The sequence below is a fragment of the Treponema rectale genome (genome assembly GCF_014202035.1).
GTDB lineage: Bacteria > Spirochaetota > Spirochaetia > Treponematales > Treponemataceae > Treponema_D > Treponema_D rectale.
Window position 1 is genome coordinate 1 of the sequence record NZ_JACHFR010000003.1, and the last position, 115,343, is coordinate 115,343.

Consider the following 115,343-nt stretch of genomic DNA (forward strand, 5'->3'; position numbering starts at 1 on the left):
AATACCCGTTCCCATACCGAACACGGAAGTCAAGCTCTCCTGCGCCGATGATACTGCTCTTTAGCGGGAAAGTAGGTAGCTGCCGGCTTTTTTTTGTCCGTCCTAAAGGGCGGTTTTTTATTTTTAAATTAAAACAAAAATAAACACACTAATTCGAAACTCTAAGCCTTTAGTTTTTTTTGACCTGTGTTAGAATATTAATACAGTTCAGATTCGTTTGAACGTAATGAAAACCTTTTTTATATGTGGAGATAATCTCCCGGAACCTCCTTTTTAGAGCCTGGAACTTGTTAAGATTTCAGGCTCTTTTTATTGTTTTAATTGGTTATAACCTGTAAAATGTTTTAATGTTTAACCCTTTTAGAGAAGATGAAGCATATAGTGAATGTCTGAAATTTATTAATCAAATAAAAACATCTGAAATAAAACTTGTTCAAATTTCTAAAGAAAGCTTAGAAAGAGATAATATTGGTGTTATGATAGGATGTCTTGTCTGTCTAGATTGTGATGGAAAAAAAATTGTATTAAGAACAGTCAGTGGCAATAGATATGATGTTGTTTCAAATGTAGATGATTCAAGTATATTTGTAAAACCTATTGTTTCTAGTATTCAGATTCAAGAGGCTCTGGAAAAAAACGATTTGAAAATACATCAACTTACAGAAAAAATCGAAAGTCTTGATAATTCTTTAGAAAAATCCTTATTTTCAAAACAGAGAAGACTTTTAACAGACGAATCATTAAACAGTGTTTTTAATCTTTATAGTTTTTGCTGTGCAGATGGTAAAGTCAGATCGTTAAAGGAAATCTGTGCCATTACAAATGGTAATAATCTTCCTCCTGCAGGTACGGGGGATTGCTGTGCACCTAAATTATTAAATTATGCATTTTCACATGAAATGAATCCTATAAGTATGTGTGAAGTTTTTTATGGAAATTCTAAAACGAGGGTTTCTTTTGAAAAAAGTTCACCCTGTGATGAAAGATGTGGTTTACTTCTGCCTGTTATACTTGGACTTGATATTTTATATAGGGATAACGATATATTGGTTATAAACAAGCAGAGTGGTCTTTTGAGCGTTCCTGGCAGAGGTCCTGAAAAACAGGATTGTGTGGTTAATAGAATGAAGCGTTTATATCCCTTTACAATGGAACAGCCGGCTGTACACAGACTTGATATGGAAACTTCAGGTTTATTGGTTCTGGCATTCAATTCCGATGCACATAGAAAACTTTCTAAGCAGTTTGAAGAGGGAGTTGTATATAAAGAATATATTGCGCTGTTGGATGGAGTTCTTTCCAAATTTGGGATTCCTGAACATGGTCAAAAAGAACTTTATTTTAGATTAGATATTGAAAACAGACCTCATCAGATTTGGGATGAAATTTACGGTAAGAAAGCTGTAACTGAATGGAAAATCCTTGATGTTGAATATTATACCTCTCCAAATGGTGTACGACGTCCCTGTACAAGAATTCTCTTTTTGCCTCATACAGGCCGTACTCATCAATTAAGATTGATAAGCAGTGATTCGCATGGCTTTGGTGTCCCGATTATTGGAGATACTCTTTATGGTACTTGTAATCCTGGAGAAAGATTAATGCTTCATGCAAGTAAACTTAGTTTTATTCACCCTGCTACTGGAGAGAGAATGTGTTTTGAATGTGCTCCTGAGTTTTAAATTTAACAGGACTCAAAAAGTTTTTCTGAAAAATCTGTAGAACTGCCTTCCCATGCTGCTTTGCCGTGTTTTATGAGTATTATATTGTCGCTTATGTTTTTTGCTTCTTCTATATCATGTGTGACCATAATTATGGTGAGGTTTTCTTTTTTTTGAAGAGTATGTATTTCTGATGCCAGTTTTTTTCTTAATGGAGCATCAAGGGCACTCATTGGTTCATCCAGGAGGATTAAGTCCGGTTTTACGATAAGAGTTCTAATGAGTGCGATTCGCTGCATTTCTCCGCCACTTAAGGTCGTACATTTTCTTTTTTCAAATCCTGACATTCCGAATTTTTCCAGCCAGGTTTTTGTCATAATATTTCGTTCTGCTTTTTTTATTCTTCTGTTAATGAGCCCGTATTCAATATTCTGCTGTACATTGAGATTCATAAAAAGCGCGCTGTTTTGGAAAACCATTCCGCAGTTTCTTTGAGAACAGGGTAAATCTGAAATTTTTTTTCCATTTAAGTATATTCTTGTATTGCTTTCGTTTTTTTCAAGCCCTGCGATTATTCGTAATGCCGTTGATTTTCCAGAACCGCTTGGCCCCAAAATTGTTGTAAAGGTTCCTTTTTCTGCTGCCATACTGAGATCTACTGTCATGTCTGGAAATTTTTTGTAAATATGTTCTGCTTCAAAATATTTCATTTTTGGTCTCCGATTTTTTCTGCAAGAATACATAGGGTGATACACACAATTCCTAAAATCATTGATGTACAGCAGGCTGCCGGAAATCTGTATCCAAATAGTCTGTATGTAAAAAGGGCCAGTGATGTATATTCAGGAATAGCAAGAACGACAGGTAATGATGCATCTCCTATGCTTATGGCGAAACTGAACAGAAATGCACTGATGCAGGATCGTTTTGTAGCCGGAAAGAATACTTCAGTGAGAAATTGAGTTTTGCTGTTTGAAAGCAGTTTTGCACTGAAAATTACTTCATCGGAAATGCGTGATGCAGATGCATAAATTTGTCTGAAGGCGAAAGGCCAGTATAAAAAAGTCTGTACGGCACATAAAGTTATCAGGTTTGTATTGTATTCAGAGAGGGCTGTAATTTTTAAAATAATTACTGATGCCGCAACGGATGAAATTGCCATGGGAAGGAGAGGTATTGTTTTTATAATCTGTTTGATTCCTGAATGCGGGCATAGGCGTGTTGCGGTAGAAAATATAATTGCAGTTGCAGTACATAATAATCCTGTAATTGATGCCTGGATGATTGATGTTGTTACAGACGGAATAAAACTTTTTGAAGACAGTATGAATTTCCAGTATTTGAGTGTTGGATAAGTGTCATTGGTTCCAAAAAATGAGTTCAATGGAATCGAAAAAAACGGAATTACAAAGAAAATAAATATTATGATGAAGTATAATGCAGCAAAAGGAAACTCTTTTTTTGAAAAAGAAACAGGAGTTTGTTTTTTTATAGAAAAGGAGTTCTCTGTAATTTGTTCAGATTTTTTTTCGTATAAAGTTCCGGTAAAAATTACGATGATGGCAAGAATTGTTTCTGTTGTACATAACAGGAGTATTTTTGAAAAGGGTTTGTGCATTCGTGCAGCAAAGTAAATTTCTGTTTCTATTGTTGATGAGCCTGGAATACCAAACATAAGTATGATCATGAAAGAAAAATAGCAGAATATAAATACAGGTACTGCGCCTGCTATGATTGCTGGAATTATTCTGGGAAGTGTTATTGTAAAGAATATTTTGATTTGTCCTGCGCCTAAAAGTTCAGCACTTTCTTCTGGCGAGTGATCAAGCTGTGAAAGTACGTCGGCTGTTGATTTCATTATCAGCGGAAAATTATAGAATCCCTGTGTTATTGCTATTCCGGAAAAGGAATATAAGAATCTTAAGGGAGGTTCTTTTAGAGAGAAAAGGCTAATCAGTATTCTGTTGTACCATCCGGCAAGTCCCAGTGCGCTTATGTAACCAAGAGCCGCCATTAGGGCTGGTACGCACAGTGGAATGACGGAAAGTGATTTCAATATTTTTTTTGCGGGAAAAGTTTTTCGGGCGATAAAGTATGCCCCCGGGATTCCTGCAAGCAATGCAATACCCACGGAGGCAAGAGCCTGTTCAAAAGTGAAAATAATTATTTTGAACATCAGCTGTGTTTTATTTATTTATTGCAGCAACTGCTTTTTCTACAGCTTCCTGTGTCTTATTATTGTCGGTAGGAAGTGTTGTTTCCGGAACAGGAGATACTTTTGAGAATGCCTTATTTATGCGTGCCATTTTATTTGCAGGATACATCCACTGTTTGAGGGGAAGTTTTTTCTGCATTTCAGTAGAAATAAGGTAGTCTATGAAGGTTTTTGCACCTTTAGTATTATAGGCACCTTTTACAAGGCCTGCACCTTCTACCTGCATTACGTGTCCTTCGTCAAAGGTAAGGGCTACATAGCGTTCATTGTTTTCTTCTATAGCACAGTAAGCCGGACTTGTGGTGTAGCTGATGCATAAAGGAGCTTCTCCCTTTGTAAAGAGTCCCCAGCCTTCAGACCATCCTTTTGTCATTGCATGAACAGATGGAGCAAGTCTTTTCCAATATGCTTCATTCTGGTCGCCATATACGCTTACTGTCCAGCTTAAAAATCCAAGTCCTGTAGAAGAAGTTCGCGGATCCATTAATATAAGCTTATCTGCATAAGTTTTAGATGTGAGTGATTCAAGATCCTGTGGAGCCGGTATGTCACTTTGAGTATCATAAATTACTGCAAAATGACTGTAGTCATATGGTGTCAGATAATTGCCGCTTCCTAAAGCATCCTGAAGGTGTTCCGGAATGAACTTTATTCCGTGGGCTTCGTACGGTTCAAGAATTCCAGCATCAATTGCTCTCTGAGCAAGATTGTTATCAATACCGAGAATGACGTCTGCCTGAGGCTTGTCCTTTTCTGCAAGTAATTTTTCAAATGCTTCAACTGCAGAACCAGCTATTACGTATTTTACCTCGTAACCTGTTTCTTCTTTGAATGCTGCAGCCAGCTCAGGACCGAATGCCCAGTCTGCACCAAAACTGTCATATGTGTATACAACAACTTCTTTTTCTGTGCGGGATTTTTTCTGGCATCCTGTGGAAATTAATAAAGCAGCAGATATTGCTGTGGCAGATAAAATTTTAAAAGTATTATTCAACATACTTCCTCCGTCGGTATTATCCGAATCAGGTTAAGGATTTCATGCGAAATCCATACGGGTATAATCTCAGATTCTGTAAAAAAGAACCACCCCGGTTGCAGATTAAGTATATGGAACTCGTTTATAAATGTAAATATTGTTATAATAAAAAAATGATTTGCAGAAAGTGTAATGGATGCGGACTTTGTTCTGGAGACGGAAGTTTTTCTTCTCCGTATAAACCATTTGTGGAAAAAATACATGACATTAATTTTTCAGGAGATCCGGCATGTTCTTCCGCTGATGCAGGAATTGCTGTAGATATAGGGACAACTACAATTGCTGCTGCAGCATTTTCTTTGAAAACTGGAAAGCTTATTTATGAATGCGGAGAAAAAAATGCACAGCATGTTTATGGCTCGGATATTGTTGCAAGAATTAATGCAGCGGAAAAGAATTATGATGAAGTTCGTTCTCTGCTTATAAATCAGTTGAAGGCTATATTCCGGAAAATTGTAGAAAATGTATCATTGTATTTTCTGTCAAAAAGATCCGGCCGTATGATTTTAAAAAGGGTTGTTTTTACAGGAAATACAACCATGCTCAGTTTTGTAGCGGGGATGAAAGTTTCTGCTTTAGGAAGATTTCCATTCAGGGGTCCTTCAGAATTTGACATGGAAATGTCCCTTAGGGAAATTTTCGGTTCAGAGGAATTCGGAAGTGCCTGTACTGTGTATTTTCCTCCTGTGATAAGTGCATTTATTGGAGCTGATGCTGTATGTGCCATGACTTCTTCGTTTTCTGAGGATGGAGGAATTCAGTATATGGCTGATACCGGTACGAATTGCGAAATGGCTGTTTATGATGGAACTGAAAAAAAACTGTACTGCACGTCATCAAGTGCCGGCCCTGCATTTGAAGGTACCGGAATATCCTGTGGAATTGTATGTTCTGAAGGGGCTGTGGTAAAACTTAGTCCAAATGGAAATTCATTTGACTGTACTGTTGCTGGAGGCGGTAACGGGAAAGGAATATGCGGAACCGGACTTATAAGTGCACTTTGTGTTCTGTATGAATGCGGGAAAATTGATTTTCATGGAACTATATGTGATGGAGGGGAAATAAAAATTTCTGAAGGAATAAGTCTTCTTCAGGAAGATATACGCAGGCTTCAGCTGGCAAAAGCTGCAGTATATTCAGGGCTGACTTTTTTAAATTCGAAGGTCAGAAATCGTGTTTCAGGCACACTTTATCTATGCGGAGGCTTTGGTAATCATATTGATGTTTCTGAGGCCGTTCGGATAGGCATGATTCCTCAATTTCTGTCCGGTTCAGTAATTCATAAAGGAAACGCCGCTCTTTCGGGAGCTGCCGCCATGCTTTTTGATGAAAAAATGCGGGAAAAAGGTCGTTGGTTTGCAGAAAAAGCTGAAGTTATAAACCTTGCCCTTGAGGAGGATTTTCAGAACAGGTTTATAGCTTCGATTGATTTTCCTCATTAAGGAATTATTTATCCATAAGGGTAATTTCAACCCGGCGGTTTTTTGCTTTTCCTTCAGCAGTGCTGTTTGAACCGATTGGTTTTGACGCTCCATAGCCTTTTGTAAATATGTGCTTTGAGTCTCGTGCTCCCATTGAAATCAACTGTCCTGCAACAGCCTGTGCCCTTAATTCACTTAGTTTCTGGCAGCTTTCTAAGGAACCTGCAAGTGCCGTATGTCCTGAAACAAGAATGTCTTTTTCAGGATAGGCTTCAAGAATCTGGACTATTTTCTTCAGTTTTTCTTTTTCAGAATCAAGAAGGTATGCGCTGTCCGGCTTGAACTGAATATTTTCTATTGAGAGGGTCAGACCTATTTCATCTTTTTTTACAGTAACATTTTCAATTCCGAGACTTTCGATCTTTTCCTGAACTTCAGCGACGTTTTCTTCTGAAGCAGGTTTTGTAAAAGTTACTTCTGCATGTGCGGTTCCCCTGAAATCATAGCTCATGCCGTAGTATGTGTTCATTACGATTCTGAAACTTTCAGTATAATGATCAATCTGTCCTGATTCAGAATTGAAATAAATGAGTTCATCGCTCCATCCGGACATCTGTACGGGGTAATCATCGTTTCCGTTTATAGTGGCAATTGACGGAGTTTCCATGTACATTTCGTATTTTACGTTTATTACGTCAAATCCGTTTTTTTTTCCCAGATACTGATATTCTGCGTCAAAAGGAACTTTGTATGGTGCCGGAATATTCATCATCCGCAGATCATGAAGTTCAAATCCTTTTGAAGTCCAGCGTTCATTTGGAGAAACTTCTGTGGTTTTAAAGACAGGAACATCTATGACAGTCGGCATGAAATATTCATCACTGATTGTGTATTTTCCCTGAGGACTTCTTTTGAAAACTGACTTATATTCTTTTCCGTATTCGAATACGGCTCCGCTTCCTGTAGAAACAGAATTTTCGCTTGTCATGAAACTGCATTCATTTACTGCCGTTCCGTCTTCCAGTACGTCTGTTACTTCTGCACTTACGCGGTTAAGTATGGTTGCCTGATGATGCAGCTGCAATGGAGCAGAAGGAGACTGTTTTATGTAGACGGATTCTTCCACTGTAGACAGGATTCTGTATGTATCACCTTTTGTATTCTTAAATTGAAAGAGGACTTTGCCTCCTGTTGTATCATATTCATTGTTTTGATTTGCCTGAGCGGATGTATAAATGCATGCTGCGGTTGAAAAAACTAAAATTGAAATGATTTTTTTTATGTTCATAGCAGACCTCTTCTTGAATTCTCGGTGTTTTTTTATTTCTGCATTAGGGGAATTGTGGTAATATTCTGGCATGAAATATGTATTTTTAAATAGACCGGATTTATTTTTTTTGTGCTTTTTTATAATTACTGCAGTTGTATTTTTTTTATTGGGGAAACTTGTTCAGAAAGTAAAGGATGTAAACCTTATAAAAAGAGAAAGAAATGATGCGGTAAAAAGAAGCAGGGCTGTAATAGGCGGACAGTTTGGAGAACAGGTGGCTCCATATCTTCCGGACTTTCCGTGTAATCCCGGAGATGCCAGATTTATTGGAAAGCCGGTTGATTTTATAGCTTTTAAGGGTTGTGCTGATAAGGATGAAGTGGAAGAAATACTTTTTGTTGAGGTAAAGTCAGGAAGCAGTACCCTTTCCAGACGGGAGAGACAGATAAAGTCTGCCGTGGAAGAGGGAAGGGTACGTTTTGTTGAATACCGTATCAGTTGATTATTTTTTCCCACTGGTCAGAATAATCTTTTTTATTATCTCCGATATAGTATTTTAATTCACAGTTTTCGAGGACGCTGGCAGGATACATAGGTGTTGTTTCCATGTACTGCTCCGCTTCCGGATTTACAAAACACGGGAATCTGAAGAAATCAAGAAACTTTGCATAGTTTTCCGGTTCGTGAATATAGTTTATGAATTGAGTTGCAAGATCCCTCTGTGAGGAATCCTTTAAAATACACATGCTGTCCAGGTATGACGGACCTCCGCTTTCCGGAATAAAGAAATCGATTTTTTCATCCCATTCTTCTTCCGGGACTTCTCCATAGATTACCTCTGCATAGCCCTGACACAGCCAGAGATTTCCGTTTGCAAAGTCTTTTCCAAATCCTTCTGCATCAAATTTTACAATGTTCGGTTTCCAGTATTTCTGAATATGAGTACAGGCATCTTTCAGTTCACTTTTATTTTTAGTGCATACACTGAATCCTTTGTACTTAAGGGCATCTCCGATTACTTCCCTGTAGTCATTCATCATGGAGGCTCTTCCTTTGAATTGTGGATCTGCAAAAATATTCCAGGTCCGTTCATAAGTTCCCTTTACTTTTGTTTTGTTTACGCTGATTCCGGATGCTCCGAAATAGTAAGGAACTGCATATTTCATTTCAGGATCATAAGTTGCTTTTTCAAGAATTTTTGGATTTATTTTATCTTTGTTTGTAAACAGCTCCTGGTTTACAGGTTGAAGCATGTTTTTATTCATAAGAATTTCAACATAGTCCTGGGATGGAAAAACTATGTCAAAACTGCCTGCACCTCCGTAAAGGAGTTTAAGAAACATTGTTTCGTTTGAGTCGTATTCTGTAATTACTACATCACAGTCATATTCTTTTTCAAAGGCTTCTACAACGTCTGTAGGGGCATAATATGTCCAGGTGTATATGTTGAGGGTTTTCTTTTTTGAACAGGATGTCAGGAAAACTCCTGCTGCCGACAGAAAAAGAAATGCTGCGGTATATTTTATGTGTGTTTTCACCATGAACCTCCGTAACTCAATGGGCTGCAGCAAAAGATTTGAGGCTCTTACGCAGAATGATTGTAAGCGTACAGATAAAAATGATCAGTACGAATGAAAGTGCATTGATTACCGGGCTTACACCGTGACGGATCATGTTGTAGACATAAATAGGTAGTGTTATTACGCTTCCGTTTACAAGAGAAGTTATTACAAAATCTTCTATTGATAATGTAATGCTCATCATAAATCCAGAAAGAATGCCCGGCATGATTGCAGGTATGATTACCTTAAACAGAGTCTGTTTTTCGCTGGCACCAAGATCGTGGGCTGCTTCGATTATAGAATAGTCAAATTCGTCAACGCGGGCTGTTACCATAAGGTATACGAAAGGAAGACAGAATGTTGTATGGGCTATGATGATTGTCGTAAGGCCGAAATACATATGGATTCCGCTGAAAAAAATCAGGATTGAAACTCCCATTATTACTTCCGGGAGAATCATTGGTAAAAAACTAATGGACTGAATGTAGCTTCGTCCAAAAAATTTATACCAGCTGTTTCCGATTGCAGCCAGGCTTCCTATTATCGTAGAAAGAGTTGCGCTGGCAACAGCTACTATTGCCGTATAAAAAAGGGACTGCCATAAAGTTCCGGAATGAAGGAAAAGTTCTTCATACCAGACAAGGGAAAATTTAGTGAAACTCGTTCCTTTTGATTCGTTGAATGAATAAAAGACGATTACGAAAAGAGGTATGAAAAGAAATGCCAGTGTTAAGGCAAGGATTATTTTTGACGTACTTAATTTTGGAGAATGCCTCTTCCAGTTACGTTTGGCGTGTTTATTATCCTCGTTTTTTGCATGAGGATTTTTTCTGAATATTGCCATTATTATTGAAACTAAAAAATCCATCTTTGTTCCTCACGATTCTTTTTTGACGGTCTTAAGGTTCTGTTCTTTTTTTTCTGATGAAATCATAAACAGAATTGCAGCCATGCTTATAAAGGTCAGGACAACGCTGATTGCAGATGCCAGAGGAAGATTTCCTATTTTTGTAATCTGATCCATTATTGTATTTCCGAGCATGTAGCTTTCTGTTGAACCTATTATCTGCGGAACTGTGTAGTTACCGAAAATCGGTATGAATGTAAAGATTATGGCACTGATGATTCCGCTCTTTATTCCCGGCAGCATTACTCTGAATATTGCACCTGGTTTTGATGCTCCAAGGTCTCTTGCTGCTTCAAGAAGGGTAAAATCAAACCTGTCGATTGATGTGAATATAGGAAGAATTGCATAAGGCAGATACATGTAGATGCTTACAAGGATAACGGCTCCTTTAGTGTACATGAATTGAACCGGTTCAAAGGAACCGTCCTTGTTTTGAGTTACAAAGAAAAATGCTTTTGCAAAAAATCCGCATACAGAATTTAAAAGCCCTTCTTCTCCTAAAATTGTCATCCATGCAAAAATTCTTATAAGGGAATTAGTGAGGAATGGAATTATTACGAGTATAAGGAGAAGTGTCTGATGACGGCTCCTTGCCATTGCGTACCCGCAGGGAATTGCTATTGCACAGGAAACAAAGGTTGCAATAATCGTCATCCAAAGCGTTCTTAAAAAGATTTCACCATATTCAGGAGAAAACATCTGTCTGTAGGCATCAATGGTAAATTCTTTAAGGACGCCGCCGTACAGATCATTTTTCATGAAGGAATAGCATATGATTATCAGAATAGGTACTATAAAGAAAATGGAAAACCAGATTCCCATCGGCCATGAATAGAAAGGTCCCGGATTCTGTTTTCTGAATTTTTTTTCTGTCATTGACTTCTCCGGTTTTATTTGTTGATGTCTTCTACTATATAACCGTCTTCTGCAGACCATGAAATGTAGACAGTGTCTTTCCATTGAATTTCAGGGCCGTCATCAAGGTAATTTGTGTGCTGCTTGAAGACTTTTACAATAGTTCCTGTTTTTTCCAGCTTAACATAAAATTTTGATTGGAAACCCGTGTATACAGGTTCTTCAACAATTCCTTTAAATACATTAATGTCTTTTCTTCCATTAACGTTCGGCTCTTCGCGGGTAATCCTTATTTTTTCAGGACGGATTGTGAATGCGACTTTCTGGCCTTCGTCAGTGTGTTCATAATCCGTTACAAGTATGTTTTTGTCTTCTTCTTTAGTTGCCTGTGTGTCGTCTTTGAGCTGAGCCTGAATTCCCAGGGCCGGAACATTAAGGGTAACCATATGTTCTATATCTGCCTTTCCAGGAACTTTGTATTCCTCGCATTTAACGACTGTTGATTCGAAAAGATTTGTTTCTCCGATGAACTGTGCTACAAACTGTGTTGCAGGGCTTTCGTAAATTTCAAAAGGGGTTCCGATCTGAAGGACTTTTCCTTTATTCATTACGGCAATTCTGTCAGAAACAGCAAGGGCTTCACTCTGGTCATGGGTTACGAAAATAAATGTGATTCCGATTTCATCATGAAGTTTGTCCAGCTCGAGAAGCAGGCTGGAACGAAGCTTTGCATCAAGGGCAGAAAGCGGTTCGTCAAGAAGCAGAACTTTTGGTTCGTTAATGAGTGCGCGGGCAATGGCAACCCTCTGTCTCTGTCCTCCTGAAAGCTGATTTGGTTTTTTGTACATCTGGCTTTCAAGGTCTACAAGAGTCAGATACTTGCGTACTTTTTCTTCGATTGTTTTTTTATCAGTTCCTTTCAGACGTAATGAAAATGCTACGTTTTCAAATACGTTCAGATGGGGGAAGAGTGCATAATTCTGAAAGACTGTATTTGAATGTCTTTTGTTTGGCGGAAGGGATGTGACGTTTTCATCATCAAAAAGAACTGCTCCGTCATCAGGAAATTCAAAGCCTGCTATAATACGGAGAAGTGTAGTCTTGCCGCAGCCAGAAGGACCGAGGAGGGTAAAAAATTCTCCCTGTCTGATGGTAAAGTCGATGTCATCCAATGCGTGAAAGTCTCCGAAGTGTTTGGAAACATTTTTAATAGAAACTGTACTTCCGTTCAATGCTGTACTGCTCCTTCGTTTTGATATATGTAATGGAAAAATAACGGGATGTCTGAATACTGTCAAACATCCCTTAATGCACACTTTCTTCTTTAAGCGGAGTTTTGTCAATCGTTTTTTATTGTTTTTGTGAATAATGTTTTAACTGTTGACATGATTCTTTTTTACTGTAAAATTCACGGAATACAGAAAGCGGTTGCCGTTTGTTATGGAATCTGAGGTTCTGTAAGGACGGAATGTGCTTTATTTCGTTTACAGGTGGTATTGTTATGGTAACTTTATTAATCGGACTTATTTTGATTGGATTTTGTGTATATGCCTGCCTTCCTTTTGGTGCACTTGCATGGGGACCTCATGTAATACAGTTCCTTATGGGATTTGCACCGGTATTTGCAGCATTTGCAGGCCTTATTGCTGTCTGCATTGGTCTTGCTGATCTTAAGGATAAGAGTGAGGCAAAAAAAGAAGAGAAATCTTCTGATAAATAACTTGAATTTTAACTCTAAATTCGCAGTAGCCGTTGACTAAAACGCAGTTTAAATGATAACTTAATGCACCCCGTATATATTACATGCAGATGCTCACTGTGTGTAAACGTTCAAGACTGGATGCGAAGTTGCGGACGTAACGTTTTTTATATAAAGGTATATACATGAAAACTATTTTTGCAAAAGAAAGTGAATTAAAGCATGACTGGTATGTTATTGATGCAGCCGGTAAGACTTTGGGTCGTGTTGCTGTAAAAGCAGCATCTCTTCTTCGTGGAAAGAACAAGCCTTCTTACACACCTAATGCAGCATGCGGTGGTTACGTAATCATCATTAACGCTGACAAGGTTGTTGTTACAGGAAACAAGGGAGAAGGCCTTAAATATCGCCATCACACTGGTTATGTTCGTGGCCTCACAACATATTCTTTTGATGAGCTTCTTGAAAGAAAACCAACAGATCCTCTTGAAAGAACTATTGCAGGTATGCTTCCTCACAATCGTCTTGGTCGTCAGCTTTTCCGCAACCTTAAGGTATATGCAGGAAGTGAGCATCCACATGCTGCTCAGAACCCAAAAACTATCGAGTTTTAATTAGGAGACTATCGTGATTAAGAATATTGCAATCGGAACAGGAAGAAGAAAGACAGCAGTAGCTCGTGTATTTTTACGCGAAGGCTCTGGAAAAATCGTTGTAAACGGAAAAGACGTAAAAGAATATTTTGCAAGTGAATCTCAGGTTCGTATCGTAAACCAGCCTCTCCTGGTTACTTCAAATGCTGGTAAGTATGATATTCTTATCAACGTATGCGGTGGCGGTCTTTCAGGACAGGCTGCAGCTTGTCTTCATGGTCTTTCACGTGCACTTACACAGGTAGATCCAAATGCACGTCCTTCATTGAAGGCAAACGGATATCTTACACGTGATTCACGCATGGTTGAACGTAAGAAGTACGGTCAGCGCGGTGCACGCAGAAGATTCCAGTTCAGCAAGCGCTAAATCTTCCAATTTACGGATGGTTATTCGTGGAATAAAGCAGATTTTGCTCGGTGTATACGAAATTACACCGGATGCAGGATCTGCATTTTTTTTGCGTGCAGATTATCTTTCTCAGGTTAATGAAGAAAGGCTGTTGCCTTACGGCTATGGCCGGCTTGATGTAGATCTTGATGACTTGTCAAATCTGAAAGAGGGAGATACTGGTTTTTTTACGGAAGAAGAAACGGCAGATCTTTTTAATGCGTCCAGACTGTATTCTGTGGAAAAATCCGCTATGTCTTATTTGAACAGATCCGAACACACCAGAAATTCCCTTTGTACAAAACTGCTCAGAAAAGGATATGACAAAAGGGACGTTGAAGAAGTCCTTGATTATCTTGAGGAAAAAAATATTTTAAGTGATTTGAGGTTTGCTGCCGCATGGGTAAGGAGCCGTTCTTTAGATCATGCAGAAGGAAGAACTCGACTTACGGCAGAATTAACAGCCCGTGGGGTAAACCGCAGTATTATAAAACAGGTTCTTGATGAATATTTTCTGGAAAACGATGAAGAAGAACTGTGTGTAAAAGCTTTTAAGAAACTGGTAAAAATAAAAAAAGATGAAGATAAAATAAAGGCTTCTCTTGTCAGGCAGGGCTTTTCTTTTAAGATTATTAAGAAAATTTTACATGATGCAAATGTCTAATATGTCTAAAATCTCTAGCAAATCTGAATTAAATATGATAAACTTCAGAATAAGTTAGGAAAAAAAATGGCTAGAAAATCAGATTCAGGTCCGGTTGTTTTTTCAGCACTGGAAGTTGCAAATATATGTGGTGTAGTAAATCAGACAGCAATAAACTGGATAAAAAATAATTATCTCAAGGCTTTTAAGACTCCTGGAGGTCAGTTCAGGGTTTATCCGGAAGATCTTCTGCAGTTTATGAAAAGCAGGAAGATGCGGATTCCTGAAAGCCTGTTGAAGCTCTGCTGTGTTGACGTAAAAACACTTCTGATTGTTGATGATGATAAGGCCTTTAATGATGTTTCAGCAAAATTCATAGCTTCTCATCTTGAGCAGGTGGATGTGCTTCAGGCTTTTGACGGTTTTGAGGCAGGTTCACTCATGCAGAAGTGTAAGCCGGGACTTTTAATGCTGGACCTTGATCTGCCGGGCATTGACGGTGTAAGTCTTCTGAAGCGTATACGTGAGTCTCCTGATTTTGGTTTTCCGAAGGTAATTATTGTAACGGCAATGGAAGACCCTGAAATGGAAAAGAAGTGCCGTTCTTATGGAGTTTCCTATATATTTAAGAAACCTGTAGCCCTTCCTGAAATCTGCGGAGTTATTAAAGGCCTTTGACCTCTTCCAGCATCTGAGAATACATTCTCGGTTCAATGTCGGAGGCAGAAAGCCCTGCTTTTAAGAGAAGGAGTCCCAGTTTTTCTTTGATTTCTGCTATTTTTTCCGGTGAATCAGAGTCCGTAAGTATTTCTATTTCAAGAAAGTCTCCTAAAGGGGGAACCGTGCACAGTTCAAAGGAGGCTTCTTCGTAAGTCCAGAGGCTGACTTCCTTGTGTTTTTTTAATGCAACGGAATAGCCGGTATCTTCGAGAAAGGTTACAAGACAGTCGTCGTCTGACAGAATGCATTCATGTTCATCATTTACTTCTATCTGGGTGCCGTTGGAATCCTGCTGAAGTTCTTTTCGTTTCCATGTGAGTATAAAGGTTTTCTTATCGTTTTCAGTCTGAGTTCTGATGCGTATCTTTTTTTTGCTGAATGTGCCGTCTTCATTTTTTTTTGCGAAATATCTGTCATCCCGTACTAAGGAGCCTTTGAAGCAGGCAAAACTGTTTAATGTATCAGTGAGTTTCTTCCGGTCTGATACTCTGGCTTTCAGTTCGATTTCATTCATAAAAAAGAGAATAGCATAACAGGTGTAAAAATGCTATATTTTGCACTATCGAAATATAAACAGGAGAATCTTTATGTCAGATAATTTTCCATTGAATCACAGTGAACTTATGAAACTTACAGAAAAGTTTCATACACCTTTTTATCTATATGATGAAAAAGCTATTCGTGAGAATATGCGCGCTTTTACAAAAGCATTCAGCATTTTTCCGGAATTCAGGGAGCATTATGCTGTAAAAGCCTGTCCTAATCCTTATATTCTTAAAATTCTTATGGAAGAGGGATGTGGCGCTGACTGTTCAAGCCTGCCGGAACTTATTTTATCTGATTTAAGCGGAATAAAGGGGGACCATGTAATTTTTACTTCCAATGAAACCCCGGCTTCTGAATATCAGTATGCCTATGAGCACGGAAACATTATAAATCTTGATGATATTACTCATATTGAGTTCCTCAAAGAATCTCTCGGAGGAAAACTTCCTGATACCATATGTTTCAGATATAATCCGGGCAGTGAAAAGCAGGGTTGTAATTCAATTATCGGTAAGCCGGAAGAAGCAAAATACGGCCTTACCAGAGAGCAGATTCTTGAAGCCTATTCAATCTGTAAGAAGGAAGGTGTAAAGCGCTTCGGTCTTCATACAATGGTTGCTTCAAATGAACTTAATCCTGCTTTCTTCGTAGATACTGCTAAACTTTTGTTTGAACTTTGTGCAGAGATTAAAGAAAAATGCGGCGTAAACATAGAATTTGTAGATCTTGGCGGCGGACTGGGAATTCCGTATAAGCCTGGTCAGAAGGCTGTAGATTATGATGAGGTTGCCCGCGGAATCCGTGAAGAATATGACCGGGTTATTGTTCCGGCAGGGCTTGATCCTCTTGCAATTTACTGGGAATGCGGACGTCCTGTAACCGGTCCTTACGGCTGGCTTGTTACAACTGCAGTTCATCACAAGCACATATACCGTGAGTATGTAGCTGTTGATTCCTGCATGGCAGATCTTATGAGGCCTGGAATGTACGGTGCATATCATGAAGTAACGGTAAGCGGAAAAGAAAACGCTCCTAAGGATCATGTTTATGATGTCGTAGGATCTTTATGTGAAAACTGCGATAAGTTTGCCGTTCAGAGGGAACTTCCGGAAATAAACAGGGGAGATCTTGTTATAATTCATGATGCCGGTGCTCACGGAAGAGCCATGGGCTTTAATTATAACGGTAAGCTCCGCTGCGGTGAAATCCTTATGAGGGAAGACGGAAGCTTTAAGGAAATCCGGCGCCGCGAAACGGTGGAAGATCTTTTTGCTACACTGGATCTGAATGGAGTTAAGGATTTTAACTGATTTTTAAGGCAGTATGCTGTCTGAATAATTTTTTTCTGTAAAAAAACGGGCTGTCTTATCCCTGAGATTGTATTCCTAAGGATAAGGCAGCCTTTTTGTTTGAATATAAATTACAGGTCTGTATTTTATTTCCAGTTTTCTACGATTTTAACGCCTGCACTGCATCCGATGCGGGAAGCTCCTGCGTTAACCATAGCCTGTGCATCTTCTGCGCTGCGGATACCGCCGCTGGCTTTTACTCCGAAGTCAGGTCCTACGGTTTTTCTCATGAGTTCAACAGCGTGAACTGTTGCTCCGTTAGGAAGCGGTTTTCCTTCTGCATCTTTAGGATTTGCAAAACCGGTTGAAGTCTTTACGAAATCTGCACCGGCTTTAACAGAACGCTTGCAGCATTCAACGATTTCGTCGTCTGTAAGGAAACATGTTTCAAGAATTACTTTAACAATGATTTTTTTGTTTACTTCGTCTTCCTGTTCATACTGGCGGGCTGCCATTACAACGCTTTTTATGTCTTCTTCTACAGCATCGAAATTGTGGTCTTTTGCTTCTCCGATATTTATTACCATATCAAGTTCATCTGCACCGTCGTCAAGAGCAATGAAAGATTCTGCACTTTTTGCTCCGTATCCGCTTGCTCCCAGAGGAAAGCCGATAACCGTACATACTTTTACTGATGTGCCTTCCAGAAGTTCTGAGGCAAGGTGAACGTAACTTGGGTTAACGCATACTGATGCAAACTGATATTTCTTTGCTTCTTCGCACAGTTTTTCGATATCACTTTTACGTGCCGTAGGAGCAAGCTGTGTGTGGTCAATCATTCCTGCGATTTCGTTTTTTGTCATTTGTTTTGAACACTCCTTGTTAATGAATTTTCCGTTTACGCGGAATTACAATTATACAATATTAATTTAAGAAAGTGTATAATTTTTTTTGTTTAAGAAAAAAATCTTTTTTTTTAGCATAAACCGGCTAGCCCCGATTGTAAGGGCGCGGAGCGTGGCGCATGCCATGGAGACGAAGGTCGCAACCCTGAAAAGCGGGTTACGTTTCAGATGTCTGCTCCTGAAAAATTTTCAGATAAAATTTATTTTTAGTTTGTGTTTTGAATCTGTATGGTTTATAATTAATTCCCCATTAATCATAAAAAGGAGTTAGTAATGGTTGATTATACTGAAGGTTCTGGAAAACAGTATCATACTGGAGTTGGACCGGAAGATATTGGTGAATATGTAATTCTTCCGGGAGATCCTAAACGCTGTGCCAAGATTGCGGAGCATTTTGATAATGCAAAACTTGTAAGTGATGTTCGTGAATATGTTACATATACCGGAACTCTGGATGGAGTAAAGGTTAGTGTAACTTCTACAGGTATCGGAGGTCCGAGTGCTTCCATTGCCATTGATGAACTGTCTAAGGCTGGGGCAAAGACTTTTATCCGTGTCGGAACCTGCGGCGGTATGCAGGAAAATGTTATGGGTGGTGATATTGTTATTGCAACAGGTGCTGTCCGTATGGAAGGTACAAGCCGTGAATTTGCTCCGATTGAGTATCCGGCTGTTCCTGATCTTGGGGTAACGAATGCTCTTGTTGAAGCTGCAGAAAAGCTTGGCGTAAGTCATCATGTGGGAGTCGTTCAGTGCAAGGATTCTTTTTTTGGACAGCATGAACCTGAAATTATGCCTGTAAGCTATGAGCTTGAGAATAAATGGCAGGCATGGCTGAGAATGGGCTGTCTTGCTTCTGAAATGGAAAGTGCGGCTTTATTTATTGCTGGGCAGTTTCTCAGGGTAAGATGCGGTTCCTGCTTCCTGGTTGTTGCAAATCAGGAGCGTGCAAAGAAAGGTCTTGAAAATAAACAGGCTCATGATACTGAGCTTGCAATAAAGACGGCAGTTGAGGCACTGCGTATTCTGATTAAAAAAGATCAGAAAAAATAAAAAAATGCCGGCATGGAGATTTTTTTCTGACAGCCGGCTTTTTTATTGTAAAAAAAATTTACATATGAAACATTGTAAATAATTATCTTTCATGTTACTTTGAAATCAGGTAACAAGGGAGTAGCTTGTACGCTGAAAGGCTGCAACATTATTTCGTCATCACGAGAGTTTTCTCCGGAATATGTTCTAAGAAGCGAGACTTTTACTGCAGATTTTTATGTTTGCAGGGAAAGTCTCTTTTTTTTTGCAGACATATCTTACGAAGGAGAAGCTATGGTTGTAGTGAATGTGGTGATTTTAGTCATTGCTTTTGCGGCATTGATTAAGGGTGCGGATGTTTTTGTGGAAGGAAGTTCTGCTCTTGCACGTCTTTTCAGGATTTCCGGTGTTGTCATCGGGCTTACTGTTGTTGCAATGGGAACCAGCATGCCTGAACTTGCAGTGAGCGTTTCTGCTGCGGTTCAGGGTTCCAGTGAGATTGCACTGTCTAATGTCGTGGGGTCGAATATTTTTAATCTTCTTGGTGTTCTCGGTTTATGTGCCGTGATAAAAGCTCTTCCTGTTGACACTGTAATTTTGAAAAGGGATTTTTCTGTTTCAGCTGTATCTACGGCTGCTGTTTTTACTGTAAGTTCTGCCGCGGGTCTTTTCAGTAAAAGATTTTTTAATCTTGATATGGGGGCAGTTTCCGGTACTGTTTCCAGACTGTCTGGAATTATTCTTGTTGCTGCATTTATTGTATATATCGTTTATCTGATTTTTGATGCAAGAAAGCATCCCTGCGGGGAAACGGGGGGCATAAAACATTCACTTTGGAAATGTCTGCTTCTTATAACGATTGGTCTTGTTCTGATTATTATCGGAGGAAAGGCTGTCGTTGACAGTGCCCGGAATATTGCGAGATTTTTCGGTATGAGTGAAACTCTGATAGGTCTTACCATTGTTGCCGTCGGTACTTCACTTCCTGAACTGGTTACTTCGGTTGTTGCGGCAGGAAAAGGGGAAGTTGCTCTTGCTGCAGGCAATATACTCGGTTCAAATATTTTTAATCTGCTTTTTATACTTGGATTTTCTGCGGTCATTCATCCTGTCAGTGTAAATACGGCTTCTGTTTATGATATGTTTATTCTTATTGCCGTAACTGTAATGACCTGGATTTTTTCTTTAAGCGGGCGTAAAATCACTCGGGCAGAAGGGTGGATAATGCTTATGTGTTATGCAGCTTCTACAGTTTTTGCTGTTCTGCGCTAATGCTTCCGGAGGCTGAACGGAAACTGAATGTGAAGTCTTTTGTTCAGTCTCCGGATATTATTTAAACCTTAAACTGGTCTATCTGACCTCCGATGCTGGTTATGGATTCCTGCATCTGCCTGGCTATTTCAGTGAGTGCGACTCCTGTTTCATTTATTTTTTTTGCACCTATGCTCATTTCACCCATGCTTGTCTGCATTATACCGGTGGCGTCCTGAAGATTTTTTACACCTTCCAGAATTGCTTTGTTGCCTTCTGACATCTCATGGCTTGCAGTGCGGACTTCCGTCGTACTGTCATTCATAAGGTGCAGTGCTTCACTTATCTGCATTGAGCCTTCATTCTGTTCCTGCATTGCGGCCTGAATCTGATGAACGAGCTGGTCTGTATTGGAAATATGATTTGTTACATCGATGAATGCCTGGTTAGACTGTTGTGATACATTTACCATTTCAGAAATTGCTGTCTGAATATTTGACAGTTCATCACCGATAGTTTTAGACTGCTGACTTGATGTTTCGGAAAGCTTTCTGATTTCGTCTGCTACTACAGAGAAGCCTTTGCCTGCATCTCCCGCATGAGCTGCTTCTATGGCAGCATTCATTGCAAGAAGATTTGTCTGTTCTGCAATAGCTGCGATAGCTGTGTTTGCTTCCTGAAGTGTTTGACTCATATTCATGACCTGGCCTATACGTTCGTTTACTTCGCTCTGGAGTTTGGAACCTGTTCCTGCACTTTCAGCTAAAGCTTCAAAGGATTCTGTCATTTTTTCTACAGATGAGTTTACGGATTTTATGTTTCCTATCATTTCTTCAACTGCGGCTGATGCCTGAGCTACTCCTGAACTCTGGGTTTCAATCATTTTTTCAAGAGAATCAATGTTTGAGGCTATTTCGTTTACTGCTCCTGCAGTGTCGTGTACGCTGTTGCCCTGATTTTCGATTTGAGTATGAACTGATTCAATGTTTGCAAGAATCTGCGTTATTGATGCACTTGTATCATTTGTACTGTCAGCAAGGGCAGTTCCTGCACTGCCTAAAGTTTCCTTTGATTTTTTTATCATTGAAATTATTGACTGAAGCTTTTCTGTAAATACATTGAATCCTTTTACTACATCTCCGATTTCATCTCTGCTTTTTGTATCTATGCGTTTAGTAAGGTCTGCATCACCTGAGGCAATGTCTTCAATCGATGCCTTGACAAGATTAAGCGGCTTTATGTAATAGTTGATCATGATTCCGCCTGCAATAAAGGCAATTACAAGAATTACGACAAGCACAACAGCCATTATTTCAAGCATTTCTGTCAGCCCGGCATAAAAATCTGAATACGGTGCACAGCAGAGGACAGACCAGTTTGTGTTTTCAATCGGAGCGTACGCGGCAACCATTTTTTCACCTGACATGTTATCGGTAAATACTCCGCCTCCTGAGTTTCCTGAGTACATATCCTTTACAAGTATGGAAATATCTCCTCTGGAATCTCTATCCATTATCTGTCCCTCTGTAACTTCATTCAGTTCATTGGAAGCAACGAATTTTCCTGTCGTACGGTCAATGACTTTTATTATTGAAGAGTTTCCGAACTTTACATTTGAAATCTCTCCGGAAAGGACATTTCCCTTTACGTTTGCAACAATGACGCCCATTATTGAATGACTGTCATCGTATACAGGTACTGAATAATGCTGAAGCAGGTCTCCGCTTACGGGGCTTATTGCAGGAGTATCAACATAATGCCTTCCCGATTTTGCCGATGTAAAGAATTCGCTGCTGCTCATGTTTATTTTCTGTCCTGCTGCAGAAAATGAATCTCCTTCATAAGTATAGAATGCAATATTTTCGTAGACAGAATTGATTTCCTTTATGGAAGAAAGTCTCCTGCATTTTTCTGATAGTTCCATGTCTTTATTTTTGGCAGTATCAGTTGCTGCAATTCCTTCCAGCAGACGGTAGTGATGTTCGTTTCCGGCTGTTATTTTACTTGCAACATTTTCTGTTGTGGAATTCATAAGGTGCTGGACAGTTTCACGGACTGTTGAAGTAGAAAGATTCCTTGCTACCAGCATCAGTGCCATGTTTGAAATCAATGCAATAAAAATAACAAGAAATGTGAGTTTGAATCTAAGGCTGTGTAGTTTCATTTTTTTTCTCCAATTTAACCGAAAGTTTTAACACTGAGGAAGCTAAAAACAAGTTTGTGAGAAGATTTTATTTGATATTATTGATAAAAAAATTACAGAAACTTAATCTTTTTTCAGTTTGGGTTTAATTTCATTTAAGATTTTTCAGATGTATTAAAGCAGTGACTGTATGAGTCTGACAATTTTTATTTTTATTCCTGCACCCCAGATGATTCCGCTCTGCAGGTAATTTTTATAATCTTCCGGAACTTTTGTTTTATCTTCTAAAAAAATATATTTATAGCCTCCGCGAATATCGAGGGCTACGTATTCATTTATCTGCCATTTCCATCCCATTTCTGGAAAAACAGATATAAAGTTTCTCTGCAGGTCTTTCTCGTTTTCATCAGTGCTGTATCCTATAAAATCCATGGCCCCTCCGATGACCAGGTAAAGTTTGTCCAGAGATTTGGAAAGAGGATAGTATTCTGCTCCCAGTCCGAAATTTACGGTCGGAATCATTTTTTCTTTTCGTATGAAGGTGCAGTGGGCAAAGTTAACTTTAAGTGCTGAATGAAATGCCAGATACTGTTCATACGTAAAGCCCAGCCCCCAGCCGTTGTTGGAAAGTCCAAGTATAGTTGCGGAAAAATCAAGGGAAAAGGCGCGGGTCTTTAAGTTTTCCTGTATGTTTTCAGTGAAAGCTGGTTCTTCTGAACTGTAGTTTTCCTGAGAAAAAACTGATGAAGGTATCTGCAGGAGAAGCAGCAGTATTATTATTTTTGATATTCTTGTTTTCATGTGGACGCCGGTATTTATCCTTTTTCTTAAAAAAATCACCCTGACAGTATACATGAAAATTTAATTTTAGATAATTTCTATTTTTTTTGAAATTGAAAAAATTGGTTTTATAATTTAATAAGCATCATTGGGCGAGGTTTTGTATGAAGCAGAAAAAACATCTTTCCCTTATTTGGGAACTTTTAATCGGTACAATTGGAACTTTATTTATAGTTTCGCTTTTTCTTTTTATTTCATTTACTTATGTAATGCGCACGATGATACGGTCTGTAACGATTAATTCAGTTGAACAGGCTATGAATGTGCTTGACGGTAAGATTTCTTCCATATTAGGGGAATATAATGATCTTGTAATAAATCTGGCTCGTGTGGTTCCTTCGCTTGAAAACAGGGATCAGATACGTAGTGTTGTAAAAAGTATGGGCCGCAATATGATGGATGAAACCTTACTGTATTATGCGACTTACGAGCAGATCTGGGATGGGGGAACTCTTATTTCCCATACTGGATGGGAGGCTCCCGGGGATTTTGACATGCAGTCCCGTCTGTGGCATAAGAATGCCGTTAACAACCGTAATAAAATTTGTTACACGGAACCTTTTACGGATGCTAATACCGGAAAAATTATCGTTACTGTAAGTTATAATGTTCTTGATGATTCAGGTAAGATCATTGGAGTTGCAGCTGCTGATATTGTTCTTGATGCACTGTCTCAGGCTGTAAAGAATATTAATCTTTCTGATAACAGCAGGATTTACATTGTTGCTTCTGACGGACGCTTTATTACAAATGATGATTTTTCACTGATAATGAATAAAAGTTATCTTGATACTCTGGATGAAAAAACAGTTTCTAAGGCTGAATACTTAAGTGGAAAAGAACGTACGTTTACGGAAGGTGACAGATTCTTTGGCGTTCGTCCTGTTTCCGGTACTGACTGGTACATCGTTACGGAAGGTCCTTCTTCTGATTTCAGCGGAGCTTATACCAGCCTTCTTATTTTTGTTATGATGATTCTTGCCGTGATTGTTGTTGTTTTAATCCTCATGGATGTCATTCTTTCCAATCGTGTTGCAAAACATTTCCGCGTAATTGTTGAAGGCTGTGAATATATTGCGAAGGGTGATTTTACAAAAATATATCCGGATTTCTTTACAAAAGAAGCTTCTTTGCTTGCAAAAGGATTCAATACGTTTTCAAAGAGCATAGGCTCTCTGGTAGGAACAATACGTGAGTCATCTGCTTCAATATCGCAGGTGTCTGAACAGCTTGCTTCCAATACTCAGGAAATAAATGATTCTGTCTCTACTACGGAAAATGCCATTGCAGGAATGAATGGTACGATTGAAAAGCAGGCTATGGCAATAACTTCTGTAAATGAAGCCGTAACCCAGGTTGTTCAGAAAACAAAGAATCTTGATTCTGAAATTGATAATCAGAATAAACTTATAATTTCATCATCTGAAAATATTGAAAGCATGATGAAGCAGTTTTTTGGAATTACAAAAACAGCTGAAAGCATGACTTCAAGAGTTGACAGTATTGTAAAATCTTCTGCTTCCAGTACGGATGCCCTTAAAAAATCTGTGGCACAGATTCAGGAAGTTCAGGCTGAATCAGGAGCCCTTCTTGAAATGAATACTGTAATTTCTTCCGTTGCCAGTCAGACGAACCTTCTTGCTATGAATGCTGCGATAGAAGCAGCGCATGCCGGAGAAAGCGGAAAAGGATTTGCTGTTGTAGCAGATGAAATTCGAAAACTTGCAGAGACAACTTCAAAGCAGGCTAAGAATTCAAGTGCTTCCCTGAGGTCAATTCAGGAAAAAATTGATGATATTTCATCTTCATCTCTTGATGTGGAAAAATCTTTTGAACTTACTATCGGTGAAATTCAGAATTTTGAAACTGCAATGACATCTCTTTCTCAGACAGTCAGCAGGGAAGGAAAAAGAGCTGAGGAGATTCTGGAATCCCTTACGGATATTAAGACGAGCTGTTCCAATGTAAAGGAAAGTGCCTCTGTAATTACAGAAGGTACTGCAAGGGTAGAAGAGAACTGCGTGAACCTTACATCAATGCAGTCAGAAGTTGATAATGGAATCCGTTCCTGTGATTCAGCTTCAAAAGTTCTGGAGGCTACCTCAAAGAATATCAGTGAGATTTCAGGGAAGGCTCAGCAGTCTGTAGGAAAACTTACTGATGCAGTCAGTGCTTTCAATGTGTAAACACATTGAGGTATAGATAGGGCTGTCCAAAAAGTATGAGTCATTGCCGTGCTCGACACCCTGTCATTGCCGCACTTGATGCGGCAATCTCATGCAGGGGGATTTTCGGGTCCAGCCCGAAAATGACACTTATAAAAAGTTGCTAACAGCCCGAAAATGACACTTTTTAAACTTATTGGTCATCCCCATAAATACCTTCGGGTATAAATTCTTTCTCATGTAAATTGTAAAAGCGTGCGTTTTTTACTATAATTTTCTATGTTGAAAATCAGTATTGACTTTCGTAGGAGATAAAAATGGCAGACACAATGCACGCTTTGGAAAAAAATCCAAACTGGAAAGGAAGAAGAGGTCCGGTCGTTCTTGTTATCATGGACGGTGTCGGATATGGAAAGTATGAAGATGGAGATGCAGTAAAGGCTTCCCGCATGGAATACCTTGACTGGCTGACGGCAAATTGCCCTCATACAAAGCTTAAGGCTCATGGAACTGCAGTAGGTCTTCCTTCTGATGATGATATGGGTAACTCTGAAGTAGGTCATAACGCAATGGGATGCGGACGCGTATTTGCTCAGGGTGCAAAACTTGTTGGAGAAAGCATTTCTTCTGGTTCCATGTTTAAGGATGCTACATGGCAGAAACTTGTAAAGAACGTAGCAGATAAAAATTCTACACTTCATTTTATCGGTCTTGTTTCTGACGGAAACGTTCATTCTCATATTGACCATCTTAAGGCAATGGTTGCTCAGGCTGCAAAAGACGGCATAAAGAAAGTTCGCGTTCATGCACTTCTTGACGGTCGTGACGTAGATCCTACTTCTGCACTTAATTACATTACTCCTCTTGAAGAGTACCTTGCTTCTTTCAAGGATTGTGATTACAGAATCGCATCAGGCGGCGGCCGTATGTATATGACTATGGACCGTTATAATGCTGACTGGTCTATGGTACAGCGCGGATGGTATGCACATGTTCTTGGTGAAGGACGTGCTTTTGAAAGTGCAACAAAAGCTATTGAAACATATCGTGCCGAAGTTCCTGGAATTCTTGATCAGGATATGCATGAATTTGTTATTGCAGAAAACGGAAAGCCTGTGGGAACAATCAATGACGGTGACAGCGTAATCTACTTTAACTTCCGCGGTGACCGTGCTCTTGAAATTACAAAGGCTTTTGAAACCCCTGCATCTGCAGATTTCCCGTACTTCGACAGGAAGAGAGTTCCTTCTGTTGAATATGCAGGAATGATGGAATATGACGGAGATGCTCATATTCCTTCTCAGTATCTTGTTAATCCTCCAAGCATTGACCGCACTATGGGAGAATATCTTACAAAAACTGGTGTAAGGCTTCTTGCAATTTCTGAAACACAGAAATACGGTCATGTTACATACTTCTTCAACGGAAACAAGCAGGGTAAGTTTGACGAGAAGCTGGAAGATTATATTGAAGTTCCTTCTGATGTCGTTCCTTTTGAGCAGCGTCCATGGATGAAGTGTGCTGAAATTACTGATAAAGTTATTGAAGCAATAAAGAGCGGAAAATATGACCACATCCGTCTTAACTTCCCGAACGGTGATATGGTAGGACATACAGGTGTATTTAATGCTGTTGTATGTTCAATGGAAGGAATGGACCTTCAGCTTGGAAGAATCCGTGATGCAATAAAAGAAGCCGGCGGTATTATGTGTGTAACTGCTGATCATGGAAACTCTGACGACATGTACGAACATGCAAAAGACGGTTCTGTAAAGAAAGATAAGGATGGAACTCCAAAAGCAAAAACATCACATTCCCTTAATCCTGTTCCAGGTATCATTTATGATCCTGAATATAAGGGTGAATATGATAATACTAAACTTAATGACGGGCTTGGTATCAGTTCATGGCCTGCAACAATCATGAACCTTATGGGTTATTTTGCACCTACAGACTATGACAAGTCTATGGTAAACCTTAAGTAGTTTTTCTGCATAAAAAAAAGAGTGCCGTATCTGAGAACTTTCTTTTTGAAGTTATGTCAGATACGGCATTTTTTTATTCAGGGGTTATAAGAAAATTTAAAACACCGCAGTCAAGTTTTTTGCAGGTGCCTGACTTGACTGGATGTATTATATGGCCTCTGTTACATGATAAGTTTTACTTCTGTTGTTTCTGTAAGCATTTCCTGAGGAATATAAGCTTCTTCCAGTTTTTTTCCGTTTACGTAGAATTCTGAGCAGCCGCTTTCTTTACCCTCTGGATTTTCTACAGTAATAAGAAGACGTTTATCGCGGAAGTTTTTTTCCATTGTAAAGCCTTTCCATTCTGATGGAATTGAAGGAGAGATTTTTAAGCCTGCTGCATCCGGCCTTAATCCGAGGATGCCTTCAACGCAGCCGACCATTACCGTTGAGGCGGTTCCTGTAAGCCAGTGAACGTGGGATCTGCCGAAGTGAGGACTTGCCTTTCCTTCAGTGAACTGTCCGTAACAGTAAGGTTCCATTTTTCTGATTTCAGCATTGTTATTCCATGCTGCAGGTGCATTTTCCATAAAGTACTGGAATGCCCTGTTGCCGTGGTTCAGGAGACTTTCTGCAAGAATGAGCCAGCCCTGGGACTGGGAGAAAATACCTGCGTTTTCTTTTGTACCTGCATTGTAGATTACTGCCAGTGCTCCCTCGAAGGCGTGTGAGTGATATGGAGGATCCATGAGCAGTGCACCATATTTTGTGTTGAGTATTCTGTTTACACTGTCCAGGGATTTTTCGCTCTGCTCTTCATCAGCAAAGCCGGAGATTACGGCCCAGCTTTGAGGATTAAGCCACATTGATGCTTCCGGGTCAGTTCGTTTTCCTATTGTTTCTCCTGCTTCCGTAAAGCCTCTTATGAATCTGTCTGTGTTCCAGCAGAGTTCATTCAATATTTTTTTGAGTTCTGCCTGTTTGTCATTGATGTACGAAATATATTCACTGTCTTTTTTATATTCTGCAAAACTGCGGATTACTGTCATTGCATAATAATACTGGAATGCTACGAAAGTTGATTCTCCGTTTTTACCGAGTCTGAGACAGTCGTTCCAGTCTGCATAAAGTCCTGCAGGAAGTCCGTGTGGTCCCAGACGCTGTGCGGAAAAGTTTACCGCCCGCTTAAGATGGTCGTAAACTGTTCCTGTGTCTGTATTTGCATAGGGAACTTTCTGGTCAAGGAATGCAAGATCACCAGTTTCAGCAATGTATTTGTATACGGTAGGGAAGAGCCACAGTGCATCATCTGCGCGGTATGCAGGATGTCCGGTTTCTTTTACATAGGAAGCATCGTCCGGCGTATCTTCGTGTCCCGGATTATGAGTGAATTTTACGAGTGGAAGTCCTCCGCCGTTATTAACCTGAGCTGAAAGCATGAAGACGATTTTTTCTTTTGCCATTTCAGGAGCAAGATGAATGATACCCTGAATGTCCTGTACTGTATCACGGTAGCCGTATCCGTTTCTGAGACCGCAGTAGATGAACGAGGCAGCTCTTGACCAGATGAAGGTCATGAAACAGTTGTAGGCATTCCAGGTGTTTATCATTGTGTTGAATTCTTTACTTGGAGTATTGACCTGAAGATTGCGGAATTTTGAGTGCCACCAGTTTTTAAGTTCATTAAGTTCAGTGTTGATTTTGTTTTCCGTATCAGAGTATGAGCTGATTATTCTGTCTGCTTCGTCTGAATACTTCATGCCTGTAATGAAGGCTATTGTTTTTGCTTCTCCAGGATTAAGAGAGATTTTTGCTGAGATTGCGCCGCAAGAGTTTTCATTGTATGAGGCGATGTTGTTAAGATTGCCGTTTTCTATTCCGGCAGGATTTTTATAGCTTCTGTACAGGCCGACAAATCTTTCTTTGTCACCGCACCAGGAATCTGCTTCTGCTCCTGCAATTCCGAAGAAACGTTCCGTAACAATTTTATTGTCTACAGGCTTTGATTTTTCTACATCGGACAGGTTTCCGTGAATCTGCTGCATGACTCTGTTTTTTTCAAAGAGGGTTCTTGAAATAAACAGGGAGTACTGAAGGTTTACCTGGTCCTGTTCGTAATTTGAATTGTTTGTAAACTCTGCAAAACCTGTAACGGTAAGTTCTCTTTTTTTACCTGAATCATTTGTAATTTTTAATGCCCATATTTCGTAAGCTGAATTCAGGGGAACATAGTAAGTTGCCGTACTTTTAATTCCTGCATAGTCTGCATTGAATATGGAATATCCTGTTCCGTGCCTGCATTCTGATTTATATTCATTAAGGTCTTTTCCTACCGGCTGCCATGAAGCACTCCAGTAATCTTTTGTTTCGTTATCCCTGATGTAAATATATCTTCCCGGCTGGTCATTGCCGTTGAATACATAACGTAACAGTCTTCCGTTTGCTCCGGATTTTGCAAAACTGTAACCGCCTGCATTATTTGAAATTATTGCACCATAGTCTGGTGAACCAAGGTAGTTTGCCCACGGCGCCGGTGTATCCGGTCTTGTAATTACATACTCCCTTTTTTCGTCATCAAAAAAACCGTATTTCATATGTTCCTCTTTTTCTTTTTGAATTATTTTAAGAGGAGTTTTATGTTTTTTCGTAACAGATTCTTATTAAAAATATCAGAAACTGGTTTTTTCTTTTATTGAAGGGAAGAAGGAGGGAGTTCTGCAGCACTTATATTTATGACTACAAGTTCAGGATTATTCATTATTCTCGGAACCCCCGGACTTTGATAGGATAATCCCCTGCTTACTATGAATACCTGGCTTTCTTTTTCGGAATGATTTTTTTTCATAAGCTGGTTTTCTGAATTAAAGTCGTATCTTCCCCCTGCGAATTTCGGGAATAGTCCCTGCATCGGAGCATACAGTCCGTTTATTCCGGGAAAACGCCACTGACCTCCATGGGCATGTCCAGAAAGAATGAGGTCAAATGAAAAGCTTCCGCTGAGGTATTCCCGGATGTATTCAGGTCTGTGGGCAAGTAATATCGTGCAGAAAACATTGTCATTCATCAGTTCTGCTGCCTGGGTACAGACATCGCTGATACGTGCCCTGTATTTTTCTTTGCTTTCAAATTTCTTTTCTCTGTGTTCAATGTCCAGATCTGCAAAGGGATCATCCAGTCCGGCAATTATGATTTCTACGTTTTTAATGGTTATTTTTTCTGCTTTATTTTTCAGCAGCTTTCCGCCATATTCTTCAATCATGTAATTGTATTCGTCATTGTGGTAGTTGTAGTATTCATGATTTCCGCTGACATAATAAACCGGGCATAGAGGAGTTATTCCTTCAAGAAGATACTTTACGTTCTGAACAGGTTTTATTCCCGGACGGTCAAAATCAAAAATGTCTCCTGTGAGTACGATAAGGTCAGGCTGTGCTGCTTTAACTTTTTCTATGAGCTTTGCTTCGTTTTTTCCAAAATCATTGCTGTGAAAATCAGAGATTTGAAGGATGCGGAGGGTTTCGCTTTTTGTATTTTTTTTCTGTATAATCTCGTAGTTTTGAGTACGTATGGAACGGCAGGAAGAAAAAAATGATAAACATAAAAGGATTTCAGCCAGTGCAAACAGAGTTTTTTTGTTCATGAAAGAATTATATATTTAAATTCTGTTTTATTGAATATTGCATAAAGGCGGAAGTGCTGTCTGCGGCGTTTATTCTGCTTTGAGGGGAATTCTTTTTTTGTATTTTTCCAGTTCTGTTTTAATTTCTTCAGCCGTATGGGAATTTCCACAGTTGATTCCGGGACAGTGCAGGGCTGTCTTGTTCCAGCTTTCTTTATCTTTTACAATGTCAGTCCAGAAGGGGAAGGTGCTGCATTGAACAGGTCTGGCGGTGTAGCATTCACAGCCTCCCTTTCCGCTGCATAAATCCTTTTTCCAGAAAATGCAGTCTCCATTCTGCAGAGTCTTAAGTATGAGCCATTTATTTCCGGAATCATCTTCTGCTGTACGGCAGTAAACTTTTTTAAACTGATCTTCCGTAAGATTTGACCAGGCGCAGAGATTTTCCAGGTCCTCTTTTGACAGTCTGACAACTCCGCCTTCAAAACGGCAGCACCAGGAACATTGCCTGCATGAAAATTTTATTTCTTCTTCAATCATTTTTTTAATTATAAAGCCCTGCTGCTGAAAAAATCAACGGCAGGGCTTTTTTTAGAATCAGTCTGATTTTTTATTTAATCAGAAGTTTTGCATAAGCTTCAAGAACCGGATCCATGTTCTTTGAGAGAACTGCTTTTGCCAGTGTCTTTCCAAGCTGTACGCCTTCCTGATCGAAACTGTTTACATTCCAGAGGAATCCCTGGAACATTACTTTATTTTCGTAGTGAGCAAGAAGGGCACCGAGACTTTCAGGAGTTACTGATTTTCCCCAGATTAATGAAGAAGGTCTTTCTCCTGCAAAGAATTTGTTAGGATCTTTATCGTCTTTTCCGCAGGCAAAGGCAACAATCTGTGCACTTACATTTGCAGCAAGTTTTGTCTGGCTTGTTGAACCCTGGATGGTAACGTCTTTACCTGTCTGATTGTTCTGGAATGCAATGAACTGAAGAGGAATGATGTTTGTTCCCTGATGGAGCAGCTGATAGAAAGAGTGCTGTCCGTTTGTTCCCGGTTCACCGAAAATAACAGGACCTGTTACATAAGTAATTTTCTTTCCGAAGCGGTTTACGCTTTTTCCGTTTGATTCCATGTCAAGCTGCTGAAGGTGTGCAGGGAATCTTGAAAGTGCCTGTGAGTATGGAAGTACGGCTGTTGAAGGAAGACCGAGTACGTTGCGTTCGTAAACACCGATGAGGGCATCCATAAGGGCAGGATTTTTTGTAACATCCTTTTCAAGTGCTGTCTTGTCTTCTTCTGCTGCACCTTTAAGGAATTTTGCAAATACATCAGGACCGAATGCAAGAGAAAGGATTGCTCCTCCTACTGCAGAGGTTGAAGAGTAGCGTCCGCCGATGAAGTCGTCCATAAAGAAACAGTCCATGTAGTCAGGATTGTTTACGAGAGGAGATGTTTCGCTGGTAACTGCAATCATGTGTTTTGAAACATCACACTTTGCTTTTTTAATTGCATCTTTTACGAAAGATTCGTTGGTAAGTGTTTCGAGAGTTGTTCCTGATTTAGAAACAAGAACGAAAATTGTTTTTGCAATATCAATTGAATCAAGAACTGCTGCTGCATCATCAGGATCAACGTTGGAAATGAATTTTGCTTCCATGAAATGAGTCTTGTTTGCTTTTGCCCAGTTTTCAAGGGCAAGGTACATTGCTCTCGGACCCAGGTCTGAACCGCCGATACCAATCTGGCATACGGTTGTATATTTTTCTCCTCTTTCATTGAGGATTTTTCCTGAATGAACTTTGTCTGCAAATTCTGCAATTCTTTTCTGAACATTAACGTAGAAATCACGTTTGTTTACGCCGTCAACTACAACGTCTTTTCCCAGCTGTCCGCGGGTAAGGTGATGGAGAACCATGCGTTTTTCTCCAGTGTTTACGACTTCACCGTTATAGAGTGCTGCAAATTTTTCAAGAAGCTGATCTTCTTTTACCAGTGATTTGAAAACTGAAATAATCTGTTTGTTGACCTGTTTTGCTGCATAATTGTAGGTAAGACCTGCACTCATTGGAATAGAAAATTCAGTAACGCGCTTTACGCCTGATGCTCCTTTAAGAGCTGAAGCAAGTGAAACTGAATTCTTAAGTGACTGAAGCTTTTTGTAGCTTTCAAGTTTGTTAAGGTTGTTCCAAGAAATTTCTGCCATGATAAACTTCCTTTGTTTTTATTTCATGAGGCTGCCAAAAGTGGAATGCCTCCTGTTTCATTTTGTTGTTATGACTATTCTTCGTCAATATCCGGAATTATTTTTTTTAGCGCCGTCATAAAGTCTTTTCCGGTAAGACCTTCCCTGAGACAGGCAAAGATACAGTTGTCTCCTGCAACTGTTCCAAGAATTTCATCCATATTCAATGCGTCAAGGGCATTTGATACAGAATCAGCATGACCGCCGAATGTTTTGATGACTACAATGTTGCCGCTGTAATCAATGCTTACGTAACCTCTTAAAAAGTCCTGTACGTAAATCTGTTCGTTTTCCCTGGAATCAGCTTCTTCCGGAAGAGTGTAAACATAGCCTGACTGTCCGTCACTTACTTTTCCGACTCGGAGAAGTTTCAGGTCTCTGGAAAGTGTTGCCTGTGTTACTTCATAACCTTCTTTCTGTAAAAGCTGAAGCAGCTCATCCTGACTTTCGATTCTGTTGTTTTTGATGAGTTTCCTGACTGCCTTGAGTCTGGTTGAACGCTCTTTCATTGTTTTCCCTTATGCAAAAATATACTTAATATTGTATAAATATACAGTTTTTTGCATTTCATTACAACAAGGGTTCTGATTCAGATGCTATTCCAGTTCAACATAAGTTTTTCCTGTTCCTCCTGCTTCCGGCAGTGCAAAAGAAAAGTTTTTTACGCCGGGATAATTTGAAAGCAGGTCGTGTACAGCCTGCTGGAGTATGCCGTTTCCTTTTCCGTGAATTATTGAAAAGTTTTTGAAACTGTAAATGGCGCACAGGTCCAGCTGTTTTTTCAGGGCACGGATTGCTTCCTCATATCTCATTCCCAGAAGCCTGAGTTCAAATTTAGGCGTTTCTTCTGCTGAACTTTCTTCTTTTTCCAGAACATAATCTGCTTTTGCAGTAAAAGTATTTTTTGAGACATTTGCAGGAATTATAAACTGCTCTTTTACGTTCATTTTCAGTGAACCGAACTGAACGCTCCAGGTATCAGAATTTATCTTCCGTATTAAAGTTCCCCGTCGTTTTTCACGGCCGGTAATAACTTCCGTTCCTTCCTCAAGCATTATTGTTTTATGTTCAGGAAGTTTTTTCTTTTTTTCCGGGACGTCGTATATATGGACGGCAGCATTTTTAAGTGCTTCTTTATTGGAGATTTTTTCTTTCGTTTTTTTGCTTGAGGAATGTGCACCTTTCAGTTTTGACAGGCGTATTCCGTTCTGTGAAATCTGTTCTTCTTCTTTTTCTGCCTGAACTTTTTCTGCAGCAAGGCGTTCATTCTGAAGCTGAATGTTTTTTTCCTGAACTGTTATTTCTTCGTTGAGTTCAGAAATAAAATCTTTTACGCCGAGAGTTTTTTCTCTGGTGATTTCTCCTTCCCTGAGTTCCCGTACGAGATTTTCAAGACGGCTTCGTGTCTGTTTTACAAAATCACTGTTCTGGGAACGCTCTCTTTTTTGAATGTCAATTTCCCTTTCAAGAAGATTGTTTTCCCGGTTGTGAAGCTTGTGGCTTTTAATGAGAAGTTCAGAATTCTTTTTGTTCTCTTCCCTGATAAGTTCATCAAGTTCTTCATGTTTTGCAGTCAGACCTTTTATAAGGCTTGAGACATCTGACTGCTGGGTTGAAATATAGTTTTTTGCCCTGTCGATTATGTGCCGGTCCAGTCCTGCATTCTGCGCAATGTCAATGGCGTGGCTTTCTCCGGGAACTCCCATAAGGAGCCTGTATGTAGGACGGAGACTGTCGGGATTAAATTCAACGCTGGCGTTGATGCAGCGGGGATTTGTATAGCCGTAATTTTTAAGTACACCGTGATGAGTTGTTGCTATTACAAAAGCATTCTTTTCTATAAGGGTGTCAAGTACAGCCATTGCAATTGCAGAACCTTCCTGTGGATCGGTGCCGCTTCCAAGTTCATCAAGAAGTACGAGAGAGTTTTCGTCTGCGTGTTCTGTCATCTCTGCCATTTTTTTCATATGGGCTGAGAAGGTACTTAGGGATTCATCGATGGACTGTTCATCACCTATGTCTGCAAAAACAGAATTAAAAAGAGGAAGCCGTGTTCCCTCTGCTGCCGGAAGTGGAAAGCCTGCCTGATTCAATAGAGAAAAAAGTGCAATGGTTTTTAAGGTAACTGTTTTTCCTCCGGTGTTGGGACCTGTTATGATGAGGACCCTTTTTCCTCCCATAAAGTTTATGTCTACGGGAACTGCTTTTTCTTTTAGAAGGGGGTGCCTTGCTCCTGCAATGCGCGGAGGTTCTTTTGTCATGTCACATTCTTCTGCAAAGATTCCGGAAGTTTTTATCAGCTGTTTTCCTGCTGCAAGGGTTGAATCCAGAAAAATCATTTTTTCAAAACACTGAACGAATTCATTTTTATACGGAGAGATTTTTGCAGTGAGTTCTTTAAATATGAGTCGCAGTTGAGTTTCAAGATTAAATTCTTCCTGAACCAGTGCGTTACCGGCCTGAACTGCTTCATCCGGTTCTATGTAGACGGTTTGTCCTGAGGCGCTTACTTCATGAATTATACCTTTTATCTGATTCCGGCAGTTTGCTTTTACGGCAATGAGTTCCCTTCCTGCCTTAAAGGCCGGGACTTGTGACTGAAGTGCCTGAGAAAAAACAGAGTCTGATGTATATTTTTTTATTGCAGCTTCAATTTCTTTTTTTAAAGCAGCGATTTTATTTTTTATTTCCCGGATTTGTGGAAGATCTTTTACAGTTCCGTCCTGATTAAGTATTCTGAAAATTTCATCCTCAGGATTTTTTAGTGAAGGCATTTCCTGTACGGTTTTTAAAAGTTCCGGAAGTTCAAATTCCAGTGAGGCAGAGGTTATTGAATCCGTGGCTTTTTTACAGGAAAGGGCAAACAGTCCCAGTGCATAAAGCTGGTCCTGAAGCAGCTGTGCACCTTCCGTATCAAGCTGACTGAATAAATCATTAATCTGAGGCCAGGGCATTATTGCTGCCGGACGGGTTGACGATAAATAGACGGCCCATTCCTTTCCTGCTTTTTTTAATTTTCTGATTGTCTTTAAGTCAGTACAGGGTTCTCTTTGAAGCAGCGCTTCCTGTGTTTCTTCACTGACTGCATTTAATGCAATTTCATCTCTGACACGATAGAAGTCAAGTTCCCGTGCAATCTGTCCGCTTAAGAAATTCTGTTCACTCATAGATTAATATTCCAGAAATTGAAGTAACTGATCCGGTCTGTCGATGATGGTTCCGGCGTTATGTTCCATGAGAAAATCCCTGCTCCTGAATCCCCAGCTTACGCTTATACATTTTATTCCGGCATTACCGGCTGTTTCTATGTCTACGTCTGAGTCACCTGCATAAATGCATTCGTCTTTTTTGAATCCCAGGTTTTTAATGACTTTAAGCAGACTGTCCGGTGCAGGTTTTCTTTTTACTCCTTCACATTCTCCGATGCAGAGTTCCGGATTCATAAAGTCTTTGAAAAATATTTTTGAGAGGGCTTTTACCTGTGCATCAGGTTTGTTGGAAACAATTGCCGTCAGAATGTTTTTCTTTTTAAGGTCTTCAAGCATTTGCAGTATTCCGTCATAAGGCTTAGTTTTTACGAGGGAGTGAGAAGCGTAATAAGCGCGCAGATCACTCAGTGTTTTTTCGTAAAGGGGATTTTCTTTTCCGTCAGGCAGAGCCCTCTGTGCAAGAAGTCCCAGTCCGTTTCCGACAAATAATCTTACTTCATCTATAGTTCGTTCCGGGTACCCGTTTTCTCTGAGTGCATGGTTTATGCTGGCGGCAAGATCTTCCAGTGTGTTGAGGAGAGTTCCGTCCAGATCAAAAATTACAGCTTTTGTTTTCATGATGTTCAGCCCGCCTTTTTTCTGAATGCCAGACAGAAAATGAATATTACTGTATTCACAAGAACAATGGTTGCTCCGCTGGCAGATTCAATGTAGTAGGAAAGGGAAAGTCCCGTAATGCCGCTGACTGTAGCCGCAAGAACTGACCAGCCCAGGTACTGCCGGGATGTCCTGCTTATCATTCTTGCTGAAGCTGCCGGAAGTACCAGCAGGCTGTTTATAACAAGAAGTCCGGTCCACCGTATGCTGAGGGTAACGATAACTGCGGTTACCAGGGCAAATATCTGTTCTATTATGAATGTTTTAATGCCACGGCTTTTTGCAAAGGTTGAGTGAAGCGATGTCAGAAGCATCTGGTTATAGAAAACGATCCATACTGCAATCAGTATTATTCCGGAAAACAGCAGCATGAGAATTTCAAATGGTTCTATGCTCAATATGTCTCCGGTCAGATATTTCTGATATTTTGCAAGACTTTTTCCCATGCTCAGAAGTACGATTCCCAGTGCAACAGAGGCAGAAGAAAAAACTCCGATGATTGTGTCAGCAGAAGCTTTTCCCTTTATTTTTACGGTTATGATGGCAAAGCCTAAAAGTATGGAAAAACCTATCATGGCAAAAGTAACGTCCCTCATTCCCAGAAGAACTCCCAGTGCAACTCCAGTCAGGGCAGAATGTCCGATTGCGTCACTGAAAAATGCCATTTTGTTGGAAACGACAAATGTTCCCAGCATGCCGAAAAGGGGACATGCAATGAGTATTGCAAGAAATGCATTTTTCATGAAAGTCATTTCAAGCCATTCAAAGGGAAGTAAAATATGAATCAAGCTGTATATGTTTTCCATGTTAGTTTTACCTTCAAGCTAGAAATTTATTTTTCCGAATACTTCCGTAAAATCTTTCTGTGAATATATTTCTGCTACGGTTCCCACGGAAGCTTTTGAATTATTTATGAATACGACTCTGTCTGCATGCTTTGCTACAAGATCAAGATCATGACTTATAAGGAGAATCGTTATGTCGTAGTTATGTCTTATGTCTGAAACTATTTCGTAGAAATTCCTGAGTCCCACCCGGTCTACGCCGCTGACAGGTTCATCGAGAAGAAGAATGTCCGGCAGCGGGTTTACAGCCAGAGAAAGCATTACTCTCTGAAGTTCTCCTCCTGACAGATCACAGACTCTTCTGTTTATAAGATTTCCTGCATTTGTAGAGTTCAGTATGTCTGAAACTTTTGCCCTGTCTTTTTTTAAATGGGGAAACCATACAGGCTTTCTTGAAATGCAGCTCAGCACAAGGTCTTCAACACTGACCGGATTACCTGCTTCCACTGCAAGCGACTGAGGAACGTATCCGAAGCGGGGCTTTTTCATTGTAAGTGTCTTACTGAAATGGGAAAGAGAATTTTTTGACAGCTGGGGATTGTCACTTTCAAAAATGATGTTGCCGCTGTGTGGAATAACATCCAGCAGGGATTTTATGAATGTAGTTTTTCCTGCTCCGTTTCTTCCGATTATTGCGGTAAGTTCTCCGCAGTGAAGGTGGAGGTTGAGGTCGTTGAGAATGGTTTCATTCCCGGCCTTTACAGTCAGGTGTTCGATTCTCGTGCAGCAGACATGCTGCTTTCCTAAAATACAAGACATGGCACTATAATAGTACAAAATGTAATTTTTTAGTAGCGGTATGTAAAAAATCCTGTCTGTGTCTGGTATTATTAAAATATAGTAATTTTGGGTATATCTTTAATACCAGTTTTTTTGTAATGTTCTTACGTAATTTTATGAGTTTCGGCTCATTTTTCAGGAGGTCTTTTTATGGATGACAGACTTTTAACGATTCAGGATATTTCCTGTGTAGGTCAATGTTCCCTTACCGTTGCACTTCCGGTTATTTCAGCCTGTGGCATTGAGACTGCAATTCTTCCCAGTTCGGTACTTTCAAATCATACGGCACCGGGATTTTCGGGATGGACTTTTACGGACTTAACACAGGACATGCCTGCAATACTTGACCGCTGGTTGAAGGAAAAAATTTCTTTTAACGCATTCTATACAGGTTACGTAAGTAAAGCTCAGATTCCTTATATTCTTGAGATTATAAGTAAAACCCGCCGTGACGGTTCACTGGTAATTGTTGATCCGGTAATGGCAGATAACGGAAAAATGTATGCGGGCTTTGGTGAAGATTTTCCTGAGGAAATGAAAAAGCTTGTAAAGAATTCAGATGTCATTCTTCCGAATATTACGGAAGCTTCATTTCTTCTTGGGGTTCCTTATAAAACTGAATATGACAGGACTTACATCGAGGATATGCTTAAGGGACTTTATGCACTGGGAACAAAAAATGTAGTTCTTACAGGGGTTTCTTTTGAAGCTGATAAACTGGGAATTGCGTGCTATGACGGAAAAAAGATTGAGTATTATTTTACGGAAAAACTTCCTGTAAGCGTGCATGGAACCGGAGATGCTTATTCTTCTGCTTTTGCCGGAGCACTCCTGCGGGGAAAGAGTCTTCTTGAAAGTGCCTCAATTGCAGCAGACTTTGTAGTTGAATCAATTAAGAAAACTCAGGGAGATCCTGATCACTGGTATGGCGTAAAATTTGAAAAGGCTCTTCCTTATCTTATTTCACGTCTTGATAAATAAGTTTTTATTGTTCAAATTCCGGGACATTTCTGAGAAGGTGACTATCAGGAATGTCCTTATCTCATAACATTTTATTTATTGTTACCTTTCTTTTCTTATGATAATTTTAAATCATGAATATCATCAAAAAACTTTTAAGCGGACTTGAACGAAAGTATATTGTTTGCTCCTGCCTTGCACCTTTGACGATGATAGGCGAGGTCCTTATGGAAACTGCCATTCCGTTAATGATGGCAAAAATCATTGATGTGGGAATTGCGCAGCGGAATATTTCTTATGTACTGGAAACCGGTCTTCTTATGGTTGCCATGTCGGTTGTCTCTCTTGGCTTTGGTGCTCTGGGAGCCAGGTTTGGTGCAGTGTCAGCTCTGGGGTTTTCCAGGAATTTACGGCGCAGGCTTTTTTCTAAAATCCAGACTTTTTCTTTTTCAAACATAGACAGGTTTTCAACTTCTTCCCTCATAACGAGGCTTACTACTGATGTAAATAATCTTCAGAATACATATCAGATGCTTGTAAGAATATGTTTCCGTGCACCGTTCATGCTTATAAGCGGAATCATTCTGTCCTGTTTTATCAGCGTACGGCTTTCTGGAATTTTTTTATTTTCTGTACCTGTGCTTGCAGTTTCTCTTGTTCTGATTGCAGTATGTGCCTATCCCCGTTTTAAGAAAATGCTTGAATGCTATGACAGCCTTAATCTTACTGTTCAGGAAAACCTTACGGCGATACGTGTTGTAAAAAGTTTTGTGCGCCGGGATTATGAAAATATTAAGTTTGATTCTGCTGCGGAAAATGTACGTTCTTCTCAGATAAAAGCAGAAAGAATCGTAATCCTTAATGCTCCCATAATGCAGCTTGTTGTTTATTCCTGCATGATTGCAGCATTGTGGTTTGGCGGTAATATGATCGTAACCGGTCACTTAAAGACAGGACAGCTTGTAAGTTTTCTGACATACATCGGGCAGATTTTGATGAGCCTCATGATGCTGTCAATGATTTTTATAACAATGGTTCTTTCCAGGGCCAGCGTTCAGAGGATTATAGAAATTCTTGATGAAGAACCTGATATTAAGAATCCTGTGGATACAGCAAAAACATATCATAAAGTATGCTGCGGAACTGTAGATTTTAAGAATGTCAGTTTCAGTTATTCAAAGGATCTGTCAAAGGCTGTGCTTAATGATATTAACCTTCACATAGAAAGCGGACAGATGGTTGGAATTATAGGAGGAACCGGCTCTTCAAAGACGACACTGGTTTCTCTTATTTCCCGTCTGTATGATGCTTCCCGGGGAACTGTAAGCGTAGGTGGAATTGACGTCCGTAAGTATGACTTGAAAACTCTCCGGGACAGTGTTGCTGTCGTGCTTCAGAAGAATGTTCTTTTCAGCGGAACCATAAGGGAAAATCTGTGCTGGGGTAATGAAAATGCAGGTGACGAAGAAATCCGCCGGGCTTGTATTGCATCTGATGCAGATGAGTTTATAAGTTCCCTTCCTGATTCATATGATACGGAACTGGGGCAGGGGGGAGTCAATCTTTCTGGAGGACAGAAACAGAGGCTTTGCATTGCGAGAGCTCTTCTGAAGAAACCTGCAGTTCTTATTCTTGATGACAGTACTTCTGCTGTTGATACAGCCACTGATGCCAGAATACGGAGTGCTTTAAGAAAAACTCTTCCTGATACGACAAAGATTATAATTGCACAGCGGATCACGTCTGTTCAGGATGCAGACTTCATTATTGTAATGGACAACGGCCGCATAGACGGAACTGGAACTCACGGGCAGCTGCTTGCAGAAAATAAAATTTACCGTGAAGTTTATGAATCACAGCAGTCACAGAATTAAATACAGGAGAAAAATATGCCGCCGGTAAAAATGCGTGGTACAGGAAAACCTGAAAATACTTCAGGTACAGTCAGACGACTTTTTAAATACGCTTCTGACAGTAAGTTTCTTTTTATAATTGTTTTAATTTCCGTAATCTTCAGTGCAGGTGCTCAGGTAGCAGGAGATTCACTTTTAAAGCCTGCCGTAAATAACTATATCATTCCTCTTTATGAAAAGTTTTCTTCAGGGCAGAGTCTTTGTTTTAAGGATTTTATTCCGTTTATAAAACTCATAATGATAATGTGCAGCATTTTTGCAGCAGGAGTTTTAGGAACCTGGGTTAATGCCCGGATTATGATTCATATTGCCACAAAACTTCTCTTTAAGATAAGGACGGAACTTTTTCATAAAATGGAAACCCTTCCGCTGAAGTTTTATGATTTTACAGCTCATGGCAACATCATGTCCCTTTATACGAATGATATTGATACCTTGAGGGATATGCTCAGTCAGACAGTTCCCCAGCTTTTTTCAGGACTTCTTTCGGTGTCAGGGGTTTTTATAATGATGCTTACGGTAAGTCCCCTTCTGACTTTTATAATGGTTGTTACGGTTTTCTGCATGCTCATGATTGCAGGTGAAGTTGGAAAACGCAGTGCAAAAAGTTTCAGGCAGCAGCAGGAAAATATTGGAAAGCTTAACGGCTTTATAGAAGAAATGATAGAAGGACAGCGAGTCATAAAAGTATTTAACAGGGAAGGACATGCTGAAGCGGATTTTGCAAAACTTAATGATGCCCTGTGTGAAGCCGGAACGAGAGCCAATACTTACGGAAATCTTTTCGGTCCTGTTATGGGAAATCTCAGTCATGTTCAGTATGCGGTTATTGCCATTACCGGTGCTTTTTTAGTGATAAAGGGAAAAATGGATCTGGGAAGCATTGCCGCTTTCCTTCAGTACACCAGAAGTTTTTCCAGACCGGTGTCCATGATGAGCCAGCAGTTTAACAGTATCCTTAATGCACTTGCCGGAGCGGAACGTATTTTTAAGGTAATAGATGAACCGGGTGAAAGGGATGATGGAACTGTAACTCTTGTAAATGCAGTTGAAACTTCACCTGCTGCAGATGCAGAAGGAAAATCTAAACTTGTGGAAAGTTTTGCCTTTACCGGTGAATGGGCATGGAAAAGTGATTCTCTTATACAGCTTAAGGGGGACGTGGAATTTAAGGACGTAAGTTTCAGTTATGTTCCTGAAAAGGAAATCCTTCACGGAATAAACATTCATGCCAGACCGGGACAGAAAATTGCACTTGTAGGATCAACCGGTTCTGGAAAAACTACGGTAACCAATCTTCTTACCCGTTTCTATGATATTGATGATGCAAAAGGTATGATTACTTATGACGGCATTCCATTGAAGCAGATTTCTAAAGATGCGCTGAGAAGTTCTCTTGGAATGGTTCTGCAGGACACACATCTTTTTACCGGTACGATTCGTGATAATATTCGTTATGGTAATCTTGAAGCTTCGGAAAAACAAATTATAGATGCTGCAAAACTTGCAAATGCCCATGAGTTTATCATTCATCTTGAAAAAGGTTATGATACAGTTATAAGCGGTGACGGCGGAAACTTAAGTCAGGGACAGAGACAGCTTCTTTCAATAGCACGGGCTGCAGTGGCAGATCCTCCTGTTCTTATTCTTGATGAGGCAACTTCTTCCATCGATACAAGGACGGAACATCTTATTGAAATAGGAATGGACAGGCTTATGGAAGGCCGTACTGTTTTTGTAATAGCCCATCGTCTTTCTACAGTCCGCAATGCAGATGAAATAATTGTTCTTGAACATGGTACGGTTGTTGAACGGGGAAATCATCAGGAACTTATGCAGATGCAGGGCAGGTATTATAATCTTTATACAGGAAAGTTTGAGCTGGACTGATGTTATGCTGAGGAGAAAAAATGGCTGAAAATTTTTTAGACAGAAATTTCTTTAATTTGAATGACGGCTCTATTGAAAAAATCTATCTGAAAGACAGTTTGTATTCAGAAGATGTAAAGCAGGTTATTGCAGTTCTTAAAAATTTTGACAGGATGACTCTTGCAGAAACAAAAGAATGTTTCATGCAGCTTTTGGGAAAATACAGGAACTCTTTTTGCATCAGGCATATTCGTAAGGGTGAGGAATTTTTCAGGGCCCGGCTCGGTTGTAATAAAGAAAAGGGAAGTATCGGAAAAAAATCCATTGATGTTCTCGTACCTTTTTTTGGAGAACAGATGCAGATTCCTCCCACCAGTTCTGCAGGAAAGGGAAGGTTTAACAGGGACGGCGTTTCTTTTTTATATCTTTCTTCAAATGAAGAAACCTGTATCAGTGAACTTAAACTTGACGTAGGACAGGTCTGCAGTGTATGCCGGTTTATCAATAATAAAAAGAATGAATACCTTGATCTTACTCAGCCGGGTGAAAATCCTTTTATTGAATTGATAAAAAGAATACTCCTTACTCCGGTTTATCCTGAAAATAAAAACTATTATCTTTTTACGGAGTCCCTTTCTTCCGTAATCAGGCGCCTTGGTTTCAGGGGAATACTCTATCCCAGCACGCAGTCTACGGATGAAAATAATTACAATATCGTATGCTTTTATCCTTCTGATTTTTCTTTTGTTGAATTTTCGGACAGGCTTTTTAAGGTTCATTCGGTTAAGTATACGGTTGAATCAATTCCTGAAAGTTATAAAAACTATGACGGATATGAAAGTCTTCTTAGTTCTGAAAGTGACAGAGAAAAATCCCGTAAGCAGATGATATTTGATTACATAAAAAAGAAGATACGTTTTGAAAAGCGATTGAAAAAAAACTGAAAAGCTTGTAGTATTGTAGAAAATTTTAGAAAATCATGACAGTCTGTTCCCGTTAGTTTTTTTGGGTCATTTACATACGGTTTCACACTTTCATGAAAAGGGGAATCAGTATGGAAAATACGGAAGAACTTAAAGACGGGATTATTATGCCCGAAACACAAATCAATTCAGAAAATCAGAATGATGCAGCAGATGAAACTGAATCGGAAGAAAGCGATGTAATTTCTTTTGAAGATCTCGGTCTTGATGAAATTACTCTTGAAGCAATAAAGAAGAAGGGCTTTGTTACACCATCACCTATTCAGGTGCTTGCCATTCCAAGACTTCTTAACGGAGACTCAAATATTATCGCAAGGGCAAGAACCGGTACCGGAAAAACTGCCGCATTTGGTCTGCCTATCGTTCAGAACATCCGCAGTGAAAGTGATCATGTACGTGCAATAATTCTCGAGCCGACCCGCGAGCTTGCAATGCAGACCTGTACTGAAATGACTTCTTTTTCTACGGGACGTTTTCCGCGTACTGCCGTTGTTTACGGCGGTGCTTCCATGAGTGAGCAGATACGTTCACTTCGCCGTGGTGTAGAAATTGTTACGGGAACTCCGGGTCGCATTCAGGATCTTATGGAGAGGGGAGTTCTTGATATCAGTAAAATTGAGTATTTCATTCTTGACGAAGGAGATGAAATGCTTGATATGGGATTTGTTGATGATATTGAAAATATTTTTTCAAAGGCAAATCCTGACTGCCGCGTTCTTTTATTCAGTGCAACAATTCCTGCTCCTATTCTTAAAATTGCCCAGAAGTTTATGGGAGATTATGAGATAGTTGAGGAAGAAGGCGTAGTAGAAGAACCGCTTCTTATTGATCAGAAATACTGGGTTGTACGGGATGGTGATAAAATTGAAGCCCTGACCCGTCTCATAGATTATTCACCTGACTTTTACGGAATTGTATTCGTTCAGAAAAAGACAGATGCAGATTATGTATGCAAGGCCCTTGATGAAAGAGGTCTTCAGGTTGCTGCCCTTCATGGAGATATTCCTCAGAATCAGCGTGAAAAAATTCTTGCCCGTTTCAGAAGCGGAAAGACCCGTGTCGTAGTTGCTACTGATGTTGCTGCCAGAGGAATTGATATTGAAGGACTTACTCATGTAGTAAACTATGATCTTCCTTTTGACGGTGCTACTTATGTACACAGAATCGGACGTACCGGCCGTGCAGGTTCAAGCGGTATTGCAATAACTTTTGTACGTCCTGAAGAAACCCGCAGAAAACTTGGTTTCCTTCGCGCTGCAGTAAAAAGAAGTGCTAAGGGAGAAATGACGGAAGGCCAGATTCCTTCTGTGGAAGAAGTAATTGAAGTTCGCAGAAACAGACTCTTTGATGATCTTAAAACTAAGCTTGGACTGGTTCAGAAAGATTCTGGAGAAGAAACTTCAGCTGAGAAAATTTCTGATGATGAAGAACTTGTTCCTCTCCCGGAAGGAGTTGCAGCAGCAGAAGTTCCTGCAGAAAAAATTCCTCATCTCAGAAAGGGAGATCCGTGCTTTGACGTAATGGCAGAAAATCTCTGTAACGGACAGAATCCTCAGGAAGTAGTTTCCGCACTTCTGTCTGTTGTATATGGAAGCATGCTCAGTAAAAAACGTTACTCAAAGATTACACCTGTAAGTGTCCGCGGTGGACGGGGAGACCGTGACAGGTTTGACTCTGACCGTGGAGGACGTTCAAGACGCGGTGCCCAGGCCGGAGAAAACCAGATTCGTCTTTATGTTCAGATGGGCTGGCATGACGGATATAATCCTAAAAAGATTGCAGATTTCTTCAGTTCCCTTCTTCATATTCACGGAAGGGATGTAGATGCCATTGATATGGCAGACAGGTTCTGTCTTCTTAATCTTCCTACAGATGCTGCAAAAAGAGCTCTTGAACTTTCCCGTACGGACAGTTCCATTCCTCATATGCATCAGGATTCCAGAAACGGCGGTGATGATTATGAGTCGCGCAGAGGCGGACGCGGAGGCTTTGGAAGAAGGGATGGTTTCCGCGGTGGACGTGGACGTGACCGGGAAGGAGACAGAGGATTCAGAGGTTCTGGAGACCGTTCAAGAAACTTTTCTCATTCAAGACCTGGAGTTCATACTTCAACGCAGCGTAACAGTAAGGCCGCCATCTTTAAGAAAGGTGCGGCAAAAGAATACTGAGTTAATTTTTTAACAGGGATTATGCAAAAACTTTTTTTGCAACTGCAACGGTTTCCATTGCATCTTTTGAATAAAAGTCTGCATCAATTTTCTTTGCATAGTCTTCTGTAAGAACTGCGCCCCCTACAACTATTTTTGTCGTACGGTTGAGCTTGCCCAGTTCCCTCCTGAGTGCCTTTATGGTTTCTTCCATGTTTGCAACGGTTGTAGTCATGAGGGCACTTAATCCTACCAGCTGAATATTGTTATCGATTACAGTCTGTACCACAGTGTCTACCGGTACGTTTTTTCCTAAATCAATTACAGTGTATCCGTAGTTTTCAAGCATTGCCCTTACTATGTTTTTTCCGATGTCATGAATGTCACCGTACACAGTTGCCAGGACTACAGTTCCCTTAGACTGTTCTTTCTGTCCTGAAGCTTCCAGGCTTTCTTTTATTTTTGCGAAACTTGAACTTACTGTATCTGCGCTTAAAAGGAGCTGCGGCAGGAATTTTTTTCCTTTTTCAAAATCCTTTCCTACGTTATCAAGGGCAGGCACAATACAGTTGTTTATTATTTCTTCTGCCTTGTGATCCTGAAGAAGTCTGGATGTAGAAGCCGGGGCTTTGTCTTTAAAGCCTTTTTCGATTATTTCGATAAGTTCCGCTTCTTCCGGGACAGTACTTGTGAGTCTGCTTTCTGCTGTTTTTGAGTCAGTATTATTAGACTTTTCTTCTTTCTTAGGAGCTGCATCAGGTGCCGGTTTTATAATTCCTGCAGAAGTTCCGCTGGTAATTACCGGCTTAATGCGAGGGGGCAGAGCCTCCAAGGTTAAGGCTTAAGCTTATGGTGCCGTCATTTACTGCATCAACGATTATTTTTTCTTTTGCTTTTGCAGTAGTCGGGTCCAGTGTTCCAGTATATGTCTGAATGTAATCAAGGCAGTTGTCATCAAAGCAGGCAAGGGAACGGTATGCCCTGTAGGTATCCATCATGCTCTGTGCGCCCGGGTTTATTATTGCAGCGCTGAGTCCTGCATCAAGGGCAAGGGTGAAGAATCTTGAGTTTACAATGTCTCTTCTCGGAAGTCCGAAAGATATGTTTGATACACCGAGAACAAACTGGATTCCGTCTTTTCCGTATTTTTCTTTAAGCATGCGGATGGCCCGGACAGTCTCGAGGGCAGTTTTCTGCTCTGAACTTACAGTCAGGGTAAGGGTGTCAATGAATATATCCCTTACAGGAATTCCGTATTTTGCAGCTTCCCTGATGATTTTGTCTGCAACTGCAACCCTGCCTTCTGCAACCGGGGCAATTCCCTCTTCGTCAATGCATAAGGCTGTTACTGCGCCGCCGTATTTTTTTATCAGTGGAAACACTTTGTCCATGACTTCCTGTTTTCCGTTAACGGAATTAACAAGGGCTTTTCCGTTATAGTACCTTAAAGCTTTTTCAAGAACGGGAGGTTCGCTGGAGTCCAGCTGCAGGGGAATACTGAATGTAGACTGAATTGTTTTTACAGCAAGGCACATCATTTCTTTTTCGTCAATTCCCGGAAGGCCTACGTTAACGTCAAGAATATGAGCTCCGGCATTAATCTGGCTTTCTGCTTCATCGAGAATGAACTGCATGTCCTTATTCTGAAGGGCTTCCTTACACTTTTTTTTGCCGGTAGGATTGATGCGTTCTCCGATGATTTTTGGACCTGCATTTTTTCCTACCTGTACGGTGCTGTTGTATGAACACAGATATGTGTTGCCCTGTTCTTCGTGTTCTGCTTTTGTAAAGGTGATGCCGTTAAGTTTTCCGATCATGCATTTTATATGAGCTGGTGTTGTGCCGCAGCAGCCTCCCAGGATCATGGCACCGGTTCCTGCAATTTCCCTCTGGATTTCCGCAAATTCCTCAGGTTCAACTTTGAATACGTCTTTTCCGTTTATATTCTCAGGAAGTCCGGCATTAGGCTGTACAAGAACCGGCAGATGAGAATACTTCGTAAAAAGTTCTGCAAGTTTTTTATCTTCTTCCAGTGAGCCGCCGCAGTTAAATCCTATTATGTCCGGATGAAGGCTTTCGAGGTAGGTTACGCAGGTAAGTACGTCTGCTCCTGTAAGCGTGCGCAGGGTATCCTGAAAAGTCATTGTTGCTGCTATGGGAAGATTTGTGTTTTCCTGAATTGCAAGAATAGCTGCTTTTACCTCATACAGATCGCTCATGGTTTCAAGAATTGCAATCTGTGCTCCGTTTTTTTCTGCAGTTACTGCCGCGTCTTTATAGGCTTCATAGGCTTCGTCAAAGGTGAGCGGTCCCATAGGTTCAAGCAGTTTACCGATCTGACCTGAGTCCCAGCTTATAAAACGGGGGGTGTCGTCATCAGGGTGTGCTTTTTTGAATTCTTCAACGGCTTCTTTCTGCAGTTTAAGGCTTTCTTTAATGTATTCTGCAGCTGACCATCTTGCATTTTCTCCTTCCAGCTTTTTTTTGTTTGCGCCGAAGGAATTTGCCGTCAGAACGTTTGCTCCTGCTTCGAGATAGAGGGTATGGATTTCCTTTATTATTTCCGGGTGATAAAAGTTAAGGTCTTCAGGAATCTGGTAGCTTACGGCCGGATATTTCTGAATCATTGTTCCGATTCCGCCGTCAAAGAATATGAATTTTTTTTCTTTTACTGACTGTGATAAGAATTCCCTGAAAGTAAGTTCTCTGTTCATCCATAGCCTCCGTTTCTGTGCTGAGAATCATATCATAATATTAATAAGATTTGTAGACATTAATTTTTAAATACGTAGAATTATAACAATGAAAACAGAAGAATTGGGGTCTGCAAGAATACTTCCGCTTATGTTCAGACTTGCCCTTCCGTCTCTTGCTTCCTGTCTTATTAATGTTCTATACAGTATTGTAGACCGCATCTATATCGGTCATCTTTCTTCCGCATCCTCGGCTGCCCTTACCGGAGTTGGATTATGCCTGCCTGTACTTCAGATGATAAGTGCTTTCAGCGCATTTGCAGGAAGCGGTGGTGCTCCTCTGTGTGCAATTGAACTGGGCAAAAAAGAAAAAGATTCCTCTGCACAAATTCAGGCACAGAAGATTTTCAGCAATGCTTTTTTCCTTCTGCTGTTTTTTTCTGCAGTGCTTACTTTTACCGTGCTTCTTTTTTACAGGCCGTTTCTGTATGCCTTTGGTGCCAGTGAAGGGACTTTTCCTTATGCCAGGGATTATCTGCGTATTTATGGCTGCGGAACTGTTTTTGTTCAGCTTGCCATGGGACTTAATCCTTTTATAAGCTGTCAGGGACATGCAAAAACTGCCATGCTCTCCGTTTTTATAGGTGCGGTTCTGAATATTATCCTTGATCCTCTTTTTATTTTTGTTTTAGGAATGGGGGTAAAGGGAGCTGCCTGGGCAACGGTAATTTCTCAGGGAATCAGTGCAGCATGGATATTTGCATTTTTTCTGTCAAAAAATTCCTGCCTTAAAATTGATTCCAGAATTTTTAAGCCGGAAGGTTCCATAATTTATAAAATATCAGCACTGGGAATCTCGCCTTTTATAATGACAGTTACGGAAAGCGGTGTATATGCAGTTTATAATTACGGGCTTCATAAATTTGGCGGTGATAACTGGGTCGGGGCAATGACTTTAATTCAGAATGTTCAGCTTATCGTTTATCTTCCGCTTGCAGGTTTCTGTTCCGGAATACAGCCTTTGATTTCTTATAATTACGGGGCACGTAAGTTTTTGAGAATGAAGTATGTAATTACGGTAATGCTTCTTGTTACTGGTATTACAGAAATTCTTCTGGTTATGTCTGTAAGTTTTTTTCCGTTTTTTTATACCGGCATTTTTACCGGCGACAGCCAGCTTCTTAATATAGCTGCACCGATGCTGAGGTTTTATATTCTTGGAATGTACATTATGTGGCTGCAACATTGTGCCCAGACAGTTTTTGTTGCCCTCGGAAAAGCAAAGATATCAGTCTTCATAGCCTGTCTCAGAAAGATCATTCTGCTGATTCCCCTTGCATTTATTTTTCCGAGAATCTTTGGAGTTGAAGCAATTTTCTGTGCCGAGCCGTGCGCAACATTCTGTTCTGCAACCACCAGCGGTTTTGTTCTCTATTTTCTCTGTAAAAAAATATGGAAGGCTTCTTATTCTGAGATGGAACCGAGAATTTTATGAAGCACTTTGTAAAGGGTCTGAGCTTCTTCTGAACTGAGGGCAACGCATCCTGACATCTTTACGGGAATGTCTTTAGCTTTTTCGATGAGCTGTTCTCCTTTAGAAGTTATTTTTACGATAAGGTTTCTTTCGTCGTCTTTTGAACGTTCCCTTGTGATAAGTTCTTTTGCTTCAAGTTTTTTAAGAAGCGGAGTAAGGGTGCCGGAATCAAGAAAAAGTTTCTGGCCCAGTTCTTTTACGTTCATTTTCTTGTATTCCCAGAAAACCATCATTGTGATGTACTGCGTGTAAGTAAGGTCAATTTCGTCAAGATACGGCTTGTATTTTCTGATGATTTCTTTTGCACATGCATACAGAGGAAAACAGAGCTGGTTTTCAAGCTTCAATGAATCGTATACTTCGGACATTTGTATTCTCCTGATGATTAGTCGTTTACGGCTTCCATAATTCTGTCAATATTTTTTACTATATCTGTGACAACGTCAACTTTATTCATTGCGTAAATATGAATTCCCCGGATGCCGTTTGAAATAAGATCTATAATCTGATCTGTGGCATAAGCGATTCCTGCCTGACGCATTGCCGGTGCATTGTCTGCAAAACGGTCACAGATGCTTAACAGTTTTTCAGGAATGTATGCTGAGGAAAGTTTTACCATTCTTTCTACCTGATTTGAGTTTACAATCGGCATTATGCCGGCAAATACAGGAAGGTGAATTCCTTTTGACTGAAGACGGTACAGATATGAATAAAGCATGTTGTTGTCAAAGAACATCTGGGTTGTAAGAAAATCAACCCCTGCATCGACTTTATATTTTAAATTTTCAATGTCATCGGCTCTGTTTGCGCTTTCCGGATGACCTTCCGGATAGCAGGCTCCTCCTACACAAAAGCCTTCTTTTTTGAGTATTGTTACAAGCTGGTCTGCATGACGAAGAGATTCTGTCGTAGCAGATTCAATGGTTTGTCCCTGAGGTACGTCCCCTCTGAGAGCAAGAATGTTTTGAATTCCTGCAGTTTTCATTTTCTGTATGTCGGATTTTATGGACTCTTCCGTATTACCTACACAGGTAAGATGGGCAAGGGCAGGGGTTCCGCTTTCAAGAATTTTCTGTGCGATTTCTACAGTGTTGCCTCTTGTAGTTCCTCCGGCTCCATAGGTAATGCTCATGAAATCCGGGTTGAGGGAAGAAAGGTTTACTGCCGTATTTACAACGTTGTTGAAGTTTGCCTGCTGTTTTGGCGGGAAAATTTCAAAACTGAGGGTTATCTTTTTTTTCTGTAAAATTTCACTGATTTTCATTTTTTTTACCTCTGAACACTGTTGCCGGAAAGGGTATTCATTTTACATTTCCGGGAGTGCTTTCTATTCTATATTCAATTTTTGGTTCCGTTTCAATTACCGGAAAGTCTTCTTCGAAAACCGTAAGGGCTTCCTCTGCTTTTTTCTCAGTTGACAGCTCTTCTTTTTCTGAATCCTCATTCAAAAGAGGTTCATATTTTATGACATAATCTTCATCATCTGCAACAGGTTTCGCTCTTTCTTCTGTTTTCTGTTTTACAGAGCTTTGTTTTACAGAGTCCTGTTCTTCATAGTCCCCAGTGTCTGTTTTTTTGAGAAGTTCGTTCCGTTCATTTATTCTGACAAGAAATTTTTCTATAAAACTTTCACTTGAAATTTCATCAATGAGCGTAATTTCATTTTTATTTTTTATGTCAAAGACGTGCCAGATTGTTCCAGGCTTGCCTTTTGTGATTTTATAAGTGCTGCATTCTTTTTCGCTGTTGAAGTAAACCCTGACCTGTGCTCCGGAATATGAAAGACTGTCACTGACAGAGTTGCCGGTTTCAGAAAAATTATGTACGTAAAATTCGTAGGTTTCTTCTGCCTTAGGCTCTCTTATTATTACTATTTCAGGACCGTAACCGGTTGAATCATCCCGTGCAAGTTTCATGCCGTATTCTGTCTTGTTTCCGAAGAAAACGTGATGTTTTCCGCATATGATGTGGCAGTCCAGGTCTTCCGGTTCAAAATTCCAGTCGAGAACAATTTTTATGTATTCATAGTCCGGCTTTTTTTCTGTTTTTTCTTCTGAGGTACCGGGAACAGCAGCTTTTGTTTCTGAAGGAGAAGGAGTTTTGACCGGCTCAATATCTGTAACCGGTTCCGGTTCAGGTTCGATGAACGGCTCAGGTTCTATAATTGTTTCCGGTTCAGCTGCAGGCTCAGGTTCTGTAATAGTCTCAGGCTCAGTAACAGGTTCAGGCTCTGCAACAGGTTCCGGTTCAGTAACAGGTTCCGGTTCAGTAACAGGTTCCGGGGTGGTTTTTGATAAATCTGTTCCGGCTGTTTCCCCGTCATCTTTCAGAGGATTAATTGTCCTGCATCTCCAGAAGTCTTTCAGGCGGAGTTTTTTTATGCCGGGATTTTCATACAGGCCGGCCTTAAAATCTTCTATTTCTTTTTCTGAATTACATTCTGTTTTTACCAGAACTCTGTAAAAATAAAGAGTTTCGTAGTACGGAGGAATTGTTTCTGGTGAACAGTAACCGCTTATAAAAGCATCCAGAGAGTTTTCTTTCAGTATCTTTACAGTTTCTTTTGCACTGTCTTTTACCAGAAAGGAACCTACGCAGATATATACTTCTTCTGCAGTTGAAAAGAGGAACGATAAAAGAAATGCTGTCAGAATAAAAAATTTTTTCATTTAATCCTCATGTGACCGGAATTCTATAATAAGGAGAATTTTTCTACTTCGTCAAGTTTTCTAAGCTTTTCCTCATCCAGTTTTACCAGCAGGTTTTTCTCATTTGTAGGAAGAACCAGGCCTTTCGGACCGTTTTTTGCCCTGCGAAGGTGCTTTACCTGTGTATAGTAAAGGTCTGCCTGTCCGTTTTTACGGGCTTTTGAATGGTATACTGCAAGATTTCCGGCGTACAGCATTATGTCCAGCGGGTAGGATTTTCCGCTTCTTGCCTTTATAAAAACATAGCCTCCTGCAAAATCCCTGGTATGGAGCCAAAGGTCATTTCCCTTTACGTAATGCCTTAAAAGGTCGTCGTTTTCATTTGCCGTACGTCCCACTATGATTGTCCAGCCGTCCAGTTCATAGTGAAGTCCCGGATGTGGTTTTTCCGTCTTCTGCTTAGGCGTTGTGTCTTTTCTTAAAAGCTGCTCCAGTTTAAGCACATTTTTTTCGTTCACCATTGCGGCATATTCTGCTTCAAGAGTGGACAGGGCCTTCCTGCTCATTTCAATGTCATGTTCCAGGGAATCCATTCCGCTTTTAGCTTTTTTATACTGGTCGTAATAAAGCCCTGCATTTTCCTGGGCTGAAAGTTTAGGATCAATGCGTATGCAGACTTCCCGTCCGGTTTCATAATCAGTACAGGAAAGGGATGAACCGTTTATCTGAGACTGAAATGCAAGAATAAGGTCTCCGGTGTGTTTAAGCATGCCGGCATTTTCAAACTGTTTCTTTTTTGAAAGAAGATTTTCCAGTGCGGAAGACATTTTGCTGTGCTTTACGTTGAACCACTTTTCTGCCTGAGCAAGAAGGCTTTCTCTTGAAAGGGAATCTGCGTGTTCCGTGTAGTATTCATCGATAAAACGGTTGAAGGAAAGGGGAGCATTTTCCTCTGAGTTTCCGCTTCCGTAGTTTCTTACAGGGAATTTCTTAAGGCTCTGCTGTATCTCTTCCGGAGAAAGTTCTTTTTCTTCAGGACAGAAAGTTCCTCCCGTAACTTCTCCTTTTTTAGGACGGCGGAACATACAGTCAAGGATTGTTCCCTGTTCATCCGTAACAATTACGTTTGCAGCACCGCTCCACAGCTTTATGTAAAGAAAGAGTCTCTCTTTCCAGGTGGATACGTCCATTTTTACTATTCTTTCAAAACCTATCTGATGAATATCATTTATGCGCATTCCCTGAACTTTTGCTTTAAGGAATTCGTTGAAGCGCAGCGGCTTTTTGTTTTTGGGAAACTTCTGGCCGGTGATGTTCAGCCTGCAGGACGAAGGAGTCGTACAGATGATGAAGTTAAACACGTCTCCTTTATTTACAATCCTGAATCCCAGAGTATCAAATCCCGTTTGTGTTATTTCCTGAATGAATGCTCCTTTAAAATCGGTTTCACTTAAAATCAGGTTTATTTCGTTACAATTTAATGACATACAAGCAATTATGGTAGAAAAAAAACTTTATCTCAAGTAAACTGTGTAATTATGATAAAAGCAAACGGATCTCAGATTATTACAAAATTACTTGAACTTGAAGGAATAAAAACTGTTGCCGGTATTCCGGGCGGTTCAATACTTCCTCTTTATGATGAATTAAACAGGAGCAATATAAAACATGTTCTGGTCCGTCATGAACAGGCCGCAGGATTTATTGCCCAGGGTATGACTCGTTCCACAGGAAAGCCTGCCGTCTGCATGGCAACAAGCGGACCTGGCGCAATGAATCTTCTTACGGCAATTGCTGATGCCCGCTGTGACTCCGTACCTGTAGTTGCCTTTACGGGGCAGGTAAATACATCCCTTATCGGAACAGATGCCTTTCAGGAAGCAGATACTTTCGGACTCAGTTTTCCTATAACAAAGCACAGCATGATGGTAAAGAATGCCCTTGAGCTTCTTGAAGCCGTTCCTAAGGCTTTTCAGATTGCTGTAAGCGGAAGACCGGGACCTGTACTTATTGATGTTCCCCGCGATGTTCAGACTCAGGTTGTTGAATTTGAAAAATGGCCGGAGCTTTCAAAAAAGAAGTCTCCTTCTGTTTCAATAAAATTTGAAACCCCTGAAGAGGAACTGGAAAAAAATGCTTCCCTCATGGCAGAGGTTCTTCTTAATTCCAGACACCCTGTTCTTTATCTTGGAGGCGGCTGTAATGACGAAAAGGCTTCTGCAGAAATCAAGAAGCTTCTTAAAGTTATTGATGCGGCTGTAGTAACAAGTCTTATGGGTATCGGTGCTTATCCCCGTTCTGCCTCAAATAATTTCGGTATGGTGGGAATGCACGGAAGTTATGCTGCCAATAAAGCAATTCATGATGCTGATGCAGTCCTTGCCCTTGGAGTTCGTTTTGATGACAGGGCAACAGGTGCCATTGCAAAATTCTGTCCGGAGGCAAAAATACTTCATATTGATATTGATGCGGCAGAAATAAATAAAATTCTCCCTTCTTACATTTCAATCGTAAGTGATATAAGAAAAGCCCTTCCTGTTCTTGTTAAGAAACTTGAGGATACAAAAAATACTCCTGAACTGGGTGAATGCAAGATTGCCAGATTTCAGTGGCTGGGTGAACTTGAGACTGTTTTCAGGGAATCAGAAAGCATTGAACTTGGACGTCCGGAGGGAGTTTCTTCCGTTAATCCGAGGGCATTCATCAAGTCTATACCTGAAGCTGCAGAAAAAGCCGGCGTTCATGAAAATGAAATAATTGTAACTACAGATGTAGGTCAGCATCAGATGTGGAGTGCCCAGTATTATCCTGTTGAGCATGCCCGTCAGTTCCTTACCAGCGGTTCTCTGGGAACAATGGGATTCGGTCTTCCTGTAGCCCTGGGTGCAGCTCTTGCAAATCCTGAAAAAAGAGTTGTATGTATTTCCGGTGACGGTTCCATCATGATGAACCTCCAGGAGATGGCAACTCTTGCGGAACAGAATCTTAACGTTACTGTTTTTGTATTTCAGAATGGTTCTCTGGGAATGGTACGCCAGCAGCAGGAATATCTTTTTGAAAAAAATTACAGTGCAAGTATTTTTGATAAGGTTCCTGATTTTATGACTCTGGCAGCAGGCTTCGGTATTGATGCCGTTGATGCATGTGCTGATGCTGAGTGGTATAAAAAAGCATTTACACCTGGACCGCATTTCGTAAAGATTGATATTTCAATGGCAGAAAACGTTCTTCCGTTTGTAAAGGCCGGTTCTGCAAATATTGATGCAATCAGAAATTAAAATTCCTTCAGTTACCTAAAAGCCTTCTGCGGAATTCTGCAGGAGGCAGAGGTCTGTCAAATAAGAAGCCCTGGGCAAGGTAGCATTTGTTTTCTTTTAACAGACGTACCTGCTCAACGGTTTCAACTCCTTCAACTATACAGTCAAGACCAAGATCCCTTGCCATGGAAATCAGGTGTCTGAAAATCGTGTGCTGGCGGTAGTCTGAATCACTTTTCGGAACAAAGCTTTTGTCTATTTTTATAACGTTCCATGGGAGCGTTCTTATAAGATTCATTGAGGAATATCCGATTCCAAAATCATCAACAGATGTGGTAATGCCTTCCAGAGTAAGCCCGGTCAGCAGGGATTTTAATTCGTCATAGTTAACTTCCATTGTGCTTTCCAGAAGCTCAAACTCAATGTACTGGTGGGGAATGCGGTATTTATCGATTGTCCCTACAAGGCGTTTGAGAAGTGCATCATTCATTTTGTGGCATCTGGAAAGATTTACTGAGGTTTTGACGACATTAAGTTTTTCATCAAGCCATTTTCTTATATCGCGGCATATATGCTCAAGAAGATAAAAATCAAACTCAGCAATTTCTTCCATCTTTTCAAGCTGAGGAATAAAAAGGTCCGGCTGAATGAGTTTTCCGTCATGAATCCACCTGCATAAAGCTTCTGCACCGGCAAGATTGTACCGGAGAAGTGAAACTTTTGGCTGATAGTATACGATGAATTCTTCGTTTTTCATTGCATCTATAATCATCTGTGGAGTTACATTCATTTTGTATCTCCTTTGTCTTCCAGCTGGGGAATGCTTACTACGGTTGTAACTGTTCCTGAGCCATCTTTAGAGATTGAGAAAGTTCCGCTGAGCTGATGAATGAGCATGTAAACAAGGGGAAGTCCCATTTCCGTAATTATTTTATGAACCAGAAATGCCTTAGATCCGGTAGAAAAATAATCAGAGATAAATTTGATTTCTTCATCTGCGGTCCTGCTTTTCTGATTTTCTACAGTCAGTATGAGCATTGTGGCATAGCCTTTTTTTTGTGCAGAAAAACTTACCCTTACTTTAGAATTGTCAGACTGAAGGATTGCATCCTGAGTCAGTTTGAAGAGTATCTGGGAAATTCTTGTAACGTCACCAAGAATAAATTCCGGCACTGAGTCTTCTACGTTGAAAATAAGTTCCGGGGAATTTTTCGGAAGGATTTTTTTCAGCCCGTTTGCTGTGATTGTGAAGTCTACGGCAGGTGAATATACTTTTTCGTAAAGGGCAGCTTTTCCTTCTGAGTCATCGATGAAACTCATGGAATCTGCAACGATGGAATAAAGTTCAGAGCCCTGATCTGCAATTTCTGAGACTCGTTTTTTTACCTGCGTAAAGTCTTCCATTTTAGCAACACTGGAAATATCACTGGTCCAGTGTTTTATAGCTTCTTCCATTTTCCGGGCCATGTCAGAAATGAACACCGCCTGTGCCTTGGAGGCTTTTTCCATCATTTTTGTGTTCTGAAGGGTGGTGTAGTTTTTTAATGCCATTGTAGAAATTACTCCGGCAAGTTCTCCCAAAAATTCTGCAGCCCTTGCAACTTCCCGGGGATTTTTTTCTTTTGTATTGTAAGCTTCTTTTATATATTCATCAGGATCGAGGTTAAGCCGTATTGCCCTGCGGCGTAAAAGTGCCTCATCAATTTCAGGCGGACGTACCTGACCTCCGATAAAGCAGCCGGCCAGTTCGTCATTTATTGTAATAGGCATGGCACATTCAATAAGGCCTGCATGACATGTATATACGGAAACTTTTCCTTCCTGAATTGCCTTTAAGGTTCCTTTTTTATCGCACAGCCGGCACAGATTTTCTCCCAGTTTTGACGAGCGGTTCATTTTACTGCAGAAGGTTGTAAATCCGCTTCCTTTAGTAATGGGAATTCCATCTCTGTCTGTAATTAAGGAAGCGATTCCTGTAAAGCGGGAAAAAACGTCCTGAATTTTCTGGAGAGTCTTTTTGTCTATTAAATCTGTCAGCCTGATAGTGGACATCTTTTGGTAGAAACTCCTGATGTTTTTGAAGTCAGATTTGACCTGAAACTATATTAACTTATCTGTTAAATTATATATGCAATAATTATAAAATAAAAGCATAATTTCAGAAACCGTCACTCTTTTACATATTTTGAATTCAGTTTAAAGTAGCTGAAGTAAAAGAGAGGTTTTGATTATGATGGATTTACGTGACGCAGCCTGTTTTGGTGTTGCAGGAAATTTTACGGGGCATCTTGAACAGGCCGGTGAAGCTGCAGATTTTGTTAATGTGGTTACGAAGGAAGCTTCAGCTCCTAAAGCCTTGTTTCCGACTTATATTCCGGGAGCAGAAAAAAATGTTCCTGAATTTTTATCCGTATTTCCCTTTGACAGTAAGAAAATAATCTTTCCTGCAGGAGAAGAAAAACTTCAGATAGAACCTGAATGTGCCGTTGTGTTTAATGCTGAATGGAAAGATGGAACTGTAAGGAAACTTGTTTCTGTATGTTTCGGTGCATCAAATGACTGTTCCATAAGAAAAGCAGGTGCAAAAAAAATAAGTGAGAAAAAAAACTGGGGCTGCAGTTCCAAAGGATTTTCTGATGTACAGATAGAACTTAAGGATTTTTCCGGAAAGGGCAGCTGTATTGATTCTTACAGAATTGCAAGTTTTCTTGTAAGGGAAGGTCAGGTACATGATTATGGAGAAGATTCTGCCGTCAGAGATTACAGTTATATATACGGCAAGCTTTTGGACTGGATCTGCGAAAAACTTAATTCCCAGAAAGATGAAGGGCCTGCGGAAGATATTAATTCTTATTTGAAAGAAGCAGGGTTTCCTTCTAAGATTTTTGTTTCCATCGGTGCAACAAGATATACAGAATTTGGAGAATCAAATTTCTTGCGTAACGGGGATGAAGCGGTTGTCGTACTTTATCCGGAAAATGTTTATGATCATGAACAGATTGTGGAGTGCGTAAAAAATAATTCTTTTGGAGAGGGCATAAGTTTTCTCCGTCAGAAGGTGGTTGTGTGAATGTTCAGTGATACCCATTTTCATTTTCATTATCTGGTCGAAAAAAATTCTCCTGAGTTCGGAGCAGAACTTCTGTCAAAAATGGCTGATGCTGATGTTTATTTTGGCATGGATATCGGTACGGACAGTAGTGATTTGCTTTACAGACGTAAAGTAGTGGAAGACTGTCTTGATCGTATGGACGACGATCACCGCAGAAAGGCAGAAAAGTTTATGTATTTTTCTGCAGGAATATGGCCGGATATTGATTCAATTGTAAATCGTGAAGAGTGCATTAAAAAACTTGAAGAACAGATTGAGGCTTTTAAGAAGAAGGATGGTGTTTTTTCAGGAAGACTTGCTGCGATTGGAGAAGGGGGGCTTGATCATCACTGGAATCCTTCCGGAACTGACGGCAGGTGTAAGGAGGATTTTAATGCTGCCGTTTATAACGGTGAAGCCGAACTTTTTGAAATGCAGCTTCAGCTTGCAAAAAAAATGCAGCTTCCTTTTATCGTTCACTCACGGGATGCTTATGAGGATACCCTGCAGTGCATAAAAAATTCCGGATACAATAACGGAATCATTCACTGTTATTCTTATGGTCTTGAAGAAGCTAAGTCTTTTCTTGATCTGGGGTGGTACATCAGTTTAAGCGGCAGTGTAACGTATACAAAGAAAAGCAGGATGGAAGACATGAAAAAACTTCTGTCATACATTCCTGATGACAGGATTCTTCTTGAGACTGATTCTCCGTATCTTGCACCCGTGCCTCTGAGGGGCAATCCTAATAATCCTGTTTTCGTCCGGCATACTTATGAGTTTGTTGCCGGCTGCAGAAATGTCAGTACGGAAGAACTGTGTGTTCTTGCAGATAAAAACATTTCTGCACTTTTTAATATTCCTCCGGCAGGACTCTGATTAAAGAACAGTTTTAAACTTTATGCGGAACGGATTTCAAGAATGCGCAGGTTTTCTTCCGTTCCGCATATCCTTATCTCCATAAAGGGTTCTTCTGTAATTCCTTCAGGAATTTTAATTTCAATATCTGCAAGGGAATTTTCATTTTTCCGTTCGTGAATAATCCTTGTGGTTTCTTTTCCGTTGCATTTGATTACTGCATCAAGAGAGTCTTTTTCAAAAACAGTTATGATGAGTTTTTCTGCAGTCCTGATTTTATAACTGAACCAGGAAGATTTATCCCTGCATTTTCTGAAACTTCTGTCAACTTCTCCCAGGTATCCGCTTTCCGTGTTTTCTGATTTAAATCCGTGTTCGATTTCACTCTGCTGCCTTCCGCATTCAATAAAGTCACGGCTTATTTCTTCAAGTTTTTTCAGGCGGACATCTTCAGGAGACATTCCGTTGTTGAAGTATACGGAATACCATTTGTGGTGAACATCAAAGAAGGGCCTGAACAGTACGGGCTTTCCGCTGCTTGTATCAGAACCTGGAGCTGAAAAGGAAAGGGATTTACTGTCTGTAATTGTAAAGTGCTTAATAAACTCTTCAGCTTTTGCGGTAATGCGGGGAGTTTCAATTGCCCTTGTGTTCATGTATACAAGGTGACTGTCCGTAATGTCTGCCGGAAGTCCGCTGTTTCCCCAGTCAGCTGCCAGCAGAAGGGGACCGTAGAAAATGCTGAAGTTCGTGCTTCCGTCTTTTGTATGTCTTACGCTTAAGTTCATCTTTAATTCGGTTTCAAAGAAATCACTACTGCTTTCTTCCGGGAAGATTGTGACATAACCGTCTGATTCTGTTTCAGGTAAGGGATTCCACCATGGACTTCTTAATTTTAGTTTCAGCGGAGACTGACCTTTTGAAAGAATTTTTACCTTAAGTTTCTGACTGTAAGGGAAATCTGTTTCTATAGAAACTTTCCATCCGTTTTCTTCATAAACTGAAGGTATGAAAAGATTTATATACAGCGTGTCGTTTATCTTTGTAAAAATAAAGCGGGTATATCTTGCCGGATTTTCCATACCTGTTCCCGTGCAGCACCAGAAGGAATTTTCTTTTGAGCAGTAGACTTTGAAAAATCCGCTGAGCAGTGAAACGAAATATGTCTTTGCCCCTGTATCCGGATCCTGTGAGCCGAGTATGTGATTGTAAAGGGCCCGTTCATAAAAATCTGCAGTTTCGGAAGAAGGATTCCATCTGAAAATATACTCTGCCAGTTCAAGCATGTTGTAGGTATTACAGGTTTCCGTAGTGTCTCTTGCAAGCCGCTCATCGTATTCACGGCCGAAATGCTCGCTTACGGAATTGCCTCCGTTAGCATAGCTTCTTTTTTTTGTGACTGTATTGAAAAAGAATTCTGCAGCAGTTCTGTATTCTTCTTTTTTTGTAAGGTCATATAGTTTTGCAAGTCCGATTATTTTTGGAATCTGAGTGTTTGCATGATATCCCTGAAGCCTGTCTTCTTTTTTTGAAAGCGGCAGGAATATTTCTCTGTGAATGAAACGCTCTGCTTCCGTAAGGTATTTTTTTTCACCTGTAAGTTCGTACATATCTGCAAATACCTTGCACATTCCCCCGTGCTCGCAGGTAAGCATTTTCTGAATATCTTCATCAGTCATTCTGGAGGTGCCCGCAATTGTCCAGTTGCACATTTTTTTTACGATTTCAAAAGCATCAGTATTTCTGCCGGATTTGTATGCGTCAATAAGCCCTGCATATATTTTATGAACTGAATACCAGGGAACCCACCAGTCTGCAAGATTAAAGCGCTCAACCTTAAAGTCACCCCGGGAATTGAAAACCTTTTCAAAAGGAGCAGCCGGAATTCCGCCGAAGTATCCGTCTTCCCTCTGAAGGGATTTTATTATTGAGACACAGTAATCAAGTTTTTCTTTAGCGGCAGCACTTCCTGTAGAAGCATAGAATGCAGCGAGGGCGCTCATGTAATGTCCCAGGGAATGTCCCTGAATCTGCATGCTTTCCCAGCCGCCGTAGTTTTTTGCAGGAGATGTTTTTCCCATGGCATTCCAGCAGGGAGCAAGAAGTCTGTCGGGATTAAAAGCCAGTACGTAATTAAGTCCCAGCTCTCTTGATTTTTCAAACAGGGTTTCTTTTTTTAATGTTACCTTACTCATATTTATTCCTCGATATTTTCAGCTGCAGTAAGCTCTCCTGCCGCCATCTGGGCAAGAAGCTGGTTTTTCTTTGACCGTGCAGCTTTTTCTTTTGTAGTTCCCGGTAAATCCAGAGAAAGCATTTCTTTTTCTTTAACTTCTGTCTGCTGCCGGTAAAGGTCTCTTGCAGAGGTAAGAATCATTGATGCTTTTTCAGCATTTATGTTTAAGAGCATTGCAATTTCATTTTCCTGTGCCCTGCTCAATTTTTCAAGCGTACCATATTTTTTCATAAGGAGTTTATCCCGTTCTTTTCCGATTCCTGAAATCTTTATAAACGGTGTAACTGTATTTTCCTTAGTTCTCAGCTCCTGATTGCGGCTTGTGGCAAATCTGTGAGTTTCATCCCTGACTCTCTGTAAAAGTCTTAATGCGTCACTTCTCTTTGGAAGGCATACCGGTTCACTTGTGTGGGGCCTCCATATTTCTTCATCCCGTTTTGCAAGACCGGCAATGGGAATGTCGAGGCCTATGCTTTTTAATACTCCGTCAACTGCATTTACCTGTCCGATGCCTCCGTCTATTAAAATAAGATCCGGAAGTTCTTTTTTTTCATTAAGGAGTCTTGTGTAGCGGCGTGTCGTAGCTTCCCGCATGGATTGAAAGTCATCTATAAGACCGTCAGTTGTTTTAAGGCGGAAGTAGCGGTAATTTTTTTTATCGGGATTGCCGTTGTAAAAACTGATGAGGGATGCAACCGGAAACTTTCCACCGATATGGGCAATATCAAATCCTTCTATTCTTACCGGCAGTTTCGGCAGGTTCAGTACTTTCTGAAGTTCTTCCATTGCAGGATAATCGCCTCTTTCCCTCAGCCGGCGGATGATGTCTTCGCGGGCATTCTGTCGTGCCATGTCCAGTGATGCCCTGTGAATACCTGATTCTGATTTTGAAAGCCCGAAGTTTATTATTGAAGTATTAGTGCTGAAGGTTTCATTTAAGAATTTCTGTATGTTTTTTATTTCTTCTGCAAAATCGGAAGTCTTTTCTTCATCTGAAAAAACTGAATCAATATATATGACGGGAGGTATGTTTTCTTTTTCTGTATAGAACGCACTCATGAATTCAGGAAGAATTTCCGTGTCTTCATTAAGGGAAACAGTCCTGTAGTTATCACGGCCCAGAAGTTTTCCTTCACGGATTTTAAGGACAGTAAAGCTGATGAGTTCTCCTTCCCGCCAGCTTGAAATATAGTCTCTGTCATCTCCTGAAAAGGATTCAACTGAATTCTGATTCTGAAGTATTGTAAGGGCCCTTATTCCGTCCCTCAGCCTTGCAGCCTTTTCAAAATTCATGTTTTTTGCAGCTTCTTTCATCTGAAAATGGAGTTTTTTGAGAGTTTCTTCTCCTTTATTCTCAAGTAGAGCCGTTATTTCTTCGATAAATTCAGTATAGGTGGATTGTTTTATGTCTTTTGAACATGGGGCAAGACATCTTCCTATATGGTAATACATACAGGGCGACGATTTTTCCTTAAAGCTTTTGCAGTGCCTGAGTGGATATATTTCGTAGAGGGTTTCTATGAAAGTATCAAGGGCTGTGGCATCTGGAAAAGGTCCGAAGTAGACTGATCCGTCATGAATCACCTGTCGTGTCTTGAATATCCTGGGATATTTTTCTTTTGTGATTCTCAGCACGGGGTAAGATTTTCCGTCTTTAAGGTTGATGTTGTAACGGGGCGTGTACTTTTTTATAAGGTTGTTTTCCAGAAGGAAAGCTTCGTATTCGTTGCTGGTTGTTATGTATTCTATGCTGCGGGCATTGCTGATGAGGAGCCTGGTCTTAATGTCCTTGTTCCCGCTGAAGTATGAAGAAAGCCTGTTTTTTAGGTTTTTTGCCTTGCCTACATAAATGACGGTTTCTGCTTCATTGCGCCACATATAGACACCGCTCTGTTTCGGTGCTTTAAGTGCCGTTTGATGAAGTATTTCCCGGGGTGAGAGGTTTTTTTGTGATGGTAAAGACATATCATTCATTCTTGCGTATTGTAACATTTTTAGTCCTGACTTTCATAGTGCCGGAAGTTTATGGTGAAGAAAAAGTAATGACTCTCGGCGGTAAGGATGGCTGGCCTGTTCTGTCCAGACGGGACGGAGTTGTAATGGGAAAAGGCCGTTTCGGTTATGATGCAGTCAAGCTGGATACAAACAGCAGGAAAACTTCTTTTATGTCAGATCTTCTTCTTGATTTTGAGGGAGAGGTTCCGGAAGATGCCTGCGGAAATTACAGCGTCATTCTTAATGAAGTTACGCCGACTTCAAGATGCAAGATGGGAAAAAAGGGCGGCCTCATACGGGAAAATAACGGACTCAGACTTCGCGGAAATCCAGGCTCTATTTTTGGAAGCGAAAATGCTACCGGTTCTTTTGAGATAGAATTCTGGCTGTATCCATTCATTGCGGAAAACGGAGAAATCGTATTTTCCTGGAGATCTTCCCGCACTGTTTCAGGTTATTCCCTTTATCAGATAATCCGCGCCAGCTTTTACGGTAACAGGCTGCAGTGGGTATTTACAAATGTATTTGACGGCTTTGTAGATAATTCAGGAGAAGTCAGCATTTCAAGTTACAGAACGATTATTCCTAATACCTGGGCTCATCATGCCATAAGCTACAATCAGGATACCGGGCTTCTTGAATACAGGATTAACGGAGAACTGGAGGCCTTAAAATACATGACTACCACCGGAAAAGAAACCGGCGGTTCCGTTTATATGTTCCAGACTGGCGTTACGGCTGATATAGATATATGTCCGCAGTTTTCCGGTGTAATTGATGATTTTCATATTTCCCGTCAGGCAGTTTCCGAAACTCTTCCAGATTTCAATTTTGATACGTACCGTAAGGAAGGCGGCCGTTTTGAAACTCAGCCTATTCTTATTTCCCAGTGTGCAAAACTTACGAGACTGGATGCGATTATAGATACACCGGAACAGACGGATGTTGTTTTCTTCGTAAGGAGCGGGGACAATTTTTTCAGCTGGACCGAAAACTATCCTGAATGGATTCCTGTAACTAATCATGAAGAAATCCTTAATACTGAAGGACTGTATTTTCAGATAGCTGCAGATCTCTACAGTGACGGCGGCGGAAAAAATACTCCTTCCGTTACGCAGATTGATCTTCATTATGTAGAAACTCCTGCACCTCTTCCTCCCTTTAATATAAAAGCTGTTCCTTCTAACGGTTCTGTTACTCTAACCTGGAGTTATTCAATAGATAATAACGCCGGAGGGTATTATGTTTATTATGGGGAGCGTCCCGGAGAATATCTCGGCAGGGAAGCTGTAGAAGGAGCCTCGCCTGTAGATGCCGGTAACATAACCGGAATAACGCTTACAGGTCTGAAAAACGGAAAGATTTATTATTTTGCGGTTGCAGCCTATTCAAAAAGAGATTCCAGAATCATGGGGGATCTCTCTAAAGAGGTTTACGCAAGACCGCTTAACCGCTGAAGATTTTTTGGAGAATGAAATATGCAGAATTCTAATGCAGTACTTTTAGAAAGAGCAAAATCCGCAGTCCTTGCAAGGGATTATTCCACGGCTTCCAGAATTTATACGGGGATGCTGAAGGATGATCCTGAAAACGTAGGTCTTCTTAAAAATCTTGCGGAGATGTACGTAAAAAGCGGCAATGACAGTCAGGCGCTCGAGGTTTTTAACAGAATCATTATTTTAAAGCCGGATAATGTTAATGCTCTTAATAATATGGGTGCCATTTACAGGCGAATGAAAAAATATGAGGAATCCATTGCTGTTCTCGAAAAAGCTGTAATTGTTGATGAGAACAATACGCAGATTTTCTATAACATGGGATTCACATACCGGCTGATGGGAATGAATGAAGAAGCAATTTCATGTTTCAAGAGGGTTGTTGATGAAAATCCTCAGGATGTTCTTGCCCTTAATCATATCGGTTCGGTTTATGCCGCAGAAAATAAAAATGAAGAAGCAATTTCCTATTATCTGAAAGGTCTTAAAGTTGATCCGAATCATCCTGTCCTTCATCTTAATCTTGCAGACAGCTACAGTAAAATCGGAAAATATAATCTTGCGGAAACTCAGTATGAAATGGCTTTGAAAACAAAGCCGGGCTGGATAGATGCCATTGATTCCTATGCCGACATGCTGCTGAAGAAAAACAGAACCAAAGAAGCGGGGAAAATGGTTCAGCATGCAATCGAACTTGATCCTTCAAATGTTGACATGCACACAAAAATGGGAAAAGTTTATTCTTCCCAAAGTGAATATGATGATGCAGAAAAAGAATTTAAGGCAGCCCTGCATTACGATCCTGATAACAAAAAGGCTCTGTCTGCCCTTGCTGATAATTATGAAGTTACCGGAAAAAATGATGATGCAATTCAGACAATGACTCATCTTGAAAAAATTGCACCGAAGGATTCTGACGTGCAGCATCAGTTTGCTTCAATTCTTTTAAGTGCAAACAAAATTGGAGAGGCCAGTAAAAAAATCGAAAAGCTCTGGAAAGAAAACCCGGAGGACGCAAAAACTCTTAATCTTATGGGACAGTATTACATCTGCCGTAATGAAGAAGAGAAGGCACTTCAGTGTCTGAAAAAAATTCGTGACAAAGAACCTGAATATGATGATTTTTATAAAGACTGCGCCAAGAGATTTTCTCAGATTGGTAATCTTGATAAGGCAGAAAAGTACTATAAGAAATTTAATGAAAATAATCCTGATGATACGGGAGTTCTGAAAAAGCTTGCTGAAACATCTGAGCAGCTGGGTAATCTTGCAGATTCCTATTCTTATTATAAGCAGATAGGTGATCTTGATGAAGACAACATGGCTTCTAAAAAAGGTATGGAGCACATCAATGACAGAATGCTTTCTGACGAAAAGAACAGCCGTCAGGAAGAAAAAACTGATGATGACAGTTTTATTGATTCTGAGCTTGCTTCTGCACAGCCCTCTGCCGATTCTGCGGAAATAGGTTCCGAGTTTGAATCAGATGATTCTGATAAGCCGGAAGAAAAGGAACTTACACCGGAAGAAGAACTTAAAAGTCGTGATCCCTATGATTTTGAAAAGCTTACGGATGATACTTCTTCCATTGAGGATATTTTTGATTCAGGAAAACTTGATCAGGAAATCCTTGCTGACAATGTGGGTAAATATGACGATGCTCTGGACGGTCTTGATGAAGAAGATGAGGATGATGACGATGACTTCTTTGCAAATAACAGCTTCGGAGCAGATTCAAGCCGCGGACCTTCGGAAGATAATATGGACAATATGTTTTCTCCGGAAGACATCATGCCTCAGAAAAAGAACGATACTCCTTTTGAACTGAGTGACGGTCTGGATGAACTGCAGAATGATTATCAGCAGAAAAAAGAGCCTCCCCGTCCTCAGTACCGGGATCCTTATGAAAACAACCGGCCTGAAGAACCTGCTTATGAGCGTCCTCAGGATATGGCTCAGCCGCAACCACAACCACAACCGCCGCAACAGCCTCAGCCTCAGTTGCCTTCTCAGGATGACGCTTATGAACAGAAACGTAATGAAGAACTTCAGAAACTTCAGGATCTGGCAAAGGAACTTCAGAATGCAAAGCAGGAACTTGCCGAGCAGCAGAGACAGAATCAGGAGAGGGATCTTGAGCGTCTTCAGAAGTATGAAGATGATCAGACTGATAAACGTAATGAAGAACTGAAAAAACTTCAGGATCTGGCAAAAGAACTTCAGGATGCAAAGAAACAGCTTCAGGAGGCTGCAGAAAAACAGAATGGACTTCCTGAAAATAGAAAGGAACCGGAGCAGAAACCTGAACCGGAACCTTATCGTCCTTCCGAACCGGAAGAACCTGTTCAGAAACCTGAGCCGTTACCTGAACCGGAACCTGAGCCTGAATTTGACCCTGAACCGGAACAGCTGCGGAAACCTGAGCCGGAAGCTGAACCAGAATCAGAAGAGGAACCTCTTTATGAAGAAGAACCTCTCTATGAAGAACCGTCAGCACCAGGGGAATCAGTTGAGCCTCTTTTAAGTGAAGATGAGCTGGAAGATGCTGCCGATGAATTTGATTACAACCAGTCATTGCCTCAGAATGAAGCAACGGAATATGAGCCGGACGAAAACATTATGGATGATGAAGATATTCTCCGTAAAAGTGATTCTCCGGATTCAATAATGCCTGAAAATGACATGGATTCTCCTTATGAGGAACCTATGTTCTCTGATGAAGATGAGCTTCGTGATGCCTATGACATGATGAAGGAAGATCCTGATGAAAATGAAATAGAAGAAGTTCTTCCTGCTGAAGATGAAGAAGCATTACCTTCAGAAGCCGGAGACCCTGAGGTTGAACTGGAAAGTGAACCGGAACCTGCAGCTTCAGAGGAAACTGAGGCAGAAGCAGGACCTGAATCAGATGCAGGAGCCGAACCTGAGGAACAGGATATTGATTCCCTTGCCCATGAAATTGCCAGTGAAGCAGATGATGATGAGGAACTGGACTGGCCTGCAATTACTCCGGAGGAACTTGCCTTTGCAGAAAGCCAGCCTGCCGTACGTCCGGAAGAAGATGTCTATGAAATGGCAGCAGATACGATACGGCGCATTGTTGATGAACTTACTGAATATGAAACTTCACAGAAGTTCAGTCTTACAAGCAAACTGTTTCAGAATCTTAAAGCCTTTTCACAGTTTCTTCCTGACGGAAAGTCAGATGCGTTTTTAAGAAGCCGTACAAACCTGCAGCTGGAGTTCATTATTGCAAGACGAAGCGGTAAGAGAGGTCTCCTTGCCCAGGCCAGTGCAATCAGGGATCAGCTTGGTGATGATGATATATCCGGAGTTAACTTTGACAAGAAAAAGCTTGCGCTCACCATTCTTAATTCAATGCTTCCTCTTGTTTATGAACTTCCTGATAAGGAAAAGTCCGGTAAGCTTGAAAAAGAAGTTGAGCGCATGTTTGAAAAGATTACAAATACATGATTCGTGAACGGGTCAGAATTTCGTTTGAGTCTGGTGTAATAAGAACGTCATTTTCAAGACGGGTTCCACCCAGTTCAGGATCATAAAGTCCCGGTTCAAGGGTGATGATGTTGCCGGGAACAAATACCTGATCTTCTGCAGCCCTCATGCTGATGAACGGAGATTCATGAATCTCAAGACCTGTCCCGTGGCCAAGACCATGGGGCATTTTTTTGCCTGCAGCTGCAAAAATCTCATCAGCCTTTCTTGCGGCATCAATTATTTTTTTGCCGGGCATGTAAAGTTTTCTGCATTCTTCAGCTGCTGTCTGTACGAGATCAAGAAGTTTTTCCTGTTCTTTATTAAGAGGCCCCTTTGCTACAGTAATCGTACAGTCGGAAGCATATCCTTCATAGCATACCCCGTAATCAAGAATGCTTAATCCCTGACATCCCCACGGGCCGCCTGTGTATCCCGGAAATGCGTGGATTGCAAATGAACGCTGCGGTCCTGCGGCAAGAGTATCAAAACTTGTACGTTCGGCTCCTTTGCTTCTGAGGTAACGTTCTGCAAAAAGTGCAATGTCAGTTTCTGTAAGCGAAGGATTTGATTTTACCATGCGTTCGATTTCATCTGTCATTTCATCAGTTATGGCACAGGCATTTTTTGTACATTGAATTTCATATTCATCTTTTACGGCGCGGCATTCTTCCACAAAATCATGAACGGAGTTTTCCGTGCAGAAAATATCCCAGCCTTTAACTTCATTCTTGAATTTCAGGAATTCAACATGAGTGGTAGCATCAGGAAGGGCAGCTTTTTTTTCTCCGGCATCATTTTTAAATTCGCCGTCAAATAAAGCAAGTACAGCCTTTACTGTGGTAAGGTAGTCTCTGTTATAGTCAGTGTAGGGAAGTACCCGGTCAGCATGAGCTTTCTGTGATGCAAGGTTTACGTCCCATGGAACGAGAACCGAATGACCTGATGAGTGAAGTACAAGAACGGCATCGTTGGGATGACCTGTAAGATATCTGACGGAAACATCCCTTCCGTCTTCGCTGTCGTGGAATATGGCTGCCTGAATGTCATGTTCCTTCATGTAGGCACAGACTTTTTCTCTCCGCGCCCTGAAAATTGAATCTAACTCTTTCATATAAAACCTCCTGTAAAATCCTGACTTATGTTTTTTTTAGCGGTGCCTGATTTTTGATAAGGCCCCTTTCAAAATGGAATCTCTTGTGATGACAAGAAGGAAAATTCCGCAGACGGCGAACAGTGCTGCAGTTATACCCACTGGAAGTCCCATGGAGATAAAGCGGCTGTGGCCTGCAAAAATTTCCAGCAGTCTTTTCTTCATGAGAATGACGGGAATTACTGCTGCTGCAGAAAAGACGGCGGTTTTTGCCCCGTAAAGAAGGCTTTCAAGAATGATTTTTTTAGCCTGAATGAATTTATTCTTTCTGAAGAAAATAAAAAGCATTACCGTGTTTACAAAACTTGCAGCCGTAAGGGCAAAGGCAATTCCTTTTCCTTCATATTTTCCTACCAGAAGTGCTGCAAGAAGGATGTTTACTGCAAAATTTACAAGTCCTGCGACTGTCGGGCTTTTTGTATCTGACTGAGCGTAGAATGCAGGTCCCAGTATTCTGTTTAATGCTATGAACAGAAGTCCTGCAATGTGAAAGTTAAATACTGAAGTCGTCTGTTTTATAGAGTTTTCATCGAACTTTCCTGAAGCGTAAACAAGTGTTATCAGGGAGTCTCCCATGGCTACAGCATAGAAAGTAATCGGAATTGAAATCAGTGTCATTATTTTTACGGCTGTCGTAAGCATGGAGTTGAAGTCGTTCCACAGCTGTTTTTTTACAAACCCCGTAAGGTCAGGAAGAATTATTGTTCCTATAGTAACTGCACAGATTCCCAGAATAAGTTCCTGAAGCCTGAGAGAATACTGAAGGGAAGAAACAACTCCTGTTCCGGCTCTGGTTGCAAGGGCTGAAGAAACAAGATCATTTACCTGGTAGCCGGCCATTCCGATGATGGTAGGTCCTATAAGCAGAAGAACTTTTTTTGTTCCCGGGTTTGTGAACGCATTTTTCAGTGAAGTGAGCTTTATTTTCCAGCCAGTTTTAAGAACGAAGGGAAGCTGGAAAAGACACTGAATGCTTCCTCCTGTTATTACGCCGATTGCCATTGCCCTGGCAGGATTTTTCGTTACCGGTGCAAGGACATATGTGGCGGTTATTACTATTGAATTGAAGAGAATCGGAGTAAAGCCTGAGGGAGAAAATATTTTAAGCCCGTTAAGGATTCCTTGAAAAAAGGCAGCGATTGAAATAACTACAAGGTACGGAAACATTATGCGGGTAAGAACTGCTGCTTCACTGAGGGATTCAGGATTTTTGTAGAAAATGCGCAGGATCACTGGAGTGAATATCATTCCCAGGGTTACAAAAAGTACCGTACAGAAAGAAACAAGGGTGAAGGTTGAATTGATGAACTGCTGGATTGTCTTTTTTCCTTCTTCCCCGTCGTTTTCTTCAAGATATCCCTTGAATGTAGGAATGAATGCAACAGAAATTGAGTTTTCCGCAAAAAGCCTTCTGAAAAGGTTTGGTATCATAAAAGCATTTGTAAATGCATCCGAAATGCTGCTGGTTCCCATAAATCTTGACTTTGTTGTTTCTCTTATGAGTCCCAGTATTCTTGAAAGCAGAGTCAGAACTGAAAGAGAAAGCCCTTTTGAAAGTAGTGAGCGGGATTTTTTCTGTTCAGGCTGAACAGCCGGTTTTTCATCATTATTATTCATGGGGTGAGTATAGAACTTTGCGGAGATTTTATAAAGGGAAGTGCATAAAACTGCGGAGTTTCTCTAAAAAAAAGACACGTTTTCTATTGGGGTTAAACCCTTGAGTTTTAATCAGTTTCTTTATAAACTTGTACATTGACTATGTGTGGCTGTTTTAACAGAAACCGCACTTTTATTGAAAATACGAATTTTATTCTATAAATTCAGTCAGATTTTGACAGATACTTTTGCGGAGATTTTTTGTTATGGAAAATTCACAGATTGACGTTACTTCCATGAAACCGGTGGTAAAACCTGTCCGTATGGGAATTGACGTTGGTTCTACAACTGTAAAGGTTGTAATCTTAGGCGATAATGATGAACTTTTGTATGGTGCCTATGAGCGGCATCGTGCTGATATCAGAAATACAATCATTCAGGTTGTAAATACGGCATTTGATACCGTTGCTTCTAAGTTTCCTGCAGGAGAAAAGCAGACTGTCAGCGTAAAAGTTACCGGTTCCGGAGGTTTTTCCGTTTCTCAGTGGCTTAACATTCCTTTTATTCAGGAAGTAGTTGCTGCAACGACAGCCGTAAAGAAAATAATCCCTCAGACGGATGTTGTAATTGAACTTGGCGGTGAAGATGCCAAGATTACATATTTTAAGGGCGGTGTTGAGCAGCGCATGAATGGTACCTGTGCCGGCGGTACGGGAGCTTTCATCGACCAGATGGCAGCCCTTCTTGAGACGGATGCATCGGGACTTAATGAACTTGCCCGTGGTGCAACTACAATCTATCCTATTGCAGCCCGCTGCGGTGTATTTGCTAAAACTGACGTTCAGCCTCTTATAAATGAAGGAGCCAGAAGGGAAGACATTGCAGCTTCCATCTTTCAGGCTGTAGTTTCCCAGACTATTTCAGGACTTGCCTGCGGTAAGCCTATCAGGGGACATGTTGCATTCCTCGGAGGACCTCTTCACTTTCTTGACCAGCTCCGCCAGAGGTTTATCGTAACTCTTAAATTAACGGAAGAAGAAACGATAGTTCCTGAAAACAGCCAGCTTTTTGTTGCCAGCGGTGCGGCATATTCAGCAGAAAGAACTGTAAGATGCCTTAATCCTAAGGAAAAACAGCCGGCATTCCCTACAATTGAAGAATTCCGTGCAAGCCTTTCAAATCTTGTTGGTGCAGAAATGCAGGAAGTTCAGCGTCTTGAACCTCTGTTTAATACCCAGGAAGAAATTGACGAGTTTAATGCCCGTCATTCAACAGAAAAAGCCCTTACGGGAAAACTTGAAGAAACTAAGGGACCTGTATTCCTCGGTCTTGATGCCGGTTCTACAACGACAAAGGCTGTACTTACTGATACTGAAGGCCGCATCCTCTGGAGATTCTATGACGTTAATGCCGGAAATCCGGTAGACCTTGCGGTAAGGGTTCTTAAAGATCTTTATAAAATTCTTCCGAAAGACGTATATATTGCCCGTGCAGTTTCTACCGGTTACGGAGAGGCTCTTTTCCAGGCAGCTCTCGGAGTTGATGCCGGTGAAGTAGAAACAATCACTCACTATCGTGCTGCAGATTTCTTCGTTCCTGGCGTAGAGTTCCTTCTTGATATCGGCGGACAGGACATGAAGTGCCTCCGCATGAAGGACGGTGCCATCGTTTCAATTCAGCTTAATGAAGCCTGTTCTGCAGGATGCGGTTCCTTCCTTGATAATTTTGCCCACACAATGGGTATGAATGTAAGGGACTTCAGTAAAATAGCCCTTCTTGCAAAGAAACCGGTAGATTTAGGTACCCGCTGTACTGTATTCATGAACAGCCGTGTAAAGCAGGCTCAGAAAGAGGGTGCGGAAGTAGCGGATATTTCTGCCGGACTTTCTTATTCTGTTATTAAAAATGCCCTCTTTAAGGTAATTAAACTTAGAAAGGCTTCTGATATAGGTTCAAAAGTTGTTGTTCAGGGCGGTACCTTCAATAATGATGCCGTTCTCCGTGCTTTTGAAAAAATTGCCGGTGTAAACGTATTCCGTCCTGATGTTGCAGGTCTTATGGGTGCCTATGGTTCTGCCCTTATAGCTCAGGATCAGTGGGAAGATTTAAGGCGTCCTAAGCCGGATGATCCGGATCAGACACCTAAATTCGTTAAGTCAAATATTGCAACTCTTGATCAGCTTGAAAGCTTTAAGGTAGACCTTGAACTCCGCCGCTGCGGAAAGTGTTCCAATAACTGTCTTCTTACAATCAATACCTTCTCTACTGACGGTGCGGAAGGTTCTGAAGGCCGTGCAGTCCGCAAATTCATTACCGGAAACCGCTGTGAGCGTGGAGCCGAGCTTGAGGAAGACAAGTCTAAGGTTGTTGATGCCAGCAATAAGGCAAATACCGTTACTTCTGATGATGATGACAACAAAAACCTTCCAAATCTTTTTGAATGGAAGTATAAGAGGCTTTTCCATTACGTACCTCTTCGTCCTGAAGAAGCAACAATGGGGGATGTAGGTATTCCTCGCGTACTTAATATGTACGAAAACTATCCTCTGTGGTTTACTTTCTTTACGAAACTTGGATTCAGGGTACGCCTTTCTCCACGTTCAAGCAGGGCTGTTTATGAAAAGGGTCTTGAAACCATTCCTTCTGAATCAGTATGTTATCCGGGAAAAATTTCTCACGGTCATGTAGAGAGTCTTCTTAAAGCCGGAGTAAAATTCATATTCTATCCTTGTGCTCCTTATGAGACAAAGGAAGATTCCGGGGCCGGCAACCACTATAACTGTCCGATTGTAACAAGCTATCCTGAAGTTCTCCGCAATAATGTTGATGCCCTTCGTCAGGATTCAAGCATAACCTTCCTCAATCCGTTCCTTCCTATTTATGATGAAAAGCGTCTTGGGGAGCGTCTTTACGAAGTACTTAAGCCGTATTTCAATAACCTTACTTACGAAAAGGTAAAGGATGCCGTTCATGCAGCCTGGCTTGAGCAGGAAAAATTCCGCCGTGACGTTCAGGAAAAGGGAGAAGAAACCCTTGAAGAAATAATCCGCCGCGGTGCAAACGGTGTAGTTCTTGCAGGTCGTCCTTATCATCTTGATCCGGAGATCAACCATGGTATTCCGGAAATGATTAACGGGCTCGGACTTGCTGTATTTACAGAAGATTCAGTTGCTCATTTCGGAAAGATTGAGCGTCCTCTGCGCATAGTTGATCAGTGGACATATCATAACAGGCTTTACCGTGCCGCATCCTTTGTAAACGAAATGCCGAACCTTGAACTTGTTCAGCTTACATCTTTCGGATGCGGTCTTGATGCCGTTACAGCCGATCAGGTTGACGAAATCATGAAGGCAAAGAGCCGCATGTATACCCTTATCAAGATTGATGAAGGAAGTAATCTTGGAGCCGTACGTATCCGTATCCGTTCTCTTATTGCTGCCGTTAAAGCCCGTGAGCGCAACAGAATCAAGCCTGTGGTAAAGAGTGCCGCATATCAGCGTCAGATCTTTACTGAAGAAATGAAATACAGGCATACGATTCTTGCTCCTCAGATGAGTCCTATACATTTCAGACTGCTTCAGAAGGCAATGCAGTATTCAGGATACAATTTTGTTGTTCTTGATGCAGTAGATCCGGGTGCAGTAGAAACAGGACTTAAATATGTAAACAATGATGCATGTTATCCTTCAATCCTTGTTGCAGGACAGATGATTCATGCGCTTCAGAGCGGTAAGTATGATCTTAATAACGTCAGCCTTCTCATTACTCAGACTGGCGGAGGCTGCCGTGCTACAAACTACATAGGCTTTATCCGCCGTGCTCTTGCAGATGCGGGAATGGCACATATTCCTGTAATTTCCATGAGTACCCAGGGACTTGAAACTAATCCGGGCTGGACATATTCACCGTCAATGATTATCCGCTGCTTCCGTTCAGTAATGCTGGGAGACCTTCTCATGAGGGTTCTTTACAGGACGAGACCTTACGAAGCTGTTCCTGGAAGTGCAGATGCCCTTTATGAAAAATGGAACGGTATCTGTGAAACGAAGCTCAGAAATATGAATATCTTTACGTACCATAAGGTTATCAGGGGTATCATCCGGGATTTTGACAGGCTTCCTCTTCTTCCGATTAAGAAGCCGAGAGTCGGTGTAGTTGGTGAAATTCTCGTAAAATTCCATCCGACTGCAAACAATGACATCGTCGGTACTATTGAGCGCGAAGGGGCTGAATGTGTAATGCCGGATCTGGCAGACTTTGTATTCTACTGTCTTGCTGAAGGTCCGTTCCGCCACAGGGAACTTGCATTCCCTAAGAAGGAAGAACGTAATTCAAAGATTCTCGTATGGGCTCTTGAACTGTTCAGAAGATACATGAAGAAGCAGCTTAAGAAGAGCCATCGTTTTGATCCTCCGGCCCTTATCTGGGATATGCAGAAGGGAGTTGATGATATCGTACAGCTGGGTAATATTACAGGAGAAGGCTGGTTCCTTACTGCAGAAATGGTTGAGCTCATACATACGGGTGCGCCTAGTATTGCCTGCGTTCAGCCGTTTGCCTGTCTTCCTAACCATGTAACCGGAAAGGGAATGATTAAGGAACTCCGCCGCCGTTATCCTGATGCAAATATTTCTGCCATCGATTATGACCCGGGTTCTTCAGAAGTAAATCAGCTTAACCGCCTTAAGCTTCTCCTCAGTAATGCTCCGGCAGGAAAACATCCGGATGAGGAAGCTGACGGAATGATTCATACTCCGGATCATAAGGTTGTAAAGCCTGAAATAAGACTTCCTGAAGGGGCTGCATTTACAGATCCTGAACCTGTGGCAATGCAGGATGCTCCGCTTTCTGTATAAGGATTTTACAGGGATAAAAAATGAAACTGATGAAAAAAATACTGTGCACTGTTTTTGCTTCAGCTCTTTTTATCAGTCAGGGATTTGCTGACTATAATAAAGAAGGTATACCGGACTCAACGGAAGTCAGAAAAAAACTTATAGATTCCTGGCTTACCGCTCCGGTTGCTGACCTTCAGAAAAAGAATCCTGAACTTTATGAAGACGGAATCGGAACTGTTTTTCAGGTAAGGGCAGAAGAAGGATATGACAGTGTTTTTATCATAGTTTCTCCCAGAGGCTACCAGAATGTTACTTTTGTAAGGGAAGACGGTGAGCAGGTGATGCAGGTTGCAGCCTATGAACGGGGTGCTCCCGGCAGCTGGGTTCTTACAAGAAATAAGTCCACCGGAAAACCTGAAAACATTCAGTGGTACTTCAACAGGGATGCTTCCGTTTACGTTCAGTTTAAGCCTGTGGGAAGCAAAACCTATGCGGATTTAATCGTAATGGGTATGTATGCCGCCCGTTCTGTTGCAGTGGGAGTGCCTTTTAACAGACTTTATACGGCATCTTTTGCTGATATAAAAAGATGGACTGAAAAATCTCTTCCATGGGGAAATGTATCTGTGGTTACGGGGCAGTATCGGGACGTGCTGACCATGATTCAGATTATCCGGGAAAAAATTCCTTCAATAGATTACGCTTCTGATCTCTGCTATAACGAAGATGGAAAGCTTTATTCGATTTTTAAAAACAAACCTTTTACTCTGACAAATGAAGAAGACGGAACTGAATATGAACCGGAAGATAACGGACGCCTTTCTTTAAGCGGTGCCGGTTTTATTAAATGGATAATCGACGGAATTGTTGAACCTGTATCCGGCAAGGGAACTGTAATTGGAGAAATGGTTCAGCCTACCGTAGATTTTTCTTCAACCGGAAAAAACGGCGTAATTTCTCAGGAAGCAAGCATTACCTTTGCTTTGGACTGGGTAAGGAATCTTGCTGCAAAAGCCGTATCCGTAAGAACCGGAAGAACCTTTACTTTCGAGAACGGCGGTGTGGATGTAAATATAAAAGTATTTTCTTCAGACGTGGTGAACGGAAAGGTTACTAACAATACAAGCTATATTCCTGATACGGGCTATGAATTTAAAAATCTTAAGGCGCTTCTTTATGTTCTTGCCGTACGTGAACCTGCATGGTTTTATATCGCAGCAGTAAAGCAGCATTCATCAGTAAAATATGATGAATTTGTTTTTGGTGATACGGCAGTATTTTTTCCTTATTTTGATGATTCCGGAAAATTCGGCTGTGCAGTATTTATGAACGGAAAAGAAATTACGATGGAAGATTACCTGTCTCTTTATAATAATGCTTACATTCATCTGGAGCGTGTAAAGTCTACTGAATATTTTTATCCACGCTGACTTCCTGCTCCGGAAAAAAATAATTCAAGGAGATATCTTTGACTGCTTTATTTAGAAAAGCCGGTGGTTCAATAAAAAAAGTTTTTGTCTGTTCGATTCTTTTTACCTCTGGTTTTGTTTTTGCAAATGATGCCAAGGTGTACAGCGACATTAAGTCTGCATATTACAGCGGTGCTTTTCCTGCTGCAGTAGAGTATGCCTTTACTATGGAACAGGAATATCCCCGCTCCCTTTTACTGGGAAAGGCTCTGTCTTTTAAGGGCAGAAGCTATTTTAAGCTGGCCCGCTATGAAGATGCCGCAAGGGAACTTACAAAATCCTGTGAACTTGCTTCCGGAGATGAAAGTGTACTTTGTGCTTCCCTGTACTGGCTTGGAAAAACTTACTGTGCCCGTCAGGAAGACAGTCTTGCCCTGAAGGCGTTTTATGATTCCTGTGAAGCTTATCTTCTCCGGCGGCCGGATTCACTTAAATCCTATTATTATCTTTCACTGATGAATGCCGGAATGGTTTATTACCGTCAGCAGAAATTTTCTGAAGCCAGAAAACTTCTGGAAGTATGTGTTGTAAATGGAAACTGTTTTTCTACGGAAGATTTTAATTCCGTAATACTCATGCTTTTTGATTCTTATCTGAACGAAGGAAATAACCGCAGGCTTATAGAAGTTTATAAAAATACAGATGTAAAAAAACTGGATGATGTAACAGGTGCCAGTCTTGCCCTTGATGCAGGAAGTGCCTATGAAAATATGAGGCAGTATAAAGATGCCTATAATGAATACGTAAAAGTACTTAACGGTTCTGATTCAGTGATGGCGTCCCTTGCCCTTCAGAAAGCTTATAACGTTGCATCCCTTCACAAGAAGGAAGTGGGGGAAGATCCGGGAGCCGTTCTCGAAAACGCAAAGGGTAACCTTCGGGAATATGATTTTCTTCTTGCTGAATTCTGGACCCGCTTTGCTACGGATGCCTATGATTCAGGAGATTACGCAAAGTGCAGGATGTATCTGGATAATGCAGAGACTGCTGATACTGCGGAAATGTACACGGAACTGATAGGTCTGTATCGTGCCCGCCTTGATTCAAAAAATACTGTAAGCATTCTGAATGACTATATGGTAAAGTCTTCCCTTTCGGAGGACAGTGAATATTATTCTTCATACCGGCTTTTGTATGCCAGAAGTTTTGCTCTTGAAGGAAAATGGGATGAAGCTCTTTATAATTCCTCGGAGGCTTACAGAAAATCTGTAAACCAGGCGTCAATGTACCTGTATGCCCTTTCCCTTTATAAAAAAGGAGAATATGAAAAGGCTGTAAATATTCTTTCAGGTAAAAAACTTGAAAGCCATGAACTGAACATGCTTTATGCTCAGCTTCTTGCAAAGACAGGTCGTACTCAGGAGGCAGCTGCCGTTTATAAGGCAAATAAAGACTCTCTCAATCAGGAACAGACTGCTGATTATGCAAAGGTACTTTTTTTAGAAGGTGCCCTGGCTTCAAGTTTTAATACAGCCGTTTCGTCTTCTGCTCCTGATGCTTTTTATATGGCAGCACTTTCTGCCTTTAACCGCAGGGACTGGAAAACTTCAGAACAGTATTTTGCTAAGTATCTTTCTTCAAAGAAAAAGGGAAGGGAAGCTTATGCTCTCTTTTACAGCGGATATGCCCAGTATAAAATGGGACAGTCCCTTACAGCCTTTAACGGTCTGAATTCTTTTGTGCAGAAATATCCTTCCCACAGCCTTACATGGAATGCCTGCATTGTAGGAGCAAGAGCTGCCCTTCAGAATACAAATTATTCCGGTGCTGCCGTTCTTGCCCAAAAGGCCGTGTCTGTATCAATAGGAAGCGAACAGAAAGAAAATGCCGTTCTTCTTCTTGCATCGATTTATTCTGATGCGGGAAATCTTGAAAGTGCTCTTGAAGCCCTTAAACCTTACGTAAAGGAAAAATCTGATTTTGGCGTAAGGTGCCGTTTTGAAACTGCCCGTCTTTATGCAAAGCAGGGTTCTCTTGAGCAGAGTGATGCAATGTACCGGGACATTCAGAATAATTTTACTTCATCAAGTCTTGCTGACGAAGCTTCTTTCAGAAGGGGAGAACTTTATTACACTAATTCGGAATATGCACAGGCTGTAAGCCGCTTTACCGAGTATCAGAAAAAATTTGCCTCAGGAAAATTCCTTGATGCTTCATACTTCTTTATTGCTGACAGCTATGCAAAAAATTCCCAGCAGAATCGTGCCGTAAACCAGTACAAGATTTTAAAGGAAGCTTTTCCTGACAGTCCGTACATTTACAGTGCATGCAAAAATCTTGTTGAACTGTACAGGTCTATGGGACAGTATGATCTTGCCATTGGAGAAGCCCGTTCTCTTGTTCAGACATTCCCGGTTGAATCAAAGGCTGATGGAATTGATTCCCAGCTGATAGAACTTAAAAAACTTCTTTCAGGAGAAAGCGAGCGGCTTGTAAAACTTCAGAAGGATTATGAAAGTGCCGGTAAGTCATCGACAGAAAAAGGCCGCGGTATAGGTACTCAACTGTGTGAACTTCTGTGGGAAGATGCTTCTACGCAGAAAGACGCTGCAATTCTTGCGGAAGAACTGTTTGCCGTTCAGAGTAAAAAATCAAATGAAAACAGGGAAGCTGCTTTTGCTGCAAGAACAGCCCTTATAGCAGCTCAGTATAATCGTGCTGCAGGAGATGCAAAGTCTGCTGCTTCCTACTATCTTAAAGCTGCGGATTATGCGGTTGGAACTTCAAATCACAAACTGGCCCAGAGGGTGCTTTACGGTGCAGTTGAGGCTTTTGATTTTGCAGGATATGAAGGTGATGCAAAGGCAACTGCTGCAAAACTTCATGAACTTTATGCTGACTCAGAATATGACAGGCGCAGTCAGAAACTTATAAAAAATTACGGAGAATGATAAATGAAAAAAACAGCTGTATTTGCAGCGGCGCTTTTATGTGCTGCAGGTCTTGCTGCCCAGAGTGCAGATGAAGAAAAAATAATTCTTCCGGAACTTACGACTACAGTTACTGGAGATTCCCTTACAGCCGGCAGAGATGCCGTTCCTGATTTTTCTGAAATACTTCCGTCGGAATCAGAAACCGTTCCGATGCCGAAACTGCCTGGTGTACAGACCGGAGAAATATATGATGAGCCTGAAGCTGATTTTTCTGCTGCTTCTGACAGGCAGATTTTTGCCCGTGGTGTCATAGGGGCCGGATTTCCAGGTTTCTTCATCGGAGATTTTTCAATTTATAAGAGCAGCGGTGATAATCCTTTCAGCCTTAAGTTTTCTCATCAGAGCCAGGACGGTTACGGAAAGCATGATGCTGTAAACGGATATTTTGACCGTGTTACGATGCTAAGCGGAGAAAAGACTATAACTACAAAAAACTTTGTCTTTAATTTTGCGGCTTCCTATGACAGCAGTGCCTATGGACTTCAGGAAAAAAGTGAAAGTTTTTATGACATCAATTATCACACTGTCTATACGAAAGACAGCATTAAATGGAAGCTTCCTCATGGTTTTGCCCTTAACCTGGGGACTCAGGGAGAATGGTATAACCGCTATGAAGGTCAGAATAAAGGTACTTCCAGCCAGCTTTACAGTCAGCAGGAAGATGCGGATGTATTTTTTATAAATCCTGAGTTTAAGGCAGAGTGGAGCGGTTACGGCTTCAGTACGGCATTTACTTCTGCATATCAGGGAGAACTTCTGTATGATTCTGAATTTGCAGATTCCAGTGAAAATGATACATCTCTTGTAAGCAGGGGAGAGTTTGCCCTTGATTTCGGATGGGAGAATTCTTATCTCAAGATTGGAGCAGGCGGCGGTGTAATCGTAGGAAATGAAATTGGAGACAATGCTGCACTTCCTGAATTCAACCTCAGCTTTACGGGAACTTTCAAAGTATCCGGACGTGATCTTGTTATTGAAGCAGCCGGCGGACTTCAGTCTCAGCTTTGCAGATATTCTGAAGTTGAAAAGAGCTTTCTTTTTACTTCCGCAGAATTTCTTCCTTCAGAAACTTCTGACTGGTTCGGTTCCGTTAAGCTCAGTCTTCCAATCGGTTCAAACCTGACTCTTGATGCAGGAACGGAGTTTAAGAAAACTGCATTCGGTAACGGTGCATGGGAGACGGATTATTCTTCTCCTTATGCAGCTGCAAATCTTTACGGACTTGAAGAAAAGGAACGTACTATTCTTACTTCACAGGCTGTTCTTTCTTTCTCATGGAAAATTTTTACAGTTGAGCTTGACTGGAAAAATAATATTATGCATGTTCCGTCAAATGAATATTCCAATGTTATCGGCGGCAGTCTTGACTTCCAGTCTTCAAAGGCTGCATGGGGATTTAATGCTTCCCTTCATGAAGCCCTGGGGGAGGATGTGGATCTCTGTCCTATTGTTTCCGGAGGAGCCTTCTATAAACTGAGGGATTCAATAAGTCTTGAACTGGCAGTTGACGATGTTGTAAAATTACTGTTCAGGAAGGATCGTGATTACGGAGAGTCCCTTTATCTTAAGAGGGCAGGAAGTGCAAAGGTTCTTGTGCATTTCTTCTTCTAAATCCTGACTGAAAATTAATGAATGAACTGATATTAAGGATGTAAATTATGCTTGAGACATTAAAAAGCGGCGGACCGCTTATTGTTCCTATTGTTTTGTGCGGAATCATTGCACTTTTTATTATTATTGAAAGGCTTCATTATTTTATTACTCTTAAAAGCAGGGATGTAAAACTTATGAAGACAATTCTGGATGATCTTGACGCTCATGATTATTCAACTGCTGAAGCTGACTGTATTCAGGCTGATACTCCGTGTGCTGAAGTAATCAGGACTGTTATCAACAGCCGCCGTCTTGATGAACAGAATCTTAAGGAAGTTGTGCAGACAAAGATGGACAGTGTCGTACAGCAGTTTGAGCATTTCCTTTCTGCTCTGGGAACTATTTCAAACATCTCGACGCTTCTCGGTCTTCTTGGAACTGTAACCGGAAACATTAAGGCTTTCGGTGTTCTTGGTAACGGCGGCTCTATGGGGGATCCTGCCATACTTGCCGGTGCCATTGCAGAAGCTCTTGTAACAACAGTTGCCGGTCTTGTTGTAGCAATTCCTGCAATCGTATTCCATAATTATTTCAACAATCAGGTTAATCATAGAATCCGTGACATGGAGTCTAATGTGACTCAGGTTGTGTTCCGCGTTTTAGGAAAGGAAATCTGACATGCATGTTACTAAAAGACCGAAGCCGTCTTCCGGAGTAGATCTGTCTCCTATGCTGGATGTTATCTTTCAGCTGATTCTCTTTTTTCTGGTGTCGACAACTTTTGCAAACCTTCCGGGAATTACACTGAATCTTCCTGAAAGCACAACTTCTCAGGGAACGGATATAAGCGGTGTCAACATCACTGTGGAAGAAAACGGTACGATATGGTTTAACGAAACGGAATCATCAATGGAACTTCTTCAGACTCAGCTTTCTCAGGTTGAGCTTGGAAGTTTTACGAAGGATACCTATCCTGTTTCCATTCAGGCAGATGAGAAAGTTACAAACGGAACAATCGTAAAGATTTTTGATGCCATAAGGATTAACGGATTTACTTCCGTAAGTTTAAGGACGACAGACGTAAGATAAATGACAGCTATAGAAAACAGAGGGAATGTAGTAGGCGTGATTTTTACTGCAGCTGTATGTGCTGCTTTGATTATTTTTGGCCTGCTTAATCCCCTTTCTTCAAAAAAAGAAGTTTTTAAGACTATAAAAGTTTCTCTTGCACCTCTTGAAAAAGTGCTGAATGAAAAGCCTCAGTCTGCTGATGATTCTCCTGAGGCTGCTTCAAGTGCTTCTCAGGCTGAAGCTGCGCTTCCTTCCCAGGCGGCTTCTGCTCCAGTTGCGGAACAGAAAACAGCTGAAGCTCCGGCTGCTAAACCGGCTTCAAAACCTGCTTCTGAATTTGCTAAGAAAACAAAAACTGATCCTGCTAAGCCTTCTCAGTCTTCTGTTTCTGCAAAAGCATCTGAAAAGGCTCCGACTGTAAAAAATCCTCAGCCGACAGTAGAGCGTAAATTAAAAAAAAGTGTAGAAGAACTTGCTGCGGAACAGATGTCTGCTCCTAAAAAAAATTCTTATTTCAGCGATGAAGATTTTGAATACACGGAATCCAGTTCCTCAAATTCTTCAAAAGCAGCGGTTTCAGAAAGCAGTTTAAGCGGAAATTCTGGTTCAGCTGTTTCAAAAACTACTCAGAAAACTTCTACAGCGTCTTCAACGGACGGAAGAGTTGTAAATAAGACAGCTTCAACTGATACAAGTAGTTCATTAAGCGGAATGAGTTCAAATAAATATAAGACTACTGTTGCAGACGGTGTATCCAGTCAGACTAACATAAAAACAGGCAGCGAGGGCGGCAAGAAAACTATTATGGTTGGCGGTAAGTCCCGTCAGCTGCTTCAGCCTTCAACTCCTGTTATTCATCTTGACGAGAAAGCAGCAAAACTTATAGATACTTCAAGGTCTGTAAGCATTACATTTACAGTTTTAGGAAACGGCCGTGTCCCTCAGACAAATATTGTCATCTATCCGGCTTCGCTTCTGCCTCAGGCCGTGCAGGATTCCATAAGGGAAGAACTCTCAACCTGGCTTTTCTCTGCTGATCCTTCCGGAACTTCAGGAACTGCTACTTTTGAGTATACTATAGAAGTTAAAGTGAAAAAATAAACTATGTAAAAGGAAAAAAATGATAGAAGGAATTAAAGCCGTAGCCTTTGATATTGATGGAACTCTTTACCCCTCCTGGAAACTTTTTATCAGGATGCCCGTGTATTTTTTCAGGCATATAGGTTTTTACCTTAAGTTTAATAAGGTCAGGGATAAGCTTCACAGAACTGCTCCTTTAGGAGATTTTTTTGAGTATCAGGCACGGCTTTTCGGAGCAATTTCTAAGATTCCTGCTTCAGAAGCAAAAAAACTCATAAAGCAGATAAGCTATGACGGTCTTACTCCTTTTTTTAGAAGAATAAAACCCTTTCCTTATGCTTACGAATCGATAAAGGCAATGAAAGACTCTGGCTTTAAGATAGGCATACTTTCGGATTTTCCTCCGGAGCAGAAGGAAGATATCTGGGGAATCCGTGATCTGTGTGACGTATGCATCGGTTCTGAAGAAAGCGGAGCGCTGAAACCTTCTAAATATCCTTTTGGAATTCTTGCTCAGAAACTTAACCTTAAGCCGGAAGAGATTCTTTATGTGGGCAACAGTAAAAAATATGATGTTCTTGGTGCAAAAAATGCCGGAATGAAGAGTGCCTATATTCTTACAGGTTTCCGAAAGCTTTTTAATCTGAAACTTAAGGAAGCGGATTTTTCCTTTAAAAGCTATCGCCAATTGAAAAACATTGTGTTAAACTAGACAAAAGTATTATTCGGGTGGGAATATGACTATTATCGCTATTATTGTATCAGTTGCAATTTCTGCTGGTATTGCGCTTGCTCTGCATCAGAAAGATAAAAATCAGAATTCTATGGAAAAGGTCAAGCGTTATACTGACCGTCGTCTTGCAGAACTTGATGAAATCCTTAAAGAAAAAGAAAAAGAAATTAACAGTTATGCCATTCAGCTGGATGCAAAAAATATTGAATCAAAGGCAGTTGTAAAAAAGCTTCAGCAGCAGTTTGATGAATGTATTTCTGCAACCCGGGATTTGAAGAAGCCTGTTTCAGAAGTAGAGAAAATTTACGAGAAAATTACGTCTTATGATTCTGTAATAAAGAATCTTATGGAAATGACTGCTGCCGTTGAGCAGAATCTTCAGCGGGTAAAAAAAGAGGCGGGAATTGTTGATAAGCTTAACGAGCGCCTTAATCTTCAGCAGAAAACAGTAGAGAATATAGAAAAGAAAATACCTGCGATTACCAGGGAGTTTTCTGCAAAAAACTCTGAGCAGCTTAAAATAATCGGATCAAACCTTTTAGACCAGTATGATGCCATTGCAGATCAGATAAACGGTAATACGTCAAAGGCTCTGTCAGAAAGTAAGGAACTTATGGCAAAGATTCAGGCTGATATAAAGGATGCTTACAACGGTGCTGCAGAAAAAGCCCGCAATCTTGAAGATGAGGCATTTAAGAAACTTAATGCAGATTCTCAGAAACGCTTTGATGACTGCAGACATGAAATTGACGTTCAGACAAAACAGATTACAGCCATAATTGATTCCAAGATTCAGACGACACAGAAGGATGTCCTTGACGTAACCAAAAAGTTTGAAGGATTTATGGAAGAACAGACTTCTGCCTTTGAACAGGAATTTAAGGATAAGATAGCAAACCTTACGTCAAACCTTGAAAGTCGCAGTGCTGATCTTACGGAAAAACTTGAGGCTAAGGTTTCTTCTGTTGAAGATAAAATTTATGAACAGACCTCAACTCTTGATTCCCTTTATAAGGATCATACAAAGAGTATAGAAGATAATTTTTCTTCCAAGGCAGATGCCCTTAATGAACTTTTTGAAGACCGCCTTACTGATCTTGAAAACATGCTCAGGGATAAAACCACTGTATTTGAAACTGACCTTCACGAGCGTACGGATTCCCTCCGAAATGAATTTGTTTCTAAGACAGCCTCTCTTGAAGAACTTGTAACTCAGCGTACTTCGGACATGCAGAGTGATTTTGAGAGCAGGGTTCAGTCTCTTGAAGAATCTGTGGAGACACGTACTTCAGCCGTTGAGTCTTCCGTTAATGAAAAAACATCAGCCCTTGAAGAAGCAGTTAATCAGAAAACTTCGGAACTTGAGAATGCAGTTAATCAGAAGACTGAGCTTCTTGAAACTTCCGTTAACCAGAAGACTTCAGATCTTGAGAATGCTTTCAATCAGAAGACTGAGCTTCTTGAAACTTCCGTTAATCAGAAAACTTCAGATCTTGAGACTGCAGTCAATCAGAAAACCTCTGATCTTGAGAATATGGTTAATCAGAAGACCGCTGATCTTGAAAACAGTGTTCTTTCAAAAACAGATTCAATGGACAGGGAAGTTGAGGATAAGACAACCCTCATGAAGGCAACTGTTTCAGAGGTTGTTAAAAAACTTCAGGCATCCTTTGAAGAAAAAATCAAAGCCTTTGAAGAGACTTATCGTGAAAAAATTAAGACTGCAAGTGACAGCGTAAAAGAAACTGCAGACGGGGCAGATGCTGCCGTTAAGCAGAAGATTCAGAATCTTCTTGCTGTGTTTAACGAAAAGGTTAGTGCTGTTTCTGACGCCCTTAAAACAAAAACTGCAGCCCTTCATAAAGAAATCAACCAGCATGCGGCTGATTCAGAAGCAGGATTTAAAGAAAAAATTGCAGAACTTACTTCTCATGTTAATGCTCTTGAAGCACAGGTTAAGGAGCGTACGGAAACTGTCATTACTACGGCAAATAAAAATCTTGATTCTCTTCAGGAAGAAATTACCAAGGCTTATGATGAAACCCGTAAGACAGCAGACAGACTTGGTGCAGAAACCAAGGGTAATACGGAAAAACTTCATGCCGTTCAGGCAGCCATTGTTTCTCAGGCAGAACAGCTTAAGGAACGTTATGACAATGTATTTGAAACGGCCGTTGCAAAAGTTGTCAGTGATGAAACTGCAGCTTATGAAAAATATAATGCCCTGAGTTCAGCAAATCTTGAAAAATATAAGTCCAGCGTTCAGAAACTTGTTGATGACATGCAGTCGTCAATTACTAAGACTCTTTCTGAACTTGAAGCAAAATCTGAAGGCGTCAGGTCTGATGTTGAGACTACGATTACTACTCTTCAGGTTTCTTTTGAAAATGCCAGATCCAAATCTGAAGAGACTGCAGCCCGTATTGCCCGCGAGACGGAAGAGGGAACTGCAAGGCTTAATACTTTTAATGATGCTGTAAAGAAACAGCTTGCTGATTTTGATAATGAGCTCAGTTCTTCAATGAAAAAAATTGCTGCTGATTATGATGTAAAGCAGACGAAATTCCTTTCCGGTCTTGATAAGCAGCTTGATATTTACAAGAGGGAGATGGAGTATCGTTTCAGACAGCTTAATGCAACCGGAGCCGATGCAGATAAACTTGAAGGTGCTTTGCGTAAGCTTATGGATGCTGCCCAGAAAAAGGTTACCGGTGATCTTGAGAAATATGCTCAGGCCGTTAACAGACAGCAGGCTGATTTTGAATCTGCCGTAAAGAACAGAATTGAGAACCTTAAGGGAGAGCTTTCCGGGGTAGAGCAGACTATTGATGAACTTAAGAAGAAGTCTTATTCCAATGTCAGTGCCAAACTTAAGCTCTTTGAGGATGACTTTATTGTCGGGCTTAAAAAGCGCGAGGATGATGTTAAGGATAAGCTGGCTTCATGGAAAAATAATTTTGACAGTCAGCTTGCAGTCTTTACTGATGAATACGAAAAAGACCGCCGTGAACTTGAGGCAAAATATTCTGAGAATTTAAAGAAGAAACTTGTGGAACTTCAGTCCAAGACTTCAGAACAGGAACAGAAGTTCTATACTGCAATTAAGTCCGGACAGTCTGTAATTCAGGATCAGATTAATACTGTAAATCAGAAGCTTCATGAATTTATAGAGAACTATAAGAATGAGCTTAAGGTTACGACACAGAAAGCTGATGAAGTTCTTAAAGCAGAAACTGATGAGTACAATACCAGAGTTCAGGTTCAGTTTGAGAAAAACGAAAGGGAAATTGCAGAGAAACTCAGTCAGTTCCAGAGTGATGTTGCTCTCCGCCAGGAAAGTCAGAATGCTGCAATTGATGCGACCATGCAGGAATTTAATGCATGGAAGGTCCGCATTCAGTCTCAGCTGGATGATGCAGACGGCCGCTTCAAGTCAGACCTGAAGGAATTTGAAGAGAAGTCACGTAAAGAAAACGAAAAGATTTTTGTTGATGTAGAAAAAGTTCAGAATGATACCAGAGAAATAATGGCTCAGCTGAAGGATGATTTTACAAATCTTGTTTCTGTTTCTAAAAAGTTTGTAGCAGATCAGAACAGTGATAATGAACGGCAGATGAAGGAAATCCGCAGTGATGTTAAGGCTACCTCTGATGAGTTTAAGAAAGCCTACCGTCAGATTGTGGATAAGCTTAATCAGGATACAAACGCCCTTCAGATTAAGATTGATGACATCAACAAGGGAATTGCAAAATTCACAGCAGAAACCGGTGTATTTGAAAAGGCAGATATTCTTAAGAAGCAGCTTGATGAGGCAATTTCTGACCTTAAGGAACAGCTTGCTGATGCAAAAGAATATAATGATAAGATTAACGACCTTAATACCCGCGTAAATGAACTTAATAAACTGAGTTCTGATGTTAATTCAAGGATTAACTCTTTTGCCGGAGACAGGTCACGCATTAATGAACTGGATTCTAAGTTTTCAAAGCTCATGGCTATCAGTGATTCAATGGATGGTAAGATTCTTGATCTTAATGCTACAAGTGATAACCTTACGAACATGCAGGCAGAAGTCCGCAAGTTCCAGGAGACTCTTGCCGGTATTCAGACAAGATATGATCGTCTTGAAAACAAGGGTACCACGATAGATCATGTTGCAGAAAAAGTTGATGATTCCTTTGAGAACATTAAGTCGCTTGAGCAGCGTATTGAGGAATGCAGCCACCGTGCAGAACAGTTCCCTGTTACTATAGAGAAAGTTCAGAATGATATTGAAAAGATCATGAAAAGCAGCGGTAAGGTAAATGAAGCTATTGATAAGCTTGCTTCCCTTGATAAAGTTCTTGACGGTATTGATGCACGTTACAGAGCCTTTAATTCTGAAAAGGGTGCGGTTGCTGATGCGGAAGAAAAAATCCTGAGGGCTGCTTCTCAGACTCAGAAAGAAATGGATCTCTTGAAGCAGATTGCCCAGCGGGATGTCCAGAAGTCCGGCGAGGAAAAGGATTCTGATACACCTTCAGTTCGAAAGAATGTACGGGAACTTAGAAGACAGGGCTGGACGGAAGCTCAGATTGCAAAAAAATTAAACCTTACCAGAACAGAGGTAAGGCTTATTCTTCAGCTTGAAGACTAGAAATTATTTTTCAAGAAGGCAGGTGCAGTAAGCTTTTACTGCTTCTGCTTTTCCTACGCTGTCGAGTTTTTCGTTTGTTTTGGCTTTAACGAATACCCGGCAGCTTTCTGTTTTTAAAACATCTGCAATACTGTCTATTACTTTCTGACGCCATGGAAGAAACTTTGGAGTTTCCATTTCTATGACACAGTCAAGGTTTCCTAAAGTCCATCCCTGTTTCTGAATGTCTGACCATACTTTTTCGAGAAGCTTTGCAGAGTCGGCATCTTTCCATTGCGGATCTTCCGGAGGAAAGTAAGAACCTATATCTCCCATCCCTGAGGCTCCCAAAAGGGCATCTGTAATGGCATGAAGAAGTACGTCTCCGTCTGAATGTCCAAGTTCGCCTTTTGCTGAAGGAATTTCTACACCTCCCAGCATGAGTTTTCTTCCTTCTACAAGACGGTGCAGGTCAGTTCCAAGTCCAACTCTAATCATTCGTTTTTCCTTAAGGTCCCGGGGATAAGTTATTTTTATATTACAGGGATCTCCCTTTACGATCTGAACTTTTGAGTTTCCGGTCAGTTCAGGGTAGTTATCCCAGATTTCCGTATCGTCAGTAAACTCTTTTTTAAGTTCAGATGCTTTTTTATGACATTGCATTAAGGGCAGCAGCCTGAAGCCCTGAGGTGTCTGTATTGCCGTCAGGGAACTTCTTGTAAGGTGCCGGCTTATTTTATTATCTGCTGATATTTCTTTCTGGGTATCAACCGGGGTTATTCCGGGAGCAGCCGCATCATTTTCTTCAACGCCCTGTATTGTATCAAGGATAATCTGCTCCGTAACAAAAGGACGGGCTCCGTCATGGATGAGTACAATCGGGGACTGTGAAAGCTGTTTTTCTGAAAGATTTTCTTTTGCAGAAAGCAGGGCTTTGTAAACGGACTGCTGTCTTGTGGAACCGCCTTCCGTAAAAATAAGTTTTGTTGAATGTCTGTTTAACAGGATTTCCGTTTCGCAATCAGTAAACACGGCTTCTTCAGCCTGTTTTTCTTTCCCTTTCGGAACTGTAATTACTGCAATATCAAAAGCTGCGGATTTAAGAAATGCATTGAGGGCTTTTGCCAGCACAGTAGAATTACCTGCCGGCATATATTCTTTTTTTATACCGGTTCCCATTCTTGTGGAAGAACCGGCTGCCGTTACGACAAGAACAAGGGGAGAGGACAATCAATCATCCTCGTCTTCATCATCGTCATCTGAATCTCTTGAACTGTCGCGTTCATCTGCAAATTCATCCTCGTCATCTTCGTCTTCATCAGAATAGACAGGTTTTTTCTCGATTTTTGCACCAAGAGGTTCAAGTCTTGCATGAAGCATATCTTCTACTTCTTTTACAGAAATCTTCATTGCATCTGCAATTTCGTCTTCAAGAAGTTTTTTTGCATTGTCATATAATTTACGTTCAAGAATAGGAAGTTCCTTTACCTTTGAACGGTGATAAAGACAGCGTACGATTGACGCAATATCTTTTACTGTACCTTTTTTAAGGAGGTCAAGATTCATCTGGTAGCGGAGTTTCCAGTCAGACGTCGGGGTTTCGAAGTCTTCGCTGATAAGATCCAGTGCTTCCTGTGCTTCTTCGGCAGATACGATGGCACGGATACCCAATGCCGTAGCTTTTTCTGCCGGAACCATAACGATCATGTCTGAAACTTCAAGATAAATCTTGTAAAAATATACCTGTTCACCTTTGAAGTCACGCTTAAAAATTTCGGTGATTTTTCCTACACCCTGACTCGGGTAAACGACTTTTTGATTTAATGCGAACTCTGTCTTCGGTTTAGCCATAAGGAATAATATATCACTTTTAATAAAAAAAATCCACGCTTTATGAAAATAAAGCGTGGATTTTACTGCCCTGTGAACAGTTTTTTATTTTGCAGGGAAAAGTTTTTTGAAGTCAACAAGAACTTCTGCCGAATCGCGGGCACTGTCGATGTCTGTCATCTTATTCAGTTTGCGGTAAAAGTCGATCAGCGGTTCTGTTTCCTTGCGGTATACTTCAAGACGGTTAGTGATTGACTCAAGTTTGTCATCTTCACGGGTAAAGAGTTCTCCGCCACATTTGTCGCATTTGCCTTCAACCTTCGGAGGCATGAATTTTACGTTGTAGTTTGCCTTGCAGTTTTTGCATACGCGGCGGTTTGAGAGGCGTGCTATGATAAGGTCATTGTTTACTTCAAAATTTACAACTTTTACATCAATGCCGAGTTTTTCAAAAGCTTCTGCCTGTGGAATCGTGCGCGGGAATCCGTCAAGAATGAATCCTTTCTTGCAGTCATCTTTCTTAAGGCGGTCTTCTACGATTTCAAGAACAACGTCGTCGCTGACCAGTCCTCCGGCATCCATGATTGCCTTTACTTTTTTTCCAAGTTCAGTCTGGTTTTTAATGTTTTCGCGGAAGATGTCTCCTGTTGAAATCTGTGGAATTCCATATTCTTCTGCAACCTGAGATGCAAGGGTTCCTTTTCCGGCACCCGGTGGACCTAAAAAGATAAAGTTCATTTTTTATTAAATCTCCTATAAAAATACTCCGCATCAAGCGGTTATTCCTTATATTTTACCCCTATTTCTGTCTCTGTGCAATTAGAATGTATCCTGTGTTTTTTTGTGAAAAACCGGCGTAAAAAATTAAACTTTTACAGTAAGAAAGTTAACTTTTTTATCAGGAAAGGAGGAATAAAAAGTATTTCTATAAAAAAAATCAACTCAAAAACTTAAGAAATTGCATTCAAAATCACGGTTGCCGGGCTTACTATAAAGCCATAAATAAAAATGTCGAAAAAGGAGGAATTTTCGATGAAAAAATTGATGGCTCTGGCTATGGCACTTCTGTGTGCCGTAAGTTTTATGGGATGTAACAAGAACAAGAAAAGCGGCGGACTTATTAAAGTTGGTATCATTAATAACCCTCCGTCTGAATCAGGATATCGTGCAGCTAACGTTGCAGATTTTGCCAATGTATTTACAAAAGAAAATGGTTATGAAACAAAAACCTATTACAGTATAAAGAATGATGAACAGCTTACAGCTGCTTCTCAGTTCATTACTGACGGGGTTGACTATCTTCTTATTTCTGCTGCTGCTACTGACGGTTGGGAATCAGTTCTCAAACAGGCTGAACGTGCAGGAATCAAAGTATTCCTTTTTGACCGCATGCTTAATGTAAATGCAAAACTGTATGAAGCTGCAGTTGTTTCTGACATGGCAAATGAAGGTGAAACTGCTGTTGCATGGCTTAAGGCTCAGAAACTTCCTGAATATCGTGTAATCCATATCCAGGGTGCAATGGGATCTGATGCACAGATTGGACGTACAGGTGCCCTTGAAGCTGAATTTACTAAAGGAACAATGAAAAAAGTTGTTCAGCAGACAGCTACATGGGATGAAGCAGAAGCAAAGAAAATCGTTGAATCTGTAATTAACTCAGGTGACAAATTCAATGTAATTTATGCAGAGAATGACGGTATGGCAAAAGGTGCCGTTGCAGCTCTTGACGAAGCAGGAATCACTCACGGTGTAAACGGTGATGTAATCGTAATGGGATTTGACTGCAACAAGTGGGCTCTCCGCGAACTTCTTAAAGGCAACTGGAACTATGACGGTCAGTGCTCACCATTCCAGGCTGCAAAGATTGACGAAATGATTAAGAGCGGCAATGTTGCTGCAAAGAAAGTTATCAATCCTGAAAAAGGATTTGATGCAAAGACAATCACTCAGGCTGATATTGATACATACGGACTTGGAGATTAATCCGGTTCTGTATGCAAACCTGACGTGAAGGTTTGCGGCGTAAGGTGTGCGTTTTTTCTGCATATTTTACGCCGCTTTTTTTTTGAACCAGCTAAAAAAGGTGGAAATGAGAGTTATGGAAGATAATGTTATTCTGACAATGCGTGGAATCTGCAAGGAGTTTCCTGGTGTGCGTGCGCTGCATAACGTGGATTTTACTCTGCGCAGAGGTGAAATTCACGCTCTTATGGGGGAAAACGGAGCAGGAAAATCTACGCTGGTAAAAGTTCTTACCGGTGTTCATATAAAAGACTCAGGTCAGATTAAAATAGACGGATGTGAGGGTGAAGCTCAGATCCGTTCTCCTCAGGATGCACAGAATGCAGGTATCAGTACTGTGTATCAGGAAATTACTTTATGTCCTAATTTAACTGTAGCAGAAAATATGTTTATAGGACGCGGCAGATATCATTTTATTAACTGGCATGCACAGGAAAAAAAGGCAGATGAAATTCTCAGGCGCCTTAACATTCCTGCACGTGCGGCACAGCAGCTCGGTACCTGTTCCATTGCCGTTCAGCAGATGGTAGCAATTGCAAGAGCTGTAGACATGGACTGTAAGGTTCTTATTCTTGATGAACCTACATCATCCCTTGATGAACGTGAAGTTGAACTTTTATTTACTCTGATGCGTGATTTAAAGTCCCGCGGAGTAGGAATTATATTTATCACTCATTTTCTTGAACAGGTATATGAAGTCTGTGACAGAATTACTGTTTTAAGAAACGGTGAACTTGTTGGGGAATATGCTATTAAAGACATGCCGAGGGTAGAACTTATTTCTGCAATGCTCGGTAAGAGTCTTGATGATATTTCCCAGCTGAAAAACGAAAAGAAAAACACAAGTGCAAAGGACGATTACGTTTATGAGGCTGAAGGGCTTTCCAGTGCAGAAGGAGTAAAGCCTTTTGACTTTAAGATTGCACGGGGTGAAGTAAACGGCTTTACAGGTCTCCTCGGTTCCGGAAGAAGTGAAAGCGTACGTGCTGTTTTTGCAGCTGACAGAGTTACCGGCGGACGGGTAAAAATCGAAGGAAAAAATGTAAAGATCTTAAAGCCTAAGGATGCAATGAAAAACGGAATCGGTTATCTTCCGGAAGACAGAAAAGGAGACGGAATCATTCAGGATCTTTCTGTCAGGGAAAATATTATTCTGGCACTTCAGGTATTGCGCGGATTCTTTAAGCCGATATCGAAAGCAGAATCAGAGCGTATTGCTGATGAATATATTAAGCTTCTTGAAATAAAAACTGCATCTCAGGAAACACCTATCAAGTCCCTCTCCGGCGGAAACCAGCAGAAGGCAATTCTTGCAAGATGGCTTCTGACTAATCCTAAGTATCTTATTCTTGATGAACCGACACGCGGTATTGACGTCGGTACAAAAATTGAAATTCAGAAACAGGTTCTTAAGCTGGCAGAAAAAGGTGTAAGCGTAACGTTTATTTCTTCTGAAATTCAGGAAATGCTTACAGTATGTTCCCGTCTTATAGTAATGAAGGACAGAAACATTGTAGGTGAATTAACGGGAGATGAACTTACCCAGGATACAATCATGCGTACGATTGCAGGAGGAAGTGTAAAAAAATGACTTTAAAAACAAAAACTTCGGATATATTAAAAAAGGTTACCCAGTCTCAGCTTGCAATTCCGCTTTTTGCACTGCTTCTTCTGGTAATATTTAATCTTATAAGGGATCCTTCATTTTTTGCGATTACAATAAAGCAGAATAATATGGGAAACTCCGTTCTTTCCGGAAACCTTGTAAGTATTTTAAACGGTGCTTCTGAGCTTGTAATTCTTTCTATAGGAATGACACTCGTAACGGCAGCAACGAAAGGACAGGATATTTCTATCGGTGCCGTTGCGGCAATTGCAGGAAGTGTTTTTGTAAAAATACTCCGTTCAGGAACGATTACTCCGGGAATAATTATCGGCGGTCTTCTGCTTGCATGTATTGTTGCAATTCTGTTCTGCATGTTCAACGGTATACTCATTGCAAAGTTCGGCATTCAGCCTATGATTGCTTCCCTCATTCTGTATACTGCAGGACGACCGATTGCTTACTGGATTAATGGAGGAGCAACCCCTAACGTAGAAAGCCCCCTGTTGAATTATCTTGGCAGTTTTATACCGGGTATTGCAGTTCCTAGTCCTATACTTATTGTAATCTGTTTCATTGTCATTATGATGCTTCTGCTTAAGTTTACTACGTTACGTCTGTATCTTCAGGCAGTAGGTATTAATGAAAAGGCTGCAAAATTAAACGGTATCAGTCCGGTATTCATGAAGCTTATTGTCTTTGTTGTTCTTGGAATCTGTGTTGCAATTGCAGGCTCGATGAATGTCTGCCGTATAGGTCTTATCAATCACGAAACGATTCTCATTGATATTGAAATGGATGCCATTCTTGCCGTTGCAATAGGCGGAAACTCTCTGGGCGGCGGAAAATTCAGACTGGCAGGATCGATAATAGGTGCCTATATAATTCAGTCCCTTACTATTACTCTTTATGCAATGAAAGTTTCTTCTACTGCCGTAAAGGCTTACAAGGCTGCAGTAATAGTTGCAATTGTTGTTATAGGTTCTCCTGTTGTCAAGGAACTTTTTAAGAAACTTCGTGCACGCTGTTCGGCTGCAATGGCTTCAAAAGCAGTAAAGGAGGTTAAGTAGTCATGTCGTTTACTTCAAATATAAAGAATCTGTTTTCTAAAAAAGGAGAACGTCATCCGCTGTCAAATACGGCGCTGCTTCTGACGATTACCATATGTACTTTTGTAGTCATGTATGTTTTTGCCATGGCTGTATGGGGCGGAGGTTTTCTTAATCCTCAGCAGTTTTTTAACCTGTTCAATAATAATGCTTACCTTATAATCATTTCATGCGGACTTACAATTGTAATGATTACAGGAGGAATAGATATTTCTGTAGGCGGAAGCATTGCCCTGATTACCATGGCTTCTGTTGTCTTTATGGAAGATCATGGAGGCGGTGTATTTTCTTCTCTTCTTATTGCTCTTGGAATCGGTCTTGCCATAGGAGCCGTACAGGGATTCCTTGTTGCATACCTTAAGATTCAGCCTTTTATCGTTACTCTTGCAGGAATGTTTTTTACACGTGGAATGACGACTATTGTAAGTAAAGTTCCCCGAACTGCTACGAATGAGTTGTTTGTAAAGCTCAAGGATTTCTATCTTGATATTCCTTTCCTCGGTTCATATGCAAAGAACGGTAATTTTATTCCGGCATATGTTGAGCTGGGAGTTCTTATAATGATTGCCGTTGTTCTTGTATGCTGGTTCGTACTTAAGTGGACACGGTTCGGACGTAATCTTTATGCTGTGGGCGGTAACAGTGAAAGTGCCCTCATGCTGGGTATTAACGTAAAACGCACTCAGTTTTTTGCATATCTTATCTGCGGTCTTTTAGCAGGAATTGCAGGTTTTGTATATCTTCTTCATACAGGTGCAGGAAATGCTTCAAATGCAACGCAGGCAGAAATTCAGGCTATAGCTTCTTCGATTATCGGAGGAACCTTACTGTCCGGAGGTGTGGGCAGTATTATCGGAACTTTGTTTGGTGTAATGTCCCTTAAGACTATCAGCAACATTGTAGTTGCATCAGGCCTCAGGGAACCATACTGGCAGAGTATTACAACAGGTCTTATGCTGTGCTTCTTTATTCTCCTTCAAAGTGTCATACTTTCTTACAGAAAAAAGAAGCTGGGGTCCGCAGCATAAAAAATATTCAGCTTAGTGTAGCTTTATATTCACGGGGTGTAAGCCCCGTGTTTTTTTTGAATATGTAACTGAAGTAGTGCGGGTCACTGAATCCGCATTCATATGCGATGTCATAGCCTTTCATGTCTGTTTCCCGCATAAGTTTTTTTGCATTTTCTATGCGAACGTTTGTAAGGTATTCAATAAAAGTAGATTTGCATTCCTGTGAAAATATCGTGCTGAAGTGATTCGGACTCATTGCCACTGCCTGTGCAACCGTGGTAAGCGTTGTGTTCTGATCGGCATAATTTTCTTCGATATATTTTTTTGCCTTGAAAATAACGTCTGCATATTTTCCGGTTATTCTGGAGTTTCTGTATTCAAGGGCAAAATTAAGCAGGGTCTCGATATGATCCGTCAGGTTCTTTTCGTTAAGAACTGCCTCGTCTATAAAACTTCTCTGAAGGAGTTCCGGTTTCAGCTGTTTTATATCTCCCCCTAAGTTTTCTATAAGCTTTGAAACTTCAAATATAAGGTCTACAAGAAGATAGGAGGCAAACACTTTGAACTGGCCGGGATTTTTTCTTACAAGGGTCATGGATTCTTCTATGATTGCGTTTATGTCGTTCTTGCCTGCATACTTCAGCCTGTCTATAAAAGGATCCGTTTCTTTAAGCTCAAGTATCTGACTGTTTTCGGACTTAAGGTCTTCGGAACTTATTATCCTGTTTTCCTTTTCATGGGGCTGTGCTGCGAGAATTTTCTTTGCGTCTTCATAGGAATCTTTCAGTTCAAAAAGATGTTCGACAGTGATTCCTATTGCCGTGACACACATACAGTCTTCGTTCTTACTCGTAATATGAGAAATTGTTTCAGCGGTTCTATAGACGTTTTCGTCCAGTTCCTCCTGTGTGCTTCCTTTAAAAATACAGACCAGAAGATTTGAATGATGGAAAAACGATACGGCCTGTTCCCAGCTTGCAGAGTAGGAATTAAGAAGTGAACAGGTCTGCTGCTGATTCTGCTGGCTGCCGCTTTTGCTGTCTATACGGCTGATGATGACCTTGTACCATCTTGAAAGAAGGTTTATTCCCAGTTCCTGGCATTTTTCCATAACTGTATTCATGTCTGCGGAACCGTGAAGGAGATTATTCAGAAATTCTTTTTTTATAAGCGCTTCTTTGGATTTTAATTCTTCCTTCATTTTTGTTATGTCAGAAAACTGCCTGCGTTCCCTGTCAATTTCACCGGCTGCTTTTTTCAGTCCTGCAGTAATTTCTTCCGGCGTAAAAGGCTTAAGAATGTAATCCTGTATTCCGATTGAAATGGCTTTCTTTGCATAGTCAAATTCATCATGGCCGGAAAGAATTATTATTTTAATCCATGGCTGGGTCCGTTTTACTTCCTGTGCCAGCTGCAGACCGTCCATGAAAGGCATTTTTATGTCCGTTATAAGGATGTCAGGTTTTATTTCATGAATCATGGAAAGTGCGATTTCTCCGTCTCCTGCTTCTCCTGCAAAAGTAAAACCGTTTGCTTCCCAGTCAATTCTGGATCTTATTCCGTCAAGTACAATTGGTTCATCATCAACTATGAATACGCTATACATTTTCTTCTCCGGTTTGACATGGAATTATAAAGGAAATTTTTGAGCCTTTGTTTCTTTCTGATTGTATCATAAGTCCCTGAGTTTTATTTCCGTAATAAAGTTTGAGTTTTTTGTTTACGTTGTACATTCCGTAAACCGAGGAAAGTTTTTCTGTGTCTGAATCTGCGGCGTTAAGTTCATGACGTACTTCTGCAAGTCGTTCTTCTGAAAATCCTGCACCGTTATCTGCTACTTCAAAAAATATGGATGTTTTTTCCTCATCGTAAAACTTTACGGTAACAGAAAGTTCACCCCGGCCCCTCTTGTTTTTTATTCCGTGATAAATTGCATTTTCTACGAGAGGCTGAAGAATGAGTTTTACCATTTTAAAATTCATGAGGTCGGGATCAGATTTGATTTCGTAATTTAAAATGTCGGCATAACGTATTTTCTGAATCGTCAGATAATTTTTTATGTGATCCAGTTCCTGCTGGACTGTAATCCATTCGTGACCGCGGCTTAAAGAAATTCTCAGGAAGTCTGAAAAAGCCTTTGTTATCTTTACAACTTTATCAGTCTTTTCTTCTTCTGCAAGCCATACGATTGTATCGAAAGTGTTGTATAGAAAGTGAGGAGTTATCTGAGCCTGCAGAGCTTTCATTTCTGCTTTCTGAAAATTTTTCTGCTCTTCAACATTTTTCTTCATGAGCAGGTCTATCTGTTCTGTCATTGTGTTCAGGTTTACTGCCAGTTTATCCAGTTCTTCAACATTGGGAATTTCAACTTTTGCAGTCAGTTCTCCGCCGGCAACTTTAGTAGAAAGTCTTTCCATGTCGGCGATTGGTTTTTGAATTGCACCTGATACTGTAAAGTAGCTTTTGATTGATATGCAGATTGCTGATATTGTTATGAGGATCTGGATGATTGAAAGTATTACGGAAGAGTTTCTGAAAGAGATGTTTGTCTTGTTTCCGGATTCTATTTCCGTAACGATGAATTCCTGCATGATGTCAGAGAAAAGTGCTGTAATTGTTCTGATATCATCCAGTGCATGTTCGTTTTCCTGAACAGTGCTTCCTGCTTTCATTTTACTGCTCAGATTGTTTATGTTTCTTAGAAGGGTAGCCTGAGCTCTCTGGGCAATTAAAAGTTTTTCTTCACTTTCGCTGCACTGACATTCCGGAAGCATCTGATTTATTCCCTCTGCAATTTCATTCATCATGATGTACTGCATTCCGTAGTCAAACTTTTTCTTGCCGCAGATTATTTCCCATAGTTCATTTGGTATTTCAATTTTTGCAGTATTGATTATTCTGTTTGCCAGACTTACATTTGAAATGATTCTGCTGTAACGGTGGGTGTGAATCTGTGAAACAATTATGGAATATACAGACGGTATTGCCATGATAAAGACAAGTACCAGATAAGAGAGCTGGAGCGTGCGTTTTAAAATCCGTTTTTTCAATTAGTAGCCTCTCGGTGTATACTTTGAAAAATCATCATCTTCAGTAAAGACGGTTTCTTCAATATATGTTGTCCGGGGAATTTTTTTCTGTTCTGCAATCTGCTTTACAAGTTCCATGAGAATCGGTCCAAGATTTGGATTGCATTCCACTACACAGTTCAGCCGGCCTTCTTTAAGTGCGTCTATGCTTTTCTGTTCTGCATCGACAGAAATGATGACGGTACTTTCTGTATTTATTCCGTAAGCACCTATGGTTTCTAAAAGCCCCAGCGTCATTGAATCGTTATGGGAATAAATTGCATCAATTTTTTTATTGTTGTAATACAGTCCGTCAGTGCGGAACTGTCCGTTAAGAACTGAAGTTCTGATGAGGTTTTCTGTAATCTCTGCTCCCCTGGAACGTAAAAAATCTCCGTCAATTGTTGCAGTTATTTTAAATTCCGGATTGTTTTTCATTACATTGCGGAAACCTTCAGCTCTTTCTATTACTACTGAAGAGTGATGGGTTCCTGAAAGTTCCAGAATGTTGATTTCTTTTTTAGGAGTTATTTTTGAACCTGTCCGTCCTGAATTGTCATAATGAGGTTTTGAGAATTTTCTGCATAGAAATTCTGCGGCTTTTTTTCCTTCCTCGATTCCATTTTCTCCGATAAAACCTGCGTAGAGTGAAGGATCTGATTTTATCTGCCGGTCTACAAGTATTACGGGAATGCCTGCATCTTTTGCTTCCTGCAGGACATTGTCCCATCCGTCTTCTATTATTGGAACAAAAGCAATAACGTCTACCTGACATACGATAAAGGAGCGTATGGCTTTTAACTGATTTTCCTGTTTCTGCTGAGCATCTTTAAAGATAATCTGTATTCCGTTTTTTTCTGCTGCTTCAAAAATTGATTCTGTATTTCTGCTTCTCCAGGCACTTTCTGAACCTATCTGTGAAAATCCAAGAATGAGTTTTTCATTTTTTGAGCTTTCTTTTGATTTTAATGAAAAGGTTTTCTTAAGGAAGAAAAGTCTTGAAGCTGCCAGAAGAACTGCTGCAGTGATGAAAATAATGATGATTTTTTTAGGAATACGTTTCATGATTAAGTAATATTTTACAATTAAAAATTGATGTTTTTCAATGATAGTTTTATTAAATAATAAGGGGATGACCAATAAGTTTAAAAAGTGTCATTTTCGGGCTGTCAACAACTTTTTATAAGTGTCATTTTCGGGCGCGACCCGAAAATCACCCTGCATGAGATTGCCGCATCAAGTGCGGCAATGACAGGGTGTCGAGTGCGGCAATGACAGGGTGTCGAGCACGGCAATGACAGGGTGGCGAGCACGACAATGACTCATACTTTTTGGACATCCCCTTTTATCTTATAATTCCTGGAAAAGATGAAGCACTTTGTCAGGACATGCTTTTATACATTCTCCGCAGCTGGTACATTTTGCATAATCAACTGCCGGTATTCCTGAAGAAAGATCAATGCACTGTTCCGGACATTTTCTTGCACACATTCCGCATTTGAAACATCCGCTGGTACAGTCTTTTCTGATCTGAGGTTTGTTGTCAGACTTGCAGGAACACATGGCAATGCTTCCTTTTGTATCTGCATTCATAAGAATGAACAGATGCTTAGGGCAGGTTTTAACACATTTACCGCAGCCTGTACATTTACTTCTGTCAACAACAGGAAGTCCTTCAGGACCCATGGAAAGAGCACCAAACTGGCAGGCTTCCACACAGTCTCCAAGACCGATGCAGCCGAAAGCACATTTTTTTGTTCCGTGAGCAGAAAGTTCTGCGGCCTTACAGGTCTGGACTCCTTCATAAATGCATTTGTCCAGGGCACATTCCTTTGTTCCGTGACAGGCAAGGAAAGCAACCTTAGGATTAAGAGAACCGCCTTCAACTCCCATGATTTTTGAAAGCGCTGCAGCACAGGCAGCTCCACCGGCTACACAGCCTGTAACCGGTGCTTCTCCTTTTGCAACTGCAGCAGCAAATGCATCACATCCGGCATATCCGCAGCCTCCGCAGTTTCCTCCGGAAAGCTGAGCACGTATTTCTTCAATTTTAGGATCTACTTTAACTGCGAAGATTTTTTTGAAAAGTCCAAGCAGCATGCCTAAGATAAACCCAATGAATAATGCAACTAAAATTGTATAGATGATTGTATTCATTTTAACCTCGAAACTCCTGACTATTTTATCAATCCCTTGAATCCAAGGAATGCCAGAGAAAGAAGACCGGCTGCAATGTAAAGGATTGGAGTTCCCTTAAAGCTTGCAGGAATTCTTGCAGTTTTAATACGGCTTCTTACTCCGCTCATGATTACCATACTCAGAAGGAATCCTGCTGCAGCACCCAAAGCATAAATGATGCTCTGTCCGTAATTGTAGTTTTTTCCGATGCAGTTGATTGTAACTCCAAGTACGGCACAGTTGGTTGTAATGAGGGCAAGATAAACTCCCATGGAACTGTAAAGTCCAGGTGCTGACTTCTTAAGATAGAATTCTACAAGCTGAACAAGGGAGGCAATTACAAGAATGAAAAACAGTGTCTGAAGAAATTCCAGCCCCAGGGGAATCATTACGAATTTATACAGAGGCCACGTAACTGCCGTTGCAAGAATGATTACGAAAGTCGTTGCAAGACCCATGCCTGTTGCTTTTCCAGTTTCAGAAGTCATTCCGATAAAAGGACAGATTGCAAGATACTGAATGAAAACAACATTATCTACAATTGCTGATTTTATAAAAAGCTGAATCATATCGCTCATTTAGAAGCCCCCTTTGCAGCCCTGTGGTTTTTTAATCCCTGAACAAGTGCTCCTAAAAATCCGAAGGCAAGAAAGCCGCCCGGTGCACTGTTGAAAATTCCAAAGCGGAAATTTTCCGGTATGAGGGTAACCATGTACGGTGTTCCGGAAAGAAGCGTTCCTCCGCCCAGAAGTTCCCTGAGGAAAGAGATGATGAGAAGAACGAAGGTGTAACCCAGACCCATTCCAAGGGCATCAAGAATAGAATCACCTGTTGAATTTTTTGAAGCAAAAGATTCAACACGTCCCATAATGATGCAGTTTACGACTATGAGCGGAAGGAAAACTCCCAGTGCGTCATAGAGACTTTCCATATATGCATTAAGCACGAGCTGAACTATTGTAGTAAAGGCTGCAATGATGATGATGAAAACAGGAAGTCTTATTGAAGACGGAATGTTTTTTCTCAGAATGCTTATTACGATTTCACTCATAAGGAGTACGAACAGCATTCCCATTCCCATTCCAAGTCCGTTGAAAATACTTGTGGTTACGCCAAGAGAAGAGCAAAGTCCTATGTTAAGGACGAGAAGCGGATTTTCTTTTACAAATCCGTTGGTAAGTATCTGTATTTTTCTGTTCATTTTGCAAACTCCTTGAGAAGACATGCACTTCCTTCTGACAGAAGTGTACCGATTCCGGCACTTGTAATTGTTGCACCGCTTATAGCTTCAAAAGTTTCGTTGACGGTAAAGCCGTCATTTACATTCATGCCTTCAAACTGTCCGTAAAAAGTGAGACCGCTTTTACTCAGTGTATAAGTCGGATCATTTGCTTTAAGACCGAATCCCGGAGAATCCGTAAGCTTCAGGAATTTAATTCCCTGTATCGTTCCGTCTTTTCTTATTCCTGCAAAAATTGTTGCAGTGTCATAGGTTGGTCCTGAAACCTGAACTGCACCGCCCTCGATTACTCCGTCTTTTTTTGCCAGGTAAACGCTTTCGATTTTAATAGTTCCCCGGGCAGACTGCTCGAAATCCTTTACTTCCTCAAAGACATATCCGTCATCAGGAAAGAATTCCTTCATTGCCGAATTAATTTTTTCAATCTGATTCTGCTTGATTTTTGGTGCGGTAAAATTATTGACCAGTGCAAGAACAAAGCAGGAAACTGATGCGTATACAGCAAGAATGAGTCCGAGCTTTACCATAGAAAAAATACCGTTTTTTTCTTTCATTTTACTTCTTCCTCCCTTGCACTTGTAAGATCAAAAGTCTGTACGATTTTTTTTGGTTCAGGAAGCCTGTGGCCTTTTTTTCCGTAGCCGTACATTCTTTGTGTCAGGTTATTGAGGAACGGTGCTACTGCATTCATGATGAGTATGCTGAACATTACTCCTTCCGGATATCCTCCGAAGTTTCTTATGAGGAAGGTTATTAGTCCGCATCCGAAACCGAATACGAGACGTCCCGGTTTTGTAACTGGTGTCGTTGCATAGTCTGTTACCATGAAGACTGCACCGAAAACAAGACCTCCGGTAAGAAGGGCAGTGAGGGTATCTTTTGCTCCTGCCATGAAACTTGCGGCTGAGGCTGAAGAATAAATGAAGGTTGAAAGGGCTGCAGTAGCAATCATTGCAAGAGGAGCCCTCCAGTCGATTATTCGTGTAATCAGAAGAAAGAGGAAGGATGCAAGTAAAAGCATTACAGAGGTTTCTCCGATACAGCCGGCTTTTGTTCCGATAAAGAAATCAAGCCAGTCGCTTTTTGAAGGAACAAGGGCTCCTGACTTTATCTGTGAAAGAACTGTTGCGGAAGATACTGCATCTGCATTTGTTGCAGAAGTTACGGCATCAACTCCCTTTGGCAGAGTCCATGAAGAGCCGATTGCAGCAGGAAAGCTTATAAATAAAAACGCCCTTCCTGTAAGAGCAGGGTTAAATACGTTGCTTCCGATTCCGCCGAACAGACCTTTTGCTATTACGACTGCAACCAGGTCTCCGCATAAAACCATCCATAAAGGGGTGGAAGGAGGAAGGACAAGGGCAAGAAGTACTCCTGATACCGCAGCAGAAAGGTTTGAAACAACAACCTTCTGTTTTGTAAGAATCTGGAACAGGGCTTCAAAAACAATACAGCCTGCTGCAGATACAAGAACTACGGCAAGGGCGTGAAGTCCGAACAGATATGTTCCGTATGCAACCTCCGGGAGCATTGCTATAAGAACACAAAGCATTATTTTCTGTGTTGAAGAGCCCAGCGTAAAATGAGGGCTGGATGAAATATGAATCTGACTCATTATTTTCTCCGGATTATTTTTTTACCATTTGTGAACGAACGATTGCTTTTCCGAGTCTGAATCTCTGGACAAGACGAATGTTTGCAGGACATACAAATGCACAGCAGCCGCATTCAATACAGTCCATGAGGCCGAATCGTTTTGCTTTGTCTATGTTGCCGGCATCAAGTTCCCGGACAATAAGAACCGGACTTAAGTGCATTGCACATGTTGAGACACATCTTCCGCAGCTTATGCACTGGTTTTCGTTTGTAAGGAATGTTTCTTTTTCCGTAAGGAAAGTAACGCCGCTGGTTCCTTTTGCTACAGGAAAATCCATACTGCTCATGGCAAAGCCCATCATCGGTCCGCCGGAAATTATTTTTACGCAGTCTTCGCTTACATTGTCAGCAGCAATCTCGCTTACAAGCGTTCCAATTGGTACCCGTACATTGCACGGAGTTTTTACTGCTCCTCCTGAAATCGTAAGGGCTCTTTCTATAAGCGGCATGCCCAGTCTGAAGGCATCGCTGATGGCACATACGGTTCCTACGTTTGAAATTATGCAGCCCGCATCTGCAGGAAGCTTTCCGCTTGGAATTTCAACTCCGAGACAGGATTCTACGATAAATTTTTCAGACCCCTGGGGATACTTTGTTTTTACGATGCAGATGTTTATATCATCTCCGTATCCTTTTGCTTCTATTTCTTTTTCAAGAAGGGGCTTTATGTAGGCTTTGTTGTCTTCAAGGGCAATGATTCCTGCTGCTCCCGTAAGACGAAGTATTATTGCAAGTCCGTCTATTACTTTTTCCGGAGTTTCCTGAAGAGTGCGTTCATCGCAGGTAAGGTATGGTTCGCATTCAGCTGCATTTACAAGAACATAAAGAATTTCCTTGTCAGCAGGAGGATTGAGTTTTATATGTGCAGGAAAACTTGCACCTCCCATTCCGACTATTCCTGCGTTTCTGATGCGTTCAAGTGCCTTTTCCGGTTCGCAGGTAAAAGGATCAAGGGGTTCCATGAAGCTGGTTCTGTTTTCTTCATCTGCTTCAATGATGATGCATGGAACCTGCATGTTGCCTGTTACAAGACAGTTCTGGATTTTCTTGACTTTTCCCGATACAGAGGAATGAACCGGACAGTTCATAGGCCTGTCGCCGTCTGCAATAATCTGTCCCCTGCTTACTGAATCTCCCGGTTTTACAAGAGGGGTATTTGGAGCTCCTCCCATTGTTACCGGTATTGTGACTGTTTTGCTGGAAGGAAAAAACGGTGTGATTGCACATCTGTTTGAAAGTTCCTTCATTTCCTGCGGATGTATTCCGCCTTTAAATGTGTGCATTTTCATAACTTTTCTATTATACATCCTTATAAATTTTTTTTCATTATAAACCTTGCTTTATTTAAGGTTAGCTAAAGCTAATTTGTTTAAGAGTAAACTTGCGTGAACTTGCCTTAACTTGACGTATTTTGTAAAAAAACTGACTTTTGGGTTTACAATGTCAAATCTTTGGTTATATTTAAAGGTATGAAAGTTGAAGTAAAAGAACTTAAGGTTTTATTGGATTATGTAGAAAACAAAATCGCAAGGCTTGAAACTTCCGGCAGTGCATCTTCTGCGGAACTTTTTGATTTGAATATTGTAGATTCTAATCTTACTTTACTTTTATCTACAATTGAGGATAAGACGGAATATGATTTGACTGACAGGCATCCTCATATAAAGAAAGCCCTGATGGAGTATCGTGATAATTTTTCTACAAAAAATGATGATACTCATCTTCTTGAGCAGATTTCTTCTTCCTGCAGAAATGCAATAAACGGTTTAAGAAAAATACAGAAGGCAGCAGCTGATACAAGCAATCCTTTTCTTGAACGGAATGTGGGTATCCGTCTTGAGTTTGCAGAAGTCCTTATAAATGAAATTGCTTCCATAAATGAACTGTCCCATAAAGAAATGCAGCAGTGGCTTCTTCAGAATGTTGATGTTGACGGAAAAATCGGAGCAAGAATTTTAGGAAGTAAAACCAGTCTCAGTAAAGCTGCCGCTGCCAGAGAAAACGGAAAAAAAGGCGGACGTCCGCCTGCAGCTGAAAAAACTTCAGCAAAGAAAGGCAGTCCTAAAAAAGCAGAAAGTAAAAAAGCAGAGTCTAAAAAGACTACGGCAAAAAAATCGGAAACAAAAAAGCCGGCTTCTAAAAAGACGGTTTCCAGAAAAACTTCAGCTGAAAAGCCTGCCGTAAAAAAGTCTTCCTCAAAAAAATCAAAATAAAAAAAAACAGGGCCGTTCGTTTTTGAACAGCCCTTTGTTCTGTATGTACGGATTTAATTCCGTCAGTACCAGATTGCAGCCTGATCTTCCCAGTCTATAAGCTCTTCCGGCTTAAAGAAAAGGTTGATTTCGCGTACTGCACTTTCATCACTGTCACTTGCGTGAATGACATTGTTTGATGTATGAACGCAGAAGTCTCCGCGTATTGTTCCCGGCTGTGCGTCAGACGGTTTTGTTGAACCGGCAAGTTTTCTGACTAAAGTAACACAGTCGTCGCCCTGCCATACCATTGCAACAACAGGTCCGCTTGTAATGTAGTCAACCAGCGGGTCATAGAAAGGCTTGCCTTTGTGTTCAGCATAATGTTCCTGTGCAAGTTCAGTGCTGATGTTCATCAGCTTTAGGCCTATAAGTTTGAGGCCTTTTTTCTCGAGGCGACTGATAACTTCGCCAACAAGCCTGCGGTTTAAGATTCCAGGCTTTAACATTGTAAAACATCTTGTACTCATAGTGGAAAAATTATGCCAAAAATCAGGTTTCTAGTCTATAAGAGTCCGGAAAATTTAGTTTTTTGCCCTGGCCCGGTATTCGCTGGAAGAGTTTTCGTAACCGGGAGTAACTCCTGTAACTTTATTTTTACCGCTTCCGCTGTCTGCCGTTATGAGCCAGCTGTTTCTGGAATTACGGATTGTAAATTCACTTTTATTTTCTTCTTCTGAAAACGCCTTTTTTATTTCTTTAAGGTTCTGTCTTGAAAAACTTCTGCCGGTTGCTGCCGTTGTTATTGCATCGGAGCAGACCGGTTCTCCTTCCCATAGTTTGCAATTGAGTATTTTCTCCGCCTCAGGTGCAAGCTTTTCTTTCCAGCCCTCAAAGGAACTTTTTGCATAATAAAGGCAGTCGTATATTTTAGAGCCGTCCCTTATCATGATAATGTCAGTATCTGCAAAAACTGTTTTTGTATTTTCTGCCCAGAAGTCTCTTGCCCTGTCGCAGGAATCAATATGGGTAGAAAGAGAAAGAGCTGTTCCTGTTTCGTTAACGGTTCCTTTTCCGTCGTCAGGACAGGAAGCTGTATTTTCCGGAGTTCTCATGTGGACTGTAATGTATTCCCCCTGAGAAACTTCTACCGGTGGAAAAACATATTTTTTTTCTTCTCCGTCGCACAGGCTGCAGATTTCAAGCCCGCTAAGGTTACCGCCTTTTAGGACGAATACTTCTGCAAATTCTGTTTTGTGAATACTGGAGCCGTTTTCTTTTACTGTGCCATAGGAATTTCGTACTTCATTTAACACAAGGACTGCCGGATTTTCATTCCAGCCTGTAAACGGAATGCTGAAAGTTACGGAGTTTCCGCTGCCGTCGGCAGCACTTCCTTCCATAACGTATGCGCAGCCGGTTTTTGTTTTTTCAGAAAATCTGATTCTGATGCAGTTTCCTTCTGTTTTTGTAAATTCTGATGCTGATATTTTTTCTTCAGGATTGTGTTTTCTGAAAATGTCAGCGTTTATTTGTGATATTTCTTTTGAGAAGGAAATTTCTGCTGATTCAGTGCCTGTCAGGGTGAATGAAGAAATCTGCGGTGTAGAAAAATCTCCTTCAAGAAAAGTAAGTCCTTCTGTTACGGAATGACATCCGGAAGGCGTAATAACCATAAGGACTGAAGATACTATGGCTGCAGAGGGCAGCAGGGTTTTGAATACTGATTGCGTGAATTTTTTCATGATTACTCCCAATGATGAAATATAGTCTGAAAGCTTTCATATATATAAATTTCATCGTTTTTTCAAAATCCACACAAAACAGAGAAAAAAGTTTTAAAAAGAAAAAGACCGCCCTGAACTGCTGTAGTGTTCCTGAATCTGAACTTTATCTGTTCTGGTTCAGGAGGAGCGTCAGAAACGGTCCCTGATGTTTTTTTAAGCTGTTAATTTATCAGTTCTTTCCTGTAAACCTGAGGGTTTCTACCATGTAACGGATGGAAGTACCCTTATCATCTTCCAGGGTTTTCTGAACTACAATGACCAGACTTTCCTTGTCTTTGCTGGTAAAAATCCTGTCGATGAGATAGGAAGTAATTCCTTTTCTTTTGAGGTCCGGAGTTCCTACCTTCCATCTGTCAAGAATGCCTCCGTCTTTTGTCGTCAGTTTTACATCGATGTAATATTTAGAGCGGACGTTTTTTCCTGAACCTTCGTATTCCGGAACCAGCTGAATTCTGTAAAATCTTTCTGCTTCGCTTTCAAAGTCCCTGAATACAATTTCATCAGTAGATTTCTTGCTGTCAGTTTCTCTCAGGTACAGAAGTTCTTCCGGCTTTGAAGGATGCGCCTTATACTTTGAACGCTTCCATTCTGTACGCTCGAGAAGGGTATTGAAAGCCTGTTTTCCGGAAGCATCCTTTGCCAGTTCTTTCGGGTCTGTTTTGTAAACTTCATTCTTTACATAATCGTTTTCTGCTACATCAACTGTGTATATTTCTGCCCATCCCTGAAAGTCTTTGTCAGTCTTGCCGTACTGTCCGAAAAGGTATGTTTTTCCGTCTTGCGAAAATCCCAGGTCTTCATAAACAGCTGCATCTCCTGCGTAAAGTGATAATGAAATCAAAGCTGCTGCTGCAATCATAAAAAATCTTTTCATATCCTAGCCTCCCGAAAAGGTCTCTCCTATGGATTATCGGCATTAAAAAAAATGACTTTATGTTTTTTTCTTCGTAAGTGCGTAAGTAAATTGCATTCTTAGAGGTTGCCTAAATGTTTTTCATGATTTATCTTTATTTATATGACTCTTAATACCCGTAACAGGATACTGATTTTTATAAACTGTATCACTATTGTTTTTTTTATTCTTAACCTCATTTTTTATTTTGTCTGTGCGGCAAAAGGCCTGATCCGCTTTCCGGATTCAAAAGTGGTCCGTGACGTATATATACTTGGTCTTAACAAACTCTTTACTCCGAGTATAACTGCAGTCTGTCTTTCAATACTTATGTTTTCTTTTGCCGCTGCTCTGGAAAGCATTTTAATCCTAAGGATTTTTGAGAAAACTCAGGCTCTTGAGGTAATATTTTTTATGGTTTTTATCTGTTCCTGTTTTGCAGAACAGAGCCGCATATTGCTTGCTGCAATGCCGTCCGTTCAGGGAAACCGGCTTACATTTGAAATAGTTACGCGTCTTGTAGTTGCTTCAAGAATACTTGCTCCTTTAAGCCTGTTTTTTTCTACGGTGTTTTTTGAATGGGACCAGCGCCAGAATATTCTGCGCAATGTTCTTATAATGGTGCTTGTTTCTGCTACCCTGGGAGTTTATTATCCTCTTAATACGGAAATAAGAACCTCCATATTAACTCTTGGCTGGGGTTTTCCTTCAGTGCTTGCAACAGTGCGCATAGTTTTTGTCCTGGGAGCTGTATCTTCCCTCATATATTATTCCGTTGTAAAAGGTTCATCAGACTATATAAGAATACTTGTGGGACTTATTGTTTTAAGTTCCGGATATTTCTTTCTGTGCGGAGCAGATAATTATGTAATATTCATAGCAGGAACTGCTCTTTTTGCATTTGGCAGTTTCCGTTACATGAAGGGGCTTCATCATCTTTATAAGTGGAGATAAAAAAACTGAAAGCAGTCAGGCGATAAAAGAGAAAAGGGCTCCCAGGGTTATGGGAATTATTATGTTGTCCATGTCTTTAAGGGGCATTACTTCGATAAGCATTCCCGTTCCGGCAATGATCAGGGCTTTTCCGCTTCCTTCAATTCCGCAGTAATAACAGACTGCCGCACAGGATATAAATATTGCCGTAAAGCAGGCAAGACTTCCGGCAACTGTCTTTCCCTGGGTAAAGGGTATCGTTACTTTTCCGAAAAGCTTTCCGCATAAACTTGCAAGTCCGTCTCCGAAGGCAAGGGCCAGAATTCCCACAGTTGAACTTACAGAATCAAAAAGAAGGGCTGTCAATATAATGCCTGTACAAAGGGTAACCGGTCCTTTTACAAATTTATTTTCATCCCGTTTTCTTGCTGCTGCAGTCGTTACTTCCGTTATAAGGGGAATGGTGTAGCCTTTGAGTCTGAGAATTTCACAGACAGAGTAAAAAATTACTGCAAGTATCAGTAGAACGATGACAGGCCTGTAAGCAAGGCTGAGAAAGAATGGAACGAAGGAACTGCAAAGATGTATTGATTTACGGAATACTTCCTTTGTAATCGTGTTGATTTTCTGTCGTGAAAGAATTCCGTTTAAGCGCCGCCTGATTGTCATTTAATCTCTTTTTCCGAAGTAAGGGTTCTTGGAATCTCCGTATAAATTTCCGGTTCGTAAACTGCATAGTCATTAATAAGATATTTTATGTTCTGCTCTGCAAGATTTGAACCTTCCATTCTTATCATTGTATCAGGATTTCTTGTAAGTGAATCCCATGCCCTGAGACTTTCCTGGAAGTTTACGATAGCCTGCCCGTTAAGTTCAGAATCACCGGTCTGTGCTGCGGTTCTGGAAAGTATTACGCCAAGGTTGTTTGTAGCTTTCATGTAAGTGTCGGCAATGTCATTCTGGTCATCCCTGGTCTGCGGGAACAGTTCTCCCCATTTTGAGCGCTGGGCATTAAGTATTTTAATAAGGCGCTCGTAATATCCTTTTGCTACATAATAGTCCGTGTTCTGGGCCAGAGTATTTGCAAGGGCCAGAAGCAGGTGAGTGTCATCAGAATTGGTTTCATGACTCTTGATGAATGAACCCAGGGCTTCCGGGTATTTCTGTTTTGAGTAGTTGATGTAGCCGATCTTGTATCTTACTTCGGAAGTGTCATATTTATTTTCTACGGCATTTATATAGTTTGTAAGAGCCGTATCATATTCCTGAGCAGTAAAATAGTTGAGGTCTGCATAATCTGCATACAGGTGGCCTGTGTTTTCATCGCTTTCAAAATTACTTGAACGGTGTTCTGTTTCATAAAGGTCGATTCCTTTTGCATACTTTTCTTCTGCAATCTGGAAGTCCCTCTGACTGGTATACTGTTCTCCTAAAAGCCGGTATGTGTTTATGAATTTGTAAGTATCCCTCTTGTTGCGTCTTTTCTGTTTTTCAAAGGCATTTTCTGCATAGGTGAGTATTCCGATGGCAGCCTTTTCATTTTTAGTTTCAACAAAATAGCGTCCCAGATTGTAAAGGGCAACAGGATTGTTTTCATCTGCATCAACAGCTTTTTCAAGAAGTTTGCGGAGATCTTCTATATAACCGCGGAGACTTTCTTCTGCCGGCTTAAGCTTGCCGTAGCGTTTGTCCAGAAGGTAACCGCTGAGTTCAGTAAGGTCTTTTGAGCCTAAAGCTTTTGCATGTTCTTTACTGGTAAAGTGTTCCCTGTACTGAAGAACAGTCCGCAGGTCATCAGTGCGGATAAAGTAACGCATCTTACGTTTTTCACAGTCATCTGTAGCACCGTGGAACTGTTCGTAACGGTTATACTGTTCAAGCGCATGCCTGTACTGTTCAGGATCTTTTTCCGTTGCCCAGTCAAGATATGTATCACCTAAAAGAAGGATGGCGTCTTTATCATTTATGTTGTAGACAAGAACATCTTTTTTGAGAATGCGTTCTGATTCTTCATAGTTGTACAGGTCGTCAAGTTCCATTTCTGCCCATTGGATACCGGCATTGCGGTCATGGTCGTAGCGCTGGAGTATTGCACGGTACATCATACGTGCCCTGTCGTACTGTTTGTGTTTGCGGTAAGCCTGGGCATAGGTAAAGAACCAGTCTTTATCCGGATCATAAACAAGAGCCTGATTAAATTTATCTTCAGAAAGGGAATACTGCTCTTCGTTAAGAAGTTCCAGACCTTCCCTGTAAAGGGTCCATGCTTTTACAGGTTTATAGATGAATGTATTTGTAAGGACAAAAATGCAGAAAATCATTATTGCTGCGGCAGTACTTATGATTGCTCCAGGAATGATTCTGTTTTTCAGCTGGTATTCAAGAGACTGCTTGTAGGCTGCATATTCGGCGGCGCTGCGGTGCTCAAAATCCCTCGGTACTTCCAGATGAATGTCCATCATTTTTTCAAGTTCTGCGGCAAGAGTTCTTGCAGGAACTTTACGGAGGACTTTTTCAAGAATCTCGAATACTGCATCGTCTGTGAATTCGTTTTTTACGACGAGATCTTCCAGTGCAATCCGAACGTTAAGGGGATATGAAGCGAGGTTTTTCTGAAATTTCTTGTATTCAGCATCTGTAAAGGAGTTTTTAGGCTTTCCCCTTTCGTCTTCTTCCGGTACTGCAGTATGAACCTGCTTAGGTTTTTTATTCAGGTCCGCCGTAACGGTATCAGAGAAGCCCGGAATGTTGAATATGTCATCATCACTTTCCGTTGAGGTAATTCCGCCCAGCTCAAAGTCTGTCGGCATGCCTGTGTTTTCTTCATTTGAAAAATCCAGACCGTCCATTGCAGACGTATCAAAGGTTTCTACAGGAGTATTGTCTTCGTCTGGAACAGAATCTGTTTCATCAGGAGCTTTTGTTCTTCCGTCAAAACCGCCTTCGTAGTTTGTAACGGTAAAGTCTTCTCCGCTGCCGGAAGAGAACATGTCTCCTATGTCAGGGGGAGTATCACTGTCTTCAGGCAGTTTGTTGGGAGTAAAATCCTGGGA

At 40.8% G+C, this 115,343-nt stretch carries 89 protein-coding genes and 1 rRNA gene (1 of these 90 running past the window's edge); 40 read left to right on the forward strand and 50 right to left on the reverse strand.

From position 1 onward, the window contains the following. Together rrf and HNP77_RS08960 are read left to right on the forward strand one after the other, a co-directional pair. A 5S ribosomal RNA gene (gene rrf / locus HNP77_RS08955) occupies positions 1 to 88 on the forward strand; the annotation flags it as partial. A 259-nt stretch (positions 89 to 347) separates the two neighbouring features. Next, positions 348 to 1,682 carry an RluA family pseudouridine synthase gene (locus HNP77_RS08960; protein ID WP_184652853.1) on the forward strand — a complete coding sequence of 445 codons (1,335 nt, stop codon included), beginning with the start codon at positions 348 to 350 and terminating at the stop codon, positions 1,680 to 1,682. Between the two features lie 2 nt (positions 1,683 to 1,684). On the opposite strand, the gene HNP77_RS08965 is transcribed toward HNP77_RS08960, so the two are convergent. The 3 genes from HNP77_RS08965 to HNP77_RS08975 are packed head-to-tail and all read right to left on the reverse strand — an operon-like array spanning position 1,685 to position 4,873. After that, the gene (locus tag HNP77_RS08965) at positions 1,685 to 2,371 is read right to left on the reverse strand and encodes an ABC transporter ATP-binding protein (RefSeq protein WP_184652854.1); all 687 of its coding nucleotides are present in this window, start codon (positions 2,369 to 2,371) and stop codon (positions 1,685 to 1,687) included. Next, positions 2,368 to 3,837 carry an ABC transporter permease gene (locus tag HNP77_RS08970; protein ID WP_184652855.1) on the reverse strand — a complete coding sequence of 490 codons (1,470 nt, stop codon included), beginning with the start codon at positions 3,835 to 3,837 and terminating at the stop codon, positions 2,368 to 2,370. Before HNP77_RS08970 ends, HNP77_RS08965 begins: the two co-directional genes overlap by 4 nt. 10 nt (positions 3,838 to 3,847) lie before the next feature. After that, positions 3,848 to 4,873 (reverse strand): thiamine ABC transporter substrate-binding protein, encoded by a 1,026-nt coding sequence (locus HNP77_RS08975; protein ID WP_184652856.1) that lies wholly within the window; start codon positions 4,871 to 4,873, stop codon positions 3,848 to 3,850. Positions 4,874 to 5,025: 152 nt separating this feature from the next. On the opposite strand from HNP77_RS08975, the gene HNP77_RS08980 reads away from it, so the two are divergent. Then, a complete protein-coding gene (locus HNP77_RS08980; RefSeq protein ID WP_184652857.1) occupies positions 5,026 to 6,354 on the forward strand; it encodes an ASKHA domain-containing protein in 1,329 nt (442 codons plus the stop codon). A 4-nt stretch (positions 6,355 to 6,358) separates the two neighbouring features. On the opposite strand, the gene HNP77_RS08985 is transcribed toward HNP77_RS08980, so the two are convergent. Then, positions 6,359 to 7,621 (reverse strand): OmpA family protein, encoded by a 1,263-nt coding sequence (locus HNP77_RS08985; RefSeq protein ID WP_184652858.1) that lies wholly within the window; start codon positions 7,619 to 7,621, stop codon positions 6,359 to 6,361. Between the two features lie 148 nt (positions 7,622 to 7,769). On the opposite strand from HNP77_RS08985, the gene HNP77_RS08990 reads away from it, so the two are divergent. Then, a complete protein-coding gene (locus HNP77_RS08990) occupies positions 7,770 to 8,105 on the forward strand; it encodes a Holliday junction resolvase-like protein (protein ID WP_246428905.1) in 336 nt (111 codons plus the stop codon). On the opposite strand, the gene HNP77_RS08995 is transcribed toward HNP77_RS08990, so the two are convergent. Genes HNP77_RS08995 through HNP77_RS09010 form a run of 4 tightly spaced genes read right to left on the reverse strand, consistent with a single transcriptional unit; the run spans position 8,098 to position 12,159 of the window. Further along, positions 8,098 to 9,144, reverse strand: a complete 1,047-nt coding sequence (locus HNP77_RS08995) for an extracellular solute-binding protein (RefSeq protein WP_184652860.1) — start codon at positions 9,142 to 9,144, stop codon at positions 8,098 to 8,100. The genes HNP77_RS08990 and HNP77_RS08995 overlap by 8 nt on opposite strands. Before the next feature lie 13 nt (positions 9,145 to 9,157). Next, the gene (locus HNP77_RS09000) at positions 9,158 to 10,033 is read right to left on the reverse strand and encodes an ABC transporter permease (protein ID WP_246428906.1); all 876 of its coding nucleotides are present in this window, start codon (positions 10,031 to 10,033) and stop codon (positions 9,158 to 9,160) included. Positions 10,034 to 10,042: 9 nt separating this feature from the next. Next, the gene (locus HNP77_RS09005) at positions 10,043 to 10,948 is read right to left on the reverse strand and encodes an ABC transporter permease (protein WP_184652861.1); all 906 of its coding nucleotides are present in this window, start codon (positions 10,946 to 10,948) and stop codon (positions 10,043 to 10,045) included. A gap of 14 nt (positions 10,949 to 10,962) precedes the next feature. After that, complete coding sequence (locus HNP77_RS09010) at positions 10,963 to 12,159, reverse strand: ABC transporter ATP-binding protein (RefSeq protein ID WP_184652862.1); 1,197 nt, start codon at positions 12,157 to 12,159, stop codon at positions 10,963 to 10,965. A 269-nt stretch (positions 12,160 to 12,428) separates the two neighbouring features. Here HNP77_RS09010 and HNP77_RS09015 point away from each other — a divergent pair, with 269 nt between their 5' ends. The 5 genes from HNP77_RS09015 to HNP77_RS09035 all read left to right on the forward strand — a co-directional run bounded on the left by HNP77_RS09015 (position 12,429) and on the right by HNP77_RS09035 (position 14,988). Then, complete coding sequence (locus HNP77_RS09015) at positions 12,429 to 12,647, forward strand: hypothetical protein (RefSeq protein WP_184652863.1); 219 nt, start codon at positions 12,429 to 12,431, stop codon at positions 12,645 to 12,647. Positions 12,648 to 12,811: 164 nt separating this feature from the next. Beyond that, positions 12,812 to 13,240, forward strand: a complete 429-nt coding sequence (rplM, locus tag HNP77_RS09020; RefSeq protein ID WP_184652864.1) for a 50S ribosomal protein L13 — start codon at positions 12,812 to 12,814, stop codon at positions 13,238 to 13,240. Positions 13,241 to 13,253: 13 nt separating this feature from the next. Beyond that, positions 13,254 to 13,646, forward strand: coding sequence for a 30S ribosomal protein S9 (gene rpsI, locus HNP77_RS09025; RefSeq protein WP_184652865.1), 393 nt, complete (start codon positions 13,254 to 13,256; stop codon positions 13,644 to 13,646). Continuing rightward, entirely contained in the window at positions 13,612 to 14,331 is a 720-nt protein-coding gene (locus HNP77_RS12515; RefSeq protein ID WP_184652866.1) for a RecX family transcriptional regulator, read from the forward strand. The genes rpsI and HNP77_RS12515 overlap by 35 nt, the downstream gene beginning before the upstream one ends. 66 nt (positions 14,332 to 14,397) lie before the next feature. Beyond that, the gene (locus HNP77_RS09035; RefSeq protein ID WP_184652867.1) at positions 14,398 to 14,988 is read left to right on the forward strand and encodes a response regulator; all 591 of its coding nucleotides are present in this window, start codon (positions 14,398 to 14,400) and stop codon (positions 14,986 to 14,988) included. Here the strand turns inward: HNP77_RS09035 and cyaB are convergent. After that, positions 14,975 to 15,544: a class IV adenylate cyclase gene (cyaB, locus tag HNP77_RS09040; protein ID WP_184652868.1), complete on the reverse strand. Its 570-nt coding sequence runs from the start codon at positions 15,542 to 15,544 to the stop codon at positions 14,975 to 14,977. The genes HNP77_RS09035 and cyaB overlap by 14 nt on opposite strands. A 73-nt stretch (positions 15,545 to 15,617) precedes the next feature. Here cyaB and lysA point away from each other — a divergent pair, with 73 nt between their 5' ends. Next, complete coding sequence (gene lysA, locus HNP77_RS09045; RefSeq protein WP_184652869.1) at positions 15,618 to 16,886, forward strand: diaminopimelate decarboxylase; 1,269 nt, start codon at positions 15,618 to 15,620, stop codon at positions 16,884 to 16,886. A gap of 125 nt (positions 16,887 to 17,011) precedes the next feature. Here the strand turns inward: lysA and deoC are convergent, their stop codons facing one another. Then, on the reverse strand, positions 17,012 to 17,728 hold the full coding sequence (deoC, locus tag HNP77_RS09050) for a deoxyribose-phosphate aldolase (protein ID WP_184652870.1): 717 nt from the start codon (positions 17,726 to 17,728) through the stop codon (positions 17,012 to 17,014). A gap of 315 nt (positions 17,729 to 18,043) precedes the next feature. Between deoC and udp the strand changes: the two genes are divergently transcribed. Together udp and HNP77_RS09060 are read left to right on the forward strand one after the other, a co-directional pair. After that, complete coding sequence (gene udp / locus HNP77_RS09055) at positions 18,044 to 18,823, forward strand: uridine phosphorylase (RefSeq protein ID WP_184652871.1); 780 nt, start codon at positions 18,044 to 18,046, stop codon at positions 18,821 to 18,823. A 99-nt stretch (positions 18,824 to 18,922) separates the two neighbouring features. Continuing rightward, on the forward strand, positions 18,923 to 20,074 hold the full coding sequence (locus tag HNP77_RS09060) for a calcium/sodium antiporter (protein ID WP_246428907.1): 1,152 nt from the start codon (positions 18,923 to 18,925) through the stop codon (positions 20,072 to 20,074). A gap of 61 nt (positions 20,075 to 20,135) precedes the next feature. Here HNP77_RS09060 and HNP77_RS09065 read toward each other — a convergent pair whose 3' ends face one another. Together HNP77_RS09065 and HNP77_RS09070 are read right to left on the reverse strand one after the other, a co-directional pair. Further along, entirely contained in the window at positions 20,136 to 22,217 is a 2,082-nt protein-coding gene (locus HNP77_RS09065; RefSeq protein WP_184652872.1) for a methyl-accepting chemotaxis protein, read from the reverse strand. Positions 22,218 to 22,370: 153 nt separating this feature from the next. After that, positions 22,371 to 22,997 carry a hypothetical protein gene (locus tag HNP77_RS09070; protein WP_184652873.1) on the reverse strand — a complete coding sequence of 209 codons (627 nt, stop codon included), beginning with the start codon at positions 22,995 to 22,997 and terminating at the stop codon, positions 22,371 to 22,373. A 143-nt stretch (positions 22,998 to 23,140) separates the two neighbouring features. On the opposite strand from HNP77_RS09070, the gene HNP77_RS09075 reads away from it, so the two are divergent. Both HNP77_RS09075 and gpmI read left to right on the forward strand, forming a co-directional pair. Beyond that, positions 23,141 to 25,222 carry a methyl-accepting chemotaxis protein gene (locus HNP77_RS09075; protein ID WP_184652874.1) on the forward strand — a complete coding sequence of 694 codons (2,082 nt, stop codon included), beginning with the start codon at positions 23,141 to 23,143 and terminating at the stop codon, positions 25,220 to 25,222. A 296-nt stretch (positions 25,223 to 25,518) separates the two neighbouring features. Beyond that, on the forward strand, positions 25,519 to 27,186 hold the full coding sequence (gpmI, locus tag HNP77_RS09080) for a 2,3-bisphosphoglycerate-independent phosphoglycerate mutase (RefSeq protein ID WP_184652875.1): 1,668 nt from the start codon (positions 25,519 to 25,521) through the stop codon (positions 27,184 to 27,186). 161 nt (positions 27,187 to 27,347) lie between these two features. Here gpmI and HNP77_RS09085 read toward each other — a convergent pair whose 3' ends face one another. The 9 genes from HNP77_RS09085 to HNP77_RS09125 all read right to left on the reverse strand — a co-directional run bounded on the left by HNP77_RS09085 (position 27,348) and on the right by HNP77_RS09125 (position 38,493). After that, the gene (locus tag HNP77_RS09085) at positions 27,348 to 29,759 is read right to left on the reverse strand and encodes a glycoside hydrolase family 94 protein (RefSeq protein WP_184652876.1); all 2,412 of its coding nucleotides are present in this window, start codon (positions 29,757 to 29,759) and stop codon (positions 27,348 to 27,350) included. A gap of 95 nt (positions 29,760 to 29,854) precedes the next feature. Further along, positions 29,855 to 30,805: a metallophosphoesterase gene (locus HNP77_RS09090; protein ID WP_184652877.1), complete on the reverse strand. Its 951-nt coding sequence runs from the start codon at positions 30,803 to 30,805 to the stop codon at positions 29,855 to 29,857. A 69-nt stretch (positions 30,806 to 30,874) separates the two neighbouring features. Beyond that, positions 30,875 to 31,324, reverse strand: a complete 450-nt coding sequence (locus HNP77_RS09095; protein WP_184652878.1) for a YkgJ family cysteine cluster protein — start codon at positions 31,322 to 31,324, stop codon at positions 30,875 to 30,877. A gap of 70 nt (positions 31,325 to 31,394) precedes the next feature. Then, a complete protein-coding gene (locus tag HNP77_RS09100; RefSeq protein ID WP_184652879.1) occupies positions 31,395 to 32,984 on the reverse strand; it encodes a glucose-6-phosphate isomerase in 1,590 nt (529 codons plus the stop codon). 74 nt (positions 32,985 to 33,058) lie between these two features. After that, complete coding sequence (argR, locus tag HNP77_RS09105; RefSeq protein WP_184652880.1) at positions 33,059 to 33,532, reverse strand: arginine repressor; 474 nt, start codon at positions 33,530 to 33,532, stop codon at positions 33,059 to 33,061. Between the two features lie 87 nt (positions 33,533 to 33,619). Next, entirely contained in the window at positions 33,620 to 36,190 is a 2,571-nt protein-coding gene (locus HNP77_RS09110) for an endonuclease MutS2 (protein ID WP_184652881.1), read from the reverse strand. 3 nt (positions 36,191 to 36,193) lie between these two features. Beyond that, complete coding sequence (locus HNP77_RS09115; protein ID WP_184652882.1) at positions 36,194 to 36,850, reverse strand: HAD family hydrolase; 657 nt, start codon at positions 36,848 to 36,850, stop codon at positions 36,194 to 36,196. 5 nt (positions 36,851 to 36,855) lie between these two features. Next, entirely contained in the window at positions 36,856 to 37,695 is an 840-nt protein-coding gene (locus HNP77_RS09120) for a metal ABC transporter permease (RefSeq protein ID WP_184652883.1), read from the reverse strand. 18 nt (positions 37,696 to 37,713) lie between these two features. Then, positions 37,714 to 38,493 (reverse strand): metal ABC transporter ATP-binding protein, encoded by a 780-nt coding sequence (locus tag HNP77_RS09125; protein ID WP_184652884.1) that lies wholly within the window; start codon positions 38,491 to 38,493, stop codon positions 37,714 to 37,716. A gap of 171 nt (positions 38,494 to 38,664) precedes the next feature. Here HNP77_RS09125 and HNP77_RS09130 point away from each other — a divergent pair, with 171 nt between their 5' ends. The 5 genes from HNP77_RS09130 to HNP77_RS09150 all read left to right on the forward strand — a co-directional run bounded on the left by HNP77_RS09130 (position 38,665) and on the right by HNP77_RS09150 (position 46,407). Continuing rightward, complete coding sequence (locus tag HNP77_RS09130) at positions 38,665 to 39,495, forward strand: pyridoxamine kinase (protein ID WP_184652885.1); 831 nt, start codon at positions 38,665 to 38,667, stop codon at positions 39,493 to 39,495. Between the two features lie 113 nt (positions 39,496 to 39,608). Further along, positions 39,609 to 41,348, forward strand: coding sequence for an ABC transporter ATP-binding protein (locus tag HNP77_RS09135; RefSeq protein ID WP_184652886.1), 1,740 nt, complete (start codon positions 39,609 to 39,611; stop codon positions 41,346 to 41,348). Between the two features lie 15 nt (positions 41,349 to 41,363). Then, a complete protein-coding gene (locus HNP77_RS09140; protein WP_184652887.1) occupies positions 41,364 to 43,277 on the forward strand; it encodes an ABC transporter ATP-binding protein in 1,914 nt (637 codons plus the stop codon). A gap of 20 nt (positions 43,278 to 43,297) precedes the next feature. Further along, complete coding sequence (locus tag HNP77_RS09145; RefSeq protein WP_184652888.1) at positions 43,298 to 44,200, forward strand: RES family NAD+ phosphorylase; 903 nt, start codon at positions 43,298 to 43,300, stop codon at positions 44,198 to 44,200. Between the two features lie 110 nt (positions 44,201 to 44,310). Next, positions 44,311 to 46,407 (forward strand): DEAD/DEAH box helicase, encoded by a 2,097-nt coding sequence (locus HNP77_RS09150; RefSeq protein ID WP_184652889.1) that lies wholly within the window; start codon positions 44,311 to 44,313, stop codon positions 46,405 to 46,407. 19 nt (positions 46,408 to 46,426) lie between these two features. Here HNP77_RS09150 and HNP77_RS09155 read toward each other — a convergent pair whose 3' ends face one another. Together HNP77_RS09155 and HNP77_RS09160 are read right to left on the reverse strand one after the other, a co-directional pair. Further along, positions 46,427 to 47,218 (reverse strand): cobalamin-dependent protein, encoded by a 792-nt coding sequence (locus HNP77_RS09155; RefSeq protein ID WP_184652890.1) that lies wholly within the window; start codon positions 47,216 to 47,218, stop codon positions 46,427 to 46,429. Further along, on the reverse strand, positions 47,193 to 49,100 hold the full coding sequence (locus tag HNP77_RS09160; RefSeq protein ID WP_184652891.1) for a homocysteine S-methyltransferase family protein: 1,908 nt from the start codon (positions 49,098 to 49,100) through the stop codon (positions 47,193 to 47,195). The genes HNP77_RS09155 and HNP77_RS09160 overlap by 26 nt, the downstream gene beginning before the upstream one ends. A gap of 88 nt (positions 49,101 to 49,188) precedes the next feature. Between HNP77_RS09160 and HNP77_RS09165 the strand changes: the two genes are divergently transcribed. Next, positions 49,189 to 50,574, forward strand: coding sequence for an MATE family efflux transporter (locus tag HNP77_RS09165; protein WP_221266567.1), 1,386 nt, complete (start codon positions 49,189 to 49,191; stop codon positions 50,572 to 50,574). Here HNP77_RS09165 and HNP77_RS09170 read toward each other — a convergent pair. The 4 genes from HNP77_RS09170 to HNP77_RS09185 are packed head-to-tail and all read right to left on the reverse strand — an operon-like array spanning position 50,544 to position 54,748. Beyond that, positions 50,544 to 50,981, reverse strand: a complete 438-nt coding sequence (locus HNP77_RS09170) for a MarR family winged helix-turn-helix transcriptional regulator (protein WP_184652892.1) — start codon at positions 50,979 to 50,981, stop codon at positions 50,544 to 50,546. The two genes, HNP77_RS09165 and HNP77_RS09170, sit on opposite strands and share 31 nt — an antisense overlap. Positions 50,982 to 50,998: 17 nt before the next feature. Further along, positions 50,999 to 51,877 carry a methylenetetrahydrofolate reductase [NAD(P)H] gene (gene metF / locus HNP77_RS09175; RefSeq protein ID WP_184652893.1) on the reverse strand — a complete coding sequence of 293 codons (879 nt, stop codon included), beginning with the start codon at positions 51,875 to 51,877 and terminating at the stop codon, positions 50,999 to 51,001. Between the two features lie 37 nt (positions 51,878 to 51,914). Beyond that, on the reverse strand, positions 51,915 to 53,282 hold the full coding sequence (locus HNP77_RS09180; protein ID WP_184652894.1) for a YfaP family protein: 1,368 nt from the start codon (positions 53,280 to 53,282) through the stop codon (positions 51,915 to 51,917). A gap of 23 nt (positions 53,283 to 53,305) precedes the next feature. After that, positions 53,306 to 54,748 (reverse strand): NFACT RNA binding domain-containing protein, encoded by a 1,443-nt coding sequence (locus tag HNP77_RS09185; RefSeq protein WP_184652895.1) that lies wholly within the window; start codon positions 54,746 to 54,748, stop codon positions 53,306 to 53,308. Positions 54,749 to 54,799: 51 nt separating this feature from the next. Between HNP77_RS09185 and ilvB the strand changes: the two genes are divergently transcribed. Next, positions 54,800 to 56,539, forward strand: a complete 1,740-nt coding sequence (gene ilvB, locus HNP77_RS09190) for a biosynthetic-type acetolactate synthase large subunit (protein WP_184652896.1) — start codon at positions 54,800 to 54,802, stop codon at positions 56,537 to 56,539. A gap of 7 nt (positions 56,540 to 56,546) precedes the next feature. Here the strand turns inward: ilvB and HNP77_RS09195 are convergent, their stop codons facing one another. Together HNP77_RS09195 and HNP77_RS09200 are read right to left on the reverse strand one after the other, a co-directional pair. Beyond that, positions 56,547 to 57,308 (reverse strand): EAL domain-containing protein, encoded by a 762-nt coding sequence (locus HNP77_RS09195; RefSeq protein ID WP_184652897.1) that lies wholly within the window; start codon positions 57,306 to 57,308, stop codon positions 56,547 to 56,549. Beyond that, positions 57,305 to 58,570: a PocR ligand-binding domain-containing protein gene (locus HNP77_RS09200; RefSeq protein ID WP_184652898.1), complete on the reverse strand. Its 1,266-nt coding sequence runs from the start codon at positions 58,568 to 58,570 to the stop codon at positions 57,305 to 57,307. Before HNP77_RS09200 ends, HNP77_RS09195 begins: the two co-directional genes overlap by 4 nt. A gap of 178 nt (positions 58,571 to 58,748) precedes the next feature. Between HNP77_RS09200 and HNP77_RS09205 the strand changes: the two genes are divergently transcribed. Both HNP77_RS09205 and HNP77_RS09210 read left to right on the forward strand, forming a co-directional pair. After that, a complete protein-coding gene (locus HNP77_RS09205; protein WP_221266568.1) occupies positions 58,749 to 59,588 on the forward strand; it encodes a DUF5718 family protein in 840 nt (279 codons plus the stop codon). Further along, on the forward strand, positions 59,589 to 60,488 hold the full coding sequence (locus HNP77_RS09210) for a TatD family hydrolase (RefSeq protein ID WP_184652899.1): 900 nt from the start codon (positions 59,589 to 59,591) through the stop codon (positions 60,486 to 60,488). It abuts the gene before it with no gap. A gap of 20 nt (positions 60,489 to 60,508) precedes the next feature. Here HNP77_RS09210 and HNP77_RS09215 read toward each other — a convergent pair whose 3' ends face one another. Continuing rightward, the gene (locus HNP77_RS09215; RefSeq protein ID WP_184652900.1) at positions 60,509 to 62,662 is read right to left on the reverse strand and encodes a beta-L-arabinofuranosidase domain-containing protein; all 2,154 of its coding nucleotides are present in this window, start codon (positions 62,660 to 62,662) and stop codon (positions 60,509 to 60,511) included. 2 nt (positions 62,663 to 62,664) lie between these two features. After that, positions 62,665 to 64,677 carry an excinuclease ABC subunit UvrC gene (gene uvrC, locus HNP77_RS09220; RefSeq protein WP_184652901.1) on the reverse strand — a complete coding sequence of 671 codons (2,013 nt, stop codon included), beginning with the start codon at positions 64,675 to 64,677 and terminating at the stop codon, positions 62,665 to 62,667. On the opposite strand from uvrC, the gene HNP77_RS09225 reads away from it, so the two are divergent. Together HNP77_RS09225 and HNP77_RS09230 are read left to right on the forward strand one after the other, a co-directional pair. Beyond that, positions 64,656 to 66,155, forward strand: coding sequence for a LamG-like jellyroll fold domain-containing protein (locus HNP77_RS09225; protein WP_184652902.1), 1,500 nt, complete (start codon positions 64,656 to 64,658; stop codon positions 66,153 to 66,155). The genes uvrC and HNP77_RS09225 overlap by 22 nt on opposite strands. A gap of 21 nt (positions 66,156 to 66,176) precedes the next feature. Further along, positions 66,177 to 69,668 carry a tetratricopeptide repeat protein gene (locus HNP77_RS09230; RefSeq protein ID WP_184652903.1) on the forward strand — a complete coding sequence of 1,164 codons (3,492 nt, stop codon included), beginning with the start codon at positions 66,177 to 66,179 and terminating at the stop codon, positions 69,666 to 69,668. Here HNP77_RS09230 and HNP77_RS09235 read toward each other — a convergent pair. Then, positions 69,655 to 70,800 (reverse strand): M24 family metallopeptidase, encoded by a 1,146-nt coding sequence (locus HNP77_RS09235; protein WP_184652904.1) that lies wholly within the window; start codon positions 70,798 to 70,800, stop codon positions 69,655 to 69,657. The two genes, HNP77_RS09230 and HNP77_RS09235, sit on opposite strands and share 14 nt — an antisense overlap. 36 nt (positions 70,801 to 70,836) lie before the next feature. After that, positions 70,837 to 72,456 carry a murein biosynthesis integral membrane protein MurJ gene (gene murJ, locus HNP77_RS09240; protein ID WP_184652905.1) on the reverse strand — a complete coding sequence of 540 codons (1,620 nt, stop codon included), beginning with the start codon at positions 72,454 to 72,456 and terminating at the stop codon, positions 70,837 to 70,839. A 245-nt stretch (positions 72,457 to 72,701) separates the two neighbouring features. Between murJ and HNP77_RS09245 the strand changes: the two genes are divergently transcribed. The 9 genes from HNP77_RS09245 to HNP77_RS09285 are packed head-to-tail and all read left to right on the forward strand — an operon-like array spanning position 72,702 to position 90,788. Then, entirely contained in the window at positions 72,702 to 77,291 is a 4,590-nt protein-coding gene (locus tag HNP77_RS09245; protein ID WP_184652906.1) for a 2-hydroxyacyl-CoA dehydratase, read from the forward strand. A 29-nt stretch (positions 77,292 to 77,320) separates the two neighbouring features. After that, entirely contained in the window at positions 77,321 to 78,703 is a 1,383-nt protein-coding gene (locus HNP77_RS09250) for a hypothetical protein (protein WP_184652907.1), read from the forward strand. A 38-nt stretch (positions 78,704 to 78,741) separates the two neighbouring features. Next, positions 78,742 to 81,633 (forward strand): tetratricopeptide repeat protein, encoded by a 2,892-nt coding sequence (locus HNP77_RS09255; protein WP_184652908.1) that lies wholly within the window; start codon positions 78,742 to 78,744, stop codon positions 81,631 to 81,633. A 3-nt stretch (positions 81,634 to 81,636) separates the two neighbouring features. Further along, positions 81,637 to 83,286, forward strand: coding sequence for a hypothetical protein (locus tag HNP77_RS09260; protein WP_184652909.1), 1,650 nt, complete (start codon positions 81,637 to 81,639; stop codon positions 83,284 to 83,286). A gap of 47 nt (positions 83,287 to 83,333) precedes the next feature. Further along, complete coding sequence (locus HNP77_RS09265; RefSeq protein ID WP_184652910.1) at positions 83,334 to 83,945, forward strand: MotA/TolQ/ExbB proton channel family protein; 612 nt, start codon at positions 83,334 to 83,336, stop codon at positions 83,943 to 83,945. Position 83,946: 1 nt separating this feature from the next. After that, on the forward strand, positions 83,947 to 84,357 hold the full coding sequence (locus HNP77_RS09270) for an ExbD/TolR family protein (RefSeq protein WP_184652911.1): 411 nt from the start codon (positions 83,947 to 83,949) through the stop codon (positions 84,355 to 84,357). Further along, positions 84,358 to 85,440, forward strand: a complete 1,083-nt coding sequence (locus HNP77_RS09275; RefSeq protein WP_184652912.1) for a hypothetical protein — start codon at positions 84,358 to 84,360, stop codon at positions 85,438 to 85,440. 19 nt (positions 85,441 to 85,459) lie between these two features. Continuing rightward, on the forward strand, positions 85,460 to 86,131 hold the full coding sequence (locus HNP77_RS09280) for an HAD family hydrolase (protein WP_184652913.1): 672 nt from the start codon (positions 85,460 to 85,462) through the stop codon (positions 86,129 to 86,131). Between the two features lie 25 nt (positions 86,132 to 86,156). Then, positions 86,157 to 90,788 (forward strand): SpiroCoCo family coiled-coil protein, encoded by a 4,632-nt coding sequence (locus tag HNP77_RS09285; protein WP_184652914.1) that lies wholly within the window; start codon positions 86,157 to 86,159, stop codon positions 90,786 to 90,788. 3 nt (positions 90,789 to 90,791) lie between these two features. On the opposite strand, the gene ispF is transcribed toward HNP77_RS09285, so the two are convergent. From ispF to HNP77_RS09300, 3 genes are all read right to left on the reverse strand, one after another. Next, complete coding sequence (gene ispF, locus HNP77_RS09290) at positions 90,792 to 91,997, reverse strand: 2-C-methyl-D-erythritol 2,4-cyclodiphosphate synthase (protein WP_246428909.1); 1,206 nt, start codon at positions 91,995 to 91,997, stop codon at positions 90,792 to 90,794. Beyond that, positions 91,998 to 92,618, reverse strand: coding sequence for a CarD family transcriptional regulator (locus HNP77_RS09295; RefSeq protein WP_184652915.1), 621 nt, complete (start codon positions 92,616 to 92,618; stop codon positions 91,998 to 92,000). 84 nt (positions 92,619 to 92,702) lie between these two features. Continuing rightward, the gene (locus tag HNP77_RS09300) at positions 92,703 to 93,335 is read right to left on the reverse strand and encodes an adenylate kinase (protein ID WP_184652916.1); all 633 of its coding nucleotides are present in this window, start codon (positions 93,333 to 93,335) and stop codon (positions 92,703 to 92,705) included. A 294-nt stretch (positions 93,336 to 93,629) separates the two neighbouring features. Between HNP77_RS09300 and HNP77_RS09305 the strand changes: the two genes are divergently transcribed. The 4 genes from HNP77_RS09305 (at position 93,630) to HNP77_RS09320 (ending at position 98,362) form a co-directional block, all read left to right on the forward strand. Next, positions 93,630 to 94,583: a substrate-binding domain-containing protein gene (locus HNP77_RS09305; RefSeq protein ID WP_184652917.1), complete on the forward strand. Its 954-nt coding sequence runs from the start codon at positions 93,630 to 93,632 to the stop codon at positions 94,581 to 94,583. Between the two features lie 115 nt (positions 94,584 to 94,698). Further along, entirely contained in the window at positions 94,699 to 96,213 is a 1,515-nt protein-coding gene (locus tag HNP77_RS09310) for a sugar ABC transporter ATP-binding protein (protein WP_184652918.1), read from the forward strand. Continuing rightward, entirely contained in the window at positions 96,210 to 97,295 is a 1,086-nt protein-coding gene (locus HNP77_RS09315; RefSeq protein ID WP_184652919.1) for an ABC transporter permease, read from the forward strand. Before HNP77_RS09310 ends, HNP77_RS09315 begins: the two co-directional genes overlap by 4 nt. A 2-nt stretch (positions 97,296 to 97,297) precedes the next feature. Continuing rightward, the gene (locus tag HNP77_RS09320; RefSeq protein ID WP_184652920.1) at positions 97,298 to 98,362 is read left to right on the forward strand and encodes an ABC transporter permease; all 1,065 of its coding nucleotides are present in this window, start codon (positions 97,298 to 97,300) and stop codon (positions 98,360 to 98,362) included. A 7-nt stretch (positions 98,363 to 98,369) separates the two neighbouring features. Here HNP77_RS09320 and HNP77_RS09325 read toward each other — a convergent pair whose 3' ends face one another. The 9 genes from HNP77_RS09325 to rsxC all read right to left on the reverse strand — a co-directional run bounded on the left by HNP77_RS09325 (position 98,370) and on the right by rsxC (position 107,775). Next, positions 98,370 to 99,950, reverse strand: a complete 1,581-nt coding sequence (locus tag HNP77_RS09325) for a response regulator (RefSeq protein WP_184652921.1) — start codon at positions 99,948 to 99,950, stop codon at positions 98,370 to 98,372. Next, positions 99,943 to 101,394: a sensor histidine kinase gene (locus tag HNP77_RS09330; RefSeq protein ID WP_184652922.1), complete on the reverse strand. Its 1,452-nt coding sequence runs from the start codon at positions 101,392 to 101,394 to the stop codon at positions 99,943 to 99,945. Before HNP77_RS09330 ends, HNP77_RS09325 begins: the two co-directional genes overlap by 8 nt. Next, positions 101,395 to 102,477 (reverse strand): ABC transporter substrate-binding protein, encoded by a 1,083-nt coding sequence (locus HNP77_RS09335; RefSeq protein ID WP_184652923.1) that lies wholly within the window; start codon positions 102,475 to 102,477, stop codon positions 101,395 to 101,397. Positions 102,478 to 102,762: 285 nt separating this feature from the next. Continuing rightward, a complete protein-coding gene (locus tag HNP77_RS09340) occupies positions 102,763 to 103,569 on the reverse strand; it encodes an RnfABCDGE type electron transport complex subunit B (protein ID WP_184652924.1) in 807 nt (268 codons plus the stop codon). Between the two features lie 20 nt (positions 103,570 to 103,589). Continuing rightward, a complete protein-coding gene (locus tag HNP77_RS09345) occupies positions 103,590 to 104,168 on the reverse strand; it encodes an electron transport complex protein RnfA (RefSeq protein WP_184652925.1) in 579 nt (192 codons plus the stop codon). After that, complete coding sequence (rsxE, locus tag HNP77_RS09350) at positions 104,165 to 104,791, reverse strand: electron transport complex subunit RsxE (protein WP_184652926.1); 627 nt, start codon at positions 104,789 to 104,791, stop codon at positions 104,165 to 104,167. The genes HNP77_RS09345 and rsxE overlap by 4 nt, the downstream gene beginning before the upstream one ends. After that, positions 104,788 to 105,384 (reverse strand): RnfABCDGE type electron transport complex subunit G, encoded by a 597-nt coding sequence (locus tag HNP77_RS09355; RefSeq protein WP_184652927.1) that lies wholly within the window; start codon positions 105,382 to 105,384, stop codon positions 104,788 to 104,790. The genes rsxE and HNP77_RS09355 overlap by 4 nt, the downstream gene beginning before the upstream one ends. Continuing rightward, positions 105,381 to 106,445 (reverse strand): RnfABCDGE type electron transport complex subunit D, encoded by a 1,065-nt coding sequence (locus tag HNP77_RS09360; protein ID WP_184652928.1) that lies wholly within the window; start codon positions 106,443 to 106,445, stop codon positions 105,381 to 105,383. The genes HNP77_RS09355 and HNP77_RS09360 overlap by 4 nt, the downstream gene beginning before the upstream one ends. Positions 106,446 to 106,458: 13 nt before the next feature. Further along, on the reverse strand, positions 106,459 to 107,775 hold the full coding sequence (gene rsxC / locus HNP77_RS09365; protein WP_184652929.1) for an electron transport complex subunit RsxC: 1,317 nt from the start codon (positions 107,773 to 107,775) through the stop codon (positions 106,459 to 106,461). A 180-nt stretch (positions 107,776 to 107,955) separates the two neighbouring features. On the opposite strand from rsxC, the gene HNP77_RS09370 reads away from it, so the two are divergent. Continuing rightward, positions 107,956 to 108,699, forward strand: a complete 744-nt coding sequence (locus tag HNP77_RS09370; RefSeq protein WP_184652930.1) for a hypothetical protein — start codon at positions 107,956 to 107,958, stop codon at positions 108,697 to 108,699. Between the two features lie 62 nt (positions 108,700 to 108,761). Here HNP77_RS09370 and ndk read toward each other — a convergent pair whose 3' ends face one another. The 3 genes from ndk to HNP77_RS09385 all read right to left on the reverse strand — a co-directional run bounded on the left by ndk (position 108,762) and on the right by HNP77_RS09385 (position 111,339). After that, a complete protein-coding gene (gene ndk / locus HNP77_RS09375) occupies positions 108,762 to 109,208 on the reverse strand; it encodes a nucleoside-diphosphate kinase (RefSeq protein ID WP_184652931.1) in 447 nt (148 codons plus the stop codon). A 54-nt stretch (positions 109,209 to 109,262) separates the two neighbouring features. Continuing rightward, positions 109,263 to 110,423 (reverse strand): lipoprotein TP_1001-related protein, encoded by a 1,161-nt coding sequence (locus tag HNP77_RS09380; protein WP_184652932.1) that lies wholly within the window; start codon positions 110,421 to 110,423, stop codon positions 109,263 to 109,265. A gap of 211 nt (positions 110,424 to 110,634) precedes the next feature. Further along, positions 110,635 to 111,339: a DUF2259 domain-containing protein gene (locus HNP77_RS09385; RefSeq protein WP_184652933.1), complete on the reverse strand. Its 705-nt coding sequence runs from the start codon at positions 111,337 to 111,339 to the stop codon at positions 110,635 to 110,637. A gap of 141 nt (positions 111,340 to 111,480) precedes the next feature. Between HNP77_RS09385 and HNP77_RS09390 the strand changes: the two genes are divergently transcribed. Further along, complete coding sequence (locus HNP77_RS09390; protein WP_184652934.1) at positions 111,481 to 112,311, forward strand: hypothetical protein; 831 nt, start codon at positions 111,481 to 111,483, stop codon at positions 112,309 to 112,311. Between the two features lie 15 nt (positions 112,312 to 112,326). On the opposite strand, the gene HNP77_RS09395 is transcribed toward HNP77_RS09390, so the two are convergent. Both HNP77_RS09395 and flcA read right to left on the reverse strand, forming a co-directional pair. After that, positions 112,327 to 112,959 carry a diacylglycerol/polyprenol kinase family protein gene (locus tag HNP77_RS09395; RefSeq protein ID WP_184652935.1) on the reverse strand — a complete coding sequence of 211 codons (633 nt, stop codon included), beginning with the start codon at positions 112,957 to 112,959 and terminating at the stop codon, positions 112,327 to 112,329. Beyond that, positions 112,956 to 115,343, reverse strand: the 3' portion of a protein-coding gene (gene flcA / locus HNP77_RS09400; RefSeq protein ID WP_184652936.1) for a periplasmic flagellar collar protein FlcA. It continues 1,419 nt past the right edge of the window; only the last 2,388 of its 3,807 coding nucleotides appear in the window; the start codon falls outside the window, past its right edge — the gene reads right to left on this strand; it ends in the stop codon at positions 112,956 to 112,958. Before flcA ends, HNP77_RS09395 begins: the two co-directional genes overlap by 4 nt.

What these genes read in the sequence shown, in the direction of transcription:
- HNP77_RS08960 (WP_184652853.1), top strand. Translation starts at nt 348, where the DNA reads ATGTTTAACCCTTTTAGAGAAGATGAAGCATATAGTGAATGTCTGAAA.
- HNP77_RS08965 (WP_184652854.1), bottom strand. Translation starts at nt 2,371, where the DNA reads ATGAAATATTTTGAAGCAGAACATATTTACAAAAAATTTCCAGACATG.
- HNP77_RS08970 (WP_184652855.1), bottom strand. Translation starts at nt 3,837, where the DNA reads ATGTTCAAAATAATTATTTTCACTTTTGAACAGGCTCTTGCCTCCGTG.
- HNP77_RS08975 (WP_184652856.1), bottom strand. Translation starts at nt 4,873, where the DNA reads ATGTTGAATAATACTTTTAAAATTTTATCTGCCACAGCAATATCTGCT.
- HNP77_RS08980 (WP_184652857.1), top strand. Translation starts at nt 5,026, where the DNA reads ATGATTTGCAGAAAGTGTAATGGATGCGGACTTTGTTCTGGAGACGGA.
- HNP77_RS08985 (WP_184652858.1), bottom strand. Translation starts at nt 7,621, where the DNA reads ATGAACATAAAAAAAATCATTTCAATTTTAGTTTTTTCAACCGCAGCA.
- HNP77_RS08995 (WP_184652860.1), bottom strand. Translation starts at nt 9,144, where the DNA reads ATGGTGAAAACACACATAAAATATACCGCAGCATTTCTTTTTCTGTCG.
- HNP77_RS09000 (WP_246428906.1), bottom strand. Translation starts at nt 10,033, where the DNA reads ATGGATTTTTTAGTTTCAATAATAATGGCAATATTCAGAAAAAATCCT.
- HNP77_RS09005 (WP_184652861.1), bottom strand. Translation starts at nt 10,948, where the DNA reads ATGACAGAAAAAAAATTCAGAAAACAGAATCCGGGACCTTTCTATTCA.
- HNP77_RS09015 (WP_184652863.1), top strand. Translation starts at nt 12,429, where the DNA reads ATGGTAACTTTATTAATCGGACTTATTTTGATTGGATTTTGTGTATAT.
- rplM (WP_184652864.1), top strand. Translation starts at nt 12,812, where the DNA reads ATGAAAACTATTTTTGCAAAAGAAAGTGAATTAAAGCATGACTGGTAT.
- HNP77_RS09035 (WP_184652867.1), top strand. Translation starts at nt 14,398, where the DNA reads ATGGCTAGAAAATCAGATTCAGGTCCGGTTGTTTTTTCAGCACTGGAA.
- cyaB (WP_184652868.1), bottom strand. Translation starts at nt 15,544, where the DNA reads ATGAATGAAATCGAACTGAAAGCCAGAGTATCAGACCGGAAGAAACTC.
- lysA (WP_184652869.1), top strand. Translation starts at nt 15,618, where the DNA reads ATGTCAGATAATTTTCCATTGAATCACAGTGAACTTATGAAACTTACA.
- deoC (WP_184652870.1), bottom strand. Translation starts at nt 17,728, where the DNA reads ATGACAAAAAACGAAATCGCAGGAATGATTGACCACACACAGCTTGCT.
- udp (WP_184652871.1), top strand. Translation starts at nt 18,044, where the DNA reads ATGGTTGATTATACTGAAGGTTCTGGAAAACAGTATCATACTGGAGTT.
- HNP77_RS09065 (WP_184652872.1), bottom strand. Translation starts at nt 22,217, where the DNA reads ATGAAACTACACAGCCTTAGATTCAAACTCACATTTCTTGTTATTTTT.
- HNP77_RS09070 (WP_184652873.1), bottom strand. Translation starts at nt 22,997, where the DNA reads ATGAAAACAAGAATATCAAAAATAATAATACTGCTGCTTCTCCTGCAG.
- HNP77_RS09075 (WP_184652874.1), top strand. Translation starts at nt 23,141, where the DNA reads ATGAAGCAGAAAAAACATCTTTCCCTTATTTGGGAACTTTTAATCGGT.
- gpmI (WP_184652875.1), top strand. Translation starts at nt 25,519, where the DNA reads ATGGCAGACACAATGCACGCTTTGGAAAAAAATCCAAACTGGAAAGGA.
- HNP77_RS09085 (WP_184652876.1), bottom strand. Translation starts at nt 29,759, where the DNA reads ATGAAATACGGTTTTTTTGATGACGAAAAAAGGGAGTATGTAATTACA.
- HNP77_RS09090 (WP_184652877.1), bottom strand. Translation starts at nt 30,805, where the DNA reads ATGAACAAAAAAACTCTGTTTGCACTGGCTGAAATCCTTTTATGTTTA.
- HNP77_RS09095 (WP_184652878.1), bottom strand. Translation starts at nt 31,324, where the DNA reads ATGATTGAAGAAGAAATAAAATTTTCATGCAGGCAATGTTCCTGGTGC.
- HNP77_RS09100 (WP_184652879.1), bottom strand. Translation starts at nt 32,984, where the DNA reads ATGGCAGAAATTTCTTGGAACAACCTTAACAAACTTGAAAGCTACAAA.
- argR (WP_184652880.1), bottom strand. Translation starts at nt 33,532, where the DNA reads ATGAAAGAGCGTTCAACCAGACTCAAGGCAGTCAGGAAACTCATCAAA.
- HNP77_RS09110 (WP_184652881.1), bottom strand. Translation starts at nt 36,190, where the DNA reads ATGAGTGAACAGAATTTCTTAAGCGGACAGATTGCACGGGAACTTGAC.
- HNP77_RS09115 (WP_184652882.1), bottom strand. Translation starts at nt 36,850, where the DNA reads ATGAAAACAAAAGCTGTAATTTTTGATCTGGACGGAACTCTCCTCAAC.
- HNP77_RS09120 (WP_184652883.1), bottom strand. Translation starts at nt 37,695, where the DNA reads ATGGAAAACATATACAGCTTGATTCATATTTTACTTCCCTTTGAATGG.
- HNP77_RS09125 (WP_184652884.1), bottom strand. Translation starts at nt 38,493, where the DNA reads ATGTCTTGTATTTTAGGAAAGCAGCATGTCTGCTGCACGAGAATCGAA.
- HNP77_RS09130 (WP_184652885.1), top strand. Translation starts at nt 38,665, where the DNA reads ATGGATGACAGACTTTTAACGATTCAGGATATTTCCTGTGTAGGTCAA.
- HNP77_RS09135 (WP_184652886.1), top strand. Translation starts at nt 39,609, where the DNA reads ATGAATATCATCAAAAAACTTTTAAGCGGACTTGAACGAAAGTATATT.
- HNP77_RS09140 (WP_184652887.1), top strand. Translation starts at nt 41,364, where the DNA reads ATGCCGCCGGTAAAAATGCGTGGTACAGGAAAACCTGAAAATACTTCA.
- HNP77_RS09145 (WP_184652888.1), top strand. Translation starts at nt 43,298, where the DNA reads ATGGCTGAAAATTTTTTAGACAGAAATTTCTTTAATTTGAATGACGGC.
- HNP77_RS09150 (WP_184652889.1), top strand. Translation starts at nt 44,311, where the DNA reads ATGGAAAATACGGAAGAACTTAAAGACGGGATTATTATGCCCGAAACA.
- HNP77_RS09160 (WP_184652891.1), bottom strand. Translation starts at nt 49,100, where the DNA reads ATGAACAGAGAACTTACTTTCAGGGAATTCTTATCACAGTCAGTAAAA.
- HNP77_RS09165 (WP_221266567.1), top strand. Translation starts at nt 49,189, where the DNA reads ATGAAAACAGAAGAATTGGGGTCTGCAAGAATACTTCCGCTTATGTTC.
- HNP77_RS09170 (WP_184652892.1), bottom strand. Translation starts at nt 50,981, where the DNA reads ATGTCCGAAGTATACGATTCATTGAAGCTTGAAAACCAGCTCTGTTTT.
- metF (WP_184652893.1), bottom strand. Translation starts at nt 51,877, where the DNA reads ATGAAAATCAGTGAAATTTTACAGAAAAAAAAGATAACCCTCAGTTTT.
- HNP77_RS09180 (WP_184652894.1), bottom strand. Translation starts at nt 53,282, where the DNA reads ATGAAAAAATTTTTTATTCTGACAGCATTTCTTTTATCGTTCCTCTTT.
- HNP77_RS09185 (WP_184652895.1), bottom strand. Translation starts at nt 54,748, where the DNA reads ATGTCATTAAATTGTAACGAAATAAACCTGATTTTAAGTGAAACCGAT.
- ilvB (WP_184652896.1), top strand. Translation starts at nt 54,800, where the DNA reads ATGATAAAAGCAAACGGATCTCAGATTATTACAAAATTACTTGAACTT.
- HNP77_RS09195 (WP_184652897.1), bottom strand. Translation starts at nt 57,308, where the DNA reads ATGAATGTAACTCCACAGATGATTATAGATGCAATGAAAAACGAAGAA.
- HNP77_RS09200 (WP_184652898.1), bottom strand. Translation starts at nt 58,570, where the DNA reads ATGTCCACTATCAGGCTGACAGATTTAATAGACAAAAAGACTCTCCAG.
- HNP77_RS09205 (WP_221266568.1), top strand. Translation starts at nt 58,749, where the DNA reads ATGATGGATTTACGTGACGCAGCCTGTTTTGGTGTTGCAGGAAATTTT.
- HNP77_RS09210 (WP_184652899.1), top strand. Translation starts at nt 59,589, where the DNA reads ATGTTCAGTGATACCCATTTTCATTTTCATTATCTGGTCGAAAAAAAT.
- HNP77_RS09215 (WP_184652900.1), bottom strand. Translation starts at nt 62,662, where the DNA reads ATGAGTAAGGTAACATTAAAAAAAGAAACCCTGTTTGAAAAATCAAGA.
- HNP77_RS09225 (WP_184652902.1), top strand. Translation starts at nt 64,656, where the DNA reads ATGGTAAAGACATATCATTCATTCTTGCGTATTGTAACATTTTTAGTC.
- uvrC (WP_184652901.1), bottom strand. Translation starts at nt 64,677, where the DNA reads ATGAATGATATGTCTTTACCATCACAAAAAAACCTCTCACCCCGGGAA.
- HNP77_RS09230 (WP_184652903.1), top strand. Translation starts at nt 66,177, where the DNA reads ATGCAGAATTCTAATGCAGTACTTTTAGAAAGAGCAAAATCCGCAGTC.
- HNP77_RS09235 (WP_184652904.1), bottom strand. Translation starts at nt 70,800, where the DNA reads ATGAAAGAGTTAGATTCAATTTTCAGGGCGCGGAGAGAAAAAGTCTGT.
- murJ (WP_184652905.1), bottom strand. Translation starts at nt 72,456, where the DNA reads ATGAATAATAATGATGAAAAACCGGCTGTTCAGCCTGAACAGAAAAAA.
- HNP77_RS09245 (WP_184652906.1), top strand. Translation starts at nt 72,702, where the DNA reads ATGGAAAATTCACAGATTGACGTTACTTCCATGAAACCGGTGGTAAAA.
- HNP77_RS09250 (WP_184652907.1), top strand. Translation starts at nt 77,321, where the DNA reads ATGAAAAAAATACTGTGCACTGTTTTTGCTTCAGCTCTTTTTATCAGT.
- HNP77_RS09260 (WP_184652909.1), top strand. Translation starts at nt 81,637, where the DNA reads ATGAAAAAAACAGCTGTATTTGCAGCGGCGCTTTTATGTGCTGCAGGT.
- HNP77_RS09265 (WP_184652910.1), top strand. Translation starts at nt 83,334, where the DNA reads ATGCTTGAGACATTAAAAAGCGGCGGACCGCTTATTGTTCCTATTGTT.
- HNP77_RS09270 (WP_184652911.1), top strand. Translation starts at nt 83,947, where the DNA reads ATGCATGTTACTAAAAGACCGAAGCCGTCTTCCGGAGTAGATCTGTCT.
- HNP77_RS09275 (WP_184652912.1), top strand. Translation starts at nt 84,358, where the DNA reads ATGACAGCTATAGAAAACAGAGGGAATGTAGTAGGCGTGATTTTTACT.
- HNP77_RS09280 (WP_184652913.1), top strand. Translation starts at nt 85,460, where the DNA reads ATGATAGAAGGAATTAAAGCCGTAGCCTTTGATATTGATGGAACTCTT.
- HNP77_RS09285 (WP_184652914.1), top strand. Translation starts at nt 86,157, where the DNA reads ATGACTATTATCGCTATTATTGTATCAGTTGCAATTTCTGCTGGTATT.
- HNP77_RS09295 (WP_184652915.1), bottom strand. Translation starts at nt 92,618, where the DNA reads ATGGCTAAACCGAAGACAGAGTTCGCATTAAATCAAAAAGTCGTTTAC.
- HNP77_RS09300 (WP_184652916.1), bottom strand. Translation starts at nt 93,335, where the DNA reads ATGAACTTTATCTTTTTAGGTCCACCGGGTGCCGGAAAAGGAACCCTT.
- HNP77_RS09305 (WP_184652917.1), top strand. Translation starts at nt 93,630, where the DNA reads ATGAAAAAATTGATGGCTCTGGCTATGGCACTTCTGTGTGCCGTAAGT.
- HNP77_RS09310 (WP_184652918.1), top strand. Translation starts at nt 94,699, where the DNA reads ATGGAAGATAATGTTATTCTGACAATGCGTGGAATCTGCAAGGAGTTT.
- HNP77_RS09315 (WP_184652919.1), top strand. Translation starts at nt 96,210, where the DNA reads ATGACTTTAAAAACAAAAACTTCGGATATATTAAAAAAGGTTACCCAG.
- HNP77_RS09320 (WP_184652920.1), top strand. Translation starts at nt 97,298, where the DNA reads ATGTCGTTTACTTCAAATATAAAGAATCTGTTTTCTAAAAAAGGAGAA.
- HNP77_RS09325 (WP_184652921.1), bottom strand. Translation starts at nt 99,950, where the DNA reads ATGTATAGCGTATTCATAGTTGATGATGAACCAATTGTACTTGACGGA.
- HNP77_RS09335 (WP_184652923.1), bottom strand. Translation starts at nt 102,477, where the DNA reads ATGAAACGTATTCCTAAAAAAATCATCATTATTTTCATCACTGCAGCA.
- HNP77_RS09340 (WP_184652924.1), bottom strand. Translation starts at nt 103,569, where the DNA reads ATGAATACAATCATCTATACAATTTTAGTTGCATTATTCATTGGGTTT.
- HNP77_RS09345 (WP_184652925.1), bottom strand. Translation starts at nt 104,168, where the DNA reads ATGAGCGATATGATTCAGCTTTTTATAAAATCAGCAATTGTAGATAAT.
- rsxE (WP_184652926.1), bottom strand. Translation starts at nt 104,791, where the DNA reads ATGAACAGAAAAATACAGATACTTACCAACGGATTTGTAAAAGAAAAT.
- HNP77_RS09355 (WP_184652927.1), bottom strand. Translation starts at nt 105,384, where the DNA reads ATGAAAGAAAAAAACGGTATTTTTTCTATGGTAAAGCTCGGACTCATT.
- HNP77_RS09360 (WP_184652928.1), bottom strand. Translation starts at nt 106,445, where the DNA reads ATGAGTCAGATTCATATTTCATCCAGCCCTCATTTTACGCTGGGCTCT.
- rsxC (WP_184652929.1), bottom strand. Translation starts at nt 107,775, where the DNA reads ATGAAAATGCACACATTTAAAGGCGGAATACATCCGCAGGAAATGAAG.
- HNP77_RS09370 (WP_184652930.1), top strand. Translation starts at nt 107,956, where the DNA reads ATGAAAGTTGAAGTAAAAGAACTTAAGGTTTTATTGGATTATGTAGAA.
- ndk (WP_184652931.1), bottom strand. Translation starts at nt 109,208, where the DNA reads ATGAGTACAAGATGTTTTACAATGTTAAAGCCTGGAATCTTAAACCGC.
- HNP77_RS09380 (WP_184652932.1), bottom strand. Translation starts at nt 110,423, where the DNA reads ATGAAAAAATTCACGCAATCAGTATTCAAAACCCTGCTGCCCTCTGCA.
- HNP77_RS09385 (WP_184652933.1), bottom strand. Translation starts at nt 111,339, where the DNA reads ATGAAAAGATTTTTTATGATTGCAGCAGCAGCTTTGATTTCATTATCA.
- HNP77_RS09390 (WP_184652934.1), top strand. Translation starts at nt 111,481, where the DNA reads ATGACTCTTAATACCCGTAACAGGATACTGATTTTTATAAACTGTATC.
- HNP77_RS09395 (WP_184652935.1), bottom strand. Translation starts at nt 112,959, where the DNA reads ATGACAATCAGGCGGCGCTTAAACGGAATTCTTTCACGACAGAAAATC.